Source organism: Duganella sp. 1411, from assembly GCF_017833525.1.
In the GTDB taxonomy this organism is placed as follows: domain Bacteria; phylum Pseudomonadota; class Gammaproteobacteria; order Burkholderiales; family Burkholderiaceae_D; genus Rugamonas.
The window spans coordinates 57,672-173,014 of record NZ_JAFICD010000008.1 but is presented as its reverse complement, the minus strand read 5'-3'; the positions used below and the strand labels follow the sequence as shown (position 1 = coordinate 173,014).

Sequence of the window (115,343 nt, the reverse complement as noted above, 5' to 3'; positions counted from 1 at the left end):
AACGGGTGGCCAGCTGCACTTCCAGGTCCTGGATCAGCGGCAGGTTGAGCTCGCCGAACACGGCCTTGACGGTGCGCGCGCCCTTGGTCGACTGCGAACCGGACAGGCCGGAGCTGGTCGCCTGGCCGGCGATGTCGCGGTTGACGAAGAAGTCGGCCTCTTCGCGGCGCAGTTCGCCGCCGATGGCGATTGCCATCTTGCCGCCCGGCAGGTCCATCAGCTCGCGGCTGGCCTTGGCGTCGATGCCGGTGTTGCGTGTCTTGCCCTTTTGCACCTGGCCGCGCAGCGCGGTGCTGTCCAGATAGGTCTTGCCGGCCGCGTCCTGCTTGCCGAACGGGTTGAGGATGCCGTTGAAGACGCCGGCGGCGAAGCTCTCGTCGCGCACGTAGCCGCCGGTGAAGTACTCGGCCGAACGGCTTTCCGACAAGGTGAAGCCGGTCTTGTAGTCCCAGCCGCCGAGCAGGCCCTCGGCCGAGATGGCGATGCGGTCGGCCGCGCCCTTGGAATTGATCTCGCGCTGGCCGGCCTCGGTCGGACGCCAGTTGACCGTCAGCGGGCCGCCGGACAGGCCGGGCATGGCCGGCACGCCGCCCGAGTTGCCGGGGTAGTATTTACTGGTGATCGGCAGCACCAGGTTGGTCTGCGGCGGCGGCGCCGTGTGCGAGACGACGTCGTTTTCCGAGTGCAGGTACTCGATCGAGGCCTGGTGGTCGTTGTTGATCTTGAAGGTGGCCTTGCCGAAGAAGGCGGTTTGCTTTTGCTCGGGCAGGTCGTCGACCTGGCGCGTGTAGTCCTGTCGGCAGGTGCCGTTGCTGGCGCGCGGCACCGACAGCGGCGCGTCGCAACCGCTGGCGAAGCCGGGGTTGCCGGTGGCGCCGGAGCCGGCGTCGAAGTAGTTGCCCGGGAAAGTCGTGCCGGAGGTCAGGTTCAGGCCGCGCGAGGGGATCACGCCGGTCTTGGAGAACTCGCGCTGCTGCGAGGTCAGGATGTCGATCTTGTGGTGGTCGAACACGCCGAAGACGTTGAAGCCGTCCTTTTCCAGGTCGCCGAAGCCGCTGGAGATGTTGACGCGTTTTTCATCGGCGCCGGGCGCGCGCGGCAGCACCGCCTCGGCGCTGATGGTGGTGGTTTGCACCGAGCGCTTGGTGATGAAGTTGATCACGCCGCCGATGGCGTCGGTGCCATAGATGGCCGAGGCGCCGTCGCGCAGCACCTCGACCCGCTCCAGGGCCGACACGGGAATGATGTTGAGGTCGACGCTGGCGCCGTCGTACGGATGGTTGGCGATGCGCCGGCCGTTGAGCAGCACCAGGGTCTTGTCGCCGCCCAGGCCGCGCAGGTCGGCGCTGGCCGCGCCGCCGGTCGGCAGGCCGCTGCTGTTGCCGCCGACGACGTTGCCGGCGCCGAAGCTCGAACTGTTCGACGGGATGCGGTCGAGCACTTCCTGCGCCGTCGTCAGGCCTTGCTTGACGAAGTCGTCGGCCTTGAACACGGACAGCGGGTTGGCCGTCTCCGACACCAGGCGCTTGATCGAGGAGCCCGTCACTTCGACCCGCTGCATCGGCTGGTCGGCGGTTTGCGCTTGCGCGGCGGGCGCGATCAGGCCCAGGCCCAGCAGACCGCCGGCGCAGACGGCGCGGACGGAGCGTGCCAATATCGTTTCAACCATCATTCTGTTGTTCTCCCAATTCTTTCTATCGATGACCACGGGCGTGATCGCTATCTTTTGTCGGCACATGCCAGTGAAAAAAACGTAACGTTTTCTCCATTCGCCATCAGATCACCCTGCGATATTGCCTGTCAACGTAGAAAGTTTTGCCAATCGCGGACAAACGCAGGATTTCGTGCGACGCGGCGGCGCGCCAAAGCGGCGTCAAAAAACGCTCTAATTTGGTGCCGAGGGTGAAAGAGTGCTGCGAAACATTGGCGCCTTGGCAAAAAAGAAGGGAATGTATTGGGCGCCGTGGTTGCCGCGCCACGGCATGGTGCGCCACCGCAAGTCGTAATTTTCCGATTGGAAAGATACTGGATGTCACATTTTTGCCACAGCGCGTCTATTCCGTCCGGCTGAAAATTTCAGCACCGCGGCGCGCGCGGGGGAGGGCGCCCTGGCCGCGCCGCGGATTGCCCCTGCCGGCGGCGCGCGAAGTGCTGTATTGTGGAGGCACTTTTTTGGCTGGGGACGGGGATGCGGCACGCCATGCTTGCTTATATCGTGCGGCGCCTGTGGCAGATGCTGCCCACCATGCTGGGTGTGATCCTGCTGGTGTTTATATTGTTTAACTGGGTCGGCGGCGATCCGGCCTATATTCTGGCCGGCAAGATGGCCAACGCCGAGGCCATCGCCAACATCCGCCACCAGCTCGGCGTCGACCAGTCCTACCCGGCCCAGTTGTGGATCTTCGTCCGGCAGATCGTCAGCTTCGATTTCGGCCTGAGCTGGGCCACCGGCGAGCCGGTGGCGCACATCATCGCCACGCGGCTGGGGCCGTCGCTGACGGTGCTCGTTCCGCTGACCCTGCTCGAAACGCTGATCGGCGTCGCGCTGGCGCTGGCGGTCGCCTTCGCGCGCGGCTCGGCGGCCGACCGCGCGGTGATGATCGCCTGCACCGTCGGCATGTCGGTCAGCATCCTGGTGTACATCATCGTGCTGCAGTACGGGCTGGCGTACAAGCTCGGCCTGTTCCCGGTGCAGGGCTGGGGGCGCGGCCTGGGCGAGAACCTGCTGCGCTACGCGGCGCTGCCGATCCTGATCGGGCTGGCGGTGTCGATCGCGCCGACCTTGCGGCTGTACCGCAGCTTCGTGCTCGACGAGGCCGGCCAGGATTATGTGCGCACGGCGCGCGCCAAAGGGCTGGGCGAGCGGCGCGTGATGTGGGTGCACGTGCTGCGCAACGCCGCCATTCCGATCGTCACGCACGTGATGGCTAGCCTGCCGGCGCTGCTGATCGGCGCCTTCCTGCTGGAGCGCTTCTTCGGCATTCCCGGCATCGGGCGCGAGGTGATCCTGGCCGTCGAGCGCAGCGATTTTCCCGTCATCAAGGCCATCACCGTGTACGTGGCGGTGGCGACCATGGTGTTCAATCTGCTGACCGATCTGATGTACCAGGCGCTCGACCCCAGGGTGAAGCTCGCATGATGGCGCCGGCCGGACTGTGGACGCTGGCCTGGCGCCGCCTGCGCGCCGACCGCGTGGCGATGCTGTCGCTGGCGGTGGTGGCGGCCTTCCTGCTGATGCTGGCGCTGTCGGCCGCCGGCCTGGTGGCCGCCGACTGGGAGGACGAGGTCGGCGTCAGCTACGCGCCGCCCGGTTTCTCCAGTGCTGCGGCGCCGGCCGCAGGTCCGGCAGCGGCGCCGCCGGCGGCGCTGCCGGACAATCCGTTCGATCCGCTGGCCGACGACCTCCGCGCGTTGCGGGCCGCCGCCGCGCCGGCGCCGGCCATCGCCGTCCGCCGCGCGACCTTGCCGTTCGGCGCCGACAAATGGGGGCACGACATCATCAAGAAGACCATCAAGGGCGGCGAGACGTCGATCGTGGTCGGCTTGGCGGCGGCGTCGCTGGCGGTCGGCATCGGCACCTTGTTCGGCGCGCTGGCGGGCTACCGGGGCGGCGTGGTGGACGACCTCTTCAACTGGTTCTACAGCGTCTTCACGGCGATCCCGTCGGTGCTGATGATATTGGCGGTGGCGGCCGTGCTGCAGCAGCGCGGCGTGGTCACTATCGTGCTGATCCTCGGCCTGACCGGCTGGACCGGTCCGTTCCGCCTGATCCGCGCCGAGTACATCAAGCACAAGGGGCGTGAATACGTGCTGGCCGCCGACGCCATCGGCGCCTCGCACTGGCGCAGGATGTTCTCGCACATCTTTCCCAATGTCAGCCACGTGGCGCTGGTGCAGCTGTCGATCCTGGTGGTCGGCTTCATCAAGGCCGAGGTCATCCTCAGCTTCCTGGGCTTCGGCGTGCCGGTCGGCGTGGTGTCGTGGGGCAGCATGCTGAACGAGGCGCAAAACGAGTTGATCCTGGGCCGCTGGTGGCAACTGACGGCCGCCGCCATCGCCATGGCGTTGCTGGTGACGGCGTTTTCGCTGCTGACCGACGCGCTGCGCGACGCCCTCGATCCCAAGGTGAAATGATGGCCGACGAGATACTTTTGGAAGTCAGCCGCTTGCGGATCGCCTTCCGGCTCGACCGCGATACTACCGTCGACGCCGTCAAGGACGTCTCGTTCGCCGTGCCGCGCCACGGCACCGTCGCGCTGGTGGGCGAGTCGGGCAGCGGCAAGTCGGTCAGCGCGCTGGCGGTGATGGGGCTGCTGGCGCCGGACACCACCGTCATCGCGCCGGCGAGCGGCATCCGCTTCGACGGCCGCGAGTTGCTGTCGCTGCCGGCGGCCGAGCGGCGCGCGCTGTGCGGCAAGGACATCGCGATGATCTTCCAGGAGCCGATGTCGTCGCTCAATCCGGTGTTCACGGTCGGCGCGCAGATCGGCGAGGTGCTGCGCCTGCACATGGGCATGGGCCGGGCGCAAGCGCGCCGCCGCACGCTGGCGCTGCTCGACGAGGTCGGCATTCCCGATCCGGCGGTCAAGATCGACGCCTATCCCAGCCAGTTGTCCGGCGGCCAGCAGCAGCGCGTGATGATCGCCATGGCGATCGCCTGCGAACCGAAGCTGCTGATCGCCGACGAGCCGACCACGGCGCTCGACGTGACGATCCAGAAGCAGATCATGGAGCTGATCGCCGCGCTGCAAAAACGCCGGGCCATGGCGATGCTGCTGATCACGCACGATTTGGCGCTGGTGGCGCAGGTCGCCGATCACGTGGTCGTCATGCGCCATGGCGAGGTGCGCGAGGCCGGCCCGGCGCGGCGGGTGCTGGCCGAACCGGCCGACCCGTACACCCGGGCGCTGCTGCATTGCCGGCCGCGGCTCGATAGCCGGCCGTGGCATCTGCCGGTGATCGCCGACTATATACAGGAGGGTGGGGCGGGGGAGCGGCGGCGCTTCGCCGGCGGCGACATCGCCGAGGGGCGCGGCGTGACGCCGTTGCATCCGCTCGAGCGCGAGCGCGGCTACCGGCCCGACGACCAGCCGCTGCTGGTGGTGAACAATCTGAGCAAGAGTTTTTATCTGCGCGACGGCTGGTTCGGCCAGCGCGAGTTCAAGGCGCTCGACCGGGTTTCGTTCACGCTGGCGCGCGGCAGGACCTTGGGCGTGGTGGGGGAGTCGGGCTCCGGCAAGACCACGCTCGGCCTGACCTTGCTGCGGCTGCACCAGGCCAGCGGCGGCAGCGCGCTGTTCGACGGGCGCGACCTGCTGGCGATGACGGCGCGCGAATTCCAGGCCTACAAACGGCGCATCCAGATCGTTTTCCAGAATCCGTACGCGTCGCTGAACCCGCGCTTCACGATCGGCCAGATCTTGCTCGAGCCGATGCGCATCCACCGCATCGGCGCCGACGACCGCGAGCGCACCGCCGCCGCCCTGGTGCTGCTGGACAAGGTCGGGCTGCCGGCGGCCGCGTTCGGGCGCTATCCGCACGAGTTCTCCGGCGGCCAGCGGCAACGGATCGCCATCGCCCGTTGCCTGACGATGAAGCCGGAAATTCTGGTGTGCGACGAGTCGGTGTCGGCGCTGGATGTGTCGGTGCAGGCCCAGGTGCTGAACCTGTTGCAGGATCTGCAAGACGAGCTGGGGCTGTCGTATCTATTCATCTCGCACGACCTGTCGGTGGTGAAATACATCGCCGACCAGGTGATGGTGATGCGGCACGGCGCGGTGGTGGAGATGGCCGACTCCGACGCGCTGTACCGCGACCCCCGGCACCCCTACACGCGGGCGTTGCTGGCGGCTGTCGGGGGCACGGTTAAGCGGGACGGTTAAGCGTTTTTTAAGTTAAGATAGTCGGATGCCGAATTTAATCCACCTGCTGCAAGAATATGGCGTTCTGATCGTGTTCGCGGTCGTGCTGATCGAACAAATCGGCATGCCGATTCCTGCTTATCCCATCCTGATCGTCGCCGGCGCGCTGTCGGTCGACGGCGACTTCAGCTGGCCCGCCGTGCTGGCGGCGGCCGTCTGCGCCTGTGTGATCAGCGATGGTTTCTGGTTCCGCATGGGACGCCACTACGGCAAGCGCATCCTCAAGCTGCTGTGCCGGATTTCGCTGTCTCCCGATTATTGCGTCAGCCAGACGGAGGACAGCTTCACCAAGTGGGGCCCGAAGATGCTGGTCGTGGCCAAGTTCATTCCCGGTTTTAACACCATCGCCTCGCCGCTGGCCGGCGCCATGGGCACGCGTTACCAGACTTTCCTCGGCTTCAGTTTGCTGGGCGGGGCGTTCTGGAGCGGCACCGGCATCGCCATCGGCGCGTTCTTCCACGCCAGCATCGATTCGGTGCTGACCACGTTGAGCGACCTGGGCTCGACCGCGCTGATGGTGTTGCTGGCGCTGCTGGCGCTGTTTGTGGCGTATAAGTATGTGGAGCGCAAGCGCTTCGAGCAGTCGGTGCAGATCGACCGGGTGACGGTGGACGACTTCAAGCGCCTGATGGAAGAGGGGCACGAGCCGGTGCTGGTGGACGCGCGCAGCGTGACGGCGCAAATGCTGGAGCCGGCGATTCCCGGCGCGTTGTCGTTCAATGGCGGCGAGCCGAGCACCGAGATCATCGCGCTCGACAAAAAGCGGCATATCTTCGTGTATTGCAGCTGCCCCAACGAGGTGACGGCGGCGCAGGTGGCCAAGGAGCTCAAGGCGCACGGGTTCACGCTGGCCCGGCCCCTGGATGGCGGCCTGGACGCGTGGAACGCGCGCTTCGGCGCGCGCGAGCCGGCCGCCAACGAGACGATCGACACGGCGCCGGCGGCGTAAGCGGACAAGGTGTCGGCTGCAACACGTGTAGGCGTCACCACGCCGATTTCGTGTCGCATAACCACGCGGACATCGCGTTGCATAACCACGTGGACATCGAATGACCACGGCGCCACGTAGGGCGGATTAGCGCAGCGTAATCCGCCAAGATCCGCCCAGAACGCCACCCCGACGGCGCGCAGCGCCGGGTAGTCATACTACGCAAAATAAATTCCAAAAAGAAATTCCACGTGGCAAACGATGCCTAACTGTACTAAAACTACAAACTTCGCTTGCCTGAATTACTGAAAATACCTTAAGCTTAGGCCTCAACTATTTTCGACCAACCATGACAGCCCAGTCCCTCCAAACGCCTTCCCCTTTGACCACCGACTACATCGGCGGCCCGCGTCTGCTAGCGGATATCGGCGGCACCAACGCGCGCTTCGCGCTGGAGACCGCCCCGGGCAAGATCGAGGCGATTGAAGTGCTGGCGTGCGCCGCCTATCCGACCATCGCCGACGCGCTGGTCGCCTACCTGGCCTCGCCGGCGGTGGCGGGCAAGGGCGTCACCGGCATCCGCAATGGCGCCATCGCCATCGCCAATCCGGTCACCAGCGACATGGTGCGCATGACCAACCACCACTGGCAGTTCTCGATCGAGGCGCTGCGGCGCGAGGTCAATTTCGACATCCTGGTCGTCGTCAACGATTTCACCGCGCTGGCCAGCTCGCTGCCGCAGCTGTCGGCCACGCAAAAACACCAGGTCGGCGGTGGCGCGGCCGTGCCCGGCACGCCGCTGGGCCTGATCGGCGCCGGCACCGGCCTCGGCGTTTCCGGCCTGATTCCCGGCAAGGACGGCTGGACCGCGCTGCTGAGCGAGGGCGGCCATGTCAGCTTCTCGCCGGTCAACGCCAAGGAAGTGGCGATCCTGCAATTCGCCTGGAAAGAATTCGAGCACGTGTCGGCCGAGCGCCTGATGTCCGGCGCCGGCATCGAACTGATCTACCGCGCGCTGGCCGACCAGCAGGGCGTCGCCGCCGAGCCGTTGAGCGCGGCCGACATCTCCACCCGCGCGCTGGCCGGCGAATGCCCGCTGTGCGACGACGTCATCGAGACCTTCTGCCGCATGCTCGGCACCATCGCCAGCAATATCGCCATCACCCTGGGCGCGCAGGGCGGTATCTATATAGGCGGCGGCATCGTGCCGCGCCTGGGCGAGCGTTTCGACCGCTCCGGCTTCCGCGCGCGCTTCGAGCAGAAGGGCCGCTTCAACAAATACCTGTGCCAGGTGCCGACCTGGGTCATCACCGCCGAATACCCCGCCTTCGTTGGCGTTTCCGCAATATTGTCGGAAAGACTTGCTGCTGCGTAAGGCAAGTTACACATCGATGTGGCCGAAACGCGCGTTTTGCGCTTTTATCAGGTACAATTCGGCTTGTAGGATGAAACGTCATTGATAGCTCTCGCATGTTTTCGCCCGAAAATCGCGTTGCGCAGTCGCGTTTCACGTAGAAAACGCCGGCCTCGGTCGTCGTCGGCATGCCTCTCTCTCCCGCCTGGCGCGTATCGCCCAGGCTTGGAAACAGCTTCAGCGAGTACTCCGGCAGGCGGCATTTTGAATGCGGCCAGTGCCTCACTGAATGTGATTGATTTCTTTCTTTGCATGACAATGCAACCACAAGATTGCTATGGATACAGCTGAGGCTAAAAGAGTCCTCGAAACCGCCTTGCTATGCGCCCATGAGCCTTTGTCGATCCACAGTCTGAAGAAGCTGTATGTCGATGTCGACGACCAGGGCAGGCCGCGCGGTCCCGGAGTCGGGTCCGATACGATCAAGGAATTGCTGGAAGAGTTGCGGCGCGATTGGGCGGACAAGGGCGTCGAAGTGGTCAGCCTGTCGACCGGCTGGCGCTTCCAGAGCCGCCCCGAGATGAAGCAGTATCTGGACCGGATGAATCCGGAAAAACCGCCCAAGTATTCGCGGGCGACGCTGGAAACGCTGGCGATCATCGCGTACCGGCAGCCGGTCACGCGGGGCGATATCGAAGAGATACGCGGCGTAGCCGTCAATTCACAGACGATCAAGATGCTGGAGGACCGGGGCTGGGTGGACGCCATCGGTTACCGCGACGTCGTGGGCCGCCCGGCGTTGCTGGGCACGACCAAGCAGTTTTTGGATGATTTGGGATTGAATTCGCTGTCCCAGCTGCCGCCGTTGCAGCAAATGAGCGAGATGCAGGGCGGCGGTCCGGATATGGAAGCGCTGGAGGCGGCCCTGCAGGAGAATTTTGACAAAGCCGCGCACAGCGAAAGCGTCGCGCTACAACGAGATGGTACGGATAGCGAGTTGCAAGTGGCCGACGTAGAAGCAGACGCCGCGACTAGCCCGGAAGCCGGCCAGCAAGCAATCAATCACGACCATGCGCCAGATTTAACGGTTGACGCTGAGCACAACCAAGAAACGAATAATGAACAAATCTAATACCCCTGAGACAGTCAACGACGCCACCGCCGAAGTGGTCGCCAAGCCTAAACGCCGCACCAAAGCCCAGATCGAAGCCGACGCGCTCGCTTCCGCAGCGACCGGTGCCGCCGAGGCCGCCCCCGCCGTCAAGGCCAAGCGCAAGCCGAAGGCCGAAGCCGCCGTCGAGACGGCCGCCGCCGCTCTCGTGGCCGCCGCTCCGGTGGCCGTCGACGGCGCCGATGCTCCGGCGCCGGTGAAAAAGCCGCGCGCCAAACCGGCTGCCAAGGCCGCCGTCGAGGCTGTTCCAACCGTTGAAACGGCGCCAGCGGCGCCGGCCAAGGCGCCGCGCGCCCGCAAACCGGCCGCACCGGCGGCGGCTCCGGCCGAACCAGCCGCGCCGGCGGTGGAAGCGGCGCAAGCCGCTCCCGCCGTCGCCAGCGAACCCGGCCAGGAAGCCGGCCAGCGCGAGCGTAGCGACCGTGGTCCGCGCGGTCCGCGTGGTCCGCGTCAGATGCGCGAGCAGCGCGCGCTGCGCGAGGCGACGATGCCGCGTCCTGAGCCGGTGGTCGCGGCCGAAGGCGAAGCGGCGCCAGCCGAAGAGGGTGGCGAGCCGAACGGCAAGCCGCGCAACGAGCGCGGTCCGGGCCAGCAGCGCAACGGCAAGCAGGCCGGCCGCGGCGGCAAGGGACCGAAGCCGCAGCGCGTCCATGGCGCCTTCGGCAACGCCGGCAAGGCCAACGATGCCGACGCCGCCTTCTCGTACGTCACCTCGGACGCGTTCGACAGCGAAGACTCGGGCAAGGGCCGCGCGCCGCAGAAGGCCGTGCGCCGCGACCTGACCTCGGACGACGACGCGCCGAAGCTGCACAAGGTGCTGGCCGAAGCCGGTCTCGGCTCGCGCCGCGACATGGAAGAATTGATCGTTGCCGGCCGCGTGTCGGTCAATGGCGAGCCGGCCCACATCGGCCAGCGCATCCTGCCGGCCGATGCCGTGCGCATCAACGGCAAGCTGCTGCAGCGCCGCGTCAGCAAGAAGCCGCCGCGCGTGCTGGTGTACCACAAGCCGGCCGGCGAGATCGTCAGCCATGACGATCCGGACGGCCGTCCATCGGTGTTCGACCGCCTGCCGACGATGAAGGCCGGCAAATGGCTGGCCATCGGCCGCCTCGACTTCAACACCGAAGGCTTGCTGCTGTTCACGACCTCGGGCGATCTGGCCAACCGGCTGATGCACCCGCGCTACAGCATCGACCGCGAATACGCGGTGCGCACCCTGGGCGTGCTGGAAGAGGGCATGCGCCAGAAACTGCTGGCCGGCGTCGAGCTCGAGGATGGCCTGGCGCAGTTCTCCAAGATCGCCGACGGCGGTGGCGAGGGCATCAACAAGTGGTACCGCGTGATCATCGGCGAAGGCCGCAACCGCGAGGTGCGCCGCATGTTCGAGGCGATCGGCCTGACCGTGTCGCGCCTGATCCGCACCCGCTACGGCGCGATGACCTTGCCAAGCAACCTGAAACGCGGCCGCTGGGAAGAGATGGAAGAAAACACCGTGCGCGACCTGCTGGCCGCGTATGGCGTCGATAAAAAAGGCGGCGACGGCGCCGCCGCCGCGCCGCGCGGCAAGGGCCCGCAGGCCGCCAAGGCCGCCGGCCCGAACAAAGGCCCGGAGAAGCGTCCGCAGCGCGCCCGCGCCGACTTCGATGACCGCGACGATGACGACGAGGACGATGGCGACGAGCCGAACTTCAACCGCGCCGACGTCAGCAACGACAACGCGATGCCGTTCGCCAAGCAGCAGCGCGGTCCGCGCTTCGGTAACCAGGGCCGTCCGGGCAATGGCGCCGGCGGCAACGGCCGTGGCGCGCAAGGTTCGGGTCGTCCCGGCGGCAACGGCCAGGGCCAGGGTAACGGCCAGGGCAACGGCCAAGGCCGTCCCGCTGGCGCCCAGGGTTCCGGTCGTCCGGGCGGCCGTCCGCAGGGTATCGGCGGTTACGCCGGTGGCCGTCCGCTGGGCGAAGGTCCGGCGCGCGGCGCCGGCGGCGGCCAAGGCCGTCCGCAAGGCCAGGGCCGTCCGCAGGGTCAAGGCGGCCAGGGTGGTGGTTTGGGTGGCGGCCAGTCGGCCAAGGGGCCGAACCGCGGTCCGCGCCAGCCCGATCCGTTGCAGACCACTTTCGGCTTCGGCAACGCCGGCGCGCCGCGCCGCAACCAGCCGCCGCGCGGTGGCGCCATCGATCACGGCATGCCGCGTCGCCGTAAGGGTTAAGGGCAAACCTCAACCCGCACGGCGATGACACGCCGGGGTCGGACCCCTCGGGGTCCGACCCCTCTGTCGAAGTGAGGGTTCAAGCCGCTTGTTTTCTGGTCCATCGACCTTATTTGTGTTATGCGCCGATTGCAGCGAAGTTCAGATAAGGTTATAATAACCAGCCTAGTAAAAGTTCTTCGCGGGTAGCTCCCCAGGAATCCTTTCATCTGGCTAGGTATTACAAGAAGATGGGCAGATGCCCATTTTTTTTTTGTTGAAGCGTTTTGTATGGCCTGTTTTTTTTAAAAATGGAAACAGGCCTTGATTTGGAGAATTTCTTGCAGCTGCCGGAACTAATTGAAAAGACCGTCATGGGTCTGGGCTATGAGCTGGTTGATGTCGAACGGGCCGAGCGCGGACTGCTGCGCGTGTTTATCGATTTCAGCGCCGCCGACGCCGAGGAAAAAGGCCCGATCACCGTGGAGGATTGCGCCACGGTCAGCCACCAGCTGTCGCACGTGCTGACGGTCGAGAACGTCAATTACGAACGCCTCGAAATCTCGTCGCCGGGTCTGGATCGTCCGGTGCGCAAGCTGGAAGACTTCGTGCGTTTTGCCGGTTGCGAAGCAATCGTCAAACTGCGCACCGCAATGCCGGGTACGAACAACCGGAAATCGTTCCAGGGCGTTTTGCAAGAACCCCAGGGCGATAATTTGTCGTTGGAATTTGATAGCAATGATGGTCCGGCGCTGTTGGAGTTTACGCTCGCCGACGTGGATAAGGCACGCTTGGTGCCGCAGGTGGATTTTAAGGGACGCAAAGCATGAGTCGCGAAGTTTTGTTATTGGTGGACGCGCTGGCGCGTGAAAAAAACGTCGATAAAGATGTCGTTTTCGGCGCGCTGGAATTCGCGTTGGCGCAAGCCACGAAGAAACGCTATGAGGGTGAAGTGGACATCCGCGTTTCGATCGACCGCGAGTCGGGTGAGTTCGAATCCTTCCGCCGCTGGCACGTCGTGCCGGATGAAGCGGGCCTGCAACTGCCGGACCAGGAAATCCTGCACTTCGAAGCCAAGGAACAAATCCCTGACATCGAAGTGGACGACCACATCGAAGAACCGATCGAGTCCGTCGAATTCGGCCGCCGCTTCGCCCAGGACACCAAACAGGTGGTCCTGCAGCGCGTGCGCGACGCCGAGCGCGAACAGATCCTGGTCGACTTCCTCGAGCGCGGCGACTCGCTCGTGACCGGCACCATCAAGCGCATGGAACGCGGCGACGCGATCGTCGAGTCGGGCAAGATCGAAGCCCGCCTGCCACGCGACCAGATGATCCCGAAAGAGAATCTGCGCATCGGCGACCGCGTGCGCGCCTTCATCCTGCGCATCGACCGCAATATGCGCGGCCCGCAGGTGATCCTGTCGCGCACGGCGCCGGACTTCATCATGAAGCTGTTCGAGCTGGAAGTGCCGGAAATCGAGCAAGGCATGCTGGAAATTAAATCGGCCGCCCGCGACGCCGGCGTGCGCGCCAAGATCGCCGTCTACACGGCCGACAAGCGCATCGACCCGATCGGCACCTGCGTCGGCATGCGCGGTTCGCGCGTGCAGGCCGTCACCGGCGAGCTGGGTGGCGAGCGCGTCGACATCGTGCTGTGGTCGGAAGATCCGGCCCAGTTCGTCATCGGCGCGCTGGCCCCGGCCAACGTGTCGTCGATCATGGTCGATGAAGAAAAGCACGCGATGGACGTGGTCGTCGACGAAGAGAACCTGGCGATCGCGATCGGCCGTTCCGGCCAGAACGTGCGCCTCGCTTCCGACCTGACCGGCTGGAAGATCAACATCATGACGGCCGAGGAATCGGCCGACAAGGCAGCCCAGGAAACCGCGGCGGTGCGTGCACTGTTCATGGAAAAACTGGACGTCGACCAGGAAGTCGCCGACATCCTGGTGGAAGAGGGCTTTGCCAGCCTGGAAGAAATCGCTTACGTGCCGATCTCCGAAATGCTGGAAATCGAATCGTTTGACGAAGATACCGTCAACGAACTGCGCACCCGCGCCCGTGACGCCCTGGTTACCGAAGCGATCGCTTCGGAAGAAGGCCTGGAAGGCATGGACGAGGCGCTGGTCGGTCTGGAAGGCATGGACCGCATCACCGCCGGCAAGCTGGGCCTGGCTGGTATCAAGACTGTCGATGCATTCGCTGCACTGGCCTACGACGAGTTTGGCGCCATTTTGGCCCTGCCCGCCGACCGTGCGCGCGCACTGATTACAAGTGAATTTGAAGATGTGACCGACGATGAGATGAAGTTGGTTGACTCGAAGTACGACGATCGTGCCAAAGGCTTGCAAGCCAAGGCATGGAGTCTTGCCGAATCTGCAAAGGCATAATTTGAGTATCTTTATCATCTCCGCGACACATAGAAAAGAGGACTGAATGGCGAGTAACAACGTAGCCCAATTTGCCACCGAACTGAAGATGCCTGCAGATTTGCTGCTGACGCAGCTGCGTTCTGCCGGCGTCGAAAAAAGTTCGACGTCAGATCCATTGTCGAAAGATGATAAGGATAAGCTGCTTGATCACTTGCGTCGTACCCACGGCGCATCGGCTGATACCGAAAAGAAGAAGATCACGCTGACGCGCAAAGAAACCACTGAAATCAAGCAGGCCGACGCCAACGGCAAGGCCCGCACGATTCAGGTCGCTGTGAAGAAGGTTCGCACCTTCGTCCAGCGCGACGAGCCGGTCGCCGCTCCCGCCCCTGCGCCAGCCGCACCGGTGGTGGACGCGGCCGAGGTGGCCCGTCGTGAAGAAGACGCCCGCAAGCAGGCCGAACTGATCGCGCGTCAGGAAGCTGAGCTGCGCGAGAAGCAAGACCGCCTGGCCAAGCTGGACGCCGAGAAGGAAGCCCAGGCCAAGGCCACGGCCGCCGCCGAAGCCGAAGCGAAGAAGGAAGCCGAAGCCGAAGCGAAGAAAGCCGCCGCCAAGGCAGCGGCCGCCGCGACCAACGCCGGCGCCGCCGCACCAGCGCCGACCGCCGTCGACAACGCCGCCGAGGAAAAGAAAAAAGCCGCAGCGGAAGAGGCCAAGAAGAAGGCCGCCGCCGCCGCCAAGGAAGCCGCCGAAAAAGCCGAAGCCACCGAACGCGCCCGCAAGGCCGTGGCGGACGAGGTCGCCCAGATCAAGGCCATGATGAACGCGCCGCGGCGCGCCATCAAGGCGCCCGAGCCGGCGCCCGCGCCGGTCAAGGCCAAGGTTCCGGAAGGCACGCTGCACAAGCCGGCCACCGGCGCCGCCGCCAAACCTGGCGACAAGCCGGGCGACAAGAAGCCGGTCACCGCCGACAAGAAGTCGATCAAGTCGGCCAATGTCTCGTCGACCTGGCAGGATGACGCCAAGAAGCGCGGCGCCCCGGGCGGCGCGGCCAACAAGGGCCGTGGCACCGGCGCGGCCGGCGGCCGTGACGGCTGGCGTAGTGGTGGCAAGAGTGGCGGCCGTCGTGGCTCGCACTCGGACGACCGCGAAACCAACTTCCAGGCCCCGACCGAGGCGGTCGTCAAGGACGTGTACGTCCCTGAAACCATCACCGTGGCCGAACTGGCGCACAAGATGTCCGTCAAGGCATCCGAGGTCATCAAGCAGCTGATGAAGCTGGGCCAGATGTGCACCATCAACCAGGTGCTGGATCAGGAAACCGCGATGATTCTGGTCGAGGAGATGGGCCACAAAGCCTTCGCCGCCGAACAGGACGATCCGGAAGCGCTGCTGGCCGACCAGGGTGAGCACGCCCACTTCGAGTCGGTCGCGCGCGCGCCGGTGGTGACCGTCATGGGTCACGTCGACCACGGTAAGACCTCGCTGCTGGATTACATCCGCCGCGCCAAAGTGGCGTCGGGCGAAGCCGGCGGCATTACCCAGCACATCGGTGCGTACCACGTGGACACCCCGCGCGGCATGATCACCTTCCTGGATACGCCGGGTCACGAAGCCTTTACGGCCATGCGTGCCCGCGGCGCGAAAGCGACCGACATCGTGATTCTGGTGGTGGCGGCCGACGACGGCGTGATGCCGCAGACGAAGGAAGCGATCGCCCACGCGAAAGCGGCCGGCGTGCCGCTGGTTGTGGCGATCAACAAGATCGACAAACCGGGCGGCAACGTCGACCGTGTGACGCAGGAACTGGTCGCCGAACAAGTGGTGCCGGAAGAATACGGTGGCGAATCGCCATTCGTGCCGGTGTCGGCCAAAACGGGCCAGGGCATCGACGCGCTGCTGGAACAAGTGCTGCTGCAGGCCGAAGTGCTGGAACTGAAAGCCCCGGTCGACGCGCCAGCGCGCGGCCTGGTGGTCGAGGGCCGTCTGGACAAGGGCAAGGGCCCGGTCGCGACGATCCTGGTGCAGTCCGGTACCCTGAAGCGCGGCGACGTGATCCTGGCCGGCTCCTCGTATGGCCGCGTGCGTGCCATGCTGGACGAGAACGGCAAGCCGATCAACGAAGCCGGTCCTTCGATCCCGGTCGAAATCCAGGGCCTGACGGAAGTGCCGCAAGCCGGCGAGGAAGTCATGGTCATGGCCGACGAGCGTAAAGCCCGTGAGATTGGTCTGTTCCGTCAAGGTAAGTTCCGCGACGTGAAACTGGCCAAGCAGCAAGCCGCGAAGCTGGAAAACATGTTCGACCAGATGGCCGAAGGCGAGGTCAAAAACCTGCCGATGATCATCAAGACCGACGTGCAGGGTTCGCAGGAAGCACTGGTCAGCTCGTTGCAGAAGTTGTCGACGTCGGAAGTGCGGGTACAGGTTGTGCACGCGGCCGTCGGCGGCATCACGGAATCGGACGTCAACCTGGCGGTGGCCTCGAAAGCGGTCATCATCGGCTTCAACGCCCGTGCCGATGCGCAGGCGCGCAAGCTGGCCGAGTCGAACGGCGTGGACATTCGCTACTACAACATCATTTACGATGCGATCGACGAGATCAAGGCGGCGTTGTCGGGCATGTTGGCACCGGAGAAGCGCGAAACCGTCATCGGCCAGGTCGAGATCCGCCAGGTTATCCTGGTCTCGAAGGTCGGCGCGGTCGCCGGCTGTCTGGTCACCGACGGCGTGGTCAAGCGCGCCTCCTCGGTACGCCTGCTGCGCAACAACATCGTCGTCTGGACCGGCGAGATCGACTCGCTCAAACGCTTCAAGGACGACGCCAAGGAAGTACGCGCCGGTCTGGAGTGCGGCCTGTCGCTGAAGAACTACAACGACATCCAGGTTGGCGACACCCTGGAAGTGTTCGAAGTTCAGGAAATCGCCCGTACGCTGTAATCGTTACGGACAGTAGGACTAGACAGTAGGACTAGGCACGGTGGACGGGGGCAACAGCTCCCGTCCACTTGCCGTTTATGGAAAGCAGTACCGAATCATGGCAAAACACAGTAAAACCATCCCGCAGCGCGGACAGCGCGTCGCGGACCAGATCCAGCGCGATCTGTCCGAAATCATCGCCTACGAATTGAAGGACCCACGGGTCGGCATGATCACCATCACCGAAGTGCAGGTCACGCCCGACTACGCGCACGCGAAGATCTTCTTCACGATGCTCAAGGACAGCCCGGAGCAGGTCAAGCAGACCGTCGAAGGCCTGTCGGCCGCCGCCGGCTACATGCGCGGCCAGCTGGGCAAGCGTTTGCACATCCACACCTTGCCGGCGCTGCACTTCGTGCACGACAACTCGACCGCGCGCGGCATGGAATTGTCGCTGCTGATCGACCAGGCCAACGCCACCCGTTCGCTGGACGACGACCAGGCCAAGCCGGACGACAAGGCCGCCGAGTAATTACACGCACCGCCTGCGGGAACCGTTCAACCCGCACGGCGGCGAACAGGGGTCGTACCCCGTACGGGGTACGACCCCGACCTTTCGGGTTGACGGCGCCGCTCAATCAGAGTCCAATGAAACAACACCACCCTAAAAAAATCCGCGACCTAGTCGACGGCGTGCTGCTGCTCGACAAGCCGGTCGGCTTCTCGAGCAACGACGCGCTGATCAAGGCCAAGCGCGTGCTCAACGCCAAGAAGGCCGGCCACACCGGCACGCTCGACCCGTTCGCCACCGGCCTGCTGCCGCTGTGCTTTGGCGAGGCGACCAAGTTCTCGCAGGACTTGCTGGAAGCGGACAAGACCTACGAAACCACGGTGCACCTGGGCGTCACCACCGACACCGGCGACACCGAGGGCGAAGTGGTCGACAAGCGCGACGTCGACGTCACCCTGGAGCAGATCCACGCGGTGCTGGAAAAGTTCCGTGGTCCGATCGCGCAGGTGCCGCCGATGTACTCGGCGTTAAAGCGCGACGGCAAGCCGCTGTACGAATACGCGCGCGCCGGCATCACGCTCGAGCGCGAGGCGCGCAACGTCATCATCCACAGGCTGGAGCTGGAGTCGTACGAGGCGCCGTTGCTGAAGTTGACGGTCACGTGCAGCAAGGGCACGTACATCCGCGTGCTGGGCCAGGACATCGGCGAAGCGCTCGGTTGCGGCGCGCACCTGAACGCGCTGCGCCGCACGCAGGTCGGCCCGCTGACGATGGACAACATGATCACGTTGGAAGCGCTGGCCGCGCACGCCGAACCGTTGAGCCTGCTGGCCCCGGTCGACGCCCTGCTGGCCAGTTTCCCGGCGGTGCGGTTGAACGCCGAGTTGGCCAAGCGTTTCCTCAACGGCCAGCGGCTGGCGTTGGGCAAGGAGCCGGTCGCGGTGCCGGCCGAAGAGGGCAGGGTGCGGGTCTACCTGGGCGACAAGCTGCTGGGCACGGCGATGCTGGGCGAATACAGCATCCTGGCGCCGGAGCGCTTGATCGCGTTCACCGCGCCCTAAGCCATCTTAGAAAATCTTTTAAAACTTCTAATCCACGTAGGGCGGATTAGCGCAGCGTAATCCGCCAATGCGTGCGCCGCCGACGGCTCAAAGATGGCGGATTACGGCGTGCCGCCTAATCCGCCCTACGTGTCCAACGGGTCACCTCGGCGCCACAAAGCAACTCTTTGAAAATACTCGATATTTTTAAGGAGTTGCAACGCACCATGCTATACTACGCGGTTCCAGAAATTGGCTAAGCAGTTGTAGCCCACGAACACCCCGGAATACCACCCGTACAGTTTGTACGCACCCGCAGTTTTTCAGCAAATATAACGACCATGTCTACTACAAAACGCGCAATTCGTAACATCGCCATCATCGCCCACGTTGACCACGGCAAAACCACGCTCGTGGATCAGCTGCTGCGCCAGTCCGGCACCTTCCGTGAAAACCAAGCGGTCGATACCCGCGTCATGGACTCGAACGACCTCGAAAAGGAACGCGGCATTACGATTCTGTCGAAGAACTGCGCGGTTGAGTACAACGGCACCCACATCAACATCGTCGATACCCCCGGCCACGCCGACTTCGGCGGCGAAGTGGAACGCGTGCTGTCGATGGTCGACTCCGTTCTGCTGCTGATCGACGCGCAGGAAGGCCCGATGCCACAGACCCGCTTCGTGACCCGCAAGGCGCTGGCGCTGGGCCTGAAGCCTATCGTCGTCGTCAACAAGGTCGACCGTCCGGGCGCGCGTCCGGAGTGGGCCATCAACCAGACCTTCGAACTGTTCGACAAACTGGGCGCCACCGACGAGCAGCTGGACTTCCCGGTCGTCTACGCGTCGGGCCTGAACGGCTACGCCGGCCTGACCGACGACGTGCGCAGCGGCGACATGAAGCCGCTGTTCGACGCCATCCTGGAACACGTTCCTGTGCGCGACGACAATCCGGAAGGCCCGCTGCAGATGCAAATCACGTCGCTGGACTACTCGTCCTACGTCGGCAAGATCGGCATCGGCCGCGTCAACCGCGGCACCATCAAGGTCGGCCAGGACGTCCTGGTCATCAATGGCCCGGGCGCGACCCCGATCAAGGGCCGCATCAACCAGGTGCTGAACTTCAAGGGCCTGGAGCGCGTGCTGGTGGACGAAGCCGTCGCCGGCGACATCTGCCTGATCAACGGTATCGATGAAATCGGCATCGGTTCGACGCTGTGCGCGCCGGACACCCCGGAAGCACTGCCGATGCTGACCGTCGACGAGCCGACCCTGACCATGAACTTCATGGTCAACAACTCGCCGCTGGCCGGCCGCGAAGGCAAGTTCGTGACCTCGCGCCAGCTGCGCGACCGTCTGGACAAGGAACTGAAAGCCAACGTCGCGCTGCGCGTGGCGCCGACCGACGACGACACCATTTTTGAAGTGTCGGGCCGTGGCGAGTTGCACCTGACCATCCTGATCGAAAACATGCGCCGCGAAGGCTTCGAGCTGGCCGTGTCGCGTCCGCGCGTGGTGTTTAAAATGGTCGATGGCGTGCGCCACGAGCCGTTCGAGCAACTGTCGGTCGACGTCGAGGAAGCCAACCAGGGCGGCGTCATGGAAGAACTGGGCCGTCGTCGCGGCGACCTGCAAAACATGGAATCGGACGGCAAAGGCCGTGTGCGTCTGGAATACCGTATTCCTGCGCGCGGCCTGATCGGCTTCCAGGGCGAATTCATGACCCTGACCCGCGGCACTGGCTTGATGAGCCACGTGTTCGACGCCTACGCTCCGGTCGACAACACCAAGGGTGAACTGGGCGGCCGTCGCAACGGCGTGCTGATCTCGCAGGACGACGGCGCCGCCGTGGCCTACGCGATCTGGAAACTGCAGGATCGCGGCCGTATGTTCGTGGTCCACAACGACCCGGTCTACGAAGGCATGATCATCGGTATCCACTCGCGCGACAACGATCTGGTCGTCAACCCGATCAAGGGCAAGCAGCTGACCAACGTGCGTTCGTCCGGTACCGACGAAGCGGTGCGCCTGGTGCCGCCGATTCAGATGTCGCTGGAATACGCCGTCGAATTCATCGACGACGACGAACTGGTGGAAATCACGCCGAAATCGATCCGTCTGCGCAAGCGCTTCCTGAAAGAGCACGAGCGTAAGAAGGCATCGCGCGAATCCTAATCGTTCGCGCTGAACCCGCACCCCGCATACCGCCGGGGTCGGACCCGTGGGTCCGACCCCTCTCACGGTGGCAGGGTTTGACAAGAAAACCCCGGCCTCTGCGGAGCACCGGGGTTTTTTTTCGCGGCAACGGATTCAATTGCCTTTTTACTAGCGCTGGGTTAATTTGACGCATGGCAGCATAAATCCGTATTGAGGAGCATCAAGGTGAGTGACGAAAAGTTGAATCCGTGGTCGGCCTGGCCGACCAATCCCTTTTCGCTGGCCCAGCAGGCCACAGACTACTGGATCGACGCCTGCCAGCGCAGCGTGCTGTTCATGGACGTGCTGCGCCAGCGCGGCGACGAGCGCAACCTGCGCACCGAGGAGACCGCGCCGCACGTGCTGAGTTTTGCCTTCGAGGTCATCATGGACGGCGCCAAGCTCGAGCGCCCAGTCAATTACGGGCTGTGCTACATCGCGCCGCCGGACGGCGTCGCCCCCGATCCGACCAAGCGCCCGTTCATCGTGTTCGACCCGCGCGCCGGCCACGGCCCCGGCATCGGCGGCATGAAGCAGGACAGTGAAATCGGCGTCGTGCTCAAGGCCGGCCATCCGTGTTATTTCGTCGGTTTCCTGCCCAAGCCGGTGCCGGGCCAGACCATCGAGGACGTGTGCCGCGCCGAGGCGCAATTCATCGCCAGGGTGGCCGAGCTGCATCCCGAGGCCGACGGCAAGCCCGCGCTGATCGGCAACTGCCAGGCCGGCTGGCAAATCATGATGACCGCCGCGCTGCAGCCGGACCTGGTGGGCCCGCTGGTGCTGGCCGGGGCGCCGCTGTCGTACTGGGCCGGCGTGCGCGGCAAGAACCCGATGCGCTACTTGGGCGGCGCGCTCGGCGGCACCTGGACGACGTCGCTCGCTGGCGACCTTGGCAATGGCATCTTCGACGGCGCGCAGCTGGTCGAGAACTTCGAGAAAATGAACCCGTCGAACACGATGTGGACCAAGAACTACAACGTCTACTCGAAGATCGACACCGAGGCCGCGCGCTTCCTGGAGTTCGAGCGCTGGTGGGGCAACCCGGTGCTGCTCAACGCCGGCGAGATGCAATACATCGCCGACTCGCTGTTCGTCGGCAACCGCCTGAGCGACGCCGCGCTGCTCGACAGCGAAGGCCACCGCATCGACCTGCGCAACATCAAATCGCCGATCGTCGTGTTCTGCTCGTGGGGCGACGACATCACGCCGCCGCAGCAGGCGCTCGGCTGGGTGCTCGACCTGTACGAGGACGACGCCGCGCTGGTCGCCGGCGGCCAGACCATCATCTACTCGATGCACCAGAGCATAGGCCACCTGGGCATCTTCGTCTCGGCGTCGGTGGCCAACAAGGAACACGAGGAATTCACCGCCGCGATGGACATGATCGACATCATGCCGCCCGGCCTGTACGAGGCGGTGTTCCTCGACAAGGACGAGGAAATGCTGCAGGCCGAGATTGCCGCCGGCGACATGATGGGCGGCGACTACGTGATGCGTTTCGAGCGCCGCGGCCTGGACGCGCTGCGCGCGCTGGGCGGCAACGACGCCGAGGACGAGCGCCGCTTCGCCACCGTCGCGCGGGTGTCGGAAATCAACCAGGGCCTGTATCGTCAGTTTGTCAGCCCCATCGTCAAGAGCATGGTCACCGAACAGAGCGCGGAACGGCTGCGAGACGCGCACCCGCTGCGGCTGCGCTATACGGCGTTTTCCAGCAAGAACAAACTGCTCGACGGCATCCCGGCGCTGGCCGAAAAGGTGCGCGCGCAGCGCCGGCCGGTGGCCAAGGACAACGTCTTCCTGCAGATGCAGGAGCACATGTCGAAGCAGATCGTCGCCGCGCTGGACGCGTATCGCGACGCCCGCGACGAGGCCACGGAAAAAGTCTTCCTCAACGTCTACGGCTCGCCGGTGCTGCAGGCGCTGGTGGGCTTGCGTTCGGACGCCGGCGCGCCGCGCCGCATCGGCCGCGACCTGTCGCACGAGGCGGCATTGAATGCGAACCGTCTGGCGGCCGCGACCAAGACGGCCGAGGGCGGGACGACGGAGGCCATCATCCGCGGCTTGCTGTACATCTACCGCAGTCCGGAGATGAGCGCGGCCGACGAGCGCGCCTTCGCGACGATAAGGCAGTTGCGCTTGCGCACGGCCGACGACGAGGAATTGAGCGTCACGCAATTCAAGACCATTGTGCGCGAGCAGTATCTGATGCTGCAGGTGGACGAGGAGGCGGCGGTGCGCGACTTGCCGCTGTTGCTGCCGGACGAGCCGGAAGCGCGCGCGGCGGCGCTGGGCATCGTGCGGCAGGTGGTGGGCGCGACCGGCACCGTGGTCGGCGACGGCGCGGTGCGGCTGGAGCGTGTGGCGGAGATGTTCGGTCCGCAGGCGCCGAAGCTGGCGGTGGTGCGCAAGAAGAAAAAGGAAGCGTGAGAGGGGTGATTGGGGTGATTGGGGTGATTGAGACGCGCAATCCGCAGGGCCGGGCGGGGTCGTACCCCGTGCGGGGTACGACCCCTGTTCGCCGCCGTGCGGGTTGAACGAATTCGGCGGCTACAGGATTTTTCGCATGAACACGCTCAACGGATCATCCCGATAATCGCCGAACGGCCCGCAGCGCGTGAACCCCTGCCGCTCGTACAAGCCCATCGCCTCCGGCTGCGACGGTCCCGTCTCCAGCACCATCCGGCTGCACCCAGCCTCCAGCGCCGCCTGTTCGAGCAACTCCAGCAAGCCGCGGCCAATACCCTTGCCGCGTCCCGCCGGCTGCACATACAGCCGCTTGATCTCGCCATATTCCGCCGACAGCACAATCGCGCAGCATCCCACGATGGCCCCGCCCTCGCGCGCCACGGCGAACTTCACATGCGGCTGCATCAACGACGGCAAATCCAGCGCATAAACGCACTCGGGCGGATAAAGCGTCAGCTGATAAGCGTCCAGATCGGCGATCAGGGCGATGACTTCAGGCTGGTTCGGCGTTTCAAAGGCGATATGCATGGTGGATGATCGGTCATTTTGTTGGATGGAAAATCCAGTATAATGGATTCCATGGACATTAACAAACTTATCGCCAGCCGCGTGCTGGCCCTGCGCGAAGCGCGCCAGCTGTCGTTGACGGCGCTGGCCGAACTGAGCGGCGTGAGCCGTTCCAATATCTCATTGATCGAACGCGGCGAGAGCAGCGCCACCGCGACCGTGCTCGACAAGCTGGCCGGCGCCCTCGGCGTCACGCTGGCCTCGCTGTTCGAGACCGGGGAGGGCGCGCCGTCGCCGCTGCGCCGCGCGGCCGAGCAGCAGGTCTGGACCGATCCGGCCTCGGGCTATGTGCGGCGGCAGTTGTCGCCGGCAACCCGGTCGCCCTTGCAACTGGTGGAGGTGGTGTTCCCGCCCGGCCAGCGTGTGGTCTACGAGCAGGTGGTCCGGGCATCGGACGTTTACCAGCAGGTCTGGCTGCTCGAAGGCACGATGGATATCTCGGCGGGCGAGCAGCAATGGCGTCTGGAAGCGGGCGATTGCGTGGCGATGCGCGAAGATCGGCAGATCAGCTACGCCAACCCGGGCAGCCGGCCGGCGCGCTATCTGGTCGGGCTGGTGACTTTGCCCTTTGTCGCGCATGGACCGGAATAGTCATCAGCGCTATCATTTAGTCTTTCGACGCGGCGGAGATGGTCTTGCGCACTTTGCCGGTTTCATCGAGCATTTGAATTTCGGCCACGCCATCGGCGCTGACCAGCAGTTGCATGCGTACCCGGCCCTGGGCATCCTTGAGTTGTAGCGACGAGTCCTTGTCGCGTGTTTTGCCAAGCCACACCCGGTTGGTCCCCAGACGGCCTTGCTCGGTTAGTTTTTGCCAGTACGCGCGCCGCTCGTCGGCCGGCAGTTTGCCGGCTTCGGCGCCAAAGCGGCGCTGGTCTTCCACCGATGTCACCTGGAAATGCGGGACGTCATTGATGATCAGCGCGGTCTGCTGCTGCGTCGCGCTATCGGTGTTCAGCAATTGCAGCGCCTGGTCCTGGCGGAACCGGTCGAAGGTCAGCGACAGGCCCGACGATATTTTGCCGTCCGCGTCGATGGCGCCTTTCTGGAGCAGGCCGCCGTTCTCGGTGCCTTCCTCGTTCACGAACAGCATCCCGGCAAAGCCGCGGCGATCGGGCCGCGCGCCTTCCTTGCCCTGAATGAAATCGCCGGGGAACTGCGCCCGGTTGGAAATCACGATGCGCTTGGTGCCGTCGGGTTCGACGATGTTGATGCGGCCGACGGTGATCTCGTCGAACTGCTCATGTTTGGGCGGCTCCTTGGCGCCGCTCAACAGGAATACGGCCGCCAGGGCGCTGGCCATCGTCGTGGCGCCCGCGAAGAAGGTTCTGATTTGTGACACGGGGAACTCCCTTTCTCGTTGATCGTTCGGTTTTTCCGGCGGCCGTGGCACGGTGCGCCGCGTCTGGGTCGTATTCTTTCGGATTGATTCATGATAGAAGATGCTGAATATAGCGGAATATCGATCAATATTGCAAATTAAGCCACAAATTGCGTCTGTCGATGGCGCCGGCGGGGCCGGTGTCCGCCGGGGGATTCGCTGTATAATGACGACCCTCATCCGTTTCCCGTAGCAGCCGCCATGACCATCATCGACCAGCAGATCCCCGATACAGCCGCAGCGCCTGGCATCAAGCCGAGCCGCCGCCTGTCGGTCGCGCCGATGATGGACTGGACCGACCGCCATTGCCGCGTGTTCCACCGCCACATCAGCCGCCACACGTGGCTGTACACGGAGATGGTCACCACCGGCGCGCTGGTCTACGGCGACGTCGAGCGCCACCTGCGCTTCAACGACGAGGAGCACCCGGTCGCCTTGCAATTGGGCGGCAGCGACCCGGCCGACCTGGCCACCAGCGCCAAGCTGGGCGAAAAATGGGGCTACGACGAGATCAACCTGAACTGCGGTTGCCCGTCCGAGCGCGTGCAAAAGGGCGCTTTCGGCGCCTGCCTGATGGCCGAGCCGAAACTGGTGGCCGACTGCGTCAAGGCCATGCGCGACGCCGTCAGCATCGACGTCACCGTCAAGCACCGGATCGGCATCGACCAGACCGAAAGCTACGACTTCGTCCGCGATTTCGTCGGCACCGTGGCCGACGCCGGCTGCAGGACCTTCATCGTGCACGCCCGCAACGCCATCCTCAAAGGCTTGTCGCCGAAGGAAAACCGCGAGGTGCCGCCGCTGAAATACGACTACGCCTACCGCCTGAAACGCGATTTTCCTGACTTCGAAATCATCATCAACGGCGGCATCAAGACCGAGGCCGAGATCGACGAGCATTTGCGGCACCTCGACGGCGTCATGCTGGGCCGCGAGGCGTATCACAACCCGTTCGTGATGGCCGGCTTCGACCAGCGCTACTACGGCGACGACGGCGCCATCAAGACGCGCGAGCAGGTGCTCGAGGCGATGATCCCGTATATCCAGGCCCAGCTGGCGCAGCATGGCGCCAAGGGCCTCAAACTCAACAGCATCACGCGCCACATGCTGGGCCTGATGACCGGCCTGCCGGGGGCGCGCGCGTTCCGCCAGGTGCTGTCCGACTCCAAAAAGCTCGCCGCCGGCGACGCCAATCTCTTGCTCGAAGCGGCCGCCCGGCTGCGTTCCGCCGCTTGAGTCTTGCCTATCAGACATTGATTCCTCGAATCTGTTGGTATTTCCCCGCAGAAAATTAATTTGCGTAATTTAGTGGCATTTTTTTCTTGCTTTGAGGAAAAATTTGCATCTATAATTCATCAAATACCACACATTTCCAACACCGTCCGACTGCATATTGCGGCGCAAAAACTACACCTAAGACCTTGTGTAGCGCTAAATTTTGCATTCGCAGTCATTGTTTGCTAATGTCATGTTTTATTGATTTACAGCAATGGCTGTGCGGATAGTGTTCTCGTATCCACGAGGCTGCCCGGGGCAAATTCTTATCAACAGCGCCACTTAAGAAGAGACGAAATGAATTTAGCAAAAATGAAAGTCGGAACGCGCCTGGGCCTCGGATTCGCCCTGGTCCTCCTGTTCCTGGTGGCCGTGACCACCGTGGGCATCTTCCGCATGGCGCAAATCCAGGACCGCCTGGACCACGTCATCGGCGTCAATAATGTCGTGTCGCGCCTGGTGATCGACATGCGCGACAACGTCAGTGACCGTATCAGCTCGCTGCGCGTGCTGACCCTGATGACCGAAGCCGCGGACATGGAGCCGGAACTGAACCGCGTCAAGGACCTGGCCGCCAAGTACAGCGAAGCGGAGGGCAAGCTGAGCGCGCAATTCGCCAAGGAGTCGAGCGCCGAGGAAAAAGCCCTGCTGGCGACCATCAAGGAACAAGAAGGCCTGGCCATGCCGGCGATCGCCAAGGCGACCGAAATGTGGCTGGCGAGCAATGCCGAAGGCGCGACCCGCGTGCTGATCAAGGAAATCCGTCCGGCCCAGAAAAAATGGATGGCCGCGCTCGACCAACTGGCCGCGCTGGAAGACAAGCTGAACGCGCAAATGCAGGTGGACGCCGCCGCCGGCTTCGCCAGTGGCCGCAACTTCATGATCATCATGGGCCTGCTGGCGGTCGGTATCTCGATCGTCGCCGCGCTGGTCATCACCCGCGGCCTGCTCAAGCAGCTGGGCGGCGAGCCGGACTACACCGCCTCGATCGCCAGCAGCATCGCCAACGGCGACCTGGCCGTGGGCATCGACACCAACGGCAACGACAAGGACAGCCTGCTGTTCGAGATGAAGGAAATGCGCAACAGCCTGGTGGACATCGTCGGCCAGGTGCGCTCGGGCACGGAGACCATCGGCACCGCCTCGCGTGAAATCGCCGCCGGCAACATCGATCTGTCGGCCCGCACCGAAATGCAAGCCAGCTCGCTGGAAAAGACCGCCTCGGCGATGGAAGAGCTGACCTCGACCGTGAAACAGAACGCCGACAATGCCCGCGAAGCCAACCAGCTGGCCTCGGCCGCGTCGGACGTGGCGATCAAGGGCGGCAAGGTGGTGTCGGAAGTGGTCAACACCATGAGCTCGATCGACGCGTCGGCCAAGAAGATCGTCGACATCATCGGCGTGATCGACGGCATCGCTTTCCAGACCAACATCCTGGCGCTGAACGCCGCCGTCGAGGCGGCCCGTGCCGGCGAGCAGGGCCGCGGCTTCGCGGTGGTGGCGTCGGAAGTGCGCAACCTGGCCCAGCGCTCGGCGGGTGCCGCCAAGGAAATCAAGATGCTGATCGATGACTCGGTCGAAAAGGTCGGCGCCGGCACCAAGCTGGTCGGTCAGGCCGGCGTCACGATGGATGAAGTCGTCGCGTCGGTGCGCCGCGTGACCGACATCATGAGCGAGATCGCCAACGCCAGCCAGGAGCAGAGCGCCGGCATCGAACAGGTCAACCTGTCCATCATCGAGATGGACAGCATGACCCAGCAAAACGCCGCGTTGGTGGAAGAATCCGCCGCCGCTGCACAAAGCTTGCAAGACCAGGCCTCCGAGTTGTCCCGGGTGGTCAGCATCTTCAAGCTGGTGGAAGGCGAGGAGCGCGTCGCCGCTCCGGTATTCACGCCGGCCCCGAAAGCGGTGGTCAAGCCGATCACCGCCGCCCGCGCACCGGTGCGCAAACTGGCCGCCAAGCCAGCCGCGCCGGTCGCCAAACCGAAGAAGGTCGTCAACGCGCCGAGCAGCAACGCCGCCGACGAGTGGGAAGAGTTTTAAGCCTGCCCTGGCCTGCTGTCGCCCGTTGCGACACGTGTGCGGGCCTTGGCGTCTATCTAATCAGTCTCTAAAAATAATTGTTGGGAAATGCAAATGAACAAGTTTTCGACCAGTGTATTCGCCGCCGTGTTGCTGTCCGCCGTGTCCGCCGTTGCCGTGGCCGCCGAAGTGCCGGCCTCGCTCGACGCCAAGAACTGCAAGGCGGAATATCCGAAGGCATCGCTGATCAATGAAGAACAGGGCGACGTCAAGATGTCGTTCCTGGTGGCGGCCGACGGCAACGTCGTCGAATCGAAGCTGGAAAAGTCGAGCGGTTTCAAGAACCTCGACAAGGCCGCCCTGAAAGCGCTGAGCGGTTGCAAGTTCAAGCCGGGCACCAAGGACGGCGCGGTAGCACAGACCTGGACCAAGGTCGACTATAGCTGGAAGCTGTAACACCTGTCTCAAGGGGCCATGCGTGGGCGCGTGGCTGATTGCCGATCCATCCACTAGGGGAAATCAGATGTCTACAAATAAGCGTTGGTTGAGTGTGGTTGCAGCAGTGCTCGTGTCGAGCGTTCCAGCGGCGTTCGCGGCCGAAGTGCCGGCCAGTTTCGACGCCAAAAACTGCAAAGCGGAATATCCGAAAGCGTCGTTGATGAACGAGGAGCAGGGCACGGTGTCGATGTCGTTCCTGGTCAAGTCGGACGGCTCGGTGGCCGATTCCAAGCTCGACAAGACGAGCGGCTTCAAGAACCTGGACAAGGCCGCCATCAAGGCGCTGAGCGCATGCAAATTCAAGCCGGGCACCAAGGACGGCGCGCCGGCCGAAACCTGGACCAAGGTCGACTACGCCTGGAAGCTGGATTAAGCATAGTCCCGCCTGGCGACACCAAAAGGAACAGCATGCTGTTCCTTTTTTTTCGCCAGTATTATTACGTGTAACAAGCTGTAATCGGGCTGCGGACGCGCTAAACTTCCTTATATAGTATAAGTATGGAACAAGGAGATTTGCCATGAAGACTATCTTTGCCGTGGTCGGCGCGTTGGCGGCGCTGACCGGGTGCGCAGTGCAGCAGCCTTACTACACCACCGCCCGGGTACAGGATCCGTATCAGTGGCACACGGTGTCGGTGCAGCCGTCCGACCGCGTGTCCGGCAGCGGCGCGTCGACCGTCTACACGACCGAGGAATTGCCGGCGCCGAGTTCGCGCGTGGTCTATGCCGAGCCGGTCACCACCACCACCTACGTCGCCGCGCCTGTGTATTACGCGCCGGCGCCCGTGTATTACCAGCCGGCACCGGCCTATTACTACCCGCCGGTGTCGTTCGGCCTGGACCTCTCGTTCGGCCGCTACTGGGGCGGCCATCGCGGCGGCTGGGGCGGACGTGGCTGGGGACGCGGCGGATATCGCCGCTGACCACCCGCCGAACCAAGCGGGCACAAAAAATCCCGCCAAGCCTCATCGGGCCTGGCGGGATTTTTTACGTTTGATCCGGAATTGCTTGCCGCTGTGCTAGCGTCGCCTCAGCGCAACACGTAAACCGACGCCTGGCTTAGCGCATTCCCCTCGCACAACACGTAAGTCGACACGCATGCCAGACTCAGTAATAAAGCCCCATAAGCGAAGTGGAGATAGCGTGCCATGACAGACTCCCGGAGGTGGGTGAGGGTTGTTGATGTCTCCAGAATAGTCTTAAGGCTACATTAAGAACATCAGCAAAATGTCCGGCAGCGTGTAGGACAACACGCCGTCTCTATCTTTTTACCAACTTCTTATTTAATTTTCCACAGCACGACCGGGCCGGCCGGCGCGGTGTCGGCGGCGTTGGACGCCACCAGCCAGCGCTGCAGGTTATCGGGCTGCTTGAGGTGGATGCCCATGCCGTCGATCAGGCCTACTTGGTCGAGCATCTTGGCGTCGATCTTGGCCTTGGAAACGGTGGGCGCGCCCATGACCATGCGGTCGTAGGCTTTGCGGGCCTTGTTTTCCCATTTGTGCAGGCTGCTGTCGTCGAAGCGGTTGGATTCGAAGTAGACGGTCAGCGAGCCGTCCGGGTTGCCGAAGCCGACGATGCCGGAGCCGCTGCGGATGGCGCTGTTGGCGTTGGCGTCGAACAGTTCGGATGGAACGAACACGCCGGCGCGGCCGTCGATGTCGGGACGGCCGACCGGCGTGTCCTTGCTGTAGGTACTGACTTCTGAGAGGGATTTTGGTTCAGACATGGCTGCGCTATAGGTAAGACTTGAATGACGTAATTCGGGAAGCGAAGTGGACGCTGATTGGGCCGAAAGGCATTACTCATTGTAGCGCCAATCTAGTGCCGTCGGGCAATGGCTTGCGAAATATTCTTGGGTGATGGGAATGGGTCTTCGTCGGGCGGATTGTGGCGTGCGGCCGAATCCGCCGGAGATGTTTTAGATGGATTTGCTGGGCATGCGGATGGCGTCAAAGAAGAAGCCTTTCCAGTGCACCACCAGCCGGTTTTTTGACTTGATGTAGACGAACGTGCAGCTCACGCTCACGGAGGTAACGGGGTTGGGTAGTCCGAGTTTTTTCGCACTCGCGTGCGCTTCGTCGCGGAAATAGCTATTTGTTTCGGCCGTCGTCACTTCAAAGCTCGGTGCATCACACACCCGAGCGCCAAGCTGAACTTTGTCGCGACCGATTGTGATGACTTGACCCACCAAATCCGCTGCCTCTTGGTCGTCCAGCGAGGTGATGTCCGAAGAGTCGAGTACAGCGGTCAGCTTCCAACTGCCAATAACGGAAGTGCCTAGTCGGTCGGCCGCGTGCAATTGCGGAGCTGGATAGCAAATTAAGGCAAACGCCGCGATGCCAGTACGGAGAAGGGCGTTGAAATGAAGGTAGGACATTTGTCACTCCTTGCCTTATTTATTCGGAATTGATGAGTTCGCAGCGACCCCGCGAAATGGTGCGCTTTCCTCTGCTCGGCGGCTGATCAGTCCAGGCGCAACGACTTTCTTGCGCCCGACTTTTACCTTGGTCATTGTCGACATGTTCAGGGCAGCGCCGGCGAAATCTCCGCGATTCAGGAAGGCATAGGTGTCGCTAGAACCATGGACCCCGGCGTTGTAAGTGAAGCTTACAAGGGCATCAAATTGCGCTTGGTTGAGTTCGACGAATACATTGTGTTTTACTCCCCTTTCGGCCTCGGCCACGCGACGTTCAAATTCGATTTCCACCGAGGTGACACTGACCTTTTTCCCAAGCTCTTCCTCGCTGCAGACACCTCTGTGTGCGAGAATGCCCGGACCCCACGTGCAATGGCCTTTGTTCGTTCCCATGTCGTTGTAGTAGTTGAAGACGGCTCGCTCTGTCGAGCGCATTCTGGCTTTTGCTTCCAGACTCATGCGCATGTGCTCGTTTGGTTTCGCGGAAGGCATATCAGACTCTCCAAGTGGGTCGGAAATCTAATTTATCCCCTTCTGCGGCGACAGACGTTGAGTGACATCATCGCTTGCCGTTGGTGGTCTGGCTGGATGATGCACGCGGAATCGCGCACCTGATTGTAGGCGGCCGGATCGTCTAAGTGACAGGGGGCGACTATGCTGAGACGTCTGCACACGGCTGCTCCGTTCCTTACTGGTCCGGAGTTGGCAATATCTATCATTCCTTAGATCGGCGGCAAGCGACACCTTGCCGATGGCAATAACCCACCAGTGGGGCTTGTGGCGATCATGGGCACTTCAGATCAGCCCGGGTTTTCATGATGTGGCGTTTTTGTGCGGAAGTCGTGTCTTGCGCGTATGCCGCGCACAGGAGGGCGGGGCAAAGTTCAGCGCTGGAAAAGGTGTGGATGTGCGATAGCTGACCTGCCGCAGCCAGTTTCGAGAACGCAAGCGCATCATAGTCTTCCTCCAGTTCTCGGAGGTCTAGCCAAGTTTCCTTCCACAAAATTCCGCCTGGTTGGGGAATGCCCAGATAGTAGCCGGGGCGGTCGCCGTCGTGGCAGCACGCCGGGGAAGAAGTACGATGATATTGTTGGCTTGTGAGAAGCCGGTAAACGATATCCCTATCGGGTCGGATGGCCAGAACCAGCAGATGTTTAGTCAGCGGTGCGCCTGTGTTCGCGTCCGCATAGAACGCGGCATGCCGCCAGACCTCACCTGGCGCGGGCATTAGTAGCCTTCGGCTACCGGAGTTGCGACGCCGTGGGCTTCGCGCGCTGATTCCAAAATCAATTCCCGGTTCGGGGCATCGTCCGGTATCGCCAGCTCATACGGGATTGTTTTGTGATCGCCTTGGCCATCTGCCCAGATCTTGTCCCACGCGCCGTTGTGCTCGTGAGTGAAATCAATCATCTTTTGGGATTTATTGGCGAGATACTGATTGCAAAGGGACTCAAGGATCGTTAGCTGACGCGGCGTGAAGTCTTCATCGTTGAACTCTATCCCTTGGCGAACGTGCACGCTCTCACGGACATGATCATACTGCGGCTCTTTAACGATCTCGATGGCACTTGACAGGTCCTCCTTGAGGGCAGTCCATTCGCGCATGAGCTCAGATGGAACAGGGCCGAACTTCCACGCCTCGTACTCCAATCCCGTGACACTTTTTCCCGTTTGCTTGAAGTGCTCAAAATCCATCATGTAAAGCAATTTGAAAAGTTTGACCTTGCCACAGGCCTGCGTATTCTTGGCAAAGAATATGATTGCGTTCTTCAGGCGCGACCGTGAGATTGAACTTTTCATAATTTAAGTATAGTGGCTTTGACGCTGCTGTCTAGGGGAGAGTGGACCTAAACCACTGATTTATGCTTTGCGGCAATGTGGATGTTGGCGGCTCTGGTGGGCGCGAACTCAAGCCTGCGTCAATGCGCGGGCATCAACGAAAAAAGCCCAGTCGATGACTGGGCTTTTCTCTTAATTCTTTGGGGTGGCTGATGGGGCTCGAACCCACGACAACAGGAATCACAATCCTGGACTCTACCAACTGAGCTACAGCCACCACTGTCTTACATCACTTATCCAGCTATTCGCTGAACAGGTGCCGAATTATACAAGCCTGATTTAAATCCTGCAAATCTAAATGCAAAGTTTCCTGCGAAAGATGAAGTTTTGCTCAGACTTTAACTTTTTCGACCGGCGGATGCAGCCCCAGCAGCTTGTCGAAGGCGGGCGCCAGAGCGCCGATGTCGGCCGTGGTATAGCCGCGCAGCGTAGGTTCGGCGGCAGCACCGTCGGGCGCGCGCAGCAACCCCGCCGCCTCCAGCAGCCGCACCAGCTGGCGCGCCACCGCGTCGCCGGTATCGATCAAGGCGACCTCGGCGCGCGCATGGTCGCGCAGCACGCGCTCGATGCCGGCCTTGACGAACGGATAGTGGGTGCAGCCGAGCACCAGCGTATCGGCGCCCTGGTCCAGCAGCGGTGCAATATAGCGCTCCAGCATGGCGCCGATGGCCGGCGCCTCCAGGTCGCCCAGCTCGATCAGGTCGACCAGCCCGACCGCCGGCTGCAGCAGGAACTCGGTCTTGCTGGCGGCGGAGATCTGCTCGCGCAGTTGCAGGAATTTTTCGCCCTTGAGCGTGCGCGCCGTCGCCAGCACGCCGACCTTGCCGTTGCGCGTGGCGGCAACGGCCGGCTTCAAGCCCGGCTCGACGCCGACTACCGGCAAATCCGGATAGCGCGCCCGCACCGCCTTGATGGCGGCCACGGTGGCGGTGTTGCAGGCCACCACCAGCGCCTTGGCGCCGTGCTCGAGCAGGAACGCCGTCACGGCCAGCGCGCGCTCGACGACAAACTGCTCGGTCTTGTCGCCATACGGCGCGTGACCGGAATCGGCGAAGTACATCAGATGCTCATTGGGCAGCTGCGCGCGGATATGGCGCAGCACCGACAGCCCGCCCACGCCGGAATCGAAAACGCCGATCGGCGCCTCGGCCGATGTTTTGGCCAAAGCGCCGCCCACAGCGCTGGTTATGTGGGGGCGGGCGCTGGTCATCAGGCGGCGACGACCGGAACGTTCAACTGCTCGATCTTGGCTTTCCACTCCGCCGGGCCGGTGTTGTGCACCGAGGTGCCGGCGGCGTCGACGGCCACCGTGACCGGCATGTCGACCACGTCGAACTCGTAGATCGCTTCCATGCCCATGTCGGCGAAGCCGAGCACCTTGGCGCCCTTGATCGCCTTCGAGACCAGGTAGGCCGAGCCGCCGACCGCCATCAGGTAGGCCGACTGGTGCTTCTTGATCGACTCGATGGCGACCGGGCCGCGCTCGGCCTTGCCGATCATGGCGATCAGGCCGGTTTTCTCGAGCATCATGTCGGTGAACTTGTCCATGCGGGTGGCCGTGGTCGGGCCGGCCGGGCCGACGACCTCGTCACGCACCGGATCGACCGGGCCGACGTAGTAGATCACGCGGTTCTTGAAGTCGACCGGCAATTCCTCGCCCTTGGCCAGCATGTCCTGGATGCGCTTGTGCGCGGCGTCGCGGCCGGTCAGCATTTTGCCGTTGAGCAGCAGGGTCTGGCCCGGCTTCCACGAGGCGACTTCTTCCTTGGTCAAGGTGTTGAGGTCGACGCGCTTGGATTTTTCGGTGTCCGGCGCCCACGAAACGTCGGGCCAGGTCGACAGCGGAGGCGGCGTCATGTAGGCCGGGCCGGAGCCGTCCAGCACGAAGTGGCCGTGGCGGGTGGCCGCGCAGTTGGGGATCATCGCCACCGGCTTGGAGGCCGCGTGGGTCGGGTGCATCATGATTTTGACGTCCAGCACGGTCGTCAGGCCGCCCAAGCCCTGCGCGCCGATGCCCAGCGAGTTGATCTTGTCGCACAGTTCGATGCGCAGCTCTTCGAGCTTGTTCTGCGGGCCGCGCTGTTTCAGTTCGAACATGTCGATGTCTTCCATCAGCACTTCCTTGGCCATCAGCATGGCCTTCTCGGCGGTGCCGCCGATGCCGATGCCCAGCATGCCCGGCGGGCACCAGCCGGCGCCCATGGTCGGCACGGTCTTCATGACCCAGTCGATCAGCGAATCGGACGGGTTCATCATGATCATCTTGGACTTGTTTTCCGAGCCGCCGCCCTTGGCCGCGACCTTGACGTCGACGGTGTTGCCCTCGACCAGTTCCATGTGGACCACGGCCGGCGTGTTGTCCTTGGTGTTCTTGCGGTCGAAGTGCGGGTCGGCGACGATCGAGGCGCGCAGCTTGTTGTCGTCGAAGTTGTACGCGCGGCGCACGCCCTCGTTGACGGCGTCGGTGACGGTGCCGGTGAAGCCCTCGAAGCGCACGCCCATGCCGATTTTCAGGAAGACGTTGACGATGCCGGTGTCCTGGCAGATCGGACGCTTGCCTTCCGCGCACATGCGCGAGTTCGTCAGGATCTGCGCGATCGCGTCCTTGGCCGCCGGGCTCTGCTCGTGCTCGTAGGCGCGCGCCAGGTGCTCGATGTAGTCGGCGGGGTGGTAGTAGCTGATGTACTGCAGCGCGGCGGCGACGGATTCGATCAGGTCTTCTTGCTTTATGATGGTCATGATGTTCTCGCGAGGGAAGGAATGGTGCTTAGTGGGACTTGGAATCTTGGTGCGTCAGCGTGGTCAGGCGGTCGGTGTAGGCGATCGCCATGGCCGACAGCAGGAAGGCGACATGGATCACGGTTTGCGCGATCAGCACCTTGGGCTCGTAGGACGCGGCGTTGATGAAGGTTTTCAACAGATGGATTGACGAGATGCCGATGATCGCCATGGCCAGCTTGGTTTTCAGCACGGAGGCGTTGACGTGCGACAGCCACTCGGGCTGGTCCGGATGGCTCTCCAGGTTCATGCGCGACACGAAGGTCTCGTAGCCGCCGATGATGACCATGACCAGCAGGTTGGAAATCATGACCACGTCGATCAGGCCCAGCACGACCAGCATGATGGTGGTTTCATTGAGTTTGGTCGGCATCGAGCCGCTGTTGGGCACGGCGACGGCCTGGAAGATATGCTGGAGCGCCGTCTCGTTGCCCATGGCCGCGCCGATCAGGTCCTTGAGTTCGACCCAGAAATGGAACACGTAGACGCACTGCGCCAGGATCAAGCCCAGATACAGCGGCAGCTGCAGCCAGCGGGTCATGAAGATAAACGCTGGCAGCGGGCGCAGCTTGGGTTTAGGATCGGTCATTAAGGCGGGACTCCTGAAAATGAGGCAGACTATATAAAGGTTGCCGACATTTTACACGTGCTGCCCAGCAATCGCACCGTCGTGTCGCGCCGCGACGCCGGGGCGTAGCGCCGCAGAAATATTGGTAAAATTATACATCGGCGCCGCGGCTAGCAGTCTGTAAGGGCTCAGTAAGCGACAAAGTTTATGTTGGTGCAAAACGATTACAAACACTGGAGACAAGCATGAGCAGCACTACCACGCAACAAGGTCCACAGGAATCCCGCATCTTCACACCACCGGCAGCGTTCGCCGCGCAAGCGACGGTCGCCGGTATGGACGCCTACAACGCGCTGTGCGCCGAAGCGGAGGCCGACTACGAAGGCTTCTGGTCGCGCCTGGCGAAAGAGCACCTGGTCTGGCAAAAGCCGTTCACCAAGACCCTCAACGAAGACGACGCGCCGTTCTACAAATGGTTCGAGGACGGCCACCTGAACGTCTCGTACAACTGCCTGGACCGCAACCTGCAGAACGGCAACGCCGACAAGACCGCCATCATCTTCGAGGCGGACGACGGCATGTCGACCAACGTCAGCTACCGCGAGTTGCACGAAAAGGTCTGCAAATTCGCCAACGGCCTCAAATCGCGCGGCATCAAGAAGGGCGACCGCGTCATCATCTACATGTCGATGTCGGTCGAAGGCGTGGCCGCGATGCAGGCGTGCGCGCGCATCGGCGCCACGCACTCGGTGGTGTTCGGCGGCTTCTCGGCCAAATCGCTGCAGGAGCGCATCATCGACGCCGGCGCGGTGGCCGTCATCACGGCCGACGAGCAACTGCGCGGCGGCAAGCACCTGCCGTTGAAAGCCATCGTCGACGAAGCGCTGGCGCTCGGCGGCTGCGACACCATCAAGGACGTCATCGTCTACCGCCGCACGGGCGGCACGATCGCCTTCAAGGAAGGGCGCGACCTGTGGCTGCACGAGCTGGTCGCCAACCAGCCGGCCGAATGCGAACCGGAATGGGTCGACGCCGAGCACCCGCTGTTCATCCTCTACACGTCCGGCTCGACCGGCACGCCGAAGGGCGTGCAGCACTCGAGCGGCGGCTACCTGCTGTGGGCCGCGCTGACGATGAAATGGAGCTTCGACATCAAGCCGACGGATGTGTACTGGTGCACCGCCGACATCGGCTGGGTGACGGGCCACAGCTACATCGCCTACGGCCCGACGGCGGTGGGCGCCACGCAGGTGGTGTTCGAAGGCATCCCGACCTTCCCGAACGCCGGGCGCTTCTGGGACACCATCGCCAAGCACAAGGTCAGCATCTTCTACACGGCGCCGACGGCGATCCGCTCGCTGATCAAGGCCTCCGACGTCGACCCGAAAGTGCATCCGAAAAACTACGACCTGTCGTCGCTGCGCCTGCTGGGCACCGTGGGCGAGCCGATCAATCCGGAAGCGTGGATGTGGTACTACACGCAGGTGGGCGGCGAAAAATGCCCGATCGTCGACACCTTCTGGCAGACGGAAACGGGCGGCCACATGATCACGCCGCTGCCGGGCGCCACCCCGATGGTGCCGGGCTCGTGCACGCTGCCGCTGCCGGGCATCATGACCGCCATCGTCGACGAAGCGGGCGTGGACGTGCCGAACGGGCAGGGCGGCATTTTGGTCGTCAAGCGTCCGTGGCCGTCGATGATCCGCACCATCTGGAACAACCCCGAGCGCTTCAAGACCAGCTACTTCCCGGAGGAGCTGGGCGGCAAGATGTACCTCGCCGGCGACGGCGCCATCCGCAACAAGGAGACCGGCTACTTCACCATCACCGGCCGCATCGACGACGTGCTCAACGTCTCGGGTCACCGCATGGGCACGATGGAAATCGAATCGGCGCTGGTGGCCAACCCGTTGGTGGCGGAGGCGGCGGTGGTGGGCAAGCCGGACGACACGACGGGCGAATCGATTTGCGCGTTCGTCGTCCTCAAGCAAGCGCGGCCGACCGGCGACGAAGCCAAAAAGCTCGCGCTCGAGTTGCGCAACTGGGTCGCCAAGGAAATCGGCCCGATCGCCAAGCCGAAGGAAATCCGCTTCGGCGACAACCTGCCGAAGACGCGTTCGGGCAAGATCATGCGGCGCCTGCTGCGCGTGCTGGCCAAGGGCGAAACGATCACGCAGGACGTCTCGACCCTGGAAAACCCGGCCATCCTCGAGCAGCTCAAGGAAGCCTCCTGATGCAATGAAAATGGCGCCGCGTGTTCAGCGCGGCGCCAGCATCTTGGTCACGCGCTCGCACAGCGCATCGATATTAAACGGCTTGGTCATCACCTCGACGCCCTCGTCGAGCTGCCCGCCGCCGAACACGGCGGTCTGCGCGTAGCCGGTCAAAAACAGCACGCGTAATTGCGGCCGGTTCACCCGGCCGGCCTCCGCCATTTGGCGGCCGTTCATCCCGCCCGGCAAGCCGACATCGCTGATCAGCAAATCCACGTGCGTGTCCGACTGCAGCAGCGCCAGGCCGGCGGCGCTATCGGCCGCCTCGATCACGTCGTAGCCCATATCCTGCAAGATATCGACGATCAGCAAGCGCACGCTCGGCTCGTCGTCGACCACCAGCACGGTCGCGTGGTTGGCATGGGCGGTTGGCAGCTGCGGCTGGGCGGAAGCGGGCGCCGGCTCGGGCACGCCATGATGGCGCGGCAAGTAGATACACACGGTGGTGCCGCGGCCCACCTCCGAATAAATGCGCACCAGGCCGCCGGACTGCTTGGCGAAGCCGTACACCATCGACAGGCCCAGGCCGGTGCCTTCGCCAGGCTGCTTGGTGGTAAAGAACGGCTCGAACACGCGGCTCATCACCTCGGGCGCGATGCCGGTGCCGGAATCGGTCACGCTCAGCGACAGATACTCGCCCTCGGGCATTTGCTGGGCGGCGGCGGCGCGCTGGCTCAACTGCTGGTTGGCGGTCGCGATACGGATATGGCCGCCGCCGGGCATCGCATCGCGCGCGTTGATGCACAGGTTCAGCAGCGAATTTTCCAGCTGTGACGCATCGACGAGCGCCGTCCACAGGTCGCGCGCGCCGATCACCTCGATCGCCACGGCCGGGCCGACGGTCCGCCGCAGCAACTCCTCCATGCCCAGCACCAGGCGGTTGACATCGGTGGGTTTCGGATCGAGGGTCTGCTGGCGTGAAAAGGCCAGCAAGCGATGGGTGAGGGCGGCGGCGCGCTTGGCCGCGTCGCTGGCGGTCTCGATATAGCGGGCGATATCGCCGAAGCGGCCCTGGGCGGCGCGCAGCTTCATCAGCTCCAGGCTGCCGTTAACGCCGGCCAGCAAGTTATTAAAATCATGGGCCAGGCCGCCGGTCAGCTGGCCGACGGCCTCCATCTTCTGGGCCTGGCGCAGGGCGTCCTCGGCCGAGCGGAGCGCCTCGGCGTTCTCGCGTTCCGACGTGAAATCGCGGCCGACGGCGTAGATGCTATCGGCATCGGCCTGGGTCGACCACGAGATCCAGCGGTAGCTGCCGTCCTTGTGGCGATAGCGGTTATCGAAGCGGGTATGGTAGCCGCCGTCGGCCAGTTCCTGGACGCCGGCGATGGTGCGGTCGATATCGTCGGGATGCAGCAATTCCATCAGGTTGGCGCCGACCAGGTCGTCGTTGTCCCAGCCGAGTACGTCTTTCCATGCCGGATTGACGGTCTTGATGCGGCCGTCGAAGCCGCAGCGCAGCATGATATCGGTGGACAACTCCCACAGACGGTTGCGGTCGCGGGTGGTTTCATCGACGGTGCGTTCCAGCGTTTGCTGGGCCTGGTGGATCGCCCTTTCCCTGCGCACCTGTTCGGTGATCTCGATACCCTGGTTGAACAGGCCGGCGATCTTGCCGTCCTCGCCGACGATGGGGGCGGCGGAAAAATTCCATATCGTCTGTTCCAGGTGACCGTGGCGCAGGATCATCAACTCGACGTTGCTGCTTGAAAAACCGATGCCGGTTGCCATCGCCTGGTGGAATTGCGGGGCGACCTGCTCCCAGGCGCTGCCCCACACCTCGGCCACGGGTTTGCCGAGGGCGGCGGGATGGCGGTCGGCCATCGAGGGGATGTAGGCGTCGTTGTAGAGCATGCACATTTCGGGACCCCACAGGATGGTGCCGAGGATGGGGGAGTTCAGGCAGGCGGACACGACCGAGCGCAGCGATTGCGGCCAGGTGTGGGGATCGCCCAGGCACGACGTCGACCAATCGTGGGCGCGCATGCGGGCGCCCATTTCGCCGCCGTTGTCCATGAAAGATAGCGAAGTCGTCATAGGTGTCTTTTGATGTGGCGGGTTCGCGGGCCGGGGTTGGTGGCTTGGTTTTTTTTGCGGTTGTTTTTGTGGTCTGCTGCGCGGGATGGCGCGGTGTTTGTCGTTGCCGGGGCGCGGTTGGGGGCCAGGCGGAAGGGTATCGGGTCGCCGCCACGGTGTTTGCTGGCCGCTTAGCGGCAGGGTGGGGGGACGCGGGTAATTGTAGCTTAGGATTTGGTTGGGAGGGTTGTTGGGGTGTGGCGGGGGAAATAAAGTTGGTGGTATGGGGAATGTTTGTTATAATTCGCGGCTTCTCCGAGAGGGGAAGGAATGCAGGAGAGGTGGATGAGTGGTTGAAGTCGCACGCCTGGAAAGCGTGTATAGGTTCATAGCCTATCGGGGGTTCGAATCCCCCTCTCTCCGCCAAGAATAGAAATGTAAAAAAGGCCACCCTCGGGTGGCCTTTTTGCATTTCTTTCGTGGCGGAGAGAAGCAGGGCCCCTGCGGGCCCTGCGCGGGGGATTCGAAGGCCTCGCCCCTGCAGGGGCGTGCCGCTCCGAATCGTCCGACTGCCGCCGCGTTAGCGGTGGCGCGCCGGGAGGCGCAGCGCGGAGCGCAAAAAATTCCTGGCAACACTATTTCACTTGATTAATCTCTGATTGTCAGCCAGACCTGCGCCCCGCTGCGTTTCTGCTCGACAAAAGGCACGATGCTTACGCAGGCTTGGATCGATTACTGCGCTGCTCTGCCAGAAGTTTCTGAGCTCACGTCGACATCCAGGCCGATACAGCCGTGATAGTGCATGGCTTCGTACACGTCCCCGCTGGGATTGACCCCGCCGATGACTATCACAAGTTTCTTGACCGGTGCGCTTTTGAGCCCCTTCATGATCCACTCCATCTCGTGCTGCTGGCACAACGGGCAGGCGTCGCTGGCGTGGTGCACCACCAGCACCGGCAGCTTGAGGGCGACGACGAGCCGTGACGGTCAGGCCAGCGACAGGCACAGCTCACGCCCCAGCGCCGACAGAGCGGCCGCCACGGTGTCGATCTTGGTCGAGTGGCCCAGGTCGAGAATACGCGTCACTTCCTGCGGCTTAACGCCCATGCGGCGCGCCAGCTCGGCAGGGATGACCTTCTGCGACAACATCTCGTTGAGCAGCAGGACCTTTGCGGACAGGTTGATCGGCAAGCTGATCATGCGCTCGCCCGGCTTCGCTTTCGACGGCGCCGGCACTGGCCGACGATCCTCAAAGTAGAAATCCATCGCGGTGATCAGTGCGTCGCGCGCCATGTCGAGCGCTTCCTGTTCGGTATCTCCCTGCGTGATCGCCTCCGGGATATCGCGGAAGGTGACGACGAAGCCGCCGGTTTCGGGTGTAAAGGTAGATGGATATTTCATAGTTTCCGCGCCCCTTGCTGCCGCAGCCACCTTACAAACTCACTCTGTTTCACCACACCTCCTTTCGTTGTTCGATGTGATGAGGGTAAACAAAAATGCTTATACTTACAAGATAAATATAAACATTTTTGCTTATTCTTCGCACCTGCGTATCCTGATGTCGCTGTCCATCCGCCGCCAGTAAATGTCTGCGGCGGGCAAAAAAGACTGCGCCGGGCGGGCTCGTTTAAGGCTTGGGTTGAGGCGCAACCGATGCTGGCGCGGGCGGCGCGTAGACGATGATAGGTGCTGGCTGCGCCGCCGGTGTTGCGGCTGACTTCGGTCCTACATTGTTGAGCACGAAGGTCATGATGGTGATGGTGACCGCAGCGACGCCGATCACCGTGCCTACAATCCACTTGGTCATGTCCGCGAAGCCCTTGTGCATGTCTTTGCGCAACTCGGCAAACTTGGCATCGACCCCGGCGCACTTTCCGTCAATCTTCACTTCCAAGGTCGCGATACGACCATCCATTCTGGTTTCGATGGTTTCGAGGCGAGCGTCGAGCACTTCTTGGGTGACGGAGTCCATGTTGACGATCATCGGACGGTTCACTATCGTTGTCAATCGGACCAGTCCTCGATCAATGTGAGCGGCGTCATAGGGCCGTGGCCTTTGCGGCAATCTGGGTCGGAAACTGGCGGTTCTGGTTCCTGTTGCTTAAAGCGAAGTTATTGAAGGGTCATAAGACAGTATCTCGACGCTAATCATGTAACGTAAGGGCTCGGCGGACCGTCGTGATCCGCTCTGAGCCGCCGACGGAGCTTGGCGGATTACGCTTCGCTAATCCGCCCTACGTGGTTTAGATGGGCTCTTAAGGTGATGGCATGGGGTTAGGCCTGGACGTCAATTCACCGGGTTTTTCATCCACTCCGCCATCAAATCCACCACCTCTTTCTCCTGCCCGATAAAGCCGTGATAGTGCATGGCCTCGCACACATCCCCGCTGGGGTTGCCCCCGCCGGTGACCATCACCAGTTTCTTGACCGGCGCGTTTTTCAGCCCCTTCATGATCCAGTCCATCTCGTGCGGCTGGCAGATCGGGCAGGCGTCGCTGGCGTGGTGCACCACCAGCACCGGCAGCTTGAGCGCGGCCAAGTTCTGCGCCGGCACCGCGCCCCGTTTTTTGAACGCCGTCACGCTGGAGGTCAGCACCAGGCCGGCGATGCCGGCGTCACCCGTGCTGCCGATCGCGACATAGGTGGCCGAGATGGTGCCGCGGCTGGTGCCCACCAGCCAGATCGGCGCCGCGCTCTTGGTGCGCACGAATTCCAACGCCGCGCGCACGTCGGTAAGATGCTTTTCGTCGACCCGGTCGCTGTAGTCGAGCGCCGGGGTGTCGCTGGGCAGCCCGAAGATGGCGACGTTGAAGCCGTCGGCCAAAAACAGCGCCACGCTGCGCGCCAGGAAGTTGCGGCTGCTCGGCTTGCCGTCGACCACTTTGCCGTAGCCGCCATTCCCTCCGGTGAACAGGAACACCGTTGCTTTGGCGTCCTCCCGCGCTTCCCAGTAGACGCTGGTTTCAACGCCCGGCCGGGTGGCCACCTTGAAGGTCTGCCCGTCCGCGTGCGCCACAAGGCTGCACATCATCAACATCCATGCCGCCACCCACCGGATTGCCTTCATCGTACGCTCAGGCACTACCATTACGAACGCTTGCGGCGCGCGGCGAAGCCCACCGCGCCGAGGCCGGCAAACATCATCATATAAGTACCCGGTTCAGGGACGGCCGATGGGGACGCCGCTGGGGACAAGGACATCAGTTGTGCGCCAAATGAGAAGAACTCCGCGCCATCGAGCGTGGACAGACCGCCGCCGAAGCCGGATTGCGCCAACAGTCCTGGGAATAAGGTGTTGATGGAGGCAGGCATCGCGGCGGAGTTCAGCAACTTGCCATTCAAGTCGCCAAGGCCGAACGAGGCGCTACTGCGCAGGTCCACGCCGTGGTCCTGGGCCATCATAAAGCTCTGGAAGAGCAGCGAATCGCTGGGCGTGGCGTTGACGACCGACGCGAAGCCAGGATCGGCGCTGGCGTAACTGAAGCCGCCTGTCGCCAATTTGTATTCCAGTTTGAAGGTGGGCAGGCGATAGTCGTAGGAGGTTCCAGGAGTGGAGGGATCGCTGTCCTGCAGGAACTGGGCGTTGGCGGCGTCGTAGGTGATCGTGCCGACTAATTTCTCCCCGCGCGCGATGTGGCGCCCGGCTAACTCGGCGTAATCGACATCGTGAAAGCCGCCGTCATCGGTGGTGGCGACTAGCGAGTTCACCTCGGCGGTAAAAGTGTAGCTTACCGGCTTGGCTTGGGCGATGGACACCGCGCCGGCGAGGGAGAGTGCCAGCGCGACCGTGGTCGGGTTGAAATTAGCCATGTTTGTAATCCACTGAAAGTGAGAGGAAAGTCATTGTAATAATTGCATTCAGGAATTACCAATACAATTTCAGTCGTGCGGGGGGTAAGTTGATAGCTTCTGTGCAAAATTGATACAAAGCATAATTAGTTCAGTTCGCTTGGGCTGCGCCATGTGCCGCCGGCGGCTCACAGATGGCGGATTACGCTGCGCTAATCCGCCCTACGTGATTTAGATGACGCTTACGTTCACTATTGCGCGGGTCGTTCGGATCGAAGATTGCGCTATCATTTTTCACTGGAACTATGGTAATGTTGCCATCCCGCCCTGAATGATTGCGCAAACATGTCTGTCTCCAAGATCAAAGGATTACGCTGGTGGATGATCGGTTTGATCATGCTGGGGGCGGTCATCAACTATCTGACGCGCAGCACGCTGGCGGTGGCGGCGCCCACCTTGCTCACCGAGCTGCACATCGGCACCAAGGAGTACTCGTACATCACCGCCGCGTTCCAGGGTGCGATCATGCTGCAGCCGCTGTGCGGCTATATCCTCGATGTGATCGGCCTGAAATACGGTTTCGCGATGTTCGCGGCGGCCTGGTCGGTCATCTGCATGGCGCACGGCATGGCCACCAATTGGCAGACGCTGGCCGCCCTGCGCGCGCTGCTGGGACTGGCGGAGGGGTCGTCCAATCCCGCCGGCATGAAGGCCGTGTCCGAATGGTTCCCGGCGCGGGAGCGGGGGCTGGCCGGCGGCATCTTTAACATCGGCGCGTCGTTCGGCTCCATGCTGGCGCCGCCGCTGGTGGTGTGGGCGATCTTGCATTACAACTGGCAGTCGGCGTTCGTGATCACCGGCGCGCTGGGCTTGATATGGGTGGCGGGCTGGCTGCTGCTGTACGACGCGCCCGCGCGCCACCGCCGCCTGTCGGAGGCCGAGCGCCAGCACATCGCCGCCGGCCAGGAGCGCCATCTGGACGGCGACGGCAAGCGTCCCTCCATCGTCAGCATCCTGAAGATGCGCAATTTTTGGGGCATCGCGCTGCCGCGTTTTCTGGCCGACCCGGCCTGGGGCACGCTGTCGTTCTGGGTGCCGCTGTATCTGACCACGGTGCGCCATTTCGATCTGGCGCAGATCGCGATGTTCGCCTGGCTGCCGTTCCTGGCGGCCGACCTCGGCTGCATGTTCGGGCCGCTGGTGGTGCTGGCGCTGCAAAAACGCGGCGTGCGCCTGATCAACGCCCGGCGCGGCGCGTTCACCTTGGGCGCCTGCATGATGATGGGCGTGGCGTTCGTCGGCTTCGTCGACAGCCCGTACGCGGCGATCGCCTTGCTGAGCCTGGCCGGCTTTGCGCACCAGACCTTGTCGGTGACCGTCATCACGATGTCGTCGGACCTGTTCCGGCGCAACGAGGTGGCCACCGTGGCCGGCATGTGCGGCACCTTCGGCAACCTGGGCCTGCTGATCTTTTCGCTGCTGATCGGCGGCCTGATGGCCAGCGTCGGCTACACGCCGTTTTTTGTCAGCCTGGCGGTGCTCGACCTCGTGGCCGCCGTGCTGTTGTGGACGCTGGTGCGTGAACCGGCGGCGGTAAAACAAGAACCCCTCATCGTCAAACCAGCATGATCCAAAATCCCATCCTGCCCGGCTTCAATCCCGATCCCTCCATCGTGCGCGTGGGGGACGATTACTACATCGCCACGTCCACCTTCGAGTGGTATCCGGGCGTGCAGATCCACCATTCGCGCGACCTGGTCAACTGGCGTTTGCTGTGCCGCCCGCTGACGCGCGCCAGCCAGCTCAACATGCTGGGCGCGCCCGATTCCTGCGGCGTGTGGGCGCCGTGCCTGACGTACGCGGACGGCTTGTTCTGGCTGATCTACACCGACGTCAAGCGCTACGGCCGCACCTCCACCGGCGGCGCCGCCGGCAGCGCCTCGTTGCGCGACTTCCACAACTATCTGGTGACCAGCCCGGCCATCGACGGCCCGTGGTCCGATCCCGTGCATCTCAACAGCAGCGGTTTCGATCCGTCGCTGTTCCACGACGACGACGGCCGCAAGTATCTGCTGAACCAGCTGTGGGACCATCGGCCGGGCGGCAACCGTTTCGCCGGCATCGTGGCGCAGGAGTATTCGCCGCAGGAAGGGCGCCTGATCGGCCGCCGCGAGAATATCTTCAAAGGCACGGCGCACGGCCTGACCGAGGCGCCGCACCTGTATAAACGCGACGGTTATTATTACCTGCTCACCGCCGAGGGCGGCACCGGCTGGAACCATGGCGTGACGATGGCGCGGTCGCGCGAGCTGCACGGTCCGTACGAGTTGCATCCCGACCAGACCATCCTCAGCTCGCGCAACCGGCCCGATGCCGGGCTGCAGCGCGCCGGCCACGCCGATCTGGTGGAGACCCAGGACGGCCAGACCTACATGGTGTATCTGTGCGGACGGCCGCTGCGCAATCGCGGCACGTGCACGCTGGGGCGCGAGACGGCCATCCAGCCGATGACGTGGGGCGAGGACGGCTGGCTGCGCACCGTCGACGGCAGCGGCGCGCCGCAGTCGCAGGCGGCCGCGCCCGGCTTGCCGGAGCACCGTTGGCCCGCCGAGCCGGCGCGCGAGGACTTCGATACGGCGCAACTGCCGCCGGCCTTCCAGTGGCTGCGCTCGCCGTGGCCGGAGGAGCTGTTCAGCCTGACGGCGCGGCCCGGCCATCTGCGCCTGTACGGGCGCGAAAGCCTGGGCAGCCAGTTCCGCCAGGCGCTGGTGGCGCGGCGCCAGCAGGCGCATTGCTACAGCGCCTCGACGCTGGTCGACTTCGAGCCGGAGCATTACCAGCAGCAGGCCGGGCTGGTCTGCTATTACGGCGGCGCCAAGTTCCATTACCTGTACATCACGCATGACGAGGTGGTCGGCAAGCATTTGCGCGTGATGAGCAGCCTGCCCAACCATGTGCAGACGGACACCTTCACGGCGCCGATCGCGCTGGCGCCGGGCGCGCCGGTGGAACTGCGAGTGGAGGTGGACGAGGAGCGGCTGTACTTCGGCTATCGGACCGCCGGCGACAACGACTGGCAGTGGCTGGCGCAGCAGTTCGACGCCAGCATCCTGTCGGACGAGGCCAACGCGCCCGGGCAGCCCAACTTCACCGGCGCCTTTGTCGGCATGGCGTGCCAGGACATGGCCGGCAGCGGCCTGCACGCGGACTTCGACTATTTCGACTACCGCGAGCGGCCGTATCGCGTCGATCCGAAGCAAACGCCGCCGGACTGATGGCGCGCTAGTCGGCGCCGAACCAGGAACGCCGCCGCACGGTCCGATAGGCCAATCCACCGTCCAGCGTCAGTTGCCATTCGGTGCCCATGCCGACCTGGCTGCGCAAGTCCAGCCTGGCCTGGATCCGTTCGGCCCGTTCCCGCATGCCCGAAAAGCCCCAGTGCTGCTGCCGGCCGCCGGCCGCCATCACCTCCGGCGCGATGCCGACGCCGTCGTCGATGACGCGCAGACGCAATTCCGCCGCGCTGTAATCCAATTGCACATCGATGCGCCCGGCGGCGGCGTGCCGGTGGGCGTTGGCGATGGCCTCGCCGGCGATCGCCACCACTTCCTCCTGCACGATGGGATGCAGCGCGCGCGCCTTGCCCGTCACGAGCAGGCGCGGCGCCGGGGCGTCCGGCGGCTGCGAATGGGCGCCCGCCGCCGCCAGCGCCTCGGCCAGTCCGCGCGGGCCGGTGTCGTGGCAGCGCAGGTCGCGCACCCGCTCGCGGCCCTCGTGCAGCACGTCGTCGGCGCGCAGCAGCGCTTGCTCGATCAGCAGCCGCGCCGGCTCCGGCGGCGGCAGCCGCGTCGCCGCCGCGTGCACGTGCAGGATCAATCCCTGCACCGATTGCAGCAGCGTGTCGTGCAACTCGCGGGCGATGCGCTCGCGTTCGAAGAGGCGCTCCTCCAGCCGCCCGGCCAGGCGCAGCGCGAGCTGGCGCGTGCGCCAGCGGTACAGCAGCCAGCCGGCCGTCAGCAGCGCCAGCGCGCACAGGCTTTTGAACCACCAGGTCTCGGTCGCGGTGGGCGCGATGCTGAACTCCAGCGTGCCGGGCTCGCGCGGCCACTGGCCGTCGTAATTGGAGGCCATCACCTCGAAGCGGTAGTCGCCCGGTCCGACGTTGCTGTAGTAGGCGGTGCGCCGTGCGCCGGCATCCTGCCAGTCGCGGTCGACGCCGGCCAGCCGGTAGCGGAAGCGTACCCGCTCCGGCATGGCCAGCGCCAGCGCCGTGTAGTCGACCTGCAGCGTGCCGGTGCCGGGCGCCAGGCGCACGCCCGCCACGGCCGGGCGCGGGCGGCCCGGCGCGCCGATGGCGCGGATCAGCACGGGCGGCGCCGGCTGCGGCGCCGGCCTGCGGGCGGGATCGAAGCGGAACACCCCGGTGGTGGTCGTCAGCCACAAATGATGGTCGGCGGCCGGGATCAGCGACGGCGTCGGCAGCAGCACCGGGGCGTTGCCGTCGAGGCCGTCCAGACTGTCGAGCCGTTCGTAGCCCACGCGATGGCCGGGCGCGGCCTGCAGCAGGGCGATCTCGGCCGCCGGGATGCGGAACAGCCCGGCGGCGGCGTTGAGCCAAAGGTCGCCATCGTCGAGCTCGACGATGCCGGAGATGCCTTCGAAGGCCTGGCCGTCGACGCCGGCCACGCCGATGAAGCCGCCGCCGTGGCGCAGCGCCAGGCCGTTCTCGCCCCCGGCCCACACGTGGGCGCCGCGCAGGTGCACGGCCATGACCATGCCGACGCCGACGCCTTGCGCGGGACCGTAGCGCCGCCACAGTCCGTCCTCGAGGTGCAACAGGCGGCCGCGCGGATAGCCCAGCCACAGGCCGGCCGCGTCCGCGTGGGCCATGGCGCGCGGCGGCTCGTCCGGCAGGCCGGCGACGCCGTCCTTGCGCTGCCACCCGCCGTCCGGCCCCAGCCGGTACAGGCCGCGTTGCCCCAGCGATACCCACAGGCCGCCGGCGCGGTCGCGCGCCATGCTATGGATGACCACGCCGTCCGTGCCCGGCGGCAGCGCGACCGGGCGGACGTCGCCGCCGCGCTTGCGCCACAGGCCGCCGTAGCCGCCGACCCACAGCACGCCGTCCGGGTCGCGGTAGGCGCAGGTGACGAAGTTGCGCCAGGCGGCCGGCACGGGCGGCCACAGCGCCGTGGCGACGGTGGCCCCGGCGCCCGGCCGCGCCACGTGGTAGCGGCCGACCCAGGCGCCGCCATCGTCATCGGCCGCCAGCGCCTGGGTGCCGGGCGACTGCGCCAGCGGCACCGCCGACACGCGCTTGCGGCGAAAACGGTCGATGCCGTTCGAGGTCGAGGCCCAGATATTGCCTTCCCGGTCCTCGAAAATGGCGGCCACGTTGCTGCCGCTGAGGCCGTGCTGCGGTTCGGTGGTGGCGACCGCGCCGGCCGTGTGGTATTCCAGCCCCTGCTGGCGGCCGACCCACAGGTCGCCGGCGCGGTCGAAGAGCATGCTGGCGGCGTCGCCGCGCACATCCCAGACGCGCGGCCGGGCGCCGTTGGCCGGCCGCGTCAGGCGGTTCAGGCGGTTGTGCAGGCCGTCCCAGCTCCAGATGCTGCCGTCCGGGACGTCGAACAGCACGCCGGTGCCGGTGCCGGGCACCGATTTGACGAAGCTGGTGGCGCCGGGGGCGAGCGCGTACACCCCCTCGTTGCCCTGCGCCCAGAACACACCCTGGCGGTCGCGCATCAGCGTCTTGTAGCCGGTGCGCGGCAGCCGCCAGGACGGCTCGGCGGCCAGCCAGCGGCCTTGCTCGAGATGGAACATGCCGTGGCTGGTGGCGGCCCACGTGCGGCCGGCGCCGTCCTGTTCGAGCCCCCACACTGGGCTGTGCGCGGGCAGGCCGTCGCGCTCGTCGTAATTGCGCAGGCGGCCTTGCTCGAGCACGCTGGCGCCGCCGAAGCGGTAGCCGATCCACAACGCGCCCGAGGGCCGGGCGCTGAGGATGCTGATGCCGTTGGCCGGCAGCGCCGCGCCGGGCGGGGCGTAACGTTCGAAGCGCACGCCGTCGAAGCGGAACAAGCCGGCGCTGCCGCCCAGCCACAGCCAGCCGTCGCTGGTCTGCGCCATGGTGATGACCATTTGCGGCGCGCCGTCGCGCGCGGTCCAGCTGGCGTGGTGCAGATCGATGGTGGCGGCGGACGCCGGCGCCGCCGCCGGCAGCAGGCAGGCCAGCAGGCGCCAGCGGCCCATGTATCGACAAATCCGTGCCTCAGCCATGATCGGGGAAGTTTGCTATTTTTGCCATTCTATCGCAAACCCACCCTGATCCGGGCGCCCGCTGGCGCCGTTCAATCGATGAACGACACCAGCGCCGGCACCACCTGCTCGGGCGCTTCGTCGATCAGCCAGTGTCCGGAACCCTTGACGATGACGCTCTGGACGTTGGTGGCGTACAGGCGCGCCTGGTCGCCGACGAAGGCGCCGGCCGATTTTTCGCCGGCGATGGTCAGCACCGGCATGGTCAGCTTGGTCTTGCTCATCGGGCCGAAATCGGCGGCGTCCTTCTCGAAATCGCTGAAGTAGGAGAAGCCTGCGCGCATGCCGTCCGGTTGCGCGTAGGCGGCCGCGTACAGTTTGCGGTCGGCCTCCTTGATCGACTTGCCCTTGTCGGCCGAGAAGTCGTTCCAGAAGTGTTCGAAGTAGATGCGCTCGCGGCCCTTGACCAGTGCCAGCGGCGTTTCGCCGTAGAAGTGGAAATGCCACACGGCCTGCGCCGGGAAGGCGGTGCGCCACTCGCCGACGCCGGGCACGAAGGCGTCCATGACGACCAGCCGGCTGGTGTCGGCCGGGAATTGCGCGGCGTAGCCGTAGGCCACCATCATGCCGATGTCGTGGCCGACCACCGCCGCCGGTCCGCCGCCGACCGACTTGACCAGTTCGTGGATATCGGTGGCCATGGTTTTCTTGTCGTAGCCGCCGGCCGGCTTGTCCGAGCCGCCGGCGCCGCGCAGGTCCGGCACGATGACGGTGTGGTTCTTGACCAGCTCGCGCATCGCCGGCACCCACATGTGGCCGGTTTGCGCGTAGCCGTGCAGCAGCACCACCGGCGTGCCCTTGCCGCCGATCTTGTAATGCAGGCGCACGCCGTTGACGGTCGCGTATTTGTCGCTGAAGCCGGGGACGGCAACGTCGATCGGGGCGGCGGCGTGGGCCGCGTGGGCGCCGAGGATCAGCAGCGCGGCGGCCGCGTGGCGAAGGTTGGACAGTGACATCATGGTTTTGCTCCTGGAAGTGGACGGGGTTCAAATCGCACAGCGTAGGCGTTCGCCCCGCGCCGGCCTATACTCGAAAGGGTGGCGTGGCCAAAGCGCGCGGCGGCTGGTACGATCGCGGCTTTCCCTGTACGATTTCAGCTGGGTGTGGACGGCAAAAATGGGCGACGGAGGCAACCATGGATGAGGGATCGGCCAAGCCGGTGCGGATGATGGTGGTGGACGACCATCCGTTGATGCGCGACGGCATCGCGGCAATGATCGCGTGCCACGGCCAGCTGGCGCTGGTGGCGGAGGCCGAGAACGGCCTGCAGGCGATCGAGCTGTACCGCCAGCACCGGCCGGACGTGGTGCTGATGGATTTGCAAATGCCGGTGATGAGCGGCACCGACGCGATCGCCGCCATCCTGCAAGCCGATCCGGCGGCGCGCATCATCGCCTTGACCACCTACAGCGGCGACGCGCAGGTGATGCGGGCGCTGCGCCTGGGCGCGGTATCCTATCTGTTGAAGAACACCGCGCGCACCGAGCTGCTCGAATGCGTGCTCAACGTCCACGCGGGCGGGCGGCCGATATCGGCCGACGTGGCGCGCCAGTTGGCCGTGTTCCGCCATCCCGGCGACGCGCTGACGCCGCGCGAGGTCGAGGTGCTGCGGCTGGTGGCCAACGGCAACTCCAACCGGCGCGCGTCGCTGCTGCTGGGCGTGACCGAGGATACGGTCAAAGGCCACATGAAAAACATCCTGTCCAAACTGGCGGCCAACGACCGCACCCATGCGGTGACGATCGCGCTCAATCGCGGTATTCTCGGCGTGTGACGGTCCGGCGAGGCCAATATCATTCGCCGGATTGGTGATTTTCGCAATTGCAAGCGACCAGCGCCGCTTGCAGAATAGGCTCAAAATAAAACCCCTGCGAGACAATCAATGACGATCACCCACCGGCGCGCTTTCGCGGCCATCGCGCTCGCCTGCGCCGCTCAGGCCGGCGCCGCGCCGCATGACATCAGCGTTTTCAACAGCCGTGTGCTGGACCCCTGGCAGGTTGCCGTCGCCGATTCGGAGTCGCAAAAGACGCTGGACGGCGCCAGCGCCGTCATCGCGCCGGCCAACAAGGCGCCGAACGGCAGCGTGAGCGTGAGCAGGTCCGGCATGAAGAAGGCCGACGACGCGCTGACCCTGCAATGGAAGGACACCTGGTACGCCAGCCTGCGCATCGACGCCGCCGGCCAGCCGGCCGACCTGCGCCCGTACATCGCCAAGGGCGTGCTGGCGCTGGACGTCAACGTCAAGGAATTGAGCAACGGCGGCATCGGCTTCAAGGTCGGTTGCGGCGAGGGCTGCGAGCGCGCGGTGCCGTATGTGCTGCCGGGACGCGCGGCCGCCGGCAAGGGCTGGCGCCACCTGGTGTTTGCGATGAGCTGCTTCGTGCGCGACGGCGCCGACTTCAGCAAGGTGGCGCGGCCGTTCGCGCTGGACGGCACCGGCACCGGCGAGGTGGCCGTCGCCAACGTCAAGATCCTCAAGGCCGGCAAGCCGAACGTCGGCTGCCCGGATTACCGGACCGCGTCGGTCACGCCGGAAAAGCTCAACGAATCGTGGTCGATCAGCTGGTGGACGCCGCGCCACGAGAAAAAGCTGGAAGAGGCCAAGGCGCTGGGCAAGAAGAGCCAGATCGTCTTCATCGGCGACTCCATCACCGAGGGCTGGGAAAAGAGCGGCGCGCCGGTATGGGAGCGCTACTACAAGCCGATGGACGGCTTGGCGCTGGGCTTCGGCGGCGACCGCACCGAGAATGTGCTATGGCGCCTGCTGCATGGCGAGGTCGATGGCCTGGCGCCCAAGGTCGCGGTGCTGATGTTCGGCACCAACAACACCGGCCACCGACAGGAGGACCCGAACACCACGGCGGCCGGCATCAAGCGCAATATCGATGAATTGCGGCGCCGCCTGCCGGACACCAAGATCCTGCTGCTGGCGATCTTCCCGCGCGGCGAAAAGCCGGACGACACGCTGCGCCGTATCAACGACAAGGTCAACGCCATCATCGCCGGCTATGCCGACAACCGTCACGTCTTCTTCGCCGACATCAACCAGCAGTTCCTGGCGGCGGACGGCACGCTGTCGACCGACATCATGCCCGACCTGCTGCATCCGAACGAGAAGGGCTACGAGATCTGGGCCAAGGCGCTGGCGCCGGAGCTGGAAAAACTGATGTCCGCGGGCGCGAGCCGGGGCGCGGGCTATGCCTGGCAGCCGGTGGCCATCGGCGGCAGCGGCTTCGTCTCCGGCATCATCACCAGCAAGACCGAAAAGGACCTGATCTACCTGCGCACCGACGTCGGCGGCGCCTATCGCTGGGACGCGGCCAACAAGCGCTGGATCGCGCTGATGGACTGGGTGTCCGACAAGGAGACCGGCATGCTGGGCGTGGAGTCGATCGCCATCGATCCGAACACGCCTGGGCGGGTGTATATGTCGACCGGTATCGAGTACATGAACGGCGGCGCCAGCGCGATCCTGAAGTCGTCCGACTACGGCAAGACCTTCACCAAGATCGACGTCACCAACCAGTTCAAGGTGCACGGCAACGGCATGGGGCGCGGCAACGGCGAGAAGCTGCAAGTCGATCCGGTCAACGGCAAGATCCTGTACATCGGCACGCGCGCCAACGGCATGTTCAAGAGCGTGGACGAGGGCCTGAGCTGGCGGCGCCTGGACGGCCTGGACGTGACCACCACGCCGAACAACAAGAACGGCGTCAGTTTCGTGGTGCTCGATCCGTCCAGCGCCTCGGGCGGTGCCACGCAGCGGCTGTTCGCCGGCGTTTCGCGCTTCGGCAAGGTCGGCCCCAATATGTATATGTCGTCCGACGCCGGCAAGACCTTTGCCGCGATGGATGGCGGGCCGGCCGGCTTGATGCCGCAGCGCGCCGTGCTGGCCGACGGCAAACTGGTGGTGGCCTTCGCCAAGGGCGCCGGTCCGTGGGGCGATGTCGCCCATGGCGAGGGGCTGGAGGAGGGCGGCGTGTGGCAGTACGATATCGGCGCCAAAAAATGGACCGATATCTCGCCGCCGCTGAACCGCGCCTACGCCGGCATCACCGTCGATCCGGGCAACCCGAAACGCATGGTGGTCACCACCATCAGCTACTACCGCAACCACACCAACGCGATCCGCGACCAGTTCTTCGAGACGCTCGACGGCGGCAAGAGCTGGAAGAGCATCGTCGACCAGGGCGCGAAGATTGACGCCAATGGCGTGAGCTGGATCGGCGGCAGCTTTATCCACTGGGCCGCCAGCGTGGAGTTCGACCCGTTCGACACCAGGAAGCTGATGGTCGTCTCCGGCAACGGCATCTTCAACTCGACCGACATCAACGCCACGCCGGCGGTCTGGAAGTTCGAGGACGAGGGACTGGAGGAGTCGGTGCCGCTCAATATCATCAGCATCCCGGGAGGCCCGGTGATCTCCGCCATCGGCGATTACGACGGCTTTCGCCACACCGACGTGACCAAATACTCGCCGATCCACACGCCGAGCATGGGCACCACCTGGGGCCTCGATTACGCGGCCCAAAAGCCCAACGTGGTCGCGCGCGTGGGTAGTGCGATGTATCTATCGGACGACATGGGCGTGAGCTGGAAGAAGACCGCCGCGCTGAAGGGAAAGCAGGGGCAGCTGGCGCTGAGCGCCGACGGCAAGGCGATCGTGCACAGCCCGGAAAAATCGACCACCAGCTACGTCAGCACCGACGGCGGCGGCAGCTGGAACCCGGTCAAGGGCCTGGACGGCGCCCGTCCGGTGGCCGATCCGGTCAACCCGGCCAGGTTTTACGCGCTGGGCGGCGACCGTCTTCTGGCGAGCACCGACGGCGGCGCCAGTTTCGCGCCGGCCGGCGCGCTGGCCACGGCCAAGGGCACGCGCGCGGTGCTGCGCGCGGCGCCGGGGCGCGAGGGCGACCTATGGGTGCCGCGCTACGACGGCGGCCTGGCCCGCTCGACCGATGGCGGCGCCACTTTCCGCGATGTGCCGGGCGTGAGCTACGCGGCGGCGGTGGGCTTCGGCAAGGCCGCGCCGGGTGCCGCTTATCCGGCCGTTTATATCTGGGGCACGGTGGGCGGCGTGCGCGGCTTGTTCCGCTCTACCGACGCCGGCGCCGGCTGGCTGCGCATAAATGACGATGATCATCAATATGGCGGCCCCGGCGATGCCCAATTCGTTATCGGGGACAATAACACTTTTGGCAACGTTTTCATGAGTACGGCGGGTCGGGGCATTGTGTTTGGGAAACCCACCCTTCTGAAGGGGGAAAAATAGCCCTTCGGATGTAGCCATTTACGGACGGGAACGTCTTTTTCATCTAAATCGTGACGGAATCATGCCACAATACAAATCTCACTCCGCAGAGGGTGCGATGAGGCGAGCCGTTTCCGATTGAGGTAGTTGAATATGCAGATGAAGTCCCACCGTATTGCGCTGTTGTTCAATGCAAACAAGATTTTTGACCGCGAAGTCATCGCCGGTATTGCCGCGCATTTGAGCAGCACCCGGGCGTCTTGGGATCTATTCCTCGAGGAAGACTTCCGTTTGCGCCTGCCGGGCATCGAGCATTGGCAGGGCGACGGCATCATCGCCGATTTCGACGACCCGGCCGTGGCGGCCGCGTTGTCGCGCACCCGCATCCCGGTGGTGGCCGTCGGCGGCTCCTATGCCAGCGAGAGCGACTATCCGGACGGCGTGCCCTACGTCGCCACCGACAACTTCAAGCTGATTAAACTTGCTCACGATCATCTGATCGAGGCCGGCCTGCGCCATTTCGCCATGTTCAGCCTGCCGGAGGCGCAGGAAAACCGCTGGGCGCAGGAGCGCGAGACGGCCTTCCGCAAGCTGATGGCCGACGACAAGATGGAGCCGCAGATCTACCGCGGCCTGGGCACCAGCGCCGCCGCCTGGGACGAGGCGGTCGAGCAGCAGATCAAATGGCTGCACAGCCTGCCCAAGCCGGTCGGCATCATCGCCGTCACGGATGCCCGCGCGCGCCAGCTGCTGCAGGCCTGCATCATGGCCAATATCGAGGTGCCGGAGCAGGTGGCGCTGATCGGCATCGACAACGATCCGCTGGCGCGCATGCTGACCCGCATTCCGCTCAGTTCCGTGATCCAGGGCGCGCAGGAGATGGGGCGCACCGCCGCCCACCTGCTGGACCAGATGCTGCACGGCGTGCGGTTGCAGGGCACGCGCGTGATGGTGCCGCCGGTCGGCATCAACGTCCAGACCTCGACCCGCCACGAGGCGCCCAAGCATCCGCACGTGATGCGGGCGCGCCATTTCATCCGCCAGTACGCCTGCCAGGGCATCAAGACCCACCAGGTGGCGGAATATGTCGGTATTTCGCGCTCGTCGCTGGAGTCGTACTTCCGCCAGGAGCTCGATTGCAGCGTGCACGACGTGATCCTGCGCTTTAAGCTCGACGCGGCCACCGAGCGGCTGGCGGCCGGCGACAGCAGCATCGCCGAGGTGGCGCTGACCTGCGGCTTTACCTCTGTCCAGTACATGCACGCGGTGTTCAAGCGGGAACTGGGTTGCACCCCGCGCGCCTACCAGGACCGCATGCTCAAGTGCCCGGAGGCGGCGGCCGCGCAGGAGGGCGCCGGGCCGGCCCTGCGCAGCGTCGCCTAACGATATTGCCCAAGTCAGGCGTAAATCATGACTGGGCTTGGTGGTTTTCGTAATTGCCGCCACCAGTGATTAAGGTGAAAATCTCCCACGCAGTTTGCTAGCCTGCCTGGAGAGAGAGACCTTGGAAAATAATATAAATTCGATGCTGCCGGACGATATGAGCCGCGCAGTACTGGTGGGACGTGTTTGGCGCGGTGGCGTCATCAACGGACCGTGTGTGGTCGCCGTACGCAACGGCGAGGTGTTCGACATCACCGGCCACGCTCCGACGATGTCCGATTTGCTCGAGCGCGACGACGCGCTGGAAGTGGCCCGTTCCGCTCCCGGCGAATCGCTCGGCGACGTGCAGCCCCTGCTGGCCAACGCGCTGGCCGGCGGCGCCGACGACAGCATCCCGCGCCTGCTGGCGCCATGCGACCTGCAGGCGATCAAGGCCTGCGGCGTGACCTTCGCGGTCAGCCTGCTGGAGCGCGTGATCGAGGAGCAGGCCGCCGGCGATCCGTCGCGCGCCAACGCCCTGCGCGCCGAAATCCAGACCATCATCGGTTCCGACCTGTCGGCCATCCGTCCGGGTTCGCCGGAAGCGGCCAAGCTGAAGGCGGACCTGATCGCGCGCGGCCTGTGGTCGCCGTACATGGAAGTGGGCATCGGCCCGGACGCCGAGGTGTTTTCCAAGTCGCAGCCGATGTCCGCCGTCGGCGTGGGCGCCGACGTCGGCCTGCATCCGGACTCCAAATGGAACAACCCGGAGCCCGAGATCGTCCTGGCCGTCAACAGCCAGGCCAAGGTGCTCGGCGCCACGCTGGGCAACGACGTCAACCTGCGCGACATCGAGGGCCGCAGCGCCCTGTTGCTGGGCAAGGCCAAGGACAACAACGGTTCGTGCTCGATCGGCCCGTTCATCCGCCTGTTCGACGACCACTTCACCATCGACACCATCCGCAACGCCGAAGTGAGCATGCTGATCGAAGGCCGCGACGACGACTTCCGCCTGGCCGGCGCCAGCCGCATGCGCGAAATCAGCCGCGATCCGCTGGACCTGGTGAGCCAGGTGTGCGGCCGCCACCACCAGTATCCGGACGGTTTCATGCTGTTCCTCGGCACGATGTTCTCGCCGATCAAAGACCGCGACGCCGTCGGCGGCGGTTTCACCCACCACCTGGGCGACCGTGTCAGCATCTCGACGCCTTCGCTGGGCGCGCTGGTCAACCATGTGCAGCGCAGCGACCAGATCGCGCCGTGGACCTATGGCACGCGCGCACTGCTGAACCGCGCCCGCGCCTCGGTGCCGGCCAAACCGGCCGTGCAAACGAAGGCCGAGCAGGCGATCTATCCTAGCCTGGCCGGCAAGCGCGTGGTCGTCACCGGCGGCGGCAGCGGCATCGGCGCCGGCATCGTCGAGGCGTTCGCGCGCCAGGGCGCCCGCGTGCACTTCCTCGACATCGCCGAAGCCGATTCGCGCGCGCTGGAGGCGACCTTGTCGACCCTGCCGGTGCCGCCGACCTTCGTGCAGTGCGACCTGACCAACCTGGCCACGCTGGCCAAGACCTTCGCCGACATCGGCACCGTCGACATCCTGATCAACAACGCCGCCAACGACGACCGCCACAACCTGGCCGACGTCACGCCGGAATACTGGGAAGGCCGCATGGCGGTCAACCTGCGCCACCAATACTTCTGCGCCCAGGCCGTGGCGCAGGGCATGCGCGAGCAGGGCGGCGGCGTGATCCTGAACTTCGGTTCGATCTCGTGGCACCTGGCGTTGCCGGACCTGACCTTGTACATGATGGCCAAAGCCGCCATCGAAGGCATGACCCGGGGCCTTGCGCGCGACCTGGGACCTGATAATATCCGTGTCAATTGCATTATTCCCGGCGGCGTACGCACTCCGCGCCAGGAAGCGCTGTGGCACACGCCGGACGAGGAAGCTCGCATCCTGGCCGGCCAGTGCCTGAAACAGCGCGTGCAGGTGGACGACGTGGCGGCGATGACGCTGTTCCTTTCCTCGGACAGCGCCTCGGCCTGCTCCGGTCGTGAATACTTCGTCGACGCCGGCTGGTACGGCGCATAAGGCAGCATAGGAATATATGGGCAATGACATGAACAACCAGCAGCCACGCCGCTACCGCTCGCAAGACTGGTTCGACAATCCGGACCACATCGACATGACCGCGCTCTATCTGGAGCGCTTCATGAACTACGGGATCACGCCGGAAGAGCTGCGCTCGGGCCGGCCGATCATCGGCATCGCGCAAAGCGGCAGCGACATCAGTCCCTGCAACCGCATCCACCTGGAGCTGGCCAAGCGCGTGCGCGACGGCATCCGCGACGCCGGCGGCATCGCGATGGAGTTCCCGCTGCATCCGATCTTCGAGAACTGCCGCCGTCCGACGGCGGCGATCGACCGCAACCTGGCGTATATGGGCCTGGTCGAGATCCTGCACGGCTATCCGATCGACGCCGTGGTGCTGACCACCGGCTGCGACAAGACCACGCCGTCGCAGATCATGGCCGCGTCCACGGTCGACATTCCCGCCATCGTGCTGTCCGGCGGGCCGATGCTCGACGGCTGGTTCGAGGGCGAACTGGCCGGTTCCGGCGCGGCGATCTGGAAAGGCCGCCGCCAACTGGCCGCCGGCACCATCGACAACGAGAAGTTCCTGCAGATCGCGGCCGCCTCGGCGCCGTCGGCGGGGCACTGCAACACCATGGGCACGGCGTCGACGATGAACGCCATCGCCGAGGCGCTGGGCATGTCGCTGACCGGTTGCTCGGCGATTCCGGCGCCGTACCGCGAGCGCGGCCAGATGGCCTACGAGACCGGCCGCCGCATCGTCGAAATGGCAAAGCTGGACATCAAGCCTTCGGCCATCCTGAACCGCGACGCCTTCCTCGACGCGATCGTGGTCAACGCCGCCATCGGCGGTTCGACCAACGCGCAGCAGCACATCGTCGCGATGGCGCGCCACGCCGGCGTCGAGCTGCATTCGAGCGACTGGATGGAATACGGCCACAAGGTGCCGCTGCTGCTGAACATGCAGCCGGCCGGTAAATTCCTCGGCGAGCGTTTCCACCGCGCCGGCGGCGTGCCGGCGGTGATGTGGGAGCTGGAGCAGCAGGGCATGCTGCGTTCGGAGCGCGCCACCGTCACCGGCCGCACCATGCGCGACAACCTGGTCGGCAAGGAGACGCAGGACCGCGAAGTGATCTTCCCGTTCAACGCGCCGCTCAAGGAGGACGCCGGATTCTTCGTCCTGAAGGGCAACCTGTTCGACTTCGCGATCATGAAGACCAGCGTGATTTCGCCGGCCTTCCGCGAGCGCTACCTGAGCAAACCGGGTCAGGAGAATGTATTCGAGTCGCGCGCCGTGGTGTTCGACGGCTCGACCGACTACCATAACCGCATCAACGATCCGTCGCTGAACATCGACGAGGACTGCATGCTGGTGATCCGCGGCGCCGGCCCGGTGGGCTGGCCCGGTTCGGCCGAGGTGGTCAACATGCAACCGCCAGACGCGCTGGTCAAGCGCGGCGTCAACTGGCTGCCGACGCTGGGCGACGGCCGCCAGTCCGGCACCTCGGACAGCCCGTCGATCCTGAACGCGTCGCCGGAAAGCGCGGTCGGCGGCGGCCTGGCGTGGCTGCGCACCGGCGACATGATCCGTGTCGACCTGAACGCGGGCACCTGCGACGCGCTGGTGCCGGCGGCGGAGTGGGAAGAACGCAAGAAGGGCGCGCTGCCGACCATCCCGGCCAGCCAAACGCCGTGGCAGGAAATCTACCGCAGCACCGTCGGCCAAATGGAAAACGGCGCTTGCATGGAACTGGCTGTACCATACCGTGGAGTGGCGGACAATCCGGCCCGCCACAATCATTAAGCACCACGTAGGGCGGATTAGCGCAGCGTAATCCGCCAAGCGCCGCCAGCGGCTCATGGCGGATTACGGCGATGCCTAATCCGCCCTACGAAAATCTGTAAAAAGCGCTAGTTGGGCATAGACCTGTACAGTAACGAGTTGGAAAAGTAGGGCCTTTGTCAGGCATAACGGCATTCGAATCAGGAGACGAAACAAATGAAGAAAATACTGAGTGCGGCCGCCATCGCGGTCATGATGGTGTGCGCCGGCGGTAACGCCATGGCGGACGCCAAGAATCCCAAAATCGGCTTCTCCATCGACGACCTGCGCCTCGAGCGCTGGGCGCGCGATCGCGACTACTTCGTCGCCGCCGCCGAAAAGCAGGGCGCCAAGGTCTTCGTGCAGTCGGCCGACGCCAGCGAGCAGCGCCAGATCGCCCAGATCGAGAACCTGATCTCGCGCGGCGTCGACGTGCTGGTCATCGTTCCCTACAACGCCACGGTGCTGAACAACGCCGTCAAGGAAGCCAAGAAGGCCAAGATCAAGGTGGTCTCGTACGACCGCCTGATCCTCAACGCCGACATCGACGCCTACATCTCCTTCGACAACAAGATGGTCGGCGAGATGCAGGCGCAGGGCGTGGTGGCCGTCAAACCAAAGGGTAACTACTACCTGCTGGGCGGCGCGCCGACCGACAACAACGCCAAGATGCTGCGCGAAGGCCAGCTCAAAGTGCTGCAGCCGCTGATCGACAAGGGCGACATCAAAGTCGTCGGCAAGCAGTGGGTCAAGGACTGGAACCCGGCCGAGGCGATGTCCATCGTCGAAAACGCGCTGACCGCCAACGGCAACAAGCTCGATGCGGTGGTCGCCTCCAACGACGCCACCGCCGGCGGCGCGATCCAGGCGCTGGCTTCGCAAAAACTCGACGGCAAGGTGGCCGTGTCGGGCCAGGACGCCGATCTGGCCGGCGTGCGCCGTGTCATCGCCGGTACCCAGACCATGACCGTCTACAAGCCGCTCAAGCTGATCGCCAGCGAGGCGGCCAAGCTGTCGGTGCAGCTGGTGCGCGGCGAAAAGCCGGGCTTCAATTCGCAGTATCAGAACGGCTTTAAACAAGTCGACACGCTGCTGCTGAAACCGACAATGCTGACCAAGGCGAACATGGATGTCGTCGTCGCCGACGGCTTCTATACCAAGGCACAACTTGCGGCCGCGAAGTAATCGCCGCTTCATGAAGACCGGGGCGTCGCCAAAGACGCCTCGCCGTGCGTTCGCACTGTCTTTCGCCACGCCTCGCTTCGCCGATAACGCGGCTTGCGCGTGGCGAGTTCCACCACCTCTGCGAGAACCAGTATGTCCGGCTATTTGCTAGAAATGAAGGGCATCGTCAAAAAGTTTGGCGGTGTTCCGGCGCTCGACGGTATCGACCTGCAAGTGCGGGCCGGTGAGTGCATCGGCTTGTGCGGCGAGAACGGCGCCGGCAAGTCGACCCTGATGAAAGTGCTGTCCGCCGTCTACCCGCACGGCACCTGGGACGGCGAAATCCACTTCGACGGCAAGCCTTTGCAGGCGCAGTCGATCCGCGAAAGCGAGGCCGCCGGCATCGTCATCATCCACCAGGAGCTGATGCTGGTGCCCGAGCTGTCGGTGACCGAGAATCTCTTCCTGGGCAACGAGATCACGTTGCCGGGCGGCCGCATGGATTATTCGGCCATGAACCAGCGCGCCGAGGCGCTGCTGAAGGAACTCAATCTGACCGACGTCAACGTGGTGCTGCCGGTGTCGAACTACGGCGGCGGCCACCAGCAGTTGATCGAGATCGCCAAGGCGCTCAACAAGAACGCGCGCCTGCTGATCCTCGACGAGCCGTCGTCGTCGCTGACGACCTCCGAGATCCAGGTGCTGCTCAATATCATCCGCGGCCTGAAGGCCAAGGGCGTGGCCTGCGTCTACATCTCGCACAAACTCGATGAGGTGGAGGCGATCTGCGACACCATCGTCGTCATCCGCGACGGCCAGCATATCGCCACCACGCCGATGGACAAGATGGACGTCAAGCAGATCATCGCGCAGATGGTCGGCCGCGAAATGAACCAGCTGTATCCGACGCTGGAGCGCACGCCCAGCGAGGACATCGTGTTCGAGGCGCGCAACGTCACCTGCTACGACGTCGAGAAGCCCGAGCGCAGGAAGGTCGACAACGTCTCCTTCTCGCTGCGCAAGGGCGAGATCCTCGGCATCGCCGGCCTGGTGGGCGCGGGCCGCACGGAGCTGGTGTCGGCGCTGTTCGGCGCCTATCCGGGCCGCTCGGAGGCCGAGGTCTGGCTCGAAGGCGCGAAGATCGACACCGGCACGCCGCTCAAGGCCATCCGCGCCGGCCTGGCGCTGGTGCCGGAGGACCGCAAGCAGCACGGCATCGTGCGCGACCTGGACGTCGGCCAGAACATCACCTTGTCGGTGCTGGGCCGCTTCTCGCGCTTCACCCGCATCGACCGCGAGCAGGAGCTCAAGGTCGTCAGCGAGGAAATCGCCCGCCTGGGCCTGAAAACGGCCAGCCCGTTCCTGTCGATCACGTCGCTCTCGGGCGGCAACCAGCAGAAGGCGGTGCTGTCGAAGATGCTGCTGACGCGCCCCAAGGTGCTGATCCTCGACGAGCCCACGCGCGGCGTCGACGTCGGCGCCAAGTTCGAAATCTATAAACTGATGCTGGAACTGGCCAGCCAGGGCGTCTCCATCATCATGGTGTCGTCCGAGCTGGCCGAGGTGCTGGGCGTGTCCGACCGCGTGCTGGTCATGGGCGAGGGCAAGCTGCGCGGCGATTTCATCAACCAGAACCTGACCCAGGAAACGCTGCTGTCGGCAGCACTCGATCATTCGTGATGCCTTATCTGTGAAAACCATGCAAACAAATAAACTCAAACAGCTTTTCACGCAGTACAAGATCCTCGCGCTGCTGATCGCCATCGCCATCATCTGGGCCTTCTTCAGCTGGAAGACCGAGGGCGGCTTCATCTCGCCGCGCAACCTGTCCAACCTGATGCGGCAGATGGCCGTCACCGGCATCGTCGCCTGCGGCATGGCCTTCGTCATCATCGCCGGCGAGATCGATCTGTCGGTCGGCTCGCTGCTTGGCCTTCTTGGCGGCGTGGCGGCGGTGCTCGACGTCACCCACCACATGCCGCTGCCGGCCACCATCGCGGTGGTGCTGGCGTGCGGCCTGGTGCTCGGACTGTTCAACGGCTACCTGACCGCGTACAAGGGCATCCCGTCCTTCATCGTCGGCTTGGGCGGCATGCTGGCCTACCGCGGCATCGTGCTCGGTGTGACCGATGGCGTGACGGTGGCGCCGGTGTCCGAGTCGATGGTGCAACTGGGGCAGGGCTACCTGTCGCCGCAGATGGGCGTGGGCCTCGGTGTCGCCCTGTTCGTGCTGGGCGCGGTGCTGACCTGGCGCCAGCGCGCCAGCCTGGCGCGCCACGGCCTGCCGGTGCCGCCGATGTGGCGCGACGGTCTGCGCCTGGCGGCGATCGCCGTGGTGCTGTTCGCTTTCGTGCGCACCTTGAACAGCTACGAGGGCATTCCGCTGCCGGTGCTGCTGCTGCTGGTGTTGCTGGGCGTGTTCAGCTACGTCGCGACGCAGACCGTGTTCGGCCGCCGTATCTACGCGGTCGGCAGCAATATGGAGGCGACCCGTCTGTCCGGCGTCAACGTGCAGGCGGTGAAGCTGTGGATCTTCGGGATCATGGGCTTGATGTGCGCATTGGCGGGCCTGATCAACACGGCCCGTCTGGCGGCCGGCTCGCCGTCGGCCGGCACCTCGGGCGAACTCGATGCGATCGCCGCGTGCTTCATCGGCGGCACCTCGATGCGCGGCGGCTCCGGCACCGTGTACGGCGCGTTGATCGGCGCGCTGGTGATGGCCAGCCTCGATAACGGCATGTCGATGCTGGATGTCGACACCTACTGGCAGATGATCGTCAAGGGCTGCATCCTGACCTTGGCCGTGTGGGTCGACGTGGCGACGCGCTCCGGCCGCCGTTGAGTCTGATAAGCTGAGTCCGGTTCCTCCCCCACGCGGCCCGCAACGACGGGCCGCGTTGCCGTTTACGGCCCTCGTTTGTCTTATGTACACGACGCTTGCGGATTATCATTCCGCCGCTTGGTGAATTTCGCAATTGCCACACTTTTGGGTAACTTGCAAAATGTTCGCATAGCATCGTATGGCCTCGGCACCCAGCCAATAAAGCCAGAACGACAAAAATATTAAGAGCGAGACACCACCAAATGATGATCAAGCAGGGCGCCCGTCGGCGCCTGCGTGCTCACTCGCCCTTACGTCCCTAAAAAACCCGGCTTCACCGCAGCAGCAGTAAAGCTTCAGTAGAGAATCACCAACAAGGCCGAAGAGCCGTGATTTAAGTTGTATAACTTTGGAGAGCGTGAATGAAACAGTTTAAGAAAACAGCGATCGCACTGGGCCTGGCCCAGATGGCGATGATGGCCAGCGGTGTCGCCTCGGCGCAAACCGCCCAGGAACCGGCCGCGAAATCCGACACCCCGGCGCCAGCCGCGGCGCCGGTGGCGGTGGTCATCACCGGTCAGCGCGCGGCGCTGCAATCGGCACAAAAAATCAAGCAGAACGCGGACGAGGTGGTCGACTCGATCTCCGCCGACGATATCGGCAAACTGCCGGATCGCTCGGTCACCGAGGTGCTGCAACGCGTCTCGGGCGTGACCATCGACCGCGCCATGTCGCGCGCCGACCCGGATCACTTCTCGGTCGAAGGCTCGGGCGTGTCCGTGCGCGGCTTGAGCTACGTGCGTTCGGAACTGAACGGCCGCGATTCGTTCTCGGCCAACGGCGGCCGCTCGCTCAACTTCGAGGACGTGCCGCCGGAGCTGATGGCCGGCGTCGACATCTACAAGAACCCGTCGGCGGAACAGGTGGAGGGCGCCATCGGTGGCCTGATCAACCTGCGCACCGCACTGCCGTTCGATTACAAAGGCTTCAAGGCTTCCATCAGCGGTTCGGAGACCTATTCCAAACTGCGCAAGGGCAAAGCGTCGCCATCGGGTTCCGGCATGGTGACCAATCGCTGGAAAACCCCGTTCGGTGAAGTCGGTGCCCTGATCGACCTGGCCTACTCGGAATCGGCGACCCGCACCGACGCCATCCAGGTCGAGCCGTACTACCCGCGCACCGACATCGTTCCAGGCCGCACCGTCTATATTCCCAAAGGCGCGGAATGGCGTTCGCTGAACTTCGACCGCACCCGCGAAGGCGCGTACGGCGCGCTGCAGTGGAAACCGAACAGCGAGATCACCACCGGCCTGACCTACTTCAAATCGAAGTACAAGATGAGCTGGGACGAGCAGGCGATCTTCGCCCAATCGAGCCCGTACAACATCCAGGTCGCCAACGGCAAGTACGCGGACAACGGCGCCTTCATCAGCGGCACCCTGAGCGACCCGGCCGATGGCGGCATTAACTTCAACAACGATACGCGAGCCGCATGGCGCAAGTCCGACACCACCGACGTGTCGTGGAACATGCGCTGGCGTCCGAACGACCGCTGGACCATCACCACCGATCTGCAGCGCATCCGCGCCAATACCCAGAGTGTCGATTCGACCGTGGCCACCGGCTTGAAAATGCCGAAGGAGCAGCTGGACCTGTCGGGTAGCCTGCCGAACATCGTCTTCGACGCCGCGGACCGCGCCAACCTGGCCAATCCGAACAATTACTATTGGGCGTTCACGATGGAGCACCTGGATCGCGCCAAGGCCGATTCGGACGCGGGCAAGATCGATCTGAAATATGACTTCGACCACCCGATCTTCCGCGACATCAAGTTCGGTGCGCGCATGACCAATCGCGATTCGGTAACGCAGAACTCCAATCCAAGCTACAACTGGGCCGCCATTACCCAGCCATGGCAGGGCGAGATCAGCGGCCTGGCCTATCTGGGCGATCCGCGTTTCTCGGGTAATACCACGGTCCACTCCTTTGATAACTTCTTCAACGGTAAAATGAGCGTGCCTGCGGTGGTGTTCCCGAACCCCTCGCTGGCGCAGGGCTACCCATCGAGCTACGCCACGCTGCACTCCTATCATGACATCCTGTGCGCGGAAAAATCGGGTGCGGCAAATTGCACGCCATGGAAAGCGGCCACCTTTGGCGGCGATCCGGCCGGTATCAATGAGCAGAGCGAGAAAACCAAGGCGCTCTACACGCAAACCCGCTTCGGCTTCGACGACCTGAAATTCCCGGTCGACGGTAATATCGGCCTGCGCTACGTGAAGACCGATTCCCACGCCACCGGTTACACGGTGTTTAGCTCGACCACCCCGACGAATAATCCGGCGATTCCGGTCTTCGCACCGTTCCAGAGGGCGGAAAGCTACGAGAACTCGTACCACAACTGGCTGCCTAGCCTGAATCTGCGCATGAAGGCCAGCGACACGCTGCAGTTCCGTTTCGCGTTCGCGTCGGCGATGTCGCGTCCGGACCCGTCGCAGTTGCAGGCTTACACGTCGTTGAGCCAGACCGCCGACGTCAAATCCGACGGCACCGTCAACAGCCAGAGTCTGACCGGCGAAGCCAAGGGCAACCCGAATCTGCGTCCGATCACCGCCAAGCAGATCGACCTGACCGCCGAGTGGTACTTCTCGCCGGTCGGCTCGTTCACCCTGGCCTTGTTCAACAAGCAGTTGAAGGACGTGATCGTCAACCAGACGACCGCGTATCAACTGAACTCCGTCACCGGACAGTCGTATAACTTCATCACCACCGCGCCGGTCAACGGCGCCAAAGGCCGCGCACGTGGTTTCGAGCTGGCCTACCAGCAGTACTTCGACAAGCTGCCGGGCGCCTTGTCGGGCCTGGGCCTGCAGGGTAACTTCACCTTCGTCGACAGCAAGCGCACCTTGTACAACGGCGTCTACCAGCAGTACTGCACGGGCAGCGGCGGCGGCGCCGCCAACCTGAACTTGAACCTGAACGGTTGCGACACCAACGGCACCACCTTTGGCAATCTGCCATTGGAAAACCTGTCCCGTCGTTCGTACAACATCGCTTTGATGTACGACAAGGGCCCATGGTCGGCGCGTCTGGCCTACAACTGGCGTTCGAAGTCTCTGCAGGCGGTCAACGTGAACGGCACCCAGGGCACCGACGGTACCGACACCAACCCGGCCAGCCCGAACTTCGGAAAGACCACGGTGGCATGGGGCTTGCCAACTTGGGCTGACGATTACGGCCAGGCCGATGCCTCGGTGTCGTACAAGATCAACGACAGTGTGCAGATCGGCCTGGAGGCGCAGAACATCACCGACTCCAAGTACAAGGTCCTGATGCAGCAGACTACCGGTATGATGGGCCGCGCATGGTTCTCGTCCGGCCCGCGCTACGTCGCTCGCCTGAGCTACAACTTCAATTAAGGAAAGGCTAGACCGCATGAAGATGATCGCCCGCCAGCTTGTAAGCTCCATTGGTTTTGTTGTATTGGCCTCGGCTGGCGCGGCGGCCGCGCCGATCCCCGAACTGGTACAAAAGGATGGCCGTTACGCCTTGATGGTGGACGGCGCGCCTTTTGTGATGTTCGGGGCTCAAGCGCAGAATTCGAGTAACTATCCGCTGGCCCTGAAGAAGCTTTGGCCGGCGATCAAGGACATGAACGCCAACACGCTCGAAATCCCGGTCGCATGGGAACAGATCGAGCGGGTCGAAGGCAAGTTCGATTTCAGCTATGTCGATACGCTGGTGGCCGAGGCGCGCAAGAACAAGGTGCGCCTGGTGCTGCTGTGGTTCGGCACCTGGAAGAACACCGGCGCCAATTACGCGCCGGAGTGGGTGAAGTTTAACAACCAGCGCTTCCCGCGCATGCTGGACAAGGAAGGCAAGCCGATTTACTGCCTCTCGCCGCAGGGCGAGGAAACGCTCAAGGCCGACAAGAAGGCGTTTGTCGCGCTGATGACGCACATTAAAAAGATCGACGAGGCGCACCGCACCGTCATCATGATGCAGGTCGAGAACGAGGTGGGCACCTACGGCTACGCGCGCGACTACGCGCCGAAGGCCGAAGCGGCGTTCAACCAGCCGGTGCCCGAAGCGGTGTTGAAGCGTAAAAAATCGCCGGTGGCGCTGGCCGCCAGCGGCACCTGGAAGCAGGTCTACGGCGACTACGCCGAAGAGTACTTCCACGCCTGGTCGATCGCCAGCTACATCGGCGAGATCGCCAAGGCGGGCCGCGCGGTCTACAACCTGCCGATGTACGTCAATAACTCGATCCGCGATCCGCTCGAAGAGCCGGTCAAGCCGTGGAACAAGAATTTCGCCAGCGGCGGCCCGACCTTCGACGTGATCGATATCTACAAGGCCGCGGCGCCGGCGATCGACTTCGCCGCGCCCGATATCTACAGCCCGGACTCGAAGAAGTTCGTCGCCACGCTAGACAAGTTCCAGCGTCCGGACAACCCGCTGGCCGTGCCGGAGATGAGCAATGCCGCCGAATACGTGCGCTACGCCTATCTGGTGCTGGGCCGCGGCGCGATCAACTTCTCGCCGTTCGGCATCGACTACGCCGACTACAGCAACTTCCCGCTTGGCCACAAGGCCACCGACAAGACCATGGTCGAACCGTACGCGAAGATCTATTCGGTCTTCCGCCCGATGGAGCGCCAGTGGTCCAGGTGGGCGTTCGAGGGCCGCACCTACGGCGTGGCCGAAGGCGACGACCGCGCGCCGCAAACCATCGCGATGAAGGGCTGGAAGGGCACCATTTCGTTCCGCGAATGGCAGTTCGGCGAGCGTGAATACTTCAAGGATGTGAAGGACCTGCCGGCCAACACGGAGAAACCCAACGGCGGCGTGGCGATCGCGCAGATCGCCGACGATGAGTTCATCATCGTCGGCCAGTACGCGCGCGTGAAGATCGACCATGCGGACGGCAAACCAACGATGTGGGCGCGCGTCGAGGAAGGCTATTATGATCCATCCGGTAAATGGGTCATGGAGCGCAACTGGAACGGCGACCAGACCGACTACGGCCTTAACCTGACCGGCAAGCCGGTGGTGTTGAAGGTTAAAGTCGGTACGTACTAACATAAAAAACACAGGAGATAGAACATGCGATTCAAAGCGATAGTGCCGGCGGCTTCGTGCCTGGCGGTGATGATGTCCGGCCACGCATTGGCCGGGACGTTTGAAAAGACCGCCACCGGCGTGGTGGTCAAGCCCGATGCCGGCGCCAAGGAAGTGCGGCTCGAGGTCATGAGCGACAACATCATCCATGTCGTCAAGACCGATAAGGAAGGCAAGGAGCTGACTCCCTCGCTGATGACGGTGGCCGCACCTGTTAGCGGTATCTTCAGCGTCACCGCTTCGGGCAAGGACAAGGTCACGCTCAAGGCGAAGAAAATCTCCGTCGCCGTGTCGCTGGCGACCGGCCAGGTGCAGTTCTTCAACGCGGCCGGCAAGGCTTTCCTGAGCCAGGCCTCGGAGAGCATGACGCCCGTGGACATCGGCGGCAAGCCGTTCATGGCGGTTAAGCAGGGCTTCAACCACGGCACCAAGGACGCATACTATGGCCTGGGCCAGCACCAGAACGGCCAGATGAATTTGAACGGCGAAGACGTGCTGCTGATGCAGCACAATATGGTCATCGCGGTGCCGTTCGTCGTCTCGGACAAGAACTACGGCGTTTTGTGGGATAACAATTCGATCTCGCGCTTCGGCGACACCAAGCCGTACGGCTTCCTGAGCCGCGACCTGAAACTGGTCGACGACGAAGGCAATGCCGGCGGCCTGACCGCGCGCTACTACGTCGACGGCAAGTTGGTGCTGACGCGCCAGGAAAAGGACATCGACTACCAATACCTGAAGGACGTGGCCGAGAACTGGCCGAAGGAACTGGGCGATCCGAAGAAGGCGGTCGGCGTCAAGGTGGTGTGGGACGGCACGCTGACCTCCGACAAAACGGGCGTGCACAAGATGCAGATGTATGCGTCCGACTACGCGAAGCTGAGCATGGACGGCAAGGAAGTCATGGACGTCTGGCGCCAGGGCTGGAACCCGTGGTACCACAACTTCGAGCAGAAGTTCGAAGCCGGCAAACCGGTCAAGCTGCATGTGGAATGGAAGCCGTCCGGCGGCATGATCGCCATGACGCACAACGATCCGCTGCCGGCGCCGGAACGCCACTCGCTGACGTTCTCCTCGGAAGTCGCGCAGAGCATCAACTACTACGTCGTGAACGGCGAGACCAGCATCGACAACGTCATCGCCGGCTACCGCCATCTGACCGGCCAGGCGCCGATGATGCCGAAGTGGGCCTATGGCCTGTGGCAGTCGCGCCAGCGCTATGAAACGCAGGAGCAGCTGCTCGGCGTGTTGCGCGAGTACCGCAAGCAGGGCTGGCCGGTCGACACGATGGTGCAGGACTGGTTCTACTGGCCGCAGGACGGCTGGGGTTCGCACGATTTCGACAAGACCCGCTTCCCCGATCCGAAAGGGATGGTGGACGAGGTCCACAAGAACAACGCCCGCATCATGATTTCGATCTGGGGCAAGTTCTACGACAACACCGCCAACTACAAGGAGCTGGCGTCGAAGGGCTATATGTGGACCAAGAACGTCGAAAACGGCGATCTTGACTGGGTGGGCCCGGGCTACAAGAACAGCCACTACGACCCGTACACCAAGGGCGCGCGCGAGATGTACTATCGCCAGATGAAGTCCAAGCTGGTCGATCTGGGCTTCGACGCCTGGTGGATGGATAACACCGAACCGGACGTGTTGTCGAACACCCGCCTGGAGGACTTCAAGAAGCTGATCGGACCGACCGTCTACGGCGCCGGCGAAATCACCTTCAATCCATATAGCCTGGTGCACACCGAGGGCTTCTACCAGGGCCTGAAGAACGATCAGCCGGAGAAGCGCCAGTTCATCCTGTCGCGTTCCGGTTTCGCCGGCATCCAGCGCAACGCCACCGCCTTGTGGAGCGGCGACACAGCCAGCCGCTGGAACAATCTGTACGACCAGATCTCGGCCGGCGTGAGCATGTCGATGTCGGGTATCCCCAACTGGACGCACGATATCGGCGGCTACGCGCAGGAAGCCCGCTACCAGGTCGGCGCCACCGGCACGGCGCAGGAAAACCGCGCGGTCGGCGCGGCGGTGGCCAATCCGGAAGATATGAAGGAATGGCGCGAGCTCAATCTGCGCTGGTGGCAGTTCGGCGCGTTCTCGCCGCTGTTCCGCTCGCACGGCGAGGTGGTCAAGCGCGAGATCCACGAGATCTCGCCGGAAGGCTCGCCGATGCGCGAATCGATGGTCTGGTACGACAAGCTGCGCTACCGCATGATGCCGTACATTTATTCGACGGCGGCGACGACCTACCACGATTCGGGCACCATCATGCGCGGTCTGGTGATGGACTTCCCGAACGACGACGCGGTCAAGAACATCAAGGACCAGTACCTGTTCGGTCACAGCCTGATGGTGGCGCCGGTGTACGTGTACGGTGGCCGCGAGCGCGATGTCTACATGCCGAAGGGCGCCAACTGGTATGACTTCTATACCGGCGAAGTGCACAAGGGCGGCACCAAGACCTCGATCAAGGCGCCGGAAACCCGCATGCCGCTGCTGGTGAAGGCCGGCGCGATCCTGCCATTGGGTCCGGTGACGCAGTACGTCGACGAGAAACCGGATGCGCCGATCACGCTGAACATCTACACCGGCGCGGACGGCAAATTCAGCCTGTACGAGGATGACGGCGTCTCCAACGCCTACCTGCGCAACGAGTTCTCGCGTATTCCGCTGAGCTACAACGACAAGACCGGCACCGTCACCATCGGCGAGCGGGTGGGCCAGTTCAAGGGCATGGTCGCCAAGCGCGAGTTCAAGGTGCGCTTCATCAAGGCCGGCGTATCGAGCTCGGACAACTTCGACGCCGCCGACAAAGTCGTCAGCTATGAAGGCAAGGCGGTCACCGTCAAGCGCTGATTTTCGCACCGACGATGATTCCTCGATGACGGCGGGGGCGGTGCATGCCGCCTCCGCCGTTTTTCTCTGCTCTATCAGAAGACACCTATGAAAATTTTGCTGCGCTCCTCGCTGTTTTTTTCTTCGGCGGTTGTCGCCATCGCGGCGACGGCGGCGCCGGATCTGACGCTGCGCTACAAACAGCCCGCGCCCGACACGCCGCAGGGCTGGGAGCGCGAGGCGCTGCCGATCGGGAACGGCCGCATCGGCGCGATGATCTTCGGCCAGCTGGCGCGCGAGCGCATCCAGTTCAACGACATCACGCTGTGGACCGGCGACGACAAGGTGATGGGCGCGTACCAGCCGTTCGGCGACGTGTATGTGAACCTGCCGGGGCACGAGCAGGCCACCGGCTATTCGCGCCAGCTCGACATCGGCCAGAGCTTGCACAGCGTCAGCTACACGTACAAGGGCGTCAAGTTCAAGCGCGAGGCCCTGGCCAGCTATCCGGCGCAGGTGATCGCGGTGCGGCTGAGCGCCGACAAGCGCGGCCAGTACACCGGGTCGATCGAACTGACCGACATGCACGACGCGCAGATCAACGCGCTGGGTAACCGCATCGTCGCCACCGGTTCGTTGCGCGGCAAAGGCGAGCCGTCGTCGAACGCGATGGACTACGCCAGCCAGGTGAGGGTGCAAAACGAGGGGGGCGCCATCGCCATCGACGGCAACAAGATCACCTTCACCGGCTGCGACGCGGTGACCCTGATACTGGGCGCCGGCACCAGTTATGCGATGGACGCGGCCAGGAAGTTCCAGGGCGAGCATCCGCTGGCGCGCGTGTCGGCGCAGGTCAACGCGGCGTCGCGCCCGTGGCCCGCGCTGCTGGCCGAGCACCGCAAGGATTTCCAGGCGCAGTTCAACCGCGTGAGCGTGGACTTCGGCGCGGCCACGGCGGCGCGCCGCGCGCTGCCGACCGATCAACGCATCGAAACCTATACCGCCGAGGGCAGGGACCCGGAGCTCGAGGCGCAGTTCTTCCAGTATGGCCGCTACCTGCTGATTTCCAGCTCGCGCGGTTCGCTGCCGGCCAACCTGCAGGGGCTGTGGAACAACAACCCGTCGCCGCCATGGCGCTCGGACTACCATACCAACATCAACGTCCAGATGAACTACTGGCCCGCCGAACCGGCCAATCTGTCCGATCACGCGTTGCCGTTCCTGGACTTCGTGCAGGGCGTGGCGCCCGTGTACCGGCAGCTGATCGCCGAGACGGCGGCCAAGGCGATCGCCGATCCGGCATCCGTGGTGATGGCCGCACCGGACCTCAGCGGCCAGGCGGTGCAGAAGGAGGAGACCTTTGTCAGCGCCGCCGGCAAGCCGGTGCGCGGCTGGACCGTGCGCACCGAGTCCAATCCGTTCGGCGCCATGGGCTACATCTGGAACAAGACCGGCAACGCGTGGTACGCCCAGCACTTCTGGGAGCATTACGCGTACACCCAGGACAAAACCTATCTGCGCCAGGTGGCCTATCCGGTGATGAAGGAGGCGGTGGCCTTTTGGCAGGATTATCTGAAGCTGCTGCCCGACGGGCGCTTGGTCGCGCCGCTGGGCTGGTCGCCGGAGCATGGCCCGATCGAGGATGGCGTGACCTACGACCAGTCCATCATCTGGGACCTGTTCAACAATACCGCCGAAGCGGCCGGCGTGCTGGGTGACGCGGCGTTCCGCGACCAGGTGGCCGGCCTGCGCGACAAGCTGGCCGCGCCGCGCGTCGGCAGCTGGGGCCAACTGCTGGAATGGATGGAGGAGAAGAAGGACGATCCGGTGCTGGACAAGCCCGGCGACACCCATCGTCATGTGTCGCATTTGTTCGGCGTTTTCCCGGGTCGCCAGATCTCGCCGACCAAGACGCCTGAATTGGCCGCCGCCGCCCGCAAATCGCTGGAGAGCCGCGGCGACGCCGGCACCGGCTGGTCGATGGCGTGGAAGACGGCCTACTGGGCGCGCCTGCTCGACGGTGACCACGCGTACAAGATGCTGCGCGGGCAGCTGGCGAAGCCCGGCGCGCGCGCCGCCCAGCAAAGCGGCCAGGGCACGGAATCGAACAACGCCGGCGGCACCTACGCCAATATGTTCGACGCGCACCCGCCGTTCCAGATCGACGGCAATTTCGGCGCCACCGCCGCGATCTGCGAAATGCTGCTGCAGTCGCAGACGGGCGAACTGCACCTGCTGCCGGCGCTGCCGCCCGCCTGGGACTCCGGCTCGGTCAAGGGCTTGCGCGCGCGCGGCGGCTACGAGGTCGATCTGGCATGGAAGAACGGCAAGCTGGCCTCCGCCACGATACGCCGCACGGCCGGCGAAGGCGCCGGCAAGGTGCGCTACGGCGACAAGGTCATACCGCTCGACCTCAAGGTCGGGGAGAGCAAACGTCTGGGAGAAAAACTATGATGCGACGGATTCTTGGCACGCTGCTGCTGGCGCTGAGCGGACTGGCATTCGCGGAAGTCACGCAGGTGCGGTATTTGAGCGGCACCGACAAAGACCATCGCGTCGATTGGGAATTCATGGTCAACGGCGGGCGCAATAGCGGCGTGTGGAAGATCATACCGGTGCCGTCGAATTGGGAGATGGAGGGCTTCGGCACCTACCGCTACTTCAGCGACTGGGAAAAGGACCCGGCGCCGGACACCACCGGCATCTACCGCCACAAGTTCGACGTGCCGGCCGACTGGCAGGGCAAGCGGATCGACATCGTGTTCGGCGGGTCGATGACCGATACGCTGGTCAAGGTCAACGGCCAGCCGGCTGGCGCCGTCCACCAGGGCGGGTTCTACGAGTTCCGCTACGATATCTCGAAGCTGCTGAAGCCCGGCCAGAGCAATCAACTGGAGGTGACGGTCAATCGCTTCTCTGCCAACGCGTCGGTCAACCGCGCCGAGCGCAGCGCCGATTTCTGGCTGTTCAGCGGGATTTACCGGCCCGTGTGGCTGGAGGCCAAGCCACAGGATAATATCGATCGCATCAGCCTCGATGCGCGCCACAACGGCGACTTCAGCGCCGATGTTTTCCTTGCGGGCCAGGCGGACGCCAAGGTCGTCGCCCGCGTGACCACGCTCGATGGCAAGGCGCTCGGCAAGGAGATGGCGGCGCCGGTGGTCGACGGCAAGACACATCTGCAGGGGAATGTCGCGAAGGTGACGCCATGGTCGGCGGAGAATCCGCAGCGCTACAAGGTGAACTTCCAACTGGTCAGCGGCAAGAAAGTGGTGCATGAAGTCAGCAAGACCATCGGCTTTCGCACCATCGAGCTGCGGCAGCGCGACGGCGTGTACGTCAACGGCTACAAGGTGCGCCTGAAGGGATCGAACCGGCACACGATCTGGCCGACCTCCGGCCGCGCCAGCAGCAAGGCGTTGAGCTACCAGGACGCGAAGCTGATGAAGGAGATGAATATGAACGCGGTGCGGATGTCCCACTATCCGCCGGACCCGCATTTCCTCGACGTGGCCGATGAGGTGGGGCTGTACGTGATCGACGAGCTGACCGGATGGCAGAAGTTCTACGACACCGACGTCTCCACGCCGTTGGTGAAGGAGCTGGTGCAGCGCGACCAGCACCATCCGTCGATCGTCTTCTGGGCCAACGGTAACGAGGGCGGCTTCAATCGCGACCTGGACAAGCTGTTTGCCCAGTGGGATACGCAGAACCGCCCGGTGATCCACCCGTGGGCCAACTTCGGCGGCATCGATACCGCCCACTATCCGACCTACGACTGCTGCGCGACGTCGCTGTTCCATGGCCGCGATGTGTTCATGCCGACCGAATTCCTGCATGGCCTGTATGACGGCGGCGCCGGCGCGAGCCTCGACGATTGGTGGAAGGGGATGCTGGCCAATCCACTGAGCGCGGGCGGCTTTATCTGGTCCTTTGCCGACGAGGGTATCGTTCGCGACGATAAAAATGGCGAGATCGATGTCGCCGGCAACCTGGCCCCGGACGGCATCGTCGGACCGTATCGCGAGAAGGAAGGCAGCTACTACGCGGTGAAGAAAATCTGGACGCCGGTGTATTTGCCGCTGTCGGAGATGGCCTTCCTGCCGCCCACCTTCGATGGCAGGATCACGCTGGAGAACCGTTACGACATGACCAATCTGAACCAGGTCAAGTTGAGCTGGCAGCTGGTGAAGTTCGGCCGCGACGCCGGCCACACCGTCGTGGCCAGGGGTGGCGCGAAGGCGCCCGATGTCGCCGCCGGCATGCGCGGTACCACCAGCATCGCCTTGCCGGCCGATTGGGCGCAGCAGGATGCGCTGTACTTCACGGCGACGGACCGCGATGGCCGCGAGATCTATACGTGGTCGTGGATGATCGCCAGCGCGCAGAAGGTGGCGCAGCGGATGCAGCCAGCGGCGCCGGCGGCGGCTGCGGCGACGGTGACCGAGCAGGCGGACGGCTTCGAGCTGAAGGCGGGCGCGTTGAGCGCCGTCATCGACAAGGGCACCGGCTATCTGCGCTCGCTGAAAAAGGGCGATGTCGTGGTGCCGCTGACGAACGGCCCGCGTCTGGTGGCGGGGACGGCGACTTTGAAGGGCATCGCGGCGCGGCGCGATGGCGACGATGTGGTGGTGCAGGCGGAATTCAACGGCAATCTGCGCAAGGTGAACTGGCGTCTCAACCCGGCGGGTACCTTGAGCGTGAACTATGCGTACAGCATGGAGGCCGCCAAGTATGTTGACGCGCTGGGCGTCACCTTCGACTATCCGGATGCGCAGGTGCAGTCGATGCGCTGGCTGGGTCGCGGTCCTTATCGCGTCTGGAAGAACCGCACGCAGGGTGTGGAGTTCGATGTGTGGCAGAAGGCTTATAACGATACCATCACCGGGCTGTCGTGGAATTACCCGGAGTTTAAAGGCTTCCATGACAAGGTGTATTGGGCGGAGCTGGCCACCAGGACCTTGCCGATCATGTTCATCAATCACAGCGACGATATCGCGCTGCGGGTGTTTACGCCGAGGGAGGCCAGCGGGGCGGGGTTCGAGCCGAAGGACACGCATATGGATTTCCCGCCGGGGGATATCTCGTTTTTGAACGCGATTTTGCCGATCGGGACGAAGTTCCATCCGCCGCAAGAGCTGGGACCGTCGGCGCAGCGGGGACGTACGCCGAACCTGGGGATTTGGTTGGAGAATACGATCGATATCGTGGTGGGCGACCGTTGAAGGTTGTGAGATCGGACCGTAGGGCGGATTAGCGTAGCGTAATCCGCCATGAGCCGTCGACGGCTCATAGATGGCGGATTACGGCGTTCCGCCTAATCCGCCCTACGTGTCTCCAAGGTGATCTTTACACTGTCACAGGGTTTTAGCTAACCAATTCGCCGTGATGTCGATCACCCGTTGCGGCGCGGGGCTGTTCGCTTCGAACACGTTGAACACGTGGTCGGCGCCGTCGATCATCTCCGCCTGCGCCGGTTTGCCCGGGGCGATCCGGATCAGATCCAGGTCGCGCTGCGGCAGGTAGTCCTTGCTGCCACGGACCGTCAAGAACGCTCCCGGATAGGCTGCCAGCGCCTTGTCGAAATCCACGCCTTTGAAGCTCTCGTAGAATTCGCGCTTGGTGACGATGGTTTTCCAGCCCGGCACCACCTCGGAGGCGACGCCGTCGCGCACCGCTTTTTGCGCCGTCGGCTTCGACATGAAGTATTTATACAGGTCGCCGCTCGGCGTGGACCACAGCACCATGCTGCGGAACCAGTCGGGATGCCTGCCGCCGACCACCATCGCGGTGGCGCCGCCCAGGCTCCAGCCCAGCACCGCGCTGTGCGCGACCTTGACGCCGGCCTGCTGCCGCAGGAAGGCATAGGCGGCCTCGGTGTCGGCGACGCGGCTGTCCAAGGTCGAGTCGATGTCGCTGCGCATGCGCGCGCCTTCGCCACGGAAGTTGATGCGCAGCGAGGCAATGCCCATCTGCGCCAGCTTCGCGGACATGCGTTTGCTCAGGTCTCCGGCGCCATTCAGGTCGTCGGCGAAGCCGTGCAGCAGCAGCACCGTGCGGCCGTCCCAGGCGCCGTCCGGCGTCACCCACTCGCCGGTGACCTGCGGGGCGACCGTCACCGGCTTCACGCCCGCATGCGACAGGGCGGCGACGCTGGCCAAGGCCAGTGCCAGCAGGCCGCGCTTAATCAACGTGGATGCGCTGTGCATGTCAGCCTTCGGTTATCAGTTCGCCGCGCTGGAAGGCGGCGATGACGGGGTTGACGGCGTCGCCGTGGGTGATCGGTCCCATGTGGCCACCGCGTGTTTGCAGCGCCTGGGCGTTGGGCAGGGCCGTCGCCAGCCGCGCCGCCAGCGATCGCGTCGACGCGGGACTGTGTTGGCCCGATAGCACCAGCGCCGGCATGGTCAGCACGGCCAGGTCGGCCAGCGTGACCGGTTCGCCCAGCAGCGCCTGGAAGTCCAGCTTGACCTTGGCGATCTGCGCGATCATCTTGTCCTGCGCGGACGTCGGCGCGGCGTCGAACGAGCCAGGACGGTTCCAGTAGTCGATGAAGATGCGGGTGGCGTCGCGGTCCGTGGCGCACGCCATGATGCGGCCGACGACGGTGACGATCTCCACCCGCGCTGCGTCGTCCTCCGGCAGCAGGTGGAAGGCCACCGGCTCGAACAAGGTCAGGGTGCGTATGCGTTGCGGCATGCGGCGCGCCAGGTGCAGCGCGGAGGCGCCGCCGAACGAGTGGCCGACCAGGTGGAACGCTTCGTCCGGCGCCAGATGGGCGGCGAGGGCGGCGGTGATGGCGTCCGCTTCGTGCGCCAGCGTATGGGTGTATGCTTCGTCCTGGTCGGCGCCGGGGGGATAAGGCGCGCCGCCGTAGCCCAGCAAATCGAGCGGAATGCAGCGGAAATCGGGGGTGAGTTGTTCCACAAGCGCGGCCCACTGGGCCTTGGAACTCATGGAGCTGTGCAGCAGGACGATGGCCGGTTTCATAGGGGACGGGAGAGTGAACGCTGCGCGGATTATACCGGTTCGCGCCACCCCGTCTTGAGAAAGCGCAAGCCGCCCGTATTTAGTGTTTATGATAGGAAAATGTATTTGTTCGCTAGCGTACAGCGGCGAGCGCCGACCAGAGTAAAGTAGAGGGATGGACAATTCAAAAAAAGTGGCCGGTCTCGCCGGCATCGTCAGCGTGCTGTGGATGGGATTGACGGCGGCGGTCGCGGCCAACCAGAAGCGGCTGCTGTTTAATCCTCTCGGCAGCCGCCGCGAGGTGCTCAAGCCCTACAGCACCGGCCACCGCACGCGCCCCATCGTGGTGCGCTCCAAGGACGGCACCCGTTTGTCCGGATGGCTCATGACGCCACCGGTGGCGGGGCCGCATCCGGGCGTGGTCTATTTCGGCGGCCGCTCGGAGGAGGTGTCGTGGGTGGCGCGCGACGCCGGCAAGCTGTTCCCGGGCATGGCGGTGCTGGCGGTGAATTACCGCGGCTACGGCGATTCGCACGGCGACCCGGCCGAGGCCCATTTCGTCGAGGATGGCCGCATGCTGTTCGATTGGCTCAGCGAGCGTCACCACGTCGACCCGAAGCGCATCGCGGTCGTCGGCCGCAGCCTCGGTTCGGGCGTGGCGGTGCAGGTGGCGATGGAGCGCGAGGCCAACGCCATCGTGCTGATCACGCCCTACGATTCGATCCTGGCGATCGCCAAGCGCAAATTCAGGACGCTGCCGGTGGAGTATGTGCTGCGGCATAAATTCGAGTCGGTCAAGTACGCGCACCAGCTCAAGGCGCCGACCTACGTGCTGCGCGCGGCATTCGACGACGTGGTGCCGCATTCGCACACCGATCTGCTGGTGCAGAAACTGGGCACCCTGCACGCGGACGAAATCGTGCCCGATTCCGACCACATGAACATCCCTTATCTGGAATCGACGCAGCAGCGCATCGCCAGCTTCCTGGCGAGCCGCTTCAGTCAACCCGGCCAGCCGCTGGTGTGATCTAGGCGGCGTGGCGCTGCGCGGCCGCCTGCGGACGCGCCGTCAGCTGCTTGTGCACCCGGCGCAGGCCCATCCAAACGGCCAGGATCACCACCGGCACCGCGACGCCTTGCAGGATGTCCGGATTGACCGGCAGGCCGCCGGCCTTCATCGCCTTGCCGGCATAGCCGATCAGTCCCAGCGTGTAGTACGAAATCGCCACCGCCGACAGGCCCTCGACCGCCTGCTGCAACCGCAGTTGCTGGGCCGCGCGCGTGTCCAGCGATTGCAGGATCTTGCGGTTCTGGCGTTCCTGCTCGATGCCGACGCGCGTGCGCAGCAGGTCGTTGCTGCGGGCGATACGCTTGGCCAGCGCTTCCTGCCGTTGCGAGACCGAGGTGCAGGTGTGGATCGCCGGCGCCAGCCTGCGGCCCATGAACTCGGCCAGGGTCGGCGAGCCGGCCATGCGCACCTCCCGCAGCTCGTGGATGCGGGCCTGCACCAGGCTGAAATACGCCTGCGACGCGGCGAAGCGGTAGCTGTTGTTGACCGAGAGTTTTTCCAGCCGCGCGGCCAGGCTGGTGATACGGTGCAGCAGGTTCTGCTCCTCGCGGGCGTCGGTGACGCGCGCTTCCTGCGACGGCGGCATGTCGGCCTGCACCAGGGTCGCGGTCAGGTCGGCCAGCTCGTTCTCGATGCCGTTCAACTGCGGCTGCGAAGCCTCGGCGTGCGGCAGGCCGAGGAGGGCCATCATGCGGTAGTTTTCGATTTCCAGCAGCCGTCCGACCAGGCGGCCGGCCTGGAATTCGCGCAGGCTCAGATCGCGCACGATGAAGCGGCTGAAGCCATCGGGCTGGATCAGGAAATCGGTCCAGACCTCGGCACCGCTGCCAACGCTGCTGCCGACCAGCGATTTACCCTGAAACAGTTCGCTGATGGCTTCTTCGTCGGCGCCGGCCGCGTCGCCCCGGCGCAGCAGGACGTGCGAGGCGACGATGATTTTTCCATACAGGCTGGCCAGCCATTCCTGCGGCACGTGCTGCAGCGGCATGCGCTCGAACGACTGGCGCAAATCCAGCGCCGGATCGCCGCACTCGACGAAGGTGTAGGTGGCGAACTCGGTGTGGCATTCCCACTTCAGGCGAAAACGCCCGAAGTCGTGAAAGAAGTAGCGCGCTTGCGGATGCGGCACGGCCACGCCGTAGTGGGTGCACAACTGCTGCAGGATCTGGTGCTGCGTGCCGCGATGGTATTTTTGGGACGGCTGATCCTGCTGCACGTAGAGCGCGAAATGGGTCAGGCTTTCCGGCGCTTGCAGCTGCAGGAACGGGCGTGAATGGATTTCGGCCGACAGCGGCACCCGCATCGGGTGGTTCAATTTGGCGAAATCGGCGGTGGCGCGGTAAGCGAGGGACATGACATTCTCCGGTGAAACAGTTTTATTAGTTATGGGAAAAAGCCGGATTGTTGCAATGCAGTATATGCCAGGCGGCGCGCGGCCACAACCGGGCGCTGCGCATGGCGGTCATGCGTATCGGTGATGTTACCGGGGAAAACGCCCCCGGGTGATCACTTTTTTGAGGATTGCGATGCTAAGTTGGCCGCGCGTTGGCGGCCAGCGCGTTGGCCGATGGCTCGCCGCGCGTGTGGCAGGCCAGGTTGGCAAAGGTGACGGCGGCGATTTCGCGCATCGCTTCGATGGTGAAAAAGCCCTGGTGGCCGGTGACCAGCACGTTCGGGAACGTCATCAGCCGCTGGAACACGTCGTCGTCGATGATGTCGCTCGAATGGTCGTGGAAAAACAGGTCGCTTTCCTGCTCGTAGACGTCGATGGCCAGCGCGCCCAGTTGCTTGGACTTGAGCGCGGCGATGACGGCCATGGTGTCGATCAGCGCGCCGCGCGAGGTGTTGACCAGCATGGCGCCGGGCTTCATCAGCGCCAGGCTGGTGGCGTTGATCAGATGGCGCGTGGCCTCCATCAGCGGGCAATGCAGCGAGACGATGTCCGATTGCGCCAGCAGCTGCTCGAGCGTGACGCGGGCGGCGATGGCGCCCAGCTGCAGCTGCAACTGCGGCGCCGGATCGCTCACCAGCACCGTGCAGCCGAGGCCCTTGAAGATGTGGGCGGCGGCGGTGCCGATCTGGCCGGCGCCGACGATGCCGACGGTCTTGCCGTGCAAGGTCATGCCGAGCAGGCCGTCGAGCGAAAAATTCCCCTCGCGTACCCGCGCGTAGGCGCGGTGTGTGCGGCGGTTGAGCGTCATCACCAGCGCCAGCGCGTGTTCGGCCACCGCTTCCGGCGCGTAGGTGGGCACGCGCGCCATGAACATGCCGAGCCGCTCGCCGGCCTGCACGTCGACGTTATTGAAGCCGGCGCAGCGCAGCAGCACGGCGCGCACGCCCAGCGCGTGCAAGGCCTGCAGCACCGGCGCGTCCAGGATGTCGTTGACGAACACGCAGACCACGGCGCAGCCCTGCGCCAGCGCCACCGTGTCGATGGTCAGGCGGTCGGTGAAATAGACGGCGTCGATCGGCGCCGAGGGCGTTTTTTCAAGCTCGGCGAGCCGCGCCTCGTCGAGAAAACGGCGGTCGTAGGGTTGGGCGCTGAAGACTGCGATTTTCATGTCGTCACGCTTCCAGGTCCGGTACCCACAGCAGCAGATCGGTGACGCCGATGTCGACGCCGGCCTGCGTCAGCAGCGTGCTGGCCTGGCCCCGGTGGTGGGTCTGGTGATTGAAGAAGTGCGCCACCACGCTGCCGAAGTGCTTGCGGTAGACGTCGCCCCTGGTGCTGCGGTACTCGAAGCCGTGCGCCAGATCCGCCGCGGTGATCTGCGGCGCCCACGCGCTGATGATGGCGTCGAGTTGTTCGCGGTGGCGGCGCAGCGTGGCCAGGTCGTCGCCGAAGCTGTGCGTCAGGCCGCCCGGTTGCGGCATCCCGTCCATCGCCGCCAGCGCCGGAAACCTGGCCGGGTGCGTGGCGAAGCGTTTGAGCCAGATGGTGTCGCCGGCCAGCAGGTGGTTCATGGTGCCGGCGAGGGAACCGAAGAAGGCCTTGCGGTCCGCCGTCAGTTCGCCCGGCGGCAGCCGCTCGGCCGCCGTGTAGAGGTTGCGGTTCATGTCGGCGTTGTACTTCGCCAGCAGGACAAAATGTTCAGGTGTGCTCATTCGCGTTCGTTCGGTATGGCGTCGGGATTCGATTGCAGGAAGATGGCGTCGTTCACCTTGGCGAGCATTTGGGCGCGCTCATAGTCGCCCATGGACTGGCCGCCATCGGCGGGGTCCAGCGTCGGCAGCAGGTCGCGCGTCATGGTCTTGCCGGATGGCGAGGTGTGGTCGCTTTTCAGCTTGCCGAACATGTAGTCGAGGACCCGGGTCGAGCGGCTGGCCTGCATCTCCAGCGAGGCCTTGACCAGCTTGCCCTGGTCGTACGCGATGCTGGTGGTGCTGCTGGCCGATTCGTCGATCATCGTGTATTTGTAGTTCTGCGACTGCGGCTCCAGGCCCAGCGCCAGCGTCGCCGTCGCCGATACCGGCGCGTGGTAGCGCGCCTTCAGGTGCGACTGTTGCTGCTGCGAGAGCGCGAGGTCCATGTGCGAGCGGCCCGAAATGCTGGTCTTTTGCGACAGCTCGTAGGCGAAGCTGTCCTTCTCGGTGGACTTGGCGGGATTGGACGCGACCTCGGTTTGCGTGATGGAGGCGGTGAAGTCCGCCAGCCCGGTGGTGGTGGCGCGATCGCGGTCGGTGAGCAGCATGTCGCGCGGCGCCAGCGCCGGCGTGCCGTAGTCGCTGTTCATGTCGACCAGCGCGTCCTTGAACATCGAGAGCATGGCGGCGTTGCCCTGGCCGCGCATGCCCGCCTGGTCGACCTGCTGCAGATAGCGGTTGAGCGCCTTGGCCTGCTGCTCCTTGCTGCCCCAGCTGGCCGGCTGGCTCAGGTCCACGCCGATCTTGGCCACGCCGTCCGGGCCACTGAAACTGACGGTGCGCTTGGCGCTGTCGGCGTGGAATTCGAGCCGCTGCGTTTCCTTGGGATTGAGCTTGATCTCCCCCTTCAGATCGACCGACGCCAGCACGCCGCTGTCGAACTGCGTCAGGCCGGCCAGGTCGACGCGGGGCGGCTCTTCGGTCAGGCCGTCGACCGCCTTCTGGAACGCTTCCGACAGTTTGCCGAGGGCCTTGCGTTCGACCTCATTGAGCTTGCCGCTGCTTTTGGCTTCGACCGCGATGCTGTTGTCGCCGGCGTCGAGCGACAGTTCCACGGAGACGCCGCTGCGGGTGGTGATGGTCAGGCCGATGCGGTTGTCGCCCATGCCGTGCTGCGACACCTGCGACGGCGACACCAGCATCTCGTAGGTGTCGGCTTGCCCGCCGCCGGGGGCCTGCTGGATCGATTGCGAGAAATCCTCGCCGTCGTAGGCCACCTGTTTGAGCAGCTCGCCGCCCAGGCCCTTCAGGCGTCCCGCCAGCGGCTGATCGGCGAAGTTCCGCGCCATCAGCATGCTCGACGTGCTCCGCGTGCGGTTTTCCCAGACCACGGCCTTGGCCTGCCGCCCATCCTGGTTTGCAGCGCCGAGCGACACCGTGGTGGACGCGCCGCCGCCGGCCGCGCCGGAGACTTGGCTGGACGCGGAGGGGGAGGGCGTGCGGGAAATCGAGGCGCTGGCGCCGATATCCCGATTGAGTGGAGAGATGGTCGTCATGAATCCATTATAGAACGAGGTGGGTGTCAAGGGGGCGCGGGCGCGAGGCGACACGATCCAATTGTTTGTTGCGTAAGAGTAACAGAGTGTCGATCACCTGGTATTTTCGGTCTATGATGTTCGATCGCAGCCTATCCAGTAGGAGGACCAAGATGCTCACAATGTTCAGCAACATCAGTGTCAAACGGCGCCTGATCATGGGGTTCGCCAGCATACTCCTGCTGTCGCTGATCGCGATCGTGGTCAGCGTCACCCGCCTGCACAGCGTGGCCGCGGCCACCCGCGAGATGCTCGACGAGCCGATGGCCACCGAACGCTATCTGCAGGAGTGGTACCGCTACATGTTCGCGGCGGTGCCGCGCACGACGGCCATCATCGTCAGCACCGACACCAGTCTGGGCGCCTATTTCGCGCCGCTCATCAAAGCCTCGTCCGACGCCTCCAGCACGCTGCAAAAGCAGGTCGAGGCGCGCATGGACACCGAAGCCGAGAAGTCGCTGTTCGCCGAACTGGGCGCGCGCCGCAAGGCCTTTCTCGGCGCGCGTGACGACATCCTGGCCCTTAAGAAGGCCGGCAAGACCGACGAGGCGCTGCAGCAAATGCGCGACCGCTACAACCCGATCAGCGCCGCCTATCTGGCTTCGGCCGAGGCACTGCTCAAGGAGCAGCGCCGCCAGATCGACGAGTCCACGCGGAATATCGAGGAGATCAATATCGCCAGCCGTAATTTGATGATCGCGCTCGGTGTCGTGATCCTGCTGCTGGGCGGGACGCTGGCGTTCGCGTTGGGCCGCTCCATTGCGCAGCCGCTGGAGCGCGCGGTGGCGCTGGCGCGCCGCGTGGCGGCGGGCGACCTGACCTCGCGGGTGGAGAACAACGCGCGCGACGAAACCGGGCAACTGCTCGACGCGCTCGGGCAGATGAACCTCAACCTGTCGCAGCTGGTCGGCGACGTGCGCCTGTCCACCGACACCATCACCGTGGCGGCGCAGGAGATCGCGGCCGGCAACGCCGATCTGTCGGCGCGCACCGAGGCGCAGGCCGGCGCGCTTGAGGAAACCGCCAGCTCGATGGAGGAACTGACCAGCACCGTGCGGCAGAACGCCGACAACGCCCGCCATGCCAACGAACTGGTGACGCAGGCCAGCGGCATCGCGGTGCGCGGCGGCGACGTGGTCGGCCAGGTGGTCGAGACCATGGGCTCGATCAAGACCAGCTCCAGCAAGATCGTCGATATCATCGGCGTCATCGACGGTATCGCCTTCCAGACCAATATCCTGGCACTGAACGCCGCCGTAGAGGCGGCGCGCGCCGGCGAACAGGGCAGGGGCTTCGCGGTGGTGGCCTCCGAGGTGCGCAACCTGGCGCAACGCTCGGCGTCGGCGGCGAAGGAGATCAAGGCGCTGATCGACGATTCCGTCGGCAAGGTCGATGAAGGCGGCCGGCTGGTGGACCGCGCCGGCCAGACCATGGGCGAGGTGGTGGCCAGCGTGCGCAAGGTGGCCGACATCATGGGCGAGATCACGCTCGCCAGCGAGCAGCAAAGTTCGGGCATCGAACAAGTCAACGTCGCCATCACCCAGATGGACGAGATGACCCAGCAGAACGCCGCGCTGGTCGAGCAGGCGGCCGCCGCGGCGGCCAGCATGCGCGAACAGGCGCAGGCCCTGCTGGCGCAGGTTGGCCAGTTCACGGTGGCCGATGGCGCCGGCGGGGCCGGCAGGGGCCAGCTGTCGCCGCGCCTGCGGCTTTCCTGACGCCAGCGCTGGGCTAGTGCAGCCGCACCGGCGGCAGGATCTTGGCGCGCAGCCAGTCCGCCAGCGTTTGCGCCGCCACGCGCAAGGCGCCGTGCAGCTGCAGCAGGTGCTTCTGGTACATCAGCTCATACAGCAGGCTGGCGGTGGCCCCGCCGACGCGGATGCTCTTGCCGGTGATGGCGCCGGTCAGCACGCCGACCGCCGTCTGCGGCCCGAGCGAGACCAGCGAGCCGTAGTCGTGGTAGCGGAAACCGGGCCGTGGTCCGTCGTCGTCGCGCCGTGACAGCAGCTCGGCCAGGAACATCGCTTGCTGATGCGCGACCTGGGCGCGCGGCGGCGCCGCGCCCTTGACCGGACAGACGTAGCTGGCGCAGTCGCCGAGCGCGTAAATGCGGCTGTCGCAGGCCGCGCGCAGGCTGGAATCGACGACGATCTGGCGGATATGGTTGAGCGTCAGGCCCAAGTTGGCGCACAGTTCCGGCGCCTCGACGCCGGCCGCCCACAAGGTCAGGTCGGCGCGGTGGGCGGCGCCGGCGGTGTCGATCACCGCGTTGTCGGTGACGTGGGCGACGGCCGTCGCGGTGCGCACGGCGATGCCCAGCGAGCGCAGATGGTTGGCGGCGCGCTGCGATTGCAGCGGATGCAGGTGCGGCAGCAGATGGTCGCCGCGTTCGATGACGGTGATGCGGATGTCGCGCTCCGGATCGAGCGCGTGGACGCGGTACTCGGCCAGCGCGCGGGCGCTGTTGCTCAGTTCCGCCGCCAGTTCGACACCGGTGGCGCCGCCGCCGACGATGACGACGTTGACCTGCTCCTTGCGTTCGCCGGCGCCGATGCAGCCGTCGACGAAGCGGCGGCGGAAGGCTTCGGCGTCGGCCACGCTGTCGAGCGTCAGCGCATGGCGGGCGGCGCCCGGCACGTTGTAGAAATTGGTCACCGCGCCGAGCGCCAGCACTAGTTTGTCGTAGCCGATGGTGCGGCAGACGCCGTCGTCGTGGCGGCCGCCGCGCGGCGTCAGCGTGATGGTTTGGTGGGCGCGGTCCACGCACAGCACTTCGCCCTGGATGAAGTCGAAATCATGGTCTAGCGCGTGCGCGGTGAAGGCCAGCTCCGTGACCTGCGGATCGCATTTGCCCGAGGCGACCGTGTGCAGCAGCGGCTTCCAGAAGTGGCCCGGCGAGCGGTCCACCAGCACGATGCGCGCGCGCTTGGCGGCGCCCAGCGTGTCTCCAAGGCGGGTGGCCAGTTCCAGTCCGCCCGCACCTCCCCCTACGATGACGATCGTTTCCATTTTTTTCTCCCGGTTGGTGATTCGATGGGTGCCGGTGGCGGCACCCTTGCGTTTTACGCGGCCAGGTTGTGGTGGTCCTGGTCTTGCTGCTGGTCGGGCGTGTAGGGGCTGGAGCGCAATTCGTTCAGCGCTTCGAAGGTGATGAATTGGCGTGGACGCACCACGTCGGCGCCGTAGGGGGCCACCGATACCGTCCACAGGCCGGCTTCCTCGGCGGCGCGCAGGCTGGGTACCGCCGTGTCGATGGCGATGGCGTCGGCGGGCGCGACGCCCATCGCGTGCAGCGCCTTGGCATACGGGCCGGTGCCGGACGGGCCGTCGAAAGCGGCGCCGCCGGTGACCACCGTGAACACGCTGTTGACATCGGCCCCGAAGCTGTTGGCCAGCAGCGCCGAGGTGGCCGGCGCCGGCAGGTCGGTGAGGATGCAGATCTTGCAGCCGGCGGCGATGGCGTCGTCGATCAGCGTCAGCGCGGCCGGCAGCGCCGCCGGCGGATTGGCGGCGATCGCCTGGTGGAACTGGCGGTGCTTGTCGGCGAACAGTTCGGCCGCGCGGCCTTTGTCGCGCGGGAACAGCTCGCGGGTGTTGACGGTGCCGATGGCGCGCGCATAGCCGTGGGTGGTGGCGGCGGCGCGCAGCGCGGGCAGGGCCCAGCGTATCGACAGGCCGGCGTTGGCGAAGGCCGCGTTGCAGGCCGCCAGATGTAGCGCTTCGGTGTCGAACAGTACGCCGTCGAGGCCAAGGAAGATCACGTCTATGCTCATATCGTTCTCGCTAAACAGTGCCGGTTGAAGAACCCATCTCTTAAAAATTTGATTTATCGCATTGACGTAAATATAACGGTAGAATCTACAAAAGAAAAATTAAAGATATTCGATAGTTGATAAGGGAGAGCTTATGTATCACGCCAGTTTCCGACAGCTGCAATCGCTGGTCCTGGTGGCCCGCCACGAGAGCGTGTCACGCGCGGCCGAGGCGATGCACGTCACCCAGCCGGCCGTGTCGCTGCAACTGCGCACGCTGGAGGACATCGCCGGCATCGCGCTCACGCGCAAAGTGGGACGCAACATCCAGCTGACCGCCGCCGGCGAGGTGATGGCGACCTTCTCCGAGCGCATCCTGCGGCTGCTGGAGCAGGCCGGCGACGAGCTGGCCGCGCTGCAGGGCGTCACCAGCGGCACGCTGCGCATCGGCGCCGTCACCACGGCGGAGCACCTGCTGCCGCCGATGCTGGTGCCGTTCACGATCAAGCGGCCGGACGTGCGCCTCAAGCTGCAGGTGGGGAACCGCTCGGAGATCGTCAACATGCTGGCGCGCCAGGAGATCGACCTGGCCATCATGGGCACGCCGCCGCGCGAACTGCGCACCAACGCGGCCAAGTTCGCGCGGCATCCGATGGCGTTTGTCGCCAGTCCCGCGCATCCGCTGATGAAGAAGAAAAAAATCACGCTCAACGACGTCATGGCCGCCAACCTGATGGTGCGCGAGCGCGGCTCCGGCACCCGCACGGCGGTCGAGAAGCTGCTGCGCGACGCCGGCCATCCCGCCGAATTCGGCTCCGAAGTGTCGAGCAACGAGGCGATCAAGCGCATGGTGTCGGCCGGGCTGGGGCTGGGCTTTTTGTCGGTGCACGCGTGCGGCCTGGAGTTCGAGGCCGGCCTGCTGGCGATCCTGCCGATGCAGGAAAATCCGGTCGAGGCGGACTGGCACATCATGCACCTGAGCGGCCAGCCGATCCCCAAGGTGGCCGCGGCGTTCCAGGACTTCGTCATCGAGAATGGCCAGGACCTGGTGCGCCGCGAGCTGGAGAGCTTCTACAAGCTGCTGGGCCGCCAGCGCAAGCCGGCGCGTTCGGTGGCGAAGGTCGTATCGGCGAAGTGACCAGTACACGTGGAAGCACGGTGTGCATAACTGTACCGGTACGCACCAGCACAGTTGCGCCTACAATGAACCATTTGATTGCCACCGGAAAATAATATGCCGCCCGACCTGCTGCTGCCTCTGTGCACCTTCGCCGCCGTCACCTCGCTCACGCCGGGGCCGAACAACGCGATGATCATGGCCTCGGGCCTGAACTACGGATTCAGGCGCTCGTTGCCGCACCTGTTCGGCATCACTTTCGGTTTCGCGTTCATGATCTTCGCCACCGGGCTGGGCTTGCACGCGGTGTTCGTGCGGTTTCCGCTGTTGCAGCTGATACTGAAGTACGTCGGCGCGATCTATCTGTTGTGGCTGGCCTGGAAGCTGGCCCACGCGGCGCCGATGAGCGCCGAGCAGGCGGCGCGCTCCAAACCGATGGGGTTCTTCGGTGCGGCGGCGTTCCAGTGGATCAATCCCAAGGCGTGGGTGATGTCCATCAGCGCCATCACCACCTACCTGCCGCAGGGCTTCGGCGCCGGCGACGTGGCGCAGCTGGCGCTGGTGTTCAACGCCGTCGGCACCGTCGGCGTCGGCGCGTGGGCGATGTTCGGCGTGGCGATGCGCCGGCTGTTGCAGGACCCGCGCTCGGTGCGCATCTTTAATGTGGTGATGGCGCTGTTGTTGGTGGCCACGCTATATCCAATTCTCGTGGGCTGATACCATGGCGGCTTGACTGGATTTTAAGGATAGCCCATGTACCGTCGTACCGCCCGCGCCGCCTTGCTGGCCGCCTCCCTGCTGGGCATGCTTGCCGGCGCCCAGGCCGGCGCCGCCACGTTGCCGTCGCAATTGATGCTGCCCGACCCCGTGCTGGCCGCGCGCGGCGTGGCCGAGCGCTGGGTGTTCAGCATCAAGCTCGAATCGTTCGATCTGAAGGGCATCGAGCCTTGCCGGCGCATATTGTCCGAGCGCGGCTTCCTGCCCGTGTTGTCGAAGACCGCCAGTTCCACTATGCCCGATTTGCATTTCAAGATCGAGGGCAGCAGGGAGTACCCGCTGGCCAGCGAGGACGCCGACCACGCGCTGTCGTCGGTGGCGGCGGCCAAGTGCGCCGGCACGTTGACGTGGACGGTCACGTCCAAGCCGGTGCCGGCCGCCGGCGGCCCCTCGGCGCAGTGATTCAGTGCGGCAGTTTGAGCTGGTGCAGCGTGTCGCGGATGGCGTCCAGGTCGACCGGCTTTTGCGACTGTAGCGCCTGCAGATAGCCGCGCGCGTAGCCGATGCTGTCGGCCGCGTCCGGATGCTGCTCCGCCATTTCCTGCAACAGCCGGTCGGCGATGATCAGGTCGTTGTGCTGGCCCAGCTCGGACTGGATCGCCGCCAGCGTCTTGAGGTATTGGCGCGAGCCCTTGCGCCGGTACAACGAATGGAAGAATTCCAGCGCGTAGCGGCCGCGCTTGGCGGCGATGCGGGTGCGGTGGATCGAGGCCGCATCGGCGTCGTCCATGCGGTTGGCGCGCTTGATCAGTTGCTTGTGCAGGCGCTGCATCGTCGAGTGGGCGAATTTGGGCAGCGGACTGTCCGGCACGTCCGTGGCGAGGTGCTGCATCCACACGCCCATCGACAGCAACAGTTGCGTGTAGCGGGGCGACAGCAGCGCCTGCGCCGCCACCTTGCGGTAGCTGCGCGCCGCCGCCAGTGCCAGCGTCTGCAATTCCATCAGGCCGTGTTTGCCGCCGGGGTTGGACTGGATGCGCGGCAAGGTCGACATCAGCAGCACGTCGGCGTCGCGGGCGGCGCCCAGTTCCGTGCCCAGCCAGGCGATGTCGGCCGCCAGCGGATCGGGGCAGGGGGCGACCGTGTCGAACAGTTTTAGCGCCGAGCGCAGCCGGCGCAGGCCGACGCGCATCTGATGCAAGGTTTCCGGGTCGTCGCCATGGATGACGGCGTCCTCGTTGCGCTGGATGTGCTGCAGGCAGTTGTCGAGGATGGTCTTGAGGGCTTCGCCGACGGTGGCGTCCGCATCCAGGCTCAGCGCCTGCGCGCGGTAGGGGGCGGTGCCCGTTTGCCGGCACAGCAGATAGCCGCGCTCGGCCTTGCTGATGTTGCTGAGGCGCAGGGGGATGCGCTGGTGCAGTTCCAGCGCGAACGCGTACAGGGCGGCCGGTTCGCCGTCCTTGAGTTCGAGTTCGATTTCGTTGACGTCGACCTTGCGGCCGTGGCGCTCGATGTGGCCGTGGTCGAGCACCAGCTCGATGCGGTTGCCTTCGATGTCCAGATCCCAGGTGTGGCGCTCGACCTCCACCACGAACAGCGGCTCCAGCCGCTCCTTCAGGTCCGGCAGGGCCAGCATCTCCAGCCATTGCTCGTCGTCGCCGATCAGCTTGCGCAGGCGCCCCAGGCGCGGCCAGGCGCGGTCCACCGGGCATTCCCACTCGTTGCGGCTGTGCAAGCCGCTCTGCACGCTGCCGCCGGCCTTCATCGTTTGTATCCACTCGTCACCGACCTTGCGCACGCGCAGGCCGGCGCCGTGATGCAGGAAATGCAGGTCCGGCGTGTCGAAATAATGCGCGGTGGTCAGCTGCTTGCGCGCGGGCCCGCTGGCGTGCGTGGCGATCAGCGGGTGGCGCATCAGCGCCTCGTTGTCGGCGGGGGACAATAGTAGTTTGAGTTCGACTTCCATCGCCCTAGTGTAGATGAAAAGCTCGGCCGAGGGGCGCACGGATCTGCTATGTTTGAGCGATGTCCAGACCACGCGGATTCCGCAGAACTTCCGCCCAGGCCGGCGTGGCGGCGCGCCAGAAGGCGTCGATGGTGTCGGCCTGGACATCCATGCCGAGGAAGCGCGCGGCCGGCAGCAGCGCCTGGCGCAGCAGCAGTTCCGGCGGGGCGCCGTCGTCGAACGCCGTCGCACCGGTCTGCTTGGATAGTTTTTCGCCGCGCTCGTTGACCACCACCGGCACGTGCAGATAGCTGGGCTGGGGCAGGCCGAGCGCTTGCTGCAGGTAGATCTGGCGCGGGGTCGAGTCGAGCAGGTCGGCGCCGCGCACGATGTCGGTCACGCCCTGGTCGCCGTCGTCGACCACCACCGCCAACTGGTAGGCCCAGAAGCCGTCGGCGCGCTTGACCACGAAGTCGCCGGCTTCGTCGGTCAGATCCTGGCTGATGTGGCCGGCCCAGCGGTCGTCGAAGCCGATCACGCAGTGCGGCGAGCGTGGCACTTTCAGGCGCAGCGCGCGGGCGCTCTTGCCCGGCGCCAGGCCGTCGCGGCAGGTGCCGGGGTAGATCAGCGCCTGCGCCTGACGGCCGCTCAGGCTCAGTTGCGAATCGGCGATTTCCTTGCGCGAGCAGCCGCACGGGTAGACCAGGTCGCCCAGGCGCCGCAGCGCTTGCTCGTACAGCGCGGTGCGGCGGCTTTGCCAGGTGACCTCGCCATCCCAGCGCATGCCGCAGCGTTGCAGCGAGGCCAGGATGTCGCGGTCGGCGCCGGCGACGTTGCGGTCGCCGTCGACGTCCTCGATGCGCACCAGCCAGCGTCCGTGGTGGACTTTGGCGTCCAGGTAGCTGGCCATGGCCGCCACCAGCGAGCCGATGTGCAGCGGGCCGGTGGGCGAGGGGGCGAAGCGGCCGACGTAGTTGACGTCGTGGTTGCCAACGGGGTTGTCGAACTGCTTGCCAGTGGGGTTGTCGCGGTCGGTCATGCCGGCATTTTAACGCGGCGCGCGATGCTGCGCTGCGCAAGCGATGGCGTCCGGCCGCCGGCGCAAATGTCTTACAATGTGCGCGCGCTAATTTGCGCTAATTTGCGCTAACTTGCGGTACTTCCGGCAAGCCGCATCCATACTCTACGCCTTCAGGACATCATGCAAAAAATGACCCCCTCCTTTATTGCCTCCGCCTTGGCCATCAGCCTGGCGCTGGCTTTCCCTGCGCACGCGGCCGGCGGCAAACCCGCCGCCGCCGTGCAGGAAGCACCCCTGCGCGCCCACCTCGCGTTCCTGTCCAGCGATTTGCTGGAAGGCCGCGGCACCGGCCAGCGCGGCGCCGACCTGACCGTCTCCTATCTGGAAACGCAGGCGCTGGCGCTGGGCTTGAAACCCGGCAACGGCGACAGCTATCGTCAAGCGGTGCAAATCGCCGGCGTCAAGACCTTGCCGGCCGAGAGCACGTTGAAACTGGCAGCGGGCGGCCAGGCGCTGCCGATCAGCTTTGGCAAGGACTGGGTGTTCGCGCCGGGCGATGCGACGCCGGCGCACAGCTTCAACGCCGACCTGGTGTTCGTCGGCTATGGCATCACCGCCCACGACGAGCAGTGGAACGACTACAAGGGCGCCGACCTGAAGGGCAAGATCCTGGTCATGATGGTCAACGATCCGCAGCCGACCGCCGAGCAGCCGAACCGTTTCAACGGCAAGGGCTTGACGTACTACGGCCGCTGGACCTACAAGTTCGAGGAAGCCAAGCGCCAGGGCGCCGCCGGCGTGTTGCTGATCCATACCACGCCGAGCGCGTCGTACGGCTGGAGCGTGATCCAGAACAGCTGGTCGGGCGTGGAGCGTTTCCAGTTGGCGGCCGGCACCCTCGGTACCGAGCTGCAGGGCTGGATGACCGACGACACCGCGCGCTCGCTGTTCAAGGCCGCCGGCCAGGATCTGGACGCGCTGCGCGCGGCCGCCGAGGGCAAGGACTTCAAGCCGGTGCCGCTGGCCGCCAAACTGAGCGGCGAAATGAAGGCGGCGGTGCGCAAGGTCGAGCAGTTCAACGTCGCCGCCGTGGTGCCGGGCACCGATCCCAAGCTGAAGGATGAAGTGGTCATTTACAGCGCGCACTACGATCATCTGGGCAAGCAGGGCGATACGGGCGACACCATCTTCAACGGCGCGGTCGACAACGCGTCGGGCACGGCCGGCTTGCTGGCGATGGCGCAGCAGGCCGTGCGCGCGCCGGCCAAGCGCAGCCAGATGTTCCTGTGGGTGGCCGCCGAAGAGCAGGGGCTGCTGGGCAGCGCCGCGTACGCGACCTCGCCGCTGTGGCCGCTGGCGAAGACGGCCGCCAATTTGAATCTCGACAGCCTGAACTTTGTCGGCGCCACGCGCGACATCGGCACCCAGGGCAGCGAGCGCACCGAGCTGGGCAACATGGCCGCGGCCACCGCCCGTGGCATGGGCATGCATATCGCCGAGGCCGAGCCGGATCTGGCCGGCGGCTATTTCCGCAGCGACCATTTCAGTTTCGCCAAGCAGGGCGTGCCGGCGTTTTCGATCGAGGGCGGGCGCGAGTACGTCAAGGATCCGGCCGGCTCCAAGCTGAAGGCGGACGCGTATGCGAAGCGCTACCACCAGGTCACCGACGAGTACGACGCGAGCTGGGATTTGTCGGGCATGGTGCAGATGGCGCAGTACACGCTGAACCTGGGCCGCATGATCGCCGACAGCCCTAAGCTGCCCGAGTGGAAGGCCGGCGACGCGTTCGCCAAGCCGCGCAACGTTAAGTAAGCGGCGGCGGTTTTGCCTGGAAAGCAGCCTGCGGGTTGCTTTTTTTTATGGCTGGCGTCAATAAAGTTATATCTCGGCGGCCATTATCAGTTTTACCATTTACTCAATAAAAATATTGGAGACAGAATGAAAACTATCTTGGCCAGCCTGCTGATCGCGGCGAGCGCGTGCGCAAGCGCGCAAACTTTGCTGACAAAAAATTTCGCCGCCGATCCTTCGCCGCACTTTTTCGGCGGCAAGTACGTGGTCTACGCGACCGACGACCAAAACAACTCGGGCAAGTATTGGGATTCGACGTCGTGGCGCGTGCTGACGTCGGCCGATTTGAAGAGCTGGAAGGACCACGGCCCTATTTTGCCGGCCAGTATCTTCAAGTGGGCCAGCGCCGACGCCAAGGCCTGGGCGCCGGAAGCGGTCGAGCATGGCGGTAAATACTATTTCTTCGCGCCGGTCGGTGGCAAGCAGATCGGCGTGGCCGTCAGCGACAATCCGCTGGGGCCGTTCGTCGACTTGATCGGCAAGCCCCTGGTCGAAACGCCGCGCGACGCCAACGCCGGCGACGAGCCGATCGATCCGGCGGTGTTTATCGACAAGGACAAGCGGATTTATTTGTATTTTGGCACGCGGGTGCCGAAGGTGGTGGAGCTTTCCGCCGATCTCAAGAGTACGGTGGGCGGCATCAAAAACGTGGTGGTCGACGGGTTCCCGGCCCAGACCGCGTATGGCGAAGCGCCGTTCCTGCATCAGCACAAGGGTGTGTATTATTTCTCGTTCTCGACCGGCTGGCCGGGGCAGATCGTCTACGCGACCGGCAAGTCGCCGCTGGGCCCGTTTGACTACCGCGGCGTGCTGATCGACTTCCTGAAGATATCGACCAACCACCAAGCGATCCTGGAGCATGGCGGCAAGACGCTGCTGTTCTACCACGACAACGTGCTGCCTGGTGGCGGCGACCATCGCCGCTCGATCCTGGTCCAGGAAATCGAATACAACGCCGACGGCACGATGCGACGCAAATAAGTTCAGGCGAAAAGCACCCTGGATCCTGGGACGGGGCGCAGGCTACCGCGCCCTAAAAATACCTCGGATCCACGTAGGGCGGATTAGGCGGAACGCCGTAATCCGCCATCCATGAGCCGTCACCGGCGCCCGACGGATCAGCCCGTGTAGAGATGTTAGACTTGACCCCGGGTGCGGGCGCCCGAAGGATCAGCCCGTGTAGAGATGTTAGACTTGACCCCGGGTGCGCCGGGTGCGCCGACCCCGGGTGCGCCGAGTGCGGACCCCGGGTTCGGTGGCGAAGATGCATAGCGCGGCCAGCGGGAACACGAGCCCGGCCAGCAGCACGCCTTGCCATCCGTGCGCGGCGAACATCCAGCCGCCCAGCGACGAACCCAGCGCTCCTCCCATGAAGAACAACGCCATGTAGAGCCCGTTGAGGCGCGCGCGTATCTCCGCCGGCAGCGCGAAAATCGCCCGTTGTCCCGTGACCAGGTTGGCCGAGACCCCCATGTCCAGCAGGATCGAGGTGAGCACCAGCACGCCGAGGTCGACGATCCGGTTGACGTGTATCAGCAGCGGCAGCGCGAACGCCGTCGCCCCCAGCGCGAACGCGATGAAGGTGGTCGACAGGCTTTTCCCCTGGTCGGCCCGGTGGCCGGCGATCGGCGAGGCGATCGCGCCGGCGACGCCGACCAGCGCGAAAATGGCGACACCCGTTTGGCTGAGGTGGAAGTACGGGCCCGTGAGCTCGAGCGAGACGCTGGTCCAGAACAGGCTGAAGGCGCCGAACATGCACGCGTGATAGGCGGCCCGGCGGCGCAGGATCGGCGTGGTCTTGAGCAGGTGCCACATCGACCCCAGCAGCTGGAAGTAGTGCAGGCCCGAGTTCGGATGGCGCTGCGGCAGTTTGGCGCGCAGCAGGAAGGCGAGGGCGGTGGTGGTGATGGCGGAGATGACGAACACGGCGTGCCAGTTCAAGGCGTCGGCGATCAGGCTGGCGACCGGACGGGCCAGCATGATGCCCATCAGCAGGCCGCTCATGACCTTGCCGACGGTTTTGCCGCGCGTTTCCGGACGCGACATGTGGGCGGCGAACGGGACGACGATTTGCGCGGCCACCGTGCCGAGGCCGATGCAGAAGGCGGCCAGCAGGAACAGGTTGGGATTGCTGGTGGCGGAGGCGGCCAGCAGGGCCACGGCGCTGGTCAGCAGCGCGATGAAGATCAGGCGGCGGTTTTCGACCAGGTCGCCCAGCGGGGCGATGAACAGCAGCCCGAGGCAGTAGCCGATTTGCGTGAGCGTGACGATCAGCCCGGCGGCGCCCGGATCGAGTCCGGTGGCGCGGCTGATCGGGCCGACCAGGGTTTGCGCGTAGTACAGATTGGCGACGATGAGCCCGGTGGCGACGGCGAATAGCCAGACCATGCCGGGGGAAAGATCTTGCTGGGCGTGGGACTGGCTCACGGGTGCTCCTTCATTTTGCAGCCGGCAATTTTACCGGCGATCGCAAAATGCTGCTGAGCTTGGCGATTTCTACGGAGGGCTTACAGGCCCGCTTCGGCGCGCTTGAGCGATTGGCGCACTTCGGCGGTGATTTCGTACGAGCGCAGCCGGTGCGCGTGCTCGAAGATCTGCGAGGTGATCATCAGCTCGTCGGCGCCGGTGCGGGCGATGAACTCCTGCAACTGGCGCCCGACCGTCTCCGGCGCGCCGATCGCGCTGCACGACAGGACGGAGTCGAGCAGGGCGCGCTCCTGCGGCCCCAGTGCTTCCAGATAGCCCGCTTGCGGCGGTTGCAGGCGCGAGGGTTTGCCGCTGCGCAGGTTGACGAAGGCTTGCTGCATCGACGTGGCGCGCAGGCGCGCCTCTTCATCCGTGTCGGCGGCGAAGACGTTGAAGCCGAGCATGACGTAAGGCTTGTCGAGCTGTGCCGATGGCTGGAAGTTGTTCCGGTAGAGCGTGAGCGCCTGCATCATCATTTGCGGCGCGAAGTGCGAGGCGAACGCGAACGGCAAGCCCATGTGCGCGGCCAGTTGCGCGCCGAACGTGCTCGAGCCGAGTATCCACAGCGGCACCTTGGCGCCTTTGCCGGGCACGGCCAGCACGCGCTGGCGCGGCGCGTCGGACATGTAATCTTGTAGCTCCAGCACGTCCTGCGGGAAGGCGTCGGCGTCCGTTTCGAGGGTGCGGCGCAAGGCCCGGGCCGTGGTCTGGTCGGAGCCGGGCGCGCGGCCCAGCCCGAGGTCGATGCGGCCCGGATACAGCGCTTCCAGGGTGCCGAACTGCTCGGCGATCACCAGCGGCGCGTGATTGGGCAGCATGATGCCGCCGGCGCCGACCCGGATGGTCGAGGTGCCGCCGGCCACATGCGCGATGACCACGGCGGTGGCGGCGCTGGCGATGCCCGGCATGCCGTGGTGTTCCGCCAGCCAGTAGCGGTTATACCCCCATCGCTCGCCGTGTTGTGCGAGGTCGAGCGTGTTGCGGAACGAAGCGGAAGCGTTGCTGCCTTCGGCGATCGGGGCGAGGTCGAGTATGGAAAATGGGATCATGAAAGGCATATCGGGCCGACCGTACAGGTTTCAATGAAGCCCTTGAAGCGGACGTGGGTATAAGCGTCGATGTTGAAGCGCCAACATCTTTATATTTGAACAGCATTTTTATTATTCCGTTGCTATTTAAGTGTGTTTAATTTGCCGACATTGGTCGCGGATTTCACAAAATGTTTTTCCTCAGCGCCTTCCTGATTTACTATTGGAAACAGTAGGGCGCCACGCCGAGCTGCTCTCACTCCTCCTTAAATAATGTTATTTCGATGGCATCTCCTGCTATCGTCGGGAATTCGCATGCCTTCGAAACTTGTTATTTTGTTCGCGTTGTTACTCAGTTTGGTCAGCGAGGCGGTGTTCGCCGCCGGCGTGAGCGAGACCTCTCCGCAACGGCGCGGCCAGCTTTATCGGATTACCCACGACGGTAAAACCAGTTACCTGTTTGGCACTATTCATGTCGGCAAGGACGGTTTCTACCCGCTCGATGCCGAGGCGTCGCGGGCGCTGCTCGATTCCAAGACGCTGGTCCTCGAACTTGACATTCGCCAGGATGCGCCGTTTCAGAAGGCCTTGGCGCGGCATGGCCGCTACGCGGACGGCGACGTGGTGCAGAACCATTTGAGCCCGGCCACCCTGAACAAGATGACGCAGGCGCTGGCCAAGGCGGGCTTGTCGCTGCAATCGGTGCAGCACTACAAGCCGTGGCTGATCGCCAATTTGCTGGTGGGTACGGAGTTGGACCTGCACGGCTTCCAGCGCAGCCAGGCGGTCGAATACGCCTTGCTGGCCGCCGCCCAGAAGCAGGAAAAGACTGTCCACGAACTCGAAAGCGCGGAATACCAGTTGAGCTTGTTCGAGATGCTGGACGCGCGTCAGCAGGAGCAGTATCTGACGGAAACGCTGGCCGATCTGGCCAGCGGTTCGTCGCTGAAGAAGTCGCAGGCCTTGATCGACGCGTGGAGTTCGGCGGACGCGCCTGGCATCAAGGCGGCCTGGCAGTCGGCCACCACCGGTGATTCCATCTCGGCGGGCTTCATGCAGCGTGTGCTGCTGGGCAAACGCAACCCGGAAATGGTCGCCAATATCGAGCGCATCATGCAGCAAGACCAAGTGGCCTTTGTCGGCGTTGGCCTGCTGCATCTGGTCGGTGACGACGGGCTGCCGCAATTGCTCAAACGGCGCGGCTACCAGGTCGAACAGTTGTATTAATACGGCGACAAGGTGCCGTTGTTGTAGCGGACCCTGTCGCCGATCTTGTAGGGCGGCATGGAGTCGACCACGATCAGTTGGCTGCTGCCGTCGTCCATGCGCACGGTGACCCGATACACCCGGTCGGTCGGCGAACCGGTCATGGTGCCACCAGCCGCCGCCGCGCCCACCGCGCCCGCCCCCACATCCTGACGCTGCATTTGATCGATGGCCTGCACGGTTCCGTACGAGGTTTGCGCGGTGCTGCTGTCGGCGGCGCCGCCCGTGCTGCCCATACTGCCCATACTGCCGCTGCTTCCCGTGCTACCGCTGCTGCCCATGCTGCCACTCCCCGAGCTGCCGGTGCCGCTGCTGCCCGTTCCTGCCGTGCTGCTGCCGGTCTCGCCGCTGGTTTTGCTGCTCGGGCTGCTAGTTCCGGCGCTGCTCGACGCGGCCGTGCTGCCCGGCGACGTATAGCCGCTGTCGGCACGGCTGGATGACTCCCCGGACATTCGGTCCGAAGCACATCCGGCCAATGCCGCGATGCATAACATTGCAACCCATTTATTTTGCTTAGTCCTGTTCATTTTTTTCGCCTCCCCGTTGGTTAATCAAAGTGGGCCAGCCACTTGGGTCAGAGCGGGGCGACGCTTTTTTGTTCCAGCCTATCCCGTCACAATTGATGTACATCAATTGAAACATGCTACTCGCAGACAATAATTGTTCGGTATCACTTTAAAGGACATCGATATGTTGACACGCGTGACAGACACTATTATCGAAGAGTTAATCACTCTAGCCTGTGGGGAAAAGCAGGATCCCCGCTGCCGGCATTTGCTCACTCACGCATTGCACGGGTTGGTACGCGTGGCACAAGCCGAGCAATTACAGCAAATGCGATTGGATGTGGAACTGGCGACGGGTGGCGGGAGCGCTCGTCCCGCCGATGTCAGGTTGACGGCTGGATACGGAAACGCGTCCACAAGGCCCACATGAACAGGGCGGTCAGGACGGCGGCGTTGCAGTCGACCAGCCAGTCGGACACGGCGCCGTGCCGGTAGGGCAGGAAGCTTTGCACCAGCTCGTCCAGCGCGCCCATGGCCGCGATGGTGAGGACGGCTTTGCCGGCGCGTTGCGGCAGGCCGCCCGTGCCCCCGGTGAACAGCAGGAAGGTCAGTCCCGCATAGGCGATCGAGTGCAGGATGATGCCGGGCGCGACCTCGCCGATATCGGCGCGCGCGCCGGGAATCGAGCCGAATACTAAAATCAGCAGATACAGGAAGATGGCGGTCCAGTAGCGCAGTTTGGCGTGCGATGAGGTCAGAAGTAATTGCTTGATCATGAACCAAACAATACCATGCGCGGCGGGAAATGGGGAGGGGGAGTGGTGCACCGGCTTCCCGGTGCACCTTTCTTCAGTCATGCCTATCGGTTGCATGTACTTAAGATGTAATCATTATAGGGCGGCAATATGACGCGGCCATGACAAAAATCAATGCAAGGCGGAAAAGGCAAAAAAAAGCCCGCTGGTTAAAGCGGGCTTAAAACTATTTTCTTGGAGGAGAATAGTGGAGACAGGTGTAATTATGGGGGCGCATCAGATATGTGTCTAATTGTTGTTTCAGATACCCGTCATCATTTAGGCGCATAACTCGTCAGTTAATGGGTTTTCATTTGACGGGGACGGTGTAATTCAAGGCCAGCCGGCCGCCGTCGACGTACAGGGTTTGACCGGTCATGTAGCTGGCGTCGTCGCTGGCGAGGAAGGCGGCGATGGACGCCACTTCCTCCGGCTCGCCGCAGCGGCCCATCGGCGTGCGCGACAAGATCGTATGGCGCGCTTCCGGGCTGGACATGACGGCTTGCTTCGCCAGTTCCGTCAAAATGGTGCCGGGTCCGATGCCGTTGACGCGGATGCCGTGTTGGACCAGGTTGAGCGACATCACCTTGGTCAACTGATTGATCGCGCCCTTGGACACCACATACGGCACCTGGTTCGGGATCGCCAGTTCCGCGTTGACGCTGGACATGTTGATGATGCAGCCGCTTTGCTGCTTGACCATCTCGCGCGCGACCGCCTGGCCGCACAGGAACATCGATTTCAGGTTGATGCGCAGCACGCGATCGAAATCGTCCTCGGTGACGTCGAGGAAATCGGCGGCGTGGGTGACGCCGGCGTTGTTGATCAGGATGTCGATGCGGCCGAAGGCGGCCAGGGTGGCGGCGACCAGCGCGTCCACGTCGGCCTTTTGGCTGACGTCGGCGGCGAAGAAGCGCGCCTGCGCGCCCAGTGCGGCGGCGGCTTGCTCACCCTCGGGTTTGATATCGACCAGCATGACTTGCGCGCCTTCGGTAATCAGGCGTTGTGCGCATGCCAAGCCTATGCCTTGGGTGGCGCCGGTCACGATGGCGACTTTTTGCGATAATTTCATAGGATGCTTTCTGAGCGGTCTGGAGATGGAGGGCAAATTTTAACAGCCCGGTGGGGCCGCGTTACAATAGAGGGTTTGCAACAGATTACAAAGGCGCGTCGTGAATTTCATCAACAAATTATCTGCCGCGTGGACGGCCAACGACTCCCTGCTGTGCGTGGGCCTGGACCCGGACATGGCCAAGCTGCCGGCCCAGTTCCAGAACGACCCGCAAGGCATTTATCATTTCTGCCGCGAGATCATCGACGCGACGGCCGACCTGGCCTGCTCGTTCAAGCCGCAGATCGCTTATTTCGCCGCCTTGAGCGCGGAAGACCAGCTGGAAAAAATCTGCGCCTACGCGCGCGAGAACTATCCGCACATCCCGCTGATCCTCGACGCCAAGCGCGGCGACATCGGCGCCACCGCGCGCCAGTACGCGCGCGAGGCGTACGACCGCTACGGCGCCGACGCGGTCACGGTCAGCCCGTACATGGGGGCGGATTCGGTGGAGCCGTACATGGAGTGGAGCGAGCGCGGCATCATCGTGCTGTGCCGCACCTCGAACGCCGGCGGCTCTGACCTGCAATTCCTCAACGTCGACGGCAAGCCGCTGTATCAGCACGTGGCGCGCCTGGTGGCGGAGAAGTGGAACGCCAACGGCCAATGCGCGCTGGTGGTGGGCGCCACCTTCCCGGAAGAACTGGCGCAGGTGAGGGCGATCGTCGGCGACATGCCGCTGCTGGTGCCGGGCATCGGCGCGCAGGGCGGGGATATCGCCGCCACGGTCAAGTCGGGCAAGACGGCGGCCGGCGCCGGCATGATGATCAACTCGTCGCGGGCGATTTTGTACGCGGCGCCGCAGGCCGGCGAGGATTTCGCCGCCGCCGCGCGCCGCGTGGCGCTGGAAACGCGCGACGCGATCAATCTGCATCGCGGCTAAGTCATACTTTAACCCGGTACAGCGGGGTCGGACCCGGTCGGGTCCGACCCCAGGCTGGGCGCCGTGCGGGTTGGCGCAAGCTTTACTACTGCGCCGGCGCGATCAGCTCCACGTACTCGTACAGCTCGGCCAGGATCTGCTCGGCGCGCTCGTCGGCATCCTGCTGCAGGTGATCGATCTCGCCGAAGAACTGGTCGATGCTGCGCGCGCCGCCGGCGCCGTCGTAAAAGCGCGCGGCCCGGTGCTGCTCCCAATGCTCCATCTCCGTTTCGCTCAGCGTTTCCGGGAAATTGCGCGCACGGTAACGGAACAACAACTCCGCCAAGCGCGCGTCATCGAACGACGGCGACGCCGCCGCCAGTCTGGCCGGCGTCTCCTTGCGCAGCGATTCGAGCAGGCGGCGATCCTCCTTGCCGATGAAGCCGTTGTACAAATCCTCGTCCACATCGAGCTCCGCGCCCGGCGGACGGTAAAACACCTGTTCCCACTCGATATCCATATTGCGCCCGGCCGCCGCCAGCGCGGCGTACGCCTTGCCTTGCTCGAGATCGATGCCCCACTGGCTGGCCATGGCCGGCGACAGCGTCTTCAAGTTCGCCACCAGCATCGGCGACTTGTTCAGGTGGATGCTCTTGACCGGCAGCCGCGTCATGCCCTCGGGCAGCGCGTCGGCGCGGGTGAAGATGCGGGTGCGTATCGTGTCCGCGTCCAGCGTGAACAGCTCGGTCGGATCGTAGGTGCAATCCCAGACGATGACCTCGTTCTTGTTGGTCGGATGCGTGGCCAGCGGCCACACCAGCGCGATGCAGCCGCGCTCGACCGGGAACATGCCGGACACGTGCAGGAACGGCGCGCGCAGGTGCGGCGCCAGGTGCATGCCGATCTCGTCGGCCACGCGGTCCTTCTTGTGCAGCGCGAAGCAGAAGTCGAACAGCTTCGGCTGCTTCTGCTTGATCAGCCGCGCCAGCGCGATGGTGGCGCGCACGTCGGACAGCGCGTCGTGCGCCGCCTCGTGCAGCAGGCCGTTGGCCTTGGCCAAGTCCTCGAGCCGGAAGCTGGGCTTGCCGTCGGCCTTTTTCGGCCATGCGATGCCTTCCGGGCGCAGCGCGTAGGTCATGCGGACCACGTCCAGCAGATCCCAGCGGCCGCACTGGTTTTGCCATTCGCGCGCGTACGGATCGATCAGGTTACGCCAAAACATGAAGCGGGTGATCTCGTCGTCGAAGCGGATCGTGTTGTACCCGACGCCGATGGTGCCGGGCTTGGAAAACGCCTGCTCGATGGTGGCGGCGAACTTGTGCTCGGGCACGCCCCATTCGAGGCACTGCTGCGGCGTGATGCCCGTGATCAGGCAAGATTGCGGATCGGGCAAGAAATCGTTGGCGGGTTTGCAGTACAACATGATCGGATCGCCGATCTCGTTGAGGTCGGCGTCGGTGCGGATGGCGGCAAATTGCGCCGGGCGATCGCGACGCGTCTGGGCGCCAAAGGTTTCGTAGTCGTGCCAGAGAAAAGTCTGTGTGGTCATAGAGCGCAGTCAGGGGGGCTACAGTAATTTTAAAAACTGCCGATAATTCAAAGGTATTCCAACCGGAGCAACATCATGGCCACTCCAGTCTCAGTTACATCAGGTTCCACGGCCGGCAAGGCCGCTCCCATCCAGACCAAAGACGTCCAAGGCAGGGAAGACAGTACCATGTCGGTCGGCGCCAAGGCCAAGGCCCAGCTCAACGCTTCCATCGTACAAGCTTCCTTGACGGTGTCGTTGAATTCTTCCAACGAACCGATGTCGGTCGTGCTGAAAACCGCGCTGACCGGCATCAACGAGGCGCTCAAGGACCAGTTCGGCGAGAACGCCATCGAGAACGCCGCGTCGCAGGACAATACGCCGGAAGGCACCGCGAGCCGCATTGTATCGCTGTCGACCGCATTTTACGATGCGTTCAAGCAGCAGAACCCCGGCGAGGATGAAGAGGTGCTGCTGAACAAGTTCATGGATACCTTGAAAAAGGGTGTCGATCAGGGCTTCGGCGAGGCGCGCGACGTGCTGCGGGGCTTAAAGGTGCTGGGCGGCGAGGTCGCCAGCAACATCGACAAGACGTACGAGCTGGTGCAGAAGGGGTATGAGGATTTCGTCGCCTCGCGCCTGGCCAAGCCGGCGGAACAGAAAACCACAGCCTGAAAAATAACCGTGGAGACACGTAGGGCGGATTAGCGCAGCGTAATCCGCCATGCATGCGTTTCGGCGGCCGTGATTTACACCAGCTCTTCCTGCGCCACCCGATCGCGGCCCAGCTCCTTGGCGCGGTACAGCGCGGCGTCGGCGGCGGCGATCAAATCCTGCTCGTTTTGCTGCGCCCGCAATATCGCCACGCCGAACGAGGCGGTGACGTGCGGCAGCGGCGCGCGCATGTCGTTGAACACCACAGCCTGCCGCATCCGCTCGCACAGCCGCTCGGCCACCGCCAGCGCCACCTTGCGCTGCGTGTCCGGCAGCAGCACCATCATTTCCTCGCCGCCGTAGCGCACGGCGAAATCGGTGGGGCGCAGCGCGCCGCTGAGCACCTGCGCGGCCGCGCGCAGCGCCTGGTCGCCGGCCAGGTGGCCGTGGCTGTCGTTGAAGCGCTTAAAATGGTCCAGATCGATCATGATCAGCGCCAGCGGCGAGTTCGAGCCGTGCGCGGTGGCGATCATCGTCGGCAGCAAGTCGTTGAGCCAGGCGCGGTTGTACAGCCCCGTCAGGCCGTCGATCATCGACAGCTGGCGGTAGAACTCGCCCAGCTTCTGGCGCCGGCGCAGTTGCGCGTTGGCCGCGCGTATGCGGAACGACAACAGGCGCAGCAGATTGCGCGCCAGCACGTTCGATTCGTCGATCAATTGCCACACGAGGGCCGCCTCGATCACCAGCACGTCGCTTTCCTCCAGCGCGGTGATGCTCGACAGATTGGCTTCCTCGTCGAGCACCGATTGCTCGCCCACGCTCTCGCCCGGCAGGATCTTGCTGACGGTGCCGTCGGCCATGCCGGTGCGGGTGTCGGTGGCCACCGACAGCGCCCCGCGCAGCACGATGTAGAGCCGCGCCTGGCTCGATTCCTGGACCGCCTCGTCCGCCTCCAGACGCATGATGGGGCAGTGCGCCAGCAGTTTGGCGATGGCGGCGTCGTTATCCGCGCTGCGCAACAGTTGCAAGTCGCTGATCTGGTGGTCGGACGCGCCGAAGGTGCTGATTTGTTTCAAGATAATCTTTCAATAGCGCAGCGATTTATGCTGGCGGGCATTCTTATGAGACTTAAACATCATACCCAAACGCTGTGACGGGGTCACGTAGTTGTTGCGTGTTGTGGTGTGGAGTGCTTCAATATTGCCATTGCTATCAAGACGGAAAACCCCATGACTTATATCGATGCGCTCGGCACCGCGCACCCGGCCGACCCGAACGCGCGCATCGTCTCGCTGGTGCCGTCGATCACCGAATTGCTGTGCGATCTCGGGCTGGCCGGGCAACTGGTCGGGCGCACCGGGTTTTGCATCCATCCGGCCGACGTGGTGCAGGCCGTGCCCAAGGTGGGCGGGACCAAGGACGTCAACATCGACAAGATCCGCAAGCTGGCGCCGACGCATCTGGTGGTCAATATCGACGAGAACGAGAAGCCGACCGTCGACGAGTTGGCCGAGTTTATTCCCCACATCGTCGTCACCCATCCGCTGCGGCCGCGCGACAACCTGGCGCTGGCGCGTTTGATGGGTGGGGTGTTTTGCCGGCAGGAGGCGGCCGAGCGCTGGTGCGCGCAGTTCGAGGCGGAATATGAATTGTTGCGGGCGGCGCCGAAGGGACCGCCTCAGACCATGTTGTATTGCATCTGGCAGGACCCGTGGATGACGATTTCGCGCGACACCTATATCGCCCGCATGCTGGAGGAGATCGGCTGGAGCGTGCCGGATCTGGGCGAGGTGCGGTATCCCGGTTTTAGCTGGTCGTCGGAGCTGGTGGCCGGCGTCGACGGCGTGCTGTTGTCGAGCGAACCGTATCGATTTACCGAGGCTCATGCGTATGCGCTGGAAAAGCAGCTCGGCAAGCCGGTGCTGCTGGTCGATGGGGAAATGATGTCGTGGTACGGCAGCCGGTCGGTGCAGGGGCTGCGGTACTTGCGGGAACTGGCCACGCGCTGATGAAACGCTCTGTGAGATACGCTAAAAAACACTCTAAAACACGTAGGGCGGATTAGCGCGCAGCGCGTAATCCGCCATGAGCCGCCGACGGAGCGTGGCGGATTACGCTGCGCTAATCCGCCCTACGTGTCACCGTGGCTTTTACTCGTCGTCGTCGGTATCCACCGTGGCGGCGACCGGATCGGCCGCGTGGCGCTTGTCCTTGTCGTGCAGGCGGCCCAGGGCGCTGTCGAGCGCGCGCTTGAGCTTGTCGGCGGCGCCGCCGATCGATTGGTGCAGCGTGGCGGCGTGGTCGCTCACCGCGATGGGCTTGTATCCGGTAACGCGGGCTTCCATCAGGACGCGGTTGTCGCCGTCCGCGGACTTTTGGCCCAGGTTGTCGCTCAGGTGCACTTCGACGCTGGTGATCTGCTCACCAAAGCGGTGGAGCGCATTGCTCACGACTGATTGCACATGCTCGTCCAGGCTGGCGTGACGATCGATGGTTTTGTCGGAATTAATATTGATCTGCATATGCTTGCTCCTGTGTTGTTGAACTACGAATCCATATTACTCCTTTTCGGCTTAGGTTCTCGTTAAGTAGCTAACCATTGATGAGCGACGCCGCGATATTGATGGAAAGACCGAGGATCGCCAGGTTGTAGAAGAAGCACAGCACCGACTGCCCCAGCACCACCTTGCGGATGCGGCGGCAGCGCACGCTCACGTCCGAGGTCTGCACCGCCACCGAGATGGTGAACGAGAAATACAGGAAGTCCCAGTAGTTCGGCTTCAGGTGGCGGTCAGGGAAACCCAGCGCCGGCTCGCCGCCGGGGTGGGTGTAGTACAGATGGGCGTAGTGCGAACAGAACATCACGCCCACCATGAACCACGAGCCCGTCAAGGTCAGCACGACGAAGCCGTAGTGCAGCGCCAGATCGGCGTGCGGCGCGTCCTTGAGCGTGGTCAGCTGCGAGACGATGGCGACCAGGCTGACCATCACGGCGATCGACAGCGTGGCCAGGATCACCGGCCCTTTTTCATCCTGGCGGCAGGCCGCGCGCTTGATGTCGTGCTGGTCGGCGCGCAGCATCATCCAGCCCATCGTCGCCAGATAGACCCAGACCGTCGCATCCCACGCCGTCAGCAAGCGGCTGAGCCAGCGCCAATCGCCGGGCAGCAAGGGGAACACCACGGCCCCGAGCACGATGGCGAACGTCAGGTGGGGGCGGCTGTGGGCGATGCCCGGCAAAAATTTCATGGTTTGTCCTCATGCGGGAAGCGGTCCATGCGCGACAGGACCGGGAACAGCCAGGCCCACAAGCCCGTCACCGCCAAGGTGGCGGCGCCGCCGAACAGAACCGCGCGGGTCAGGCCCATCCAGCCGGCGGTGACGCCCGATTCGAATTCGCCCAGCTCGTTCGAGGCGCCGATGAACACCGAGTTGACGGCGCTGACGCGGCCGCGTATCGCGTCCGGCGTTTCATACTGCACCAGCAGGTGGCGCACGTAGACGCTGATCATGTCGCCGGCGCCCATCAGGAACAAGGCCACCAGCGCGACGACGAAGGTGGAGGTGGCGCCCAGCACGATGGTGCCCAGGCCGAACACGGCCACGCCGCCGAACATCCACAGGCCGACCCGGCGCGTGATCGGGAAGAAGGCCAGCGCGATCGAGCACAGCGCGGCGCCGGCGCCGGGCGCGGTGCGCAGCATGCCCAGGCCGGTCGGGCCGGCGTGCAGCACGTCGTGCGCCAGCGCCGGCAGCAGCGCCGTGGCGCCGCCGAACAGCACGGCGAACAGGTCGAGCGAGATGGCGCCCAGCACCACCGGACGCGAGCGCACGAAGCGCAGGCCCTCGAGCACCGTGTGCCAGGTGGCCGGTTCGCGGTTGCTGGGCTGCTTGACCGGTTTGACCAGGCACATCATGACGACCGAGGCCAGCAGCAGCGCCGACGACACCAGATACACGGTCTTCGGCCCGGCCAGGTAGAACAGGCCGCCCAAGGTCGGTCCCAGGATCACGGCGACGTGGAAGCTCGACGAGCTCAGCGCGACAGCCTTGCTGAAGCTCTCGGCCGGCACCAGGTTGACCAGGATGGCCTGCGTGGCCGGGCCCATGAAGGCGCGCGCGCTGCCGAACAGCACCAGCACCGCGAACACCGGCCACACGGTGGCCAGCCCGGCCAGGGTGAAGGCCAGCAAGGTCAGCCCGCACAGCAGTTGCGCGCCCAGCGCGAGGGCGATCAGGTTGCGGCGGTCGTAGCGGTCGGCCGCGTGGCCGGCGATCAGGATCAGCAGCAGGAACGGCGCGAACTGCGCCAGGCCGATCATGCCGAGGTCGAACAGGTTGTGCGTCATCGAATACACCTGCCAGCCGATGGCGACGTTTTGCATCTGGACGGCGAGGGTGGCGAGGGTGCGGGCGCTTAAATACAGGGTGAAGTTACGGTGGCGCAGAACGCTAAATCCATTGCTGGCGTTGGTAGGGGCGGAACTGTCGGGCATTGGGGCTTTCTGGAAGCGGGGTCCCGGGACTCCGCATCCCAGGCCGCCCGCGGTTGGATGCTGTTACGGTTTGTTGATGTCGGCTTCCGTGGTGAAGGCGTCGGCGTAGAATTCGTCCTCCGGCAGTGCGCAATGGGCGACAAAGTCGCGCTTGGCGGAATCGACCATCAGCGGCGCGCCGCAGGCGTACACCTGGTGGCCGGACAGGTCGGGCAGGTCGGCCATGACGGCCGCGTGCACGAAGCCGGTGCGGCCGTTCCAGTTGTCCTCCGGCAGCGCGGCGGACACCACCGGCACATACTTGAAGTTGGGCAGGATCGCTTCCCACTGGCGGCACAGCGCGTCCATGTACAGGTCTTGCGGACGGCGTCCGCCCCAGTACAAGGTCATCGGCCGCTGCGAATCCTGCGCCCGCAGGTGCTCGACGATGGCCTTGATCGGCGCGAAGCCGGTGCCCGAGGCCAGCAGCACCATCGGCTTGTCGCTATCCTCGCGCACGAAGAAGGTGCCCATCGGGCCTTCGAAGCGCAGGATGTCGCGCTCCTTCATCGTGCTGAACACCTGGTCGGTGAACAGGCCGCCGGGCAGGTGGCGGATGTGCAGGGTCAGCGGCTGGTCCTGGTCCGGCGGCGACGCCAGGCTGTAGCTGCGGCGTTTGCCGTCGCGCAGCATGAATTCGATATACTGGCCGGCGCGGAACTTCAGCGTCTCGTTGGCCGGCAGTTGCAGGGTCATCACGACCACGTCCGGCGCCACTTTTTCCAGCGTCGCGACGCGCGATGGCATCTTGCGGATGGGATACTCGTCGCTGCCGGCCACTTCGCGCGCCTCGATCACCAGGTCTTCGTGCGCGGTGGCGCAGCAGAACAGCGAGTAGCCGGCCGCCTCGTCTTCCTTGCTCAGCGCGCGTTCCTGGTGGGCCTTGTGCGTCACCGAGCCGGACAGAACCTTGCCCCGGCAGGAACTGCAGGCGCCGTTTTTGCAGCCGTAAGGCAGGCCGACGCCGGCGCGGATCGCCGCCGCCAGCACGGTTTCGTCTTCCTCGCAGCTGAATTGGTGGCCGCTAGGCTGTACAGTAATTTGAAACGTCATACAATCCTTCAGATGAAAAACATCAAGCTAATCAATAACAACGCCCACGCCCGCGCATTCAACCGGCCGCGTCTGCTGATCGTCGGCTGCGGCGACGTCGGCATGCGGCTGCTGCCGCTGCTGCGGCGCCATTTCCGCGTGTTCGCCACCACCAGCCAGCCCGAGCGCCGCGCCGAATTGCGCGCGCTGGGCGCCGTGCCGCTGGTGGCCGATCTCGACGATCCCGCCAGCCTGCGGCGCCTGGCCGGGCTGGCCCGCCATGTCGTGCACCTGGCGCCGCCGCCGGCCGAGGGCGCGCTGGACCGGCGCACGCGTAATCTGACCGCCATTTTACCTGAGCAAGGCCGCATGGTTTATGTCAGTACCACCGGCGTGTACGGCGATTGTGGCGGAGCGTTGTTTGACGAGAGCCGGCCGGTGGCGCCGCGCAACCCGCGGGCGACGCGCCGGGTCGACGCCGAGGCCGTGCTGCGGCGATGGGCCGTGCGCAGCGGTTCGGCGCTGTCGATCCTGCGCGTACCGGGGATTTATGGGGCCGAGCGGCTGCCGATCAAGCGCTTGCAGCTGGGAACACCGGCGCTGCTGGCCGCCGAGGACGTGTACACCAACCACATCCATGCCGACGACCTGGCCATGATCATCGTCAGCGCGCTGTTCAGAGGCTTGCCAAACCGTATCTACCACGCGGTCGATGACAGCGATATGAAGATGGCGGAGTATTTCGACGCGGTGGCCGACGCGTTCGGGATGGCGCGTCCGCCGCGTTTGCCGCGTGCTCAATTGCAACAGGTGATCACCCCGGCGCTGTTGTCGTTCATGTCGGAATCGCGCAGGTTGAGCAACGGGCGCATCAAGCGCGAGCTCGGCGTGCGCTTGCGCTATCCGACGGTGGCGGGGATGCTGGCGGCGACGTGAGGCCGGCGGATCGCCCGATCCGCCCGGGCGTGGCGTTGGTTTATTTCTTTTGCTGCACGCGGCGCTGCTGTTGCTTGCGCTGCGTCTGATTCCGGTTCTGCTTGGCTTCGTACAGCGCGGTGGCGTCTTTTTTCGCCTGCTCGAGCGTGCGCATCTCTTCCTTGTCGTCGTGCGCGACAAAATAATCGGCGGCCTGGGCGTCGACCACCAGCTTGATCGCCGCGGCATCGTCGAGATCGTAAATCTCGTGCAGCAGGGTGGTTACCTCATCGAGAAATTCTTCGTAGGTCATGAGCGCCTTCTTGTTGTTGGATTGCGGTTGTCGGTGCCGCCGGAGGCGGGAAAAGCGTCATTCTAAACGACCGCAACACGCCGAGCGTTGGCGGCCTCACATAACTGCCTTGCGCAGGTTTGAGCCGGTGCGAAAAAAGGTGTAAAAATAGACTCACACTTATACCAGTGCAAGGCCGGCGTCAGCTTTGTATGTCAAACTAACAAGATGACTTGCTTGACGCGAATCAAACAAGTCATCGCTTGATGCGATATCGTTATATTTCCAAGAGGAGCTCGCGTATGCCAGCCACTTTGCATCCGACTAAAGAGCAGGTCCGCGCTTACATGCAGCTGCGTGAGTGTGCCCGCCACCCGCCACCGATGCCGGAGGAAATCCGCCGTCAGCTGGGCTGGCGCTATGACTCCAGCGGCGCCGACTTAGGAGCCGCGTCGACGATATTCCTCCCCAGCACCATTGCCCAACTGGCCGCCCTGATGGCCGTCGAATGGTGCTTTCTGGCCTCCGGCTTGAGCCGCCACAACTGACTCCGACACCATCTTTACAAGGTTTTATACCTTTTTTTACAACAAATTTCTTCCTAGCATAAGAAATGGGTGTAAAATCTATCGAAATCTCACAGAAAGCTAGCTCGGGTTAGCCGTTCGTTAACAAAAACGTGTATTATCGCGGCTAAGCACTAAAAACCGGCATAAACGTTCGCGTTTTGTAGTGCTTCACTGGTAATTGAGCTAAAAATTTTATTTACCCATGTGTCGTTTTTTTGCAAAGCGGCCACGAACCTACTTAAACATTATGTCTATCAAAGAAATCACCGCATCCCCAACCTACAATCCGAACCGCGTCCTGGACGCCATCATCGAAAAGCTGCAGTTGAAAAACGACGCAGCCTTGTCGCGTGCCCTGGAGGTCGCCCCTCCCGTGATCAGCAAAATCCGTCACAACACGCTGCCGATCGGTGCGACCATCCTGATCCGTATGCACGAGATCAGCGATTTCAGCATTCGCGAACTGCGCGAAATGATGGCGGCCTGACGGGCGACCACTCAAAAAGACAACGGCGCGCACCTCTCGGTAACGCGCCGTTTTCTTAGGTGGGTCCGGTTTTGCTAGTTGTCTTGATGCCAAGTCCTAGGCGGACGTGCTGATCGTCGTGCCGATACGCTGACCGTTGGTGTTGACGGTGGGCGCCGGTGTTGCTTGCTGCGGCGGCGGTGCCGGCGGCGCGGCGGGTTCGGCGGGTTTCGGCGCGGCTTGCACCGGCTCCGGCTGGCGCGGCGGCGGTGCCGATTGGACTGCGGCGTTGTTTGAGGCGACGGAATTGACGGCCATGATGAGCTCCCAACATCGGTGGAGTTCAGAGTATGCCACTTATTTAATCACGCCGCCCGCTGGTGTTGCTTTTTGTTGCGTGTGTGCCAGCGGGGGAGGCGTTGCGGGCGTGGTCGGCGGCGCGCAGATGGCGGATTACGCTACGCTAATCCGCCCTACGTGGTTTAGATGACGCCAGCTTTTGTGGCCGCCTTAGCTCAGACGTGGACGCTCGGCGAAGAGACCGGGCTGGTTCGGTACTTTGGCTTGCTTTTCCGGTGCGCCGCAGAAGGCGTTGGCTTGCTTCTCCGGAGCGCCGCAGAAGGCGTTGGCTTGCTTGCCTGGTGCGCCGCAGAAGGCGTTCGCTTGCTTCTCGGGGGCGCCGCAGAACGCATTGGCTTGCTTTTCCGGAGCGCCGCAGAAGGCGTTTGCCTGCATTTCAGGTGCGCCGCAGAAGGCGTTCGCTTGCTTCTCCGGAGCGCCGCAGAACGCATTGGCTTGCTTTTCGGGAGCGCCGCAGAAGGCGTTTGCCTGCATTTCAGGTGCGCCGCAGAACGCGTTGGCTTGCTTCTCCGGAGCGCCGCAGAAGGCGTTGGCCTGCATTTCAGGCGCGCCGCAGAAGG

Annotated in this window: 94 protein-coding genes, 2 tRNA genes and 1 pseudogene (2 of these 97 cut by a window edge); 53 read left to right on the top strand and 44 right to left on the bottom strand. The window is 64.2% G+C overall.

Features of this window, described 5'->3' with window-relative positions; all coding sequences use genetic code 11:
* A protein-coding gene (locus JOD97_RS28895; RefSeq protein WP_308937259.1) for a TonB-dependent receptor crosses the window boundary here: on the bottom strand, positions 1 to 1,654 show its 5' portion. Its footprint begins 998 nt before the window's first position; only the first 1,654 of its 2,652 coding nucleotides appear in the window; its start codon is at positions 1,652 to 1,654; the stop codon falls past the left edge of the window.
* Positions 1,655 to 2,200: 546 nt separating this feature from the next.
* Between JOD97_RS28895 and JOD97_RS28890 the strand changes: the two genes are divergently transcribed.
* The 14 genes from JOD97_RS28890 to JOD97_RS28825 all read left to right on the top strand — a co-directional run bounded on the left by JOD97_RS28890 (position 2,201) and on the right by JOD97_RS28825 (position 23,023).
* Positions 2,201 to 3,139, top strand: coding sequence for an ABC transporter permease (locus JOD97_RS28890; protein ID WP_209726167.1), 939 nt, complete (start codon positions 2,201 to 2,203; stop codon positions 3,137 to 3,139).
* Positions 3,136 to 4,134 carry an ABC transporter permease gene (locus JOD97_RS28885; RefSeq protein WP_209726165.1) on the top strand — a complete coding sequence of 333 codons (999 nt, stop codon included), beginning with the start codon at positions 3,136 to 3,138 and terminating at the stop codon, positions 4,132 to 4,134. Before JOD97_RS28890 ends, JOD97_RS28885 begins: the two co-directional genes overlap by 4 nt.
* Complete coding sequence (locus tag JOD97_RS28880) at positions 4,134 to 5,882, top strand: ABC transporter ATP-binding protein (protein ID WP_373999960.1); 1,749 nt, start codon at positions 4,134 to 4,136, stop codon at positions 5,880 to 5,882. Before JOD97_RS28885 ends, JOD97_RS28880 begins: the two co-directional genes overlap by 1 nt.
* 25 nt (positions 5,883 to 5,907) lie before the next feature.
* The gene (locus tag JOD97_RS28875) at positions 5,908 to 6,870 is read left to right on the top strand and encodes a VTT domain-containing protein (RefSeq protein WP_209726161.1); all 963 of its coding nucleotides are present in this window, start codon (positions 5,908 to 5,910) and stop codon (positions 6,868 to 6,870) included.
* 328 nt (positions 6,871 to 7,198) lie between these two features.
* Entirely contained in the window at positions 7,199 to 8,224 is a 1,026-nt protein-coding gene (locus JOD97_RS28870; protein ID WP_209726159.1) for a glucokinase, read from the top strand.
* Between the two features lie 316 nt (positions 8,225 to 8,540).
* Positions 8,541 to 9,335: an SMC-Scp complex subunit ScpB gene (gene scpB / locus JOD97_RS28865; RefSeq protein ID WP_209726157.1), complete on the top strand. Its 795-nt coding sequence runs from the start codon at positions 8,541 to 8,543 to the stop codon at positions 9,333 to 9,335.
* Positions 9,322 to 11,580, top strand: coding sequence for a pseudouridine synthase (locus JOD97_RS28860; protein ID WP_209726155.1), 2,259 nt, complete (start codon positions 9,322 to 9,324; stop codon positions 11,578 to 11,580). Before scpB ends, JOD97_RS28860 begins: the two co-directional genes overlap by 14 nt.
* A gap of 320 nt (positions 11,581 to 11,900) precedes the next feature.
* Positions 11,901 to 12,389: a ribosome maturation factor RimP gene (rimP, locus tag JOD97_RS28855; protein ID WP_209726153.1), complete on the top strand. Its 489-nt coding sequence runs from the start codon at positions 11,901 to 11,903 to the stop codon at positions 12,387 to 12,389.
* Positions 12,386 to 13,951: a transcription termination factor NusA gene (gene nusA / locus JOD97_RS28850; RefSeq protein WP_209726151.1), complete on the top strand. Its 1,566-nt coding sequence runs from the start codon at positions 12,386 to 12,388 to the stop codon at positions 13,949 to 13,951. Before rimP ends, nusA begins: the two co-directional genes overlap by 4 nt.
* Positions 13,952 to 13,997: 46 nt before the next feature.
* A complete protein-coding gene (infB, locus tag JOD97_RS28845; RefSeq protein ID WP_209726149.1) occupies positions 13,998 to 16,871 on the top strand; it encodes a translation initiation factor IF-2 in 2,874 nt (957 codons plus the stop codon).
* A 97-nt stretch (positions 16,872 to 16,968) separates the two neighbouring features.
* Positions 16,969 to 17,382 carry a 30S ribosome-binding factor RbfA gene (gene rbfA / locus JOD97_RS28840; RefSeq protein ID WP_209726147.1) on the top strand — a complete coding sequence of 138 codons (414 nt, stop codon included), beginning with the start codon at positions 16,969 to 16,971 and terminating at the stop codon, positions 17,380 to 17,382.
* Positions 17,383 to 17,498: 116 nt separating this feature from the next.
* A complete protein-coding gene (gene truB / locus JOD97_RS28835) occupies positions 17,499 to 18,422 on the top strand; it encodes a tRNA pseudouridine(55) synthase TruB (RefSeq protein ID WP_209726145.1) in 924 nt (307 codons plus the stop codon).
* A gap of 320 nt (positions 18,423 to 18,742) precedes the next feature.
* Positions 18,743 to 20,575 carry a translational GTPase TypA gene (typA, locus tag JOD97_RS28830; RefSeq protein ID WP_209726143.1) on the top strand — a complete coding sequence of 611 codons (1,833 nt, stop codon included), beginning with the start codon at positions 18,743 to 18,745 and terminating at the stop codon, positions 20,573 to 20,575.
* 207 nt (positions 20,576 to 20,782) lie between these two features.
* Entirely contained in the window at positions 20,783 to 23,023 is a 2,241-nt protein-coding gene (locus JOD97_RS28825; RefSeq protein WP_209726141.1) for a DUF3141 domain-containing protein, read from the top strand.
* A gap of 120 nt (positions 23,024 to 23,143) precedes the next feature.
* On the opposite strand, the gene JOD97_RS28820 is transcribed toward JOD97_RS28825, so the two are convergent.
* Positions 23,144 to 23,590 carry a GNAT family N-acetyltransferase gene (locus JOD97_RS28820; RefSeq protein ID WP_209726139.1) on the bottom strand — a complete coding sequence of 149 codons (447 nt, stop codon included), beginning with the start codon at positions 23,588 to 23,590 and terminating at the stop codon, positions 23,144 to 23,146.
* Between the two features lie 51 nt (positions 23,591 to 23,641).
* On the opposite strand from JOD97_RS28820, the gene JOD97_RS28815 reads away from it, so the two are divergent.
* A complete protein-coding gene (locus tag JOD97_RS28815; protein ID WP_209726137.1) occupies positions 23,642 to 24,220 on the top strand; it encodes an XRE family transcriptional regulator in 579 nt (192 codons plus the stop codon).
* A 16-nt stretch (positions 24,221 to 24,236) separates the two neighbouring features.
* Here JOD97_RS28815 and JOD97_RS28810 read toward each other — a convergent pair whose 3' ends face one another.
* Positions 24,237 to 24,971, bottom strand: coding sequence for a hypothetical protein (locus JOD97_RS28810; RefSeq protein ID WP_209726135.1), 735 nt, complete (start codon positions 24,969 to 24,971; stop codon positions 24,237 to 24,239).
* A 240-nt stretch (positions 24,972 to 25,211) separates the two neighbouring features.
* Between JOD97_RS28810 and dusA the strand changes: the two genes are divergently transcribed.
* The 5 genes from dusA (at position 25,212) to JOD97_RS28785 (ending at position 29,728) form a co-directional block, all read left to right on the top strand.
* On the top strand, positions 25,212 to 26,246 hold the full coding sequence (gene dusA / locus JOD97_RS28805; RefSeq protein WP_209726133.1) for a tRNA dihydrouridine(20/20a) synthase DusA: 1,035 nt from the start codon (positions 25,212 to 25,214) through the stop codon (positions 26,244 to 26,246).
* A 336-nt stretch (positions 26,247 to 26,582) separates the two neighbouring features.
* The gene (locus tag JOD97_RS28800) at positions 26,583 to 28,328 is read left to right on the top strand and encodes a methyl-accepting chemotaxis protein (protein ID WP_209726131.1); all 1,746 of its coding nucleotides are present in this window, start codon (positions 26,583 to 26,585) and stop codon (positions 28,326 to 28,328) included.
* Positions 28,329 to 28,421: 93 nt separating this feature from the next.
* Positions 28,422 to 28,763, top strand: a complete 342-nt coding sequence (locus tag JOD97_RS28795) for an energy transducer TonB (RefSeq protein WP_209726129.1) — start codon at positions 28,422 to 28,424, stop codon at positions 28,761 to 28,763.
* 67 nt (positions 28,764 to 28,830) lie between these two features.
* Positions 28,831 to 29,178, top strand: coding sequence for an energy transducer TonB (locus JOD97_RS28790; RefSeq protein WP_209726127.1), 348 nt, complete (start codon positions 28,831 to 28,833; stop codon positions 29,176 to 29,178).
* 145 nt (positions 29,179 to 29,323) lie between these two features.
* Positions 29,324 to 29,728, top strand: coding sequence for a hypothetical protein (locus JOD97_RS28785; RefSeq protein ID WP_209726125.1), 405 nt, complete (start codon positions 29,324 to 29,326; stop codon positions 29,726 to 29,728).
* Between the two features lie 356 nt (positions 29,729 to 30,084).
* Here the strand turns inward: JOD97_RS28785 and JOD97_RS28780 are convergent, their stop codons facing one another.
* The 9 genes from JOD97_RS28780 to JOD97_RS28740 all read right to left on the bottom strand — a co-directional run bounded on the left by JOD97_RS28780 (position 30,085) and on the right by JOD97_RS28740 (position 36,430).
* The gene (locus tag JOD97_RS28780) at positions 30,085 to 30,534 is read right to left on the bottom strand and encodes a hypothetical protein (RefSeq protein WP_209726123.1); all 450 of its coding nucleotides are present in this window, start codon (positions 30,532 to 30,534) and stop codon (positions 30,085 to 30,087) included.
* Positions 30,535 to 30,726: 192 nt separating this feature from the next.
* Positions 30,727 to 31,185, bottom strand: coding sequence for a hypothetical protein (locus JOD97_RS28775; RefSeq protein WP_209726121.1), 459 nt, complete (start codon positions 31,183 to 31,185; stop codon positions 30,727 to 30,729).
* 15 nt (positions 31,186 to 31,200) lie between these two features.
* Positions 31,201 to 31,716, bottom strand: coding sequence for a glycoside hydrolase family protein (locus JOD97_RS28770; RefSeq protein WP_229264798.1), 516 nt, complete (start codon positions 31,714 to 31,716; stop codon positions 31,201 to 31,203).
* A gap of 292 nt (positions 31,717 to 32,008) precedes the next feature.
* Positions 32,009 to 32,452: a hypothetical protein gene (locus JOD97_RS28765; RefSeq protein ID WP_209726120.1), complete on the bottom strand. Its 444-nt coding sequence runs from the start codon at positions 32,450 to 32,452 to the stop codon at positions 32,009 to 32,011.
* The gene (locus JOD97_RS28760; RefSeq protein ID WP_209726118.1) at positions 32,452 to 33,024 is read right to left on the bottom strand and encodes a Panacea domain-containing protein; all 573 of its coding nucleotides are present in this window, start codon (positions 33,022 to 33,024) and stop codon (positions 32,452 to 32,454) included. Before JOD97_RS28760 ends, JOD97_RS28765 begins: the two co-directional genes overlap by 1 nt.
* 180 nt (positions 33,025 to 33,204) lie before the next feature.
* Positions 33,205 to 33,280, bottom strand: a tRNA-His gene (locus tag JOD97_RS28755).
* Positions 33,281 to 33,394: 114 nt separating this feature from the next.
* The gene (murI, locus tag JOD97_RS28750) at positions 33,395 to 34,273 is read right to left on the bottom strand and encodes a glutamate racemase (protein ID WP_209726116.1); all 879 of its coding nucleotides are present in this window, start codon (positions 34,271 to 34,273) and stop codon (positions 33,395 to 33,397) included.
* Complete coding sequence (locus JOD97_RS28745; RefSeq protein WP_209726113.1) at positions 34,273 to 35,802, bottom strand: fumarate hydratase; 1,530 nt, start codon at positions 35,800 to 35,802, stop codon at positions 34,273 to 34,275. Before JOD97_RS28745 ends, murI begins: the two co-directional genes overlap by 1 nt.
* 28 nt (positions 35,803 to 35,830) lie before the next feature.
* Positions 35,831 to 36,430: a TIGR00645 family protein gene (locus tag JOD97_RS28740; RefSeq protein WP_209726111.1), complete on the bottom strand. Its 600-nt coding sequence runs from the start codon at positions 36,428 to 36,430 to the stop codon at positions 35,831 to 35,833.
* A gap of 224 nt (positions 36,431 to 36,654) precedes the next feature.
* Between JOD97_RS28740 and acs the strand changes: the two genes are divergently transcribed.
* Positions 36,655 to 38,643 carry an acetate--CoA ligase gene (gene acs, locus JOD97_RS28735; RefSeq protein ID WP_209726109.1) on the top strand — a complete coding sequence of 663 codons (1,989 nt, stop codon included), beginning with the start codon at positions 36,655 to 36,657 and terminating at the stop codon, positions 38,641 to 38,643.
* A 24-nt stretch (positions 38,644 to 38,667) separates the two neighbouring features.
* Here the strand turns inward: acs and JOD97_RS28730 are convergent, their stop codons facing one another.
* Positions 38,668 to 40,716, bottom strand: coding sequence for a PAS domain-containing sensor histidine kinase (locus JOD97_RS28730; protein ID WP_209726107.1), 2,049 nt, complete (start codon positions 40,714 to 40,716; stop codon positions 38,668 to 38,670).
* A 314-nt stretch (positions 40,717 to 41,030) separates the two neighbouring features.
* On the opposite strand from JOD97_RS28730, the gene JOD97_RS28725 reads away from it, so the two are divergent.
* A tRNA-Ser gene (locus JOD97_RS28725) sits at positions 41,031 to 41,121 on the top strand.
* Between the two features lie 306 nt (positions 41,122 to 41,427).
* Here JOD97_RS28725 and JOD97_RS28720 read toward each other — a convergent pair.
* The 5 genes from JOD97_RS28720 to JOD97_RS32860 all read right to left on the bottom strand — a co-directional run bounded on the left by JOD97_RS28720 (position 41,428) and on the right by JOD97_RS32860 (position 44,505).
* A complete protein-coding gene (locus JOD97_RS28720; protein WP_209726106.1) occupies positions 41,428 to 41,583 on the bottom strand; it encodes a hypothetical protein in 156 nt (51 codons plus the stop codon).
* A gap of 99 nt (positions 41,584 to 41,682) precedes the next feature.
* Positions 41,683 to 42,096, bottom strand: a complete 414-nt coding sequence (locus JOD97_RS28715; RefSeq protein ID WP_209726104.1) for a type II toxin-antitoxin system HicB family antitoxin — start codon at positions 42,094 to 42,096, stop codon at positions 41,683 to 41,685.
* A 226-nt stretch (positions 42,097 to 42,322) separates the two neighbouring features.
* Positions 42,323 to 42,679 carry a hypothetical protein gene (locus JOD97_RS28710; RefSeq protein ID WP_209726102.1) on the bottom strand — a complete coding sequence of 119 codons (357 nt, stop codon included), beginning with the start codon at positions 42,677 to 42,679 and terminating at the stop codon, positions 42,323 to 42,325.
* A gap of 303 nt (positions 42,680 to 42,982) precedes the next feature.
* The gene (locus JOD97_RS28705; RefSeq protein WP_229264797.1) at positions 42,983 to 43,762 is read right to left on the bottom strand and encodes an alpha/beta hydrolase; all 780 of its coding nucleotides are present in this window, start codon (positions 43,760 to 43,762) and stop codon (positions 42,983 to 42,985) included.
* A gap of 20 nt (positions 43,763 to 43,782) precedes the next feature.
* A complete protein-coding gene (locus tag JOD97_RS32860) occupies positions 43,783 to 44,505 on the bottom strand; it encodes a PEP-CTERM sorting domain-containing protein (protein ID WP_229264796.1) in 723 nt (240 codons plus the stop codon).
* Positions 44,506 to 44,829: 324 nt separating this feature from the next.
* Here JOD97_RS32860 and JOD97_RS28695 point away from each other — a divergent pair, with 324 nt between their 5' ends.
* Together JOD97_RS28695 and JOD97_RS28690 are read left to right on the top strand one after the other, a co-directional pair.
* Positions 44,830 to 46,113: an MFS transporter gene (locus JOD97_RS28695; protein WP_209726100.1), complete on the top strand. Its 1,284-nt coding sequence runs from the start codon at positions 44,830 to 44,832 to the stop codon at positions 46,111 to 46,113.
* Positions 46,110 to 47,759: a glycoside hydrolase family 43 protein gene (locus JOD97_RS28690; protein WP_209726098.1), complete on the top strand. Its 1,650-nt coding sequence runs from the start codon at positions 46,110 to 46,112 to the stop codon at positions 47,757 to 47,759. The genes JOD97_RS28695 and JOD97_RS28690 overlap by 4 nt, the downstream gene beginning before the upstream one ends.
* A 7-nt stretch (positions 47,760 to 47,766) precedes the next feature.
* On the opposite strand, the gene JOD97_RS28685 is transcribed toward JOD97_RS28690, so the two are convergent.
* Both JOD97_RS28685 and JOD97_RS28680 read right to left on the bottom strand, forming a co-directional pair.
* Entirely contained in the window at positions 47,767 to 50,733 is a 2,967-nt protein-coding gene (locus tag JOD97_RS28685) for a sensor histidine kinase (RefSeq protein ID WP_209726096.1), read from the bottom strand.
* Positions 50,734 to 50,831: 98 nt separating this feature from the next.
* Positions 50,832 to 51,758 (bottom strand): alpha/beta fold hydrolase, encoded by a 927-nt coding sequence (locus JOD97_RS28680; RefSeq protein WP_209726093.1) that lies wholly within the window; start codon positions 51,756 to 51,758, stop codon positions 50,832 to 50,834.
* 176 nt (positions 51,759 to 51,934) lie between these two features.
* On the opposite strand from JOD97_RS28680, the gene JOD97_RS28675 reads away from it, so the two are divergent.
* The 14 genes and pseudogenes from JOD97_RS28675 to JOD97_RS28610 all read left to right on the top strand — a co-directional run bounded on the left by JOD97_RS28675 (position 51,935) and on the right by JOD97_RS28610 (position 78,504).
* Positions 51,935 to 52,573, top strand: coding sequence for a response regulator transcription factor (locus tag JOD97_RS28675; protein ID WP_209726091.1), 639 nt, complete (start codon positions 51,935 to 51,937; stop codon positions 52,571 to 52,573).
* 108 nt (positions 52,574 to 52,681) lie between these two features.
* Positions 52,682 to 56,074, top strand: a complete 3,393-nt coding sequence (locus tag JOD97_RS28670; RefSeq protein WP_209726089.1) for a GDSL-type esterase/lipase family protein — start codon at positions 52,682 to 52,684, stop codon at positions 56,072 to 56,074.
* Between the two features lie 138 nt (positions 56,075 to 56,212).
* On the top strand, positions 56,213 to 57,436 hold the full coding sequence (locus JOD97_RS28665) for a DNA-binding transcriptional regulator (protein ID WP_209726087.1): 1,224 nt from the start codon (positions 56,213 to 56,215) through the stop codon (positions 57,434 to 57,436).
* A gap of 142 nt (positions 57,437 to 57,578) precedes the next feature.
* Positions 57,579 to 58,700: pseudogene (locus JOD97_RS28660) on the top strand (fumarylacetoacetate hydrolase family protein); the annotation flags it as partial.
* Positions 58,701 to 58,721: 21 nt separating this feature from the next.
* Positions 58,722 to 59,507 (top strand): SDR family NAD(P)-dependent oxidoreductase, encoded by a 786-nt coding sequence (locus JOD97_RS28655; protein ID WP_373999962.1) that lies wholly within the window; start codon positions 58,722 to 58,724, stop codon positions 59,505 to 59,507.
* A gap of 16 nt (positions 59,508 to 59,523) precedes the next feature.
* Positions 59,524 to 61,314, top strand: a complete 1,791-nt coding sequence (locus tag JOD97_RS28650) for an IlvD/Edd family dehydratase (RefSeq protein WP_255586444.1) — start codon at positions 59,524 to 59,526, stop codon at positions 61,312 to 61,314.
* Between the two features lie 195 nt (positions 61,315 to 61,509).
* Positions 61,510 to 62,517, top strand: a complete 1,008-nt coding sequence (gene xylF, locus JOD97_RS28645) for a D-xylose ABC transporter substrate-binding protein (protein WP_209726077.1) — start codon at positions 61,510 to 61,512, stop codon at positions 62,515 to 62,517.
* A 132-nt stretch (positions 62,518 to 62,649) separates the two neighbouring features.
* Positions 62,650 to 64,176, top strand: a complete 1,527-nt coding sequence (xylG, locus tag JOD97_RS28640) for a D-xylose ABC transporter ATP-binding protein (protein WP_209726075.1) — start codon at positions 62,650 to 62,652, stop codon at positions 64,174 to 64,176.
* A gap of 19 nt (positions 64,177 to 64,195) precedes the next feature.
* Entirely contained in the window at positions 64,196 to 65,338 is a 1,143-nt protein-coding gene (locus JOD97_RS28635) for a sugar ABC transporter permease (RefSeq protein ID WP_209726073.1), read from the top strand.
* A 401-nt stretch (positions 65,339 to 65,739) separates the two neighbouring features.
* Positions 65,740 to 68,736, top strand: a complete 2,997-nt coding sequence (locus JOD97_RS28630; RefSeq protein ID WP_209726071.1) for a TonB-dependent receptor — start codon at positions 65,740 to 65,742, stop codon at positions 68,734 to 68,736.
* Between the two features lie 16 nt (positions 68,737 to 68,752).
* Positions 68,753 to 70,399, top strand: a complete 1,647-nt coding sequence (locus tag JOD97_RS28625; protein ID WP_209726069.1) for a DUF5597 domain-containing protein — start codon at positions 68,753 to 68,755, stop codon at positions 70,397 to 70,399.
* A 24-nt stretch (positions 70,400 to 70,423) separates the two neighbouring features.
* Positions 70,424 to 73,300, top strand: coding sequence for a TIM-barrel domain-containing protein (locus tag JOD97_RS28620; RefSeq protein WP_209726067.1), 2,877 nt, complete (start codon positions 70,424 to 70,426; stop codon positions 73,298 to 73,300).
* A gap of 87 nt (positions 73,301 to 73,387) precedes the next feature.
* Positions 73,388 to 75,733 carry a glycoside hydrolase N-terminal domain-containing protein gene (locus tag JOD97_RS28615; RefSeq protein ID WP_209726065.1) on the top strand — a complete coding sequence of 782 codons (2,346 nt, stop codon included), beginning with the start codon at positions 73,388 to 73,390 and terminating at the stop codon, positions 75,731 to 75,733.
* Positions 75,730 to 78,504 (top strand): glycoside hydrolase family 2 TIM barrel-domain containing protein, encoded by a 2,775-nt coding sequence (locus tag JOD97_RS28610; protein ID WP_229264795.1) that lies wholly within the window; start codon positions 75,730 to 75,732, stop codon positions 78,502 to 78,504. Before JOD97_RS28615 ends, JOD97_RS28610 begins: the two co-directional genes overlap by 4 nt.
* A 132-nt stretch (positions 78,505 to 78,636) precedes the next feature.
* Here the strand turns inward: JOD97_RS28610 and JOD97_RS28605 are convergent, their stop codons facing one another.
* Positions 78,637 to 79,488, bottom strand: coding sequence for a S9 family peptidase (locus tag JOD97_RS28605; protein WP_209726063.1), 852 nt, complete (start codon positions 79,486 to 79,488; stop codon positions 78,637 to 78,639).
* 1 nt (position 79,489) lies between these two features.
* On the bottom strand, positions 79,490 to 80,269 hold the full coding sequence (locus JOD97_RS28600) for an alpha/beta fold hydrolase (RefSeq protein WP_209726061.1): 780 nt from the start codon (positions 80,267 to 80,269) through the stop codon (positions 79,490 to 79,492).
* Between the two features lie 154 nt (positions 80,270 to 80,423).
* On the opposite strand from JOD97_RS28600, the gene JOD97_RS28595 reads away from it, so the two are divergent.
* Entirely contained in the window at positions 80,424 to 81,275 is an 852-nt protein-coding gene (locus JOD97_RS28595) for an alpha/beta hydrolase (protein WP_209726059.1), read from the top strand.
* A gap of 1 nt (position 81,276) precedes the next feature.
* On the opposite strand, the gene JOD97_RS28590 is transcribed toward JOD97_RS28595, so the two are convergent.
* The 4 genes from JOD97_RS28590 to JOD97_RS28575 all read right to left on the bottom strand — a co-directional run bounded on the left by JOD97_RS28590 (position 81,277) and on the right by JOD97_RS28575 (position 85,957).
* On the bottom strand, positions 81,277 to 82,671 hold the full coding sequence (locus JOD97_RS28590) for a DUF3422 family protein (protein WP_209726057.1): 1,395 nt from the start codon (positions 82,669 to 82,671) through the stop codon (positions 81,277 to 81,279).
* A 175-nt stretch (positions 82,672 to 82,846) separates the two neighbouring features.
* Positions 82,847 to 83,878: a 2-hydroxyacid dehydrogenase gene (locus tag JOD97_RS28585; protein ID WP_209726055.1), complete on the bottom strand. Its 1,032-nt coding sequence runs from the start codon at positions 83,876 to 83,878 to the stop codon at positions 82,847 to 82,849.
* 4 nt (positions 83,879 to 83,882) lie between these two features.
* A complete protein-coding gene (locus tag JOD97_RS28580) occupies positions 83,883 to 84,422 on the bottom strand; it encodes a DinB family protein (protein ID WP_209726053.1) in 540 nt (179 codons plus the stop codon).
* Complete coding sequence (locus JOD97_RS28575; protein WP_209726051.1) at positions 84,419 to 85,957, bottom strand: hypothetical protein; 1,539 nt, start codon at positions 85,955 to 85,957, stop codon at positions 84,419 to 84,421. The genes JOD97_RS28580 and JOD97_RS28575 overlap by 4 nt, the downstream gene beginning before the upstream one ends.
* A 152-nt stretch (positions 85,958 to 86,109) precedes the next feature.
* Between JOD97_RS28575 and JOD97_RS28570 the strand changes: the two genes are divergently transcribed.
* Positions 86,110 to 87,714: a methyl-accepting chemotaxis protein gene (locus JOD97_RS28570; RefSeq protein ID WP_304511225.1), complete on the top strand. Its 1,605-nt coding sequence runs from the start codon at positions 86,110 to 86,112 to the stop codon at positions 87,712 to 87,714.
* Positions 87,715 to 87,727: 13 nt separating this feature from the next.
* On the opposite strand, the gene JOD97_RS28565 is transcribed toward JOD97_RS28570, so the two are convergent.
* Both JOD97_RS28565 and JOD97_RS28560 read right to left on the bottom strand, forming a co-directional pair.
* Positions 87,728 to 89,005, bottom strand: coding sequence for an NAD(P)/FAD-dependent oxidoreductase (locus tag JOD97_RS28565; RefSeq protein WP_209726048.1), 1,278 nt, complete (start codon positions 89,003 to 89,005; stop codon positions 87,728 to 87,730).
* 53 nt (positions 89,006 to 89,058) lie between these two features.
* Positions 89,059 to 89,769, bottom strand: a complete 711-nt coding sequence (locus tag JOD97_RS28560) for an HAD family hydrolase (RefSeq protein WP_209726046.1) — start codon at positions 89,767 to 89,769, stop codon at positions 89,059 to 89,061.
* Positions 89,770 to 89,902: 133 nt separating this feature from the next.
* Between JOD97_RS28560 and JOD97_RS28555 the strand changes: the two genes are divergently transcribed.
* From JOD97_RS28555 to JOD97_RS28545, 3 genes are all read left to right on the top strand, one after another.
* Positions 89,903 to 90,886, top strand: coding sequence for a LysR family transcriptional regulator (locus JOD97_RS28555; RefSeq protein ID WP_209726044.1), 984 nt, complete (start codon positions 89,903 to 89,905; stop codon positions 90,884 to 90,886).
* A gap of 96 nt (positions 90,887 to 90,982) precedes the next feature.
* Positions 90,983 to 91,582: a LysE family translocator gene (locus JOD97_RS28550; protein WP_209726042.1), complete on the top strand. Its 600-nt coding sequence runs from the start codon at positions 90,983 to 90,985 to the stop codon at positions 91,580 to 91,582.
* A 36-nt stretch (positions 91,583 to 91,618) separates the two neighbouring features.
* Positions 91,619 to 92,044: a hypothetical protein gene (locus JOD97_RS28545; protein ID WP_209726038.1), complete on the top strand. Its 426-nt coding sequence runs from the start codon at positions 91,619 to 91,621 to the stop codon at positions 92,042 to 92,044.
* Between the two features lies 1 nt (position 92,045).
* On the opposite strand, the gene JOD97_RS28540 is transcribed toward JOD97_RS28545, so the two are convergent.
* Positions 92,046 to 93,548 (bottom strand): CYTH and CHAD domain-containing protein, encoded by a 1,503-nt coding sequence (locus tag JOD97_RS28540; RefSeq protein WP_209726036.1) that lies wholly within the window; start codon positions 93,546 to 93,548, stop codon positions 92,046 to 92,048.
* 46 nt (positions 93,549 to 93,594) lie between these two features.
* Positions 93,595 to 94,566, bottom strand: a complete 972-nt coding sequence (gene gluQRS / locus JOD97_RS28535) for a tRNA glutamyl-Q(34) synthetase GluQRS (protein ID WP_209726034.1) — start codon at positions 94,564 to 94,566, stop codon at positions 93,595 to 93,597.
* A gap of 162 nt (positions 94,567 to 94,728) precedes the next feature.
* On the opposite strand from gluQRS, the gene JOD97_RS28530 reads away from it, so the two are divergent.
* Both JOD97_RS28530 and JOD97_RS28525 read left to right on the top strand, forming a co-directional pair.
* Complete coding sequence (locus JOD97_RS28530) at positions 94,729 to 96,360, top strand: M28 family peptidase (RefSeq protein ID WP_209726032.1); 1,632 nt, start codon at positions 94,729 to 94,731, stop codon at positions 96,358 to 96,360.
* Between the two features lie 126 nt (positions 96,361 to 96,486).
* Complete coding sequence (locus JOD97_RS28525; RefSeq protein ID WP_209726030.1) at positions 96,487 to 97,380, top strand: family 43 glycosylhydrolase; 894 nt, start codon at positions 96,487 to 96,489, stop codon at positions 97,378 to 97,380.
* 207 nt (positions 97,381 to 97,587) lie between these two features.
* Here JOD97_RS28525 and JOD97_RS28520 read toward each other — a convergent pair whose 3' ends face one another.
* A complete protein-coding gene (locus JOD97_RS28520; protein ID WP_209726312.1) occupies positions 97,588 to 98,787 on the bottom strand; it encodes an MFS transporter in 1,200 nt (399 codons plus the stop codon).
* Positions 98,788 to 98,906: 119 nt separating this feature from the next.
* The gene (locus JOD97_RS28515) at positions 98,907 to 99,914 is read right to left on the bottom strand and encodes an LLM class flavin-dependent oxidoreductase (protein ID WP_209726028.1); all 1,008 of its coding nucleotides are present in this window, start codon (positions 99,912 to 99,914) and stop codon (positions 98,907 to 98,909) included.
* Positions 99,915 to 100,208: 294 nt separating this feature from the next.
* On the opposite strand from JOD97_RS28515, the gene JOD97_RS28510 reads away from it, so the two are divergent.
* Positions 100,209 to 101,120 carry a TraB/GumN family protein gene (locus JOD97_RS28510; protein ID WP_209726026.1) on the top strand — a complete coding sequence of 304 codons (912 nt, stop codon included), beginning with the start codon at positions 100,209 to 100,211 and terminating at the stop codon, positions 101,118 to 101,120.
* Here the strand turns inward: JOD97_RS28510 and JOD97_RS32855 are convergent.
* Entirely contained in the window at positions 101,117 to 101,440 is a 324-nt protein-coding gene (locus tag JOD97_RS32855; RefSeq protein ID WP_229264794.1) for a hypothetical protein, read from the bottom strand. The genes JOD97_RS28510 and JOD97_RS32855 overlap by 4 nt on opposite strands.
* On the opposite strand from JOD97_RS32855, the gene JOD97_RS32850 reads away from it, so the two are divergent.
* A complete protein-coding gene (locus tag JOD97_RS32850) occupies positions 101,439 to 101,576 on the top strand; it encodes a hypothetical protein (RefSeq protein WP_229264793.1) in 138 nt (45 codons plus the stop codon). The two genes, JOD97_RS32855 and JOD97_RS32850, sit on opposite strands and share 2 nt — an antisense overlap.
* Positions 101,577 to 102,048: 472 nt before the next feature.
* Here the strand turns inward: JOD97_RS32850 and JOD97_RS28500 are convergent, their stop codons facing one another.
* Positions 102,049 to 102,441, bottom strand: a complete 393-nt coding sequence (locus tag JOD97_RS28500) for a VanZ family protein (protein WP_229264792.1) — start codon at positions 102,439 to 102,441, stop codon at positions 102,049 to 102,051.
* A gap of 328 nt (positions 102,442 to 102,769) precedes the next feature.
* Complete coding sequence (locus JOD97_RS28495; protein WP_209726020.1) at positions 102,770 to 103,531, bottom strand: SDR family NAD(P)-dependent oxidoreductase; 762 nt, start codon at positions 103,529 to 103,531, stop codon at positions 102,770 to 102,772.
* A gap of 100 nt (positions 103,532 to 103,631) precedes the next feature.
* Here JOD97_RS28495 and pyrF point away from each other — a divergent pair, with 100 nt between their 5' ends.
* Complete coding sequence (gene pyrF / locus JOD97_RS28490) at positions 103,632 to 104,453, top strand: orotidine-5'-phosphate decarboxylase (protein WP_209726018.1); 822 nt, start codon at positions 103,632 to 103,634, stop codon at positions 104,451 to 104,453.
* An 85-nt stretch (positions 104,454 to 104,538) separates the two neighbouring features.
* Here the strand turns inward: pyrF and sbcB are convergent, their stop codons facing one another.
* A complete protein-coding gene (gene sbcB, locus JOD97_RS28485) occupies positions 104,539 to 105,981 on the bottom strand; it encodes an exodeoxyribonuclease I (protein ID WP_209726016.1) in 1,443 nt (480 codons plus the stop codon).
* A 75-nt stretch (positions 105,982 to 106,056) separates the two neighbouring features.
* On the opposite strand from sbcB, the gene JOD97_RS28480 reads away from it, so the two are divergent.
* On the top strand, positions 106,057 to 106,635 hold the full coding sequence (locus tag JOD97_RS28480) for a DUF5610 domain-containing protein (RefSeq protein ID WP_209726014.1): 579 nt from the start codon (positions 106,057 to 106,059) through the stop codon (positions 106,633 to 106,635).
* Positions 106,636 to 106,709: 74 nt separating this feature from the next.
* Here the strand turns inward: JOD97_RS28480 and JOD97_RS28475 are convergent, their stop codons facing one another.
* On the bottom strand, positions 106,710 to 107,690 hold the full coding sequence (locus JOD97_RS28475; RefSeq protein ID WP_209726012.1) for a GGDEF domain-containing protein: 981 nt from the start codon (positions 107,688 to 107,690) through the stop codon (positions 106,710 to 106,712).
* Positions 107,691 to 107,843: 153 nt separating this feature from the next.
* Between JOD97_RS28475 and JOD97_RS28470 the strand changes: the two genes are divergently transcribed.
* Positions 107,844 to 108,623: a helical backbone metal receptor gene (locus JOD97_RS28470; protein WP_209726010.1), complete on the top strand. Its 780-nt coding sequence runs from the start codon at positions 107,844 to 107,846 to the stop codon at positions 108,621 to 108,623.
* Positions 108,624 to 108,764: 141 nt separating this feature from the next.
* On the opposite strand, the gene JOD97_RS28465 is transcribed toward JOD97_RS28470, so the two are convergent.
* The 4 genes from JOD97_RS28465 to JOD97_RS28450 all read right to left on the bottom strand — a co-directional run bounded on the left by JOD97_RS28465 (position 108,765) and on the right by JOD97_RS28450 (position 112,202).
* Positions 108,765 to 109,136, bottom strand: a complete 372-nt coding sequence (locus tag JOD97_RS28465; protein ID WP_209726008.1) for an HPF/RaiA family ribosome-associated protein — start codon at positions 109,134 to 109,136, stop codon at positions 108,765 to 108,767.
* Positions 109,137 to 109,206: 70 nt separating this feature from the next.
* The gene (locus JOD97_RS28460; protein ID WP_209726006.1) at positions 109,207 to 109,863 is read right to left on the bottom strand and encodes a DUF1345 domain-containing protein; all 657 of its coding nucleotides are present in this window, start codon (positions 109,861 to 109,863) and stop codon (positions 109,207 to 109,209) included.
* Complete coding sequence (locus JOD97_RS28455) at positions 109,860 to 111,110, bottom strand: MFS transporter (protein WP_209726004.1); 1,251 nt, start codon at positions 111,108 to 111,110, stop codon at positions 109,860 to 109,862. The genes JOD97_RS28460 and JOD97_RS28455 overlap by 4 nt, the downstream gene beginning before the upstream one ends.
* Before the next feature lie 63 nt (positions 111,111 to 111,173).
* A complete protein-coding gene (locus tag JOD97_RS28450) occupies positions 111,174 to 112,202 on the bottom strand; it encodes a CDP-6-deoxy-delta-3,4-glucoseen reductase (protein ID WP_209726002.1) in 1,029 nt (342 codons plus the stop codon).
* 12 nt (positions 112,203 to 112,214) lie between these two features.
* On the opposite strand from JOD97_RS28450, the gene JOD97_RS28445 reads away from it, so the two are divergent.
* Positions 112,215 to 113,117 (top strand): SDR family oxidoreductase, encoded by a 903-nt coding sequence (locus tag JOD97_RS28445; RefSeq protein ID WP_229264791.1) that lies wholly within the window; start codon positions 112,215 to 112,217, stop codon positions 113,115 to 113,117.
* A gap of 40 nt (positions 113,118 to 113,157) precedes the next feature.
* Here JOD97_RS28445 and JOD97_RS28440 read toward each other — a convergent pair whose 3' ends face one another.
* A complete protein-coding gene (locus tag JOD97_RS28440) occupies positions 113,158 to 113,409 on the bottom strand; it encodes a hypothetical protein (protein ID WP_209726000.1) in 252 nt (83 codons plus the stop codon).
* 281 nt (positions 113,410 to 113,690) lie between these two features.
* Between JOD97_RS28440 and JOD97_RS28435 the strand changes: the two genes are divergently transcribed.
* The gene (locus JOD97_RS28435; protein WP_209725998.1) at positions 113,691 to 113,936 is read left to right on the top strand and encodes a hypothetical protein; all 246 of its coding nucleotides are present in this window, start codon (positions 113,691 to 113,693) and stop codon (positions 113,934 to 113,936) included.
* 268 nt (positions 113,937 to 114,204) lie between these two features.
* Positions 114,205 to 114,444: a hypothetical protein gene (locus tag JOD97_RS28430; RefSeq protein ID WP_209725996.1), complete on the top strand. Its 240-nt coding sequence runs from the start codon at positions 114,205 to 114,207 to the stop codon at positions 114,442 to 114,444.
* 96 nt (positions 114,445 to 114,540) lie between these two features.
* Here the strand turns inward: JOD97_RS28430 and JOD97_RS28425 are convergent, their stop codons facing one another.
* Both JOD97_RS28425 and JOD97_RS28420 read right to left on the bottom strand, forming a co-directional pair.
* Positions 114,541 to 114,741: a hypothetical protein gene (locus JOD97_RS28425; RefSeq protein ID WP_209725994.1), complete on the bottom strand. Its 201-nt coding sequence runs from the start codon at positions 114,739 to 114,741 to the stop codon at positions 114,541 to 114,543.
* A gap of 192 nt (positions 114,742 to 114,933) precedes the next feature.
* On the bottom strand, positions 114,934 to 115,343 hold the 3' portion of the coding sequence (locus JOD97_RS28420; protein ID WP_209725992.1) for a glycine-rich domain-containing protein-like. 406 nt of this gene lie beyond the right edge of the window; only the last 410 of its 816 coding nucleotides appear in the window; the start codon falls outside the window, past its right edge — the gene reads right to left on this strand; it ends in the stop codon at positions 114,934 to 114,936.

Bases quoted from the DNA above. Each gene is read 5' to 3' on its own strand.
- JOD97_RS28890 (WP_209726167.1), top strand. From the start codon at position 2,201: ATGCTTGCTTATATCGTGCGGCGCCTGTGGCAGATGCTGCCCACCATG.
- JOD97_RS28885 (WP_209726165.1), top strand. From the start codon at position 3,136: ATGATGGCGCCGGCCGGACTGTGGACGCTGGCCTGGCGCCGCCTGCGC.
- JOD97_RS28880 (WP_373999960.1), top strand. From the start codon at position 4,134: ATGGCCGACGAGATACTTTTGGAAGTCAGCCGCTTGCGGATCGCCTTC.
- JOD97_RS28875 (WP_209726161.1), top strand. From the start codon at position 5,908: ATGCCGAATTTAATCCACCTGCTGCAAGAATATGGCGTTCTGATCGTG.
- JOD97_RS28870 (WP_209726159.1), top strand. From the start codon at position 7,199: ATGACAGCCCAGTCCCTCCAAACGCCTTCCCCTTTGACCACCGACTAC.
- scpB (WP_209726157.1), top strand. From the start codon at position 8,541: ATGGATACAGCTGAGGCTAAAAGAGTCCTCGAAACCGCCTTGCTATGC.
- JOD97_RS28860 (WP_209726155.1), top strand. From the start codon at position 9,322: ATGAACAAATCTAATACCCCTGAGACAGTCAACGACGCCACCGCCGAA.
- nusA (WP_209726151.1), top strand. From the start codon at position 12,386: ATGAGTCGCGAAGTTTTGTTATTGGTGGACGCGCTGGCGCGTGAAAAA.
- infB (WP_209726149.1), top strand. From the start codon at position 13,998: ATGGCGAGTAACAACGTAGCCCAATTTGCCACCGAACTGAAGATGCCT.
- rbfA (WP_209726147.1), top strand. From the start codon at position 16,969: ATGGCAAAACACAGTAAAACCATCCCGCAGCGCGGACAGCGCGTCGCG.
- truB (WP_209726145.1), top strand. From the start codon at position 17,499: ATGAAACAACACCACCCTAAAAAAATCCGCGACCTAGTCGACGGCGTG.
- typA (WP_209726143.1), top strand. From the start codon at position 18,743: ATGTCTACTACAAAACGCGCAATTCGTAACATCGCCATCATCGCCCAC.
- JOD97_RS28820 (WP_209726139.1), bottom strand. From the start codon at position 23,590: ATGCATATCGCCTTTGAAACGCCGAACCAGCCTGAAGTCATCGCCCTG.
- JOD97_RS28815 (WP_209726137.1), top strand. From the start codon at position 23,642: ATGGACATTAACAAACTTATCGCCAGCCGCGTGCTGGCCCTGCGCGAA.
- dusA (WP_209726133.1), top strand. From the start codon at position 25,212: ATGACCATCATCGACCAGCAGATCCCCGATACAGCCGCAGCGCCTGGC.
- JOD97_RS28800 (WP_209726131.1), top strand. From the start codon at position 26,583: ATGAATTTAGCAAAAATGAAAGTCGGAACGCGCCTGGGCCTCGGATTC.
- JOD97_RS28795 (WP_209726129.1), top strand. From the start codon at position 28,422: ATGAACAAGTTTTCGACCAGTGTATTCGCCGCCGTGTTGCTGTCCGCC.
- JOD97_RS28790 (WP_209726127.1), top strand. From the start codon at position 28,831: ATGTCTACAAATAAGCGTTGGTTGAGTGTGGTTGCAGCAGTGCTCGTG.
- JOD97_RS28785 (WP_209726125.1), top strand. From the start codon at position 29,324: ATGAAGACTATCTTTGCCGTGGTCGGCGCGTTGGCGGCGCTGACCGGG.
- JOD97_RS28780 (WP_209726123.1), bottom strand. From the start codon at position 30,534: ATGTCTGAACCAAAATCCCTCTCAGAAGTCAGTACCTACAGCAAGGAC.
- JOD97_RS28775 (WP_209726121.1), bottom strand. From the start codon at position 31,185: ATGTCCTACCTTCATTTCAACGCCCTTCTCCGTACTGGCATCGCGGCG.
- JOD97_RS28770 (WP_229264798.1), bottom strand. From the start codon at position 31,716: ATGCCTTCCGCGAAACCAAACGAGCACATGCGCATGAGTCTGGAAGCA.
- JOD97_RS28765 (WP_209726120.1), bottom strand. From the start codon at position 32,452: ATGCCCGCGCCAGGTGAGGTCTGGCGGCATGCCGCGTTCTATGCGGAC.
- JOD97_RS28760 (WP_209726118.1), bottom strand. From the start codon at position 33,024: ATGAAAAGTTCAATCTCACGGTCGCGCCTGAAGAACGCAATCATATTC.
- murI (WP_209726116.1), bottom strand. From the start codon at position 34,273: ATGACCAGCGCCCGCCCCCACATAACCAGCGCTGTGGGCGGCGCTTTG.
- JOD97_RS28745 (WP_209726113.1), bottom strand. From the start codon at position 35,802: ATGACCATCATAAAGCAAGAAGACCTGATCGAATCCGTCGCCGCCGCG.
- JOD97_RS28740 (WP_209726111.1), bottom strand. From the start codon at position 36,430: ATGACCGATCCTAAACCCAAGCTGCGCCCGCTGCCAGCGTTTATCTTC.
- acs (WP_209726109.1), top strand. From the start codon at position 36,655: ATGAGCAGCACTACCACGCAACAAGGTCCACAGGAATCCCGCATCTTC.
- JOD97_RS28730 (WP_209726107.1), bottom strand. From the start codon at position 40,716: ATGACGACTTCGCTATCTTTCATGGACAACGGCGGCGAAATGGGCGCC.
- JOD97_RS28720 (WP_209726106.1), bottom strand. From the start codon at position 41,583: ATGAAGGGGCTCAAAAGCGCACCGGTCAAGAAACTTGTGATAGTCATC.
- JOD97_RS28715 (WP_209726104.1), bottom strand. From the start codon at position 42,096: ATGAAATATCCATCTACCTTTACACCCGAAACCGGCGGCTTCGTCGTC.
- JOD97_RS28710 (WP_209726102.1), bottom strand. From the start codon at position 42,679: ATGATCGTCAACATGGACTCCGTCACCCAAGAAGTGCTCGACGCTCGC.
- JOD97_RS28705 (WP_229264797.1), bottom strand. From the start codon at position 43,762: ATGAAGGCAATCCGGTGGGTGGCGGCATGGATGTTGATGATGTGCAGC.
- JOD97_RS32860 (WP_229264796.1), bottom strand. From the start codon at position 44,505: ATGGCTAATTTCAACCCGACCACGGTCGCGCTGGCACTCTCCCTCGCC.
- JOD97_RS28695 (WP_209726100.1), top strand. From the start codon at position 44,830: ATGTCTGTCTCCAAGATCAAAGGATTACGCTGGTGGATGATCGGTTTG.
- JOD97_RS28690 (WP_209726098.1), top strand. From the start codon at position 46,110: ATGATCCAAAATCCCATCCTGCCCGGCTTCAATCCCGATCCCTCCATC.
- JOD97_RS28685 (WP_209726096.1), bottom strand. From the start codon at position 50,733: ATGGGCCGCTGGCGCCTGCTGGCCTGCCTGCTGCCGGCGGCGGCGCCG.
- JOD97_RS28680 (WP_209726093.1), bottom strand. From the start codon at position 51,758: ATGATGTCACTGTCCAACCTTCGCCACGCGGCCGCCGCGCTGCTGATC.
- JOD97_RS28675 (WP_209726091.1), top strand. From the start codon at position 51,935: ATGGATGAGGGATCGGCCAAGCCGGTGCGGATGATGGTGGTGGACGAC.
- JOD97_RS28670 (WP_209726089.1), top strand. From the start codon at position 52,682: ATGACGATCACCCACCGGCGCGCTTTCGCGGCCATCGCGCTCGCCTGC.
- JOD97_RS28665 (WP_209726087.1), top strand. From the start codon at position 56,213: ATGAAGTCCCACCGTATTGCGCTGTTGTTCAATGCAAACAAGATTTTT.
- JOD97_RS28650 (WP_255586444.1), top strand. From the start codon at position 59,524: ATGGGCAATGACATGAACAACCAGCAGCCACGCCGCTACCGCTCGCAA.
- xylF (WP_209726077.1), top strand. From the start codon at position 61,510: ATGAAGAAAATACTGAGTGCGGCCGCCATCGCGGTCATGATGGTGTGC.
- xylG (WP_209726075.1), top strand. From the start codon at position 62,650: ATGTCCGGCTATTTGCTAGAAATGAAGGGCATCGTCAAAAAGTTTGGC.
- JOD97_RS28635 (WP_209726073.1), top strand. From the start codon at position 64,196: ATGCAAACAAATAAACTCAAACAGCTTTTCACGCAGTACAAGATCCTC.
- JOD97_RS28630 (WP_209726071.1), top strand. From the start codon at position 65,740: ATGAAACAGTTTAAGAAAACAGCGATCGCACTGGGCCTGGCCCAGATG.
- JOD97_RS28625 (WP_209726069.1), top strand. From the start codon at position 68,753: ATGAAGATGATCGCCCGCCAGCTTGTAAGCTCCATTGGTTTTGTTGTA.
- JOD97_RS28620 (WP_209726067.1), top strand. From the start codon at position 70,424: ATGCGATTCAAAGCGATAGTGCCGGCGGCTTCGTGCCTGGCGGTGATG.
- JOD97_RS28615 (WP_209726065.1), top strand. From the start codon at position 73,388: ATGAAAATTTTGCTGCGCTCCTCGCTGTTTTTTTCTTCGGCGGTTGTC.
- JOD97_RS28610 (WP_229264795.1), top strand. From the start codon at position 75,730: ATGATGCGACGGATTCTTGGCACGCTGCTGCTGGCGCTGAGCGGACTG.
- JOD97_RS28605 (WP_209726063.1), bottom strand. From the start codon at position 79,488: ATGCACAGCGCATCCACGTTGATTAAGCGCGGCCTGCTGGCACTGGCC.
- JOD97_RS28600 (WP_209726061.1), bottom strand. From the start codon at position 80,269: ATGAAACCGGCCATCGTCCTGCTGCACAGCTCCATGAGTTCCAAGGCC.
- JOD97_RS28595 (WP_209726059.1), top strand. From the start codon at position 80,424: ATGGACAATTCAAAAAAAGTGGCCGGTCTCGCCGGCATCGTCAGCGTG.
- JOD97_RS28590 (WP_209726057.1), bottom strand. From the start codon at position 82,671: ATGTCCCTCGCTTACCGCGCCACCGCCGATTTCGCCAAATTGAACCAC.
- JOD97_RS28585 (WP_209726055.1), bottom strand. From the start codon at position 83,878: ATGAAAATCGCAGTCTTCAGCGCCCAACCCTACGACCGCCGTTTTCTC.
- JOD97_RS28580 (WP_209726053.1), bottom strand. From the start codon at position 84,422: ATGAGCACACCTGAACATTTTGTCCTGCTGGCGAAGTACAACGCCGAC.
- JOD97_RS28575 (WP_209726051.1), bottom strand. From the start codon at position 85,957: ATGACGACCATCTCTCCACTCAATCGGGATATCGGCGCCAGCGCCTCG.
- JOD97_RS28570 (WP_304511225.1), top strand. From the start codon at position 86,110: ATGCTCACAATGTTCAGCAACATCAGTGTCAAACGGCGCCTGATCATG.
- JOD97_RS28565 (WP_209726048.1), bottom strand. From the start codon at position 89,005: ATGGAAACGATCGTCATCGTAGGGGGAGGTGCGGGCGGACTGGAACTG.
- JOD97_RS28560 (WP_209726046.1), bottom strand. From the start codon at position 89,769: ATGAGCATAGACGTGATCTTCCTTGGCCTCGACGGCGTACTGTTCGAC.
- JOD97_RS28555 (WP_209726044.1), top strand. From the start codon at position 89,903: ATGTATCACGCCAGTTTCCGACAGCTGCAATCGCTGGTCCTGGTGGCC.
- JOD97_RS28550 (WP_209726042.1), top strand. From the start codon at position 90,983: ATGCCGCCCGACCTGCTGCTGCCTCTGTGCACCTTCGCCGCCGTCACC.
- JOD97_RS28545 (WP_209726038.1), top strand. From the start codon at position 91,619: ATGTACCGTCGTACCGCCCGCGCCGCCTTGCTGGCCGCCTCCCTGCTG.
- JOD97_RS28540 (WP_209726036.1), bottom strand. From the start codon at position 93,548: ATGGAAGTCGAACTCAAACTACTATTGTCCCCCGCCGACAACGAGGCG.
- gluQRS (WP_209726034.1), bottom strand. From the start codon at position 94,566: ATGACCGACCGCGACAACCCCACTGGCAAGCAGTTCGACAACCCCGTT.
- JOD97_RS28530 (WP_209726032.1), top strand. From the start codon at position 94,729: ATGCAAAAAATGACCCCCTCCTTTATTGCCTCCGCCTTGGCCATCAGC.
- JOD97_RS28525 (WP_209726030.1), top strand. From the start codon at position 96,487: ATGAAAACTATCTTGGCCAGCCTGCTGATCGCGGCGAGCGCGTGCGCA.
- JOD97_RS28520 (WP_209726312.1), bottom strand. From the start codon at position 98,787: ATGGTCTGGCTATTCGCCGTCGCCACCGGGCTCATCGTCGCCAATCTG.
- JOD97_RS28515 (WP_209726028.1), bottom strand. From the start codon at position 99,914: ATGATCCCATTTTCCATACTCGACCTCGCCCCGATCGCCGAAGGCAGC.
- JOD97_RS28510 (WP_209726026.1), top strand. From the start codon at position 100,209: ATGCCTTCGAAACTTGTTATTTTGTTCGCGTTGTTACTCAGTTTGGTC.
- JOD97_RS32850 (WP_229264793.1), top strand. From the start codon at position 101,439: ATGCTGCCACTCCCCGAGCTGCCGGTGCCGCTGCTGCCCGTTCCTGCC.
- JOD97_RS32855 (WP_229264794.1), bottom strand. From the start codon at position 101,440: ATGGGCAGCAGCGGTAGCACGGGAAGCAGCGGCAGTATGGGCAGTATG.
- JOD97_RS28500 (WP_229264792.1), bottom strand. From the start codon at position 102,441: ATGATCAAGCAATTACTTCTGACCTCATCGCACGCCAAACTGCGCTAC.
- JOD97_RS28495 (WP_209726020.1), bottom strand. From the start codon at position 103,531: ATGAAATTATCGCAAAAAGTCGCCATCGTGACCGGCGCCACCCAAGGC.
- sbcB (WP_209726016.1), bottom strand. From the start codon at position 105,981: ATGACCACACAGACTTTTCTCTGGCACGACTACGAAACCTTTGGCGCC.
- JOD97_RS28480 (WP_209726014.1), top strand. From the start codon at position 106,057: ATGGCCACTCCAGTCTCAGTTACATCAGGTTCCACGGCCGGCAAGGCC.
- JOD97_RS28470 (WP_209726010.1), top strand. From the start codon at position 107,844: ATGACTTATATCGATGCGCTCGGCACCGCGCACCCGGCCGACCCGAAC.
- JOD97_RS28465 (WP_209726008.1), bottom strand. From the start codon at position 109,136: ATGCAGATCAATATTAATTCCGACAAAACCATCGATCGTCACGCCAGC.
- JOD97_RS28460 (WP_209726006.1), bottom strand. From the start codon at position 109,863: ATGAAATTTTTGCCGGGCATCGCCCACAGCCGCCCCCACCTGACGTTC.
- JOD97_RS28455 (WP_209726004.1), bottom strand. From the start codon at position 111,110: ATGCCCGACAGTTCCGCCCCTACCAACGCCAGCAATGGATTTAGCGTT.
- JOD97_RS28450 (WP_209726002.1), bottom strand. From the start codon at position 112,202: ATGACGTTTCAAATTACTGTACAGCCTAGCGGCCACCAATTCAGCTGC.
- JOD97_RS28445 (WP_229264791.1), top strand. From the start codon at position 112,215: ATGAAAAACATCAAGCTAATCAATAACAACGCCCACGCCCGCGCATTC.
- JOD97_RS28440 (WP_209726000.1), bottom strand. From the start codon at position 113,409: ATGACCTACGAAGAATTTCTCGATGAGGTAACCACCCTGCTGCACGAG.
- JOD97_RS28435 (WP_209725998.1), top strand. From the start codon at position 113,691: ATGCCAGCCACTTTGCATCCGACTAAAGAGCAGGTCCGCGCTTACATG.
- JOD97_RS28430 (WP_209725996.1), top strand. From the start codon at position 114,205: ATGTCTATCAAAGAAATCACCGCATCCCCAACCTACAATCCGAACCGC.
- JOD97_RS28425 (WP_209725994.1), bottom strand. From the start codon at position 114,741: ATGGCCGTCAATTCCGTCGCCTCAAACAACGCCGCAGTCCAATCGGCA.